Source organism: Petralouisia sp., assembly GCF_056822245.1.
Window position 1 is genome coordinate 1 of the sequence record NZ_JBQIOP010000006.1, and the last position, 112,037, is coordinate 112,037.

Consider the following 112,037-nt stretch of genomic DNA (forward strand, 5'->3'; position numbering starts at 1 on the left):
TACCGATTGCTCTCTACATTCTAACAGCTTAAGCAACAAGATGGGTAATTCCTTACTGGCTGTAAGGGATATTAACCATAAATATATTGTAGTAGGAGGAAAAATATTATGGCAATGGTAGTACAGCACAATCTTACAGCAATGAACGCGAACCGTCAGTTAAGCGTAACAACAAGTTCACAGGCAAAATCATCTGAGAAATTATCTTCCGGTTACAGAATCAACCGTGCAGGAGATGACGCAGCAGGATTAAAGATTTCTGAAAAAATGAGAAGCCAGGTGCGCGGCCTGAACAAAGCATCCAGAAATGCACAGGATGGTATTTCTTTGATTCAGACAGCAGAAGGTGCATTGAATGAGGCACATTCTATCTTACAGCGTATGAATGAACTGGCAGTTCAGGGCGCGAACGATACGAATCAGGATATTGACCGTGACGCCATCAATCAGGAATTGGAAGCTTTAACCGAAGAACTTGACAGAATTTCTGAAACCACTCAGTTCAACAAACAGGAATTGTTAGACGGAAGCTTTTCAGATAAGAAGCTTCAGGTGGGCGCAAATGCAAACCAGAGCATCAGCATCAGCATTGGAAAGATGGATGCGAAATCAATTGGCCTGAAAGATATTAAATATTTTGAGGGAACAGTTACGAAATCTTATAACACGATTTCCTATATGGGCGTGGAATATAATTACGACACAAGCGACAGCGCTGCTGGTAATAAGAGCGCATTTTTGAGCCTTGTAAATGATGCCGGGAAAGCAGCGTTTACAGATGATATGGTTTGGATGAACTCAGTTGGCAGCTATGGACTTGTTTCCGGCACAGCTGGATATGGTACCTTGGATTCTGCAAAAGCGGCAGGACCTTCTGCACTTGGTTCTGTTTGGAAATCGGTAGCAGACGCACAATGGAGTACACTGCTGAGCGGCGCTATAACCAGTGGAATGACAGCCGGCGGATTTGGCGCTTCTGCAACTCTTACTATGCCTACAGTATCAGACTATGATAAGGCTAACGCTACCTTGAAAGCTGTTCAGAATGCAATCAATAATGTGTCTACCCAGCGTTCCGCACTTGGTGCAATTCAGAACAGATTAGAGCATACAGTTGCTAACCTGGATAATGTATCTGAGAATACACAGGCAGCAGAGTCCAGAATCCGTGATACGGATATGGCTTCTGAAATGGTGGAATACAGTAAGAATAATATTCTTGCTCAGGCAGGCCAGTCTATGCTTGCACAAGCCAACCAGTCCACTCAGGGCGTACTGTCGCTGCTTCAGTAAATTAACATTACGAATCAGAATAAAAAAGCCGGCTCTGGCCGGTTTTTTTATTCGAAGCAAAGGGAGGACAGATGGACGAGAAAATACAGGAATTGTATGAAAGCATTAATTTTTTAGGATTTCATGCAACTTATCACCGTGATAATAATTATGTGGAAAACAGCAAAGGGGTGCTTTTGCAAGTTCAGGAATTTGTGCAGTGGTTTATGGAACAGCGGTTTGGATTAGAATCGGAAGTGTATGAGAATTTATTGGATATTTTAAAGGACTGTGAGACAGCTTTTACGGAACATGACAATGTATTGATGATGGATGCCCTGGAGCAGGGAATATCGGGATATTTGGAAATGTTCCTCTCAGAAGAATATTTCAGGGAAAAGGAGACCGTTTATGTCGGAGAACTTGAAGGACAGGAATCTTAGAACGCTGGAAGAACGTTTTCCCGGCATATGCAAAATCATCGAAGAAAAAAGGGAAGAACTGCTGCAAAAAGAGGCAATGCGCATTACAGAAGAAACAGCTTTTAACGGAGAGAAGATTCTGGTGGCAGAGACAGCCGGGCGCAGGCTGTATTTCGCTGGACGGCGTGATCCGAAGGCTCATCCGGTGAACCAAATTTCTGTATTAGGTAAAATTGTCCCAAACGCCCCGGTTTTTATTTTAGGGATGGGAAATATTCATTATTTGGAAGAACTTACGGCGCAGACAGATGAAAGCGTGATCGTTATGCTGTATGAGCCGCTGTTTTCTGTGTTTGTAAAACAATTAGAACGAGTTGATTTCAAAAAAATATTTGGCGGGCGGACAGTTATCCTCATTTTGGATGGGATTAATGAGGATGGGATGGAGAGTATTGTGGGAACTATGCTGCAGGGAGACAAGATTCCTCTTATGAAATATTTTGTACTGCCTAATTATGTGGAGTTATGCCGGGAACGGGTGAATCATTTTCTGGAAATTTTGGTTAAGCAATCAGAAACATATTATGTAGGGCTTGGAACCAAAATGTTTTTCAGCCCATACCAGGCGGAAAATTTTTATCATAATGTGCAGTATATCCGCACAGGATATAAAGCGTTTCAGCTGTTGGGCGCCATTCCCAATGATGTTCCGGCATTTGTGGTGTCGGCAGGGCCTTCCCTGAATAAAAATATAAAAGAATTGAGACGGGCGAAAAATAAATCTTTTATCATTGCAGTGGATACGGCGGTGAAACCGTTATTGCAGGAGGGAATAGTGCCGGATATGTTTGCCACCCTTGACGGGATTAAACCGTTAGAATTGGTTGAAACAGAACAGGCGAAGGAACTGCCTCTTTTGACCATGGTTACTTCAGCCAGCGCAATCTTGGATTATCATACCGGGAAAAAATTCTTTTTTGATGAAGGTTATATTTATGTCCGGAAATTATTTGAAATGAATGGGAAAAGGCTGGAAGGGTTTCCCATAGGAGGATCGGTCGCCACGCTGGCTTTTACCCTGGCATGCCATCTTGGCTTTCGGAAAATTATTTTTGTAGGACAGGATTTGGCCTATACAGATAATAAATCCCATGCGGATGGGACATTTCAAGATGCAATGCCTGAGGAAAATACAGAGAAATTCATCCGGGTTCCGGGGAATTATGAAAAGGAAGTTCCCACATTAAAGAATCTGAATGGTTACCGGAAATGGTTTGGGGAATATATTGAATGGTGGACCAAAGGGCGTGAAACCACATTCATCAATGCAACAGAAGGAGGAGCCAGAATTGAAGGGACCAAACTAATGACACTGGCGGAAGTGATTGACCGTGAGTGTGTGAAAGAGGTGGACATTCCATCTTGCATAGAACGGCTGGAGCCTGTATTTGATGAAGAGGAACAGAAGAAAATATCGGCTTTTTTTCAAGACACACCAAAGCAGGTGCATGGGATTGTGTCTTTGGCCCGGGAAGGAAAAAAACTTTACCAGCGGTTGGACAAGCTGTGTAAAAAGGGGAATATGGACAAACGGGCCTATTTGAAAATTTTGAAACGGGTAAAGCAAAACCGGAAAAAAATTGAAGAAAACCCCAACTATCAGCTTTTAAGCCAATCCATGACAAAGGCGGAGCAGATTATTCGCTCCGGGCAGTATTTTAGAAGGGAAACGATAGAGGAAGAGGGAATGGAGCTTGCAAGGCAGGGCATAAAATTTATGGAATTGTTAGAGGAATATGCCGGGATTATGGAGGAGTATACAAAAACAGTGTTTGGCTGTCAGGATAAGGATGACGGTGCAGAATACGGAAAAACAGACAAGGCAAAACAGGAGGAAACGTGATGCTCAATGGAAAGACGATTTTAATTACAGGCGGGACAGGTTCTTTCGGCTATGCATTCACAGAATATGTATTGACCCATTACGAGCCGAAAAAAAATCATTATCTATTCCCGTGATGAGTTCAAACAGTTCCAGATGGCTGGAAAGTTTCAGAAATATAAAGAAAAACTGCGTTTTTTCATCGGCGATGTCCGGGACAGGGAGCGGATGTTTCGGGCTTTGGACGGGGTAGATTACGCAGTCCATGCAGCGGCTTTAAAGCAAGTGCCTGCCTGTGAGTACAATCCTATAGAAGCAGTAAAAACGAATATTAATGGGGCAATGAACCTTGTAGATGCGGCGCTGGACCGAGGGGTAAAGCGGGTAGTAGCTCTGTCCACGGACAAAGCAGTAAATCCCATTAATCTGTATGGCGGGACAAAACTGGTGTCCGACAAGTTATTTATTGCAGCAAATGCTTATTCCGGTGAAAAAGATGTTTGTTTTTCCATTGTCCGCTATGGGAATGTAGCTGGAAGCAGAGGCTCTGTCATCCCATTTTTCCGGCAACTGACAGCCCGGGGAGAAAATAAGCTTCCCATTACAGATTACCGAATGACCCGGTTCTGGATCAGCCTGGAGGAAGGCGTGCAGCTGGTAATTAAAGCGCTTGGGGAAGCAAAAGGCGGAGAGACTTTTATATCAAAAATCCCGTCATTTCGGATTACTGATTTAGCAGAGGCCATGGCACCGGAATGTGCCAGAGAGGAAGTGGGAATCCGGGAAGGGGAGAAACTTCATGAGATCATGATAACCAGAGAAGATTCTGCCATGACTTATGAGTATGAGAAACACTATATTATTTATCCTCATTACAGTTGGTGGGAGGAGCACCGTATCCTGCCGGGAGGAAAAAAGGTGGAGGATGGCTTTGAATACAGTTCCGGCACAAATACAGAGTGGTTAGATGTCCTTCAGCTTCGGGAACTGCTGGCACAGATGCAGGAGGGTCATTGGAAGGAAAATAAGATGCATTAAAATCAGAAAAAGGAGACAGGACATGGGTTATAAAACAGAACAGGAAGCCTTTTGGAGCGGAGAATTTGGAAATGATTACATAGAGAGGAATGCATGTACGAAAAAATCCCTTGCGGCTGTACTGGGGCTTTATTCCAGGATTGCAGCCAGCGCACCGGGATTAAAAAGCGTGCTCGAATTCGGGGCGAACATTGGAATTAATCTGAAAGCGATCAAGACCTTGATTCCGGACATTCAGACAGCGGCCATCGAGATTAATCATCAGGCAGCGGCCAGGTTAAAGGAGGATTCCTTTTTTGAAGGGAAGATAGAAGTGTTTGAGACTTCTATTTTGGAATATGAGCCGGTGAAAAAATATGATCTGGCATTGATATCCGGCGTATTAATCCATATTAACCCACAGGAACTGCAGACGGTGTATGAAAAATTATATGATTCCTCTGAAAAGTATATCTGCATGATAGAATATTATAACCCAACTCCGGCAGAGATTCCTTACCGGGGGCATGAGGGAAAATTGTTTAAGCGGGATTTTGCCGGAGAATTTCTGGATCGGTATCCTGACTGCCAGTTGGCAGACTATGGCTTTCAATATCACAGAGATCATTATTTTCCCGGGGATGACAACACCTGGTTTTTAATAGAGAAAAGGAACTGAACGGAAGGAGAATTCTGGTGAATAAGGAGATAGAAACTCTGATAGAAAAAAAGCAGTGGGAACAAGCCTGGGAAGTGATTGCCGATTATGAAGCAGCACAGCCAGGGAATGCGGAACTTAATGTTTATAAATGCCTGTGCGCCATGTACATTGGGGAATACAAAGCAGCTTTTCAGTATGCCAGAGCGGCAGTAAAAGATATGCCCTATTCTCCCGATGCACATTATAATTGTGCCTGTGCATGCCAGGCTTGCGGAAAAATATATGATGCTTACGAACAGTATGGAATAGCATTGGAATTGGCTTCAGGGGGGAATGATTATCAGTTTGATGTTTCTGTTCTGGAACAGAACATGGATGATTTGCTGGGATTGATTTACATGGATACTGAAGAGATTCAAGGAGAGGAGGCAAAAGAAAAAAAGCGGTATGTGGACTACTTAATTGAAAAAAGCGATATGAAATGGGAGATTGGCACGTCGCTGTTTCACAGCGATTATGAAATAATTTCTTCCGAATATACGGATTACCGGCATCTGCCTAAACTGTATGCTGCCCCTGCCTCGGCAGAAGCAGGCTGGCGTCTGATGTGTGAGCATTATGACAGGACTACCCGTTATTCCAGGGCAGAACTTCAACGTTCTGAAATGGAAATCAATCATATAGAGGTGGAATCAGAAAAAGACATTTTTCTTCCGATTGTAATGCCGGAGAACGGATATTTGTCTTTTGAAATGAATGGTAAAAAAGCGCTTATTTTGAATAAGCAGCCTTGGCAGTATATCATATTTTGAATAAGCAGCCTTGGCAGTATATCAATTACCGTATTCCCAAAGGAAAATGTTCTGTTTCTTCAGAACACAAGTTTCGTATTGGGACGGCGATTCCCATAGAACATCATCCAAAGAGAAAACGGTTGGTATTAAATATTTTTATTGACGGGCTGTCTCAGTCAGTCCTTGGCAGAGAATTTCCGGAATTGATGCCGAATACGTATAAATTTTTCAAAAAAGGAATGGTATGCGTCAATGGCTTTACAGCAAGCGACTGGACATTTCCTTCCATTGCCAGTATTGTAACCGGACAGACAGCCGTAAAGCATAAAATGCTTCATTCCAGGCTGTTTCGAAAATTGGATAAAGATACCCCGATGTTATTTGAATATTTTAAAGAGGCCGGATACAATACCGCAAAGATAGGAGGAAACTGGCGTATTACCCCCAATTACGGGTATGCCCGGGGGATAAACCGTACCTTGTATCAACATCATTACAGCGGATATTTTGCGGAAGACATTATAGCGGATACCGTAGAACAGATGCATTCCATGCGGGAGACCGATCAGTTTATCTGGATGGAGATCGGTGATCTGCACATGGTGGCTGACGGGATCAATCTTGGTTTTCATGTAAGTGAATTTCCTTTGTGGGAAAATCAGCAGGAGCAGACAAAAATTAATTCCGTGAAACAGGATTATAATGCGGATCTGGTCAGATATTACAAAAAAGAAATGGAAAGGATAGACCGCAAATTATCCTCTTTATATCAATATATTGAAGATAATTATAGAGAGGATGAAATCCTGGTGTCTCTGTTTGCAGATCATGGCCAGGGATTTTTGATTCCGCCGGGCCAGGAATTTTTAAGCCGGGGCCGCAGCAATGTGGCGTTTATGGTCCGGGGCGGCGGAGTGGAAGGCGTGACAGAGGAAATCATATCCACCTGCGACTATGCGCCGATGATGTGCCATCTGGCGGGCGTGCCTTTTTCCTTTGAAAATACCGACGCCCATCTCCCTTTGTGCTTTGGAGGAGAAAAAGAGCGGGAATTTGCCGTCACGGAGAGTATCCATGTGGATGATCCCTATCAGATTGCGCTGAAGGGAAAAGACTTTACCTTTTATTTCACCAGTGAGGAGCTTGTAACCTCAGAATGCAGAATCCCGCTGAAAAAGTACAGCGTGAAACTGGAAAATAACCAGGGAGAGGAACTGGAAAACACGGAATTAAAAACACGGCTCACGGAGTATTGCCTCAAGCATGTTTCTCCGTGTGTGATTTATGACAATGAAGCATAAGGCAGGAGGGCAGGCGTTGGAAAAAGGCGTATTATATTGGATTACCGGGCTTTCCGGAGCGGGAAAGACGACCATTGGAACAAAATTATATTATGAAATGAGAAAGTCCTGTCCCGGGCTGGTGATTCTGGACGGGGACATTCTGAAAAAGCTGGTGGGGGACTCTCTGGGGTATTCCCGCAAGGAGCGTCTGAAACGGGCCAGCTATTACTCTGAAATGTGCAGAATGCTGACGGATCAGGGGATCACAGTGATTATCTGCACCATTGCCATGTATGATTCCGTTCGGGAATGGAACCGGCGGAATATTGAAAAGTATGTGGAAATTTATCTGAAGGTTGATCGGGAAGTTTTGATAAAACGGGACAAAAAGGGGCTGTATTCCAGGCAGAAGTCTGGGAAAGCCTCTGAAATTGCAGGCCTTGACATAGAGGTGGAGTATCCGAAAACACCTGACCTGGTGATTGAAAACGACGGTTCCGTGTCTGTCCGGGAATGCGTGGAACGGATCATGGCGTATCCAGTGAAACAAAAAGACACGTTTCGCCGGGATGCGGATTACTGGAACAGTTATTACGCAAAGAAGCTGACGGAGATTCAGTCCCCCAGCGATTTTGCGCGAACGGTTATTTCATATTTGGAACCAGGGAAATCTTTGATTGATTTGGGATGCGGGAATGGACGGGACAGTATTTATTTTTTGAACCATCATCTGAACGTGACGGGAATTGACGTTTCCGAAGAAGCAATTTCCCAGTTAAATCAGCTGAAACTGGAAAACGGGAATTTTGTCTGTGATGATTTTGTAAGTTCAAAAGCATTATATCAGGTGCAGTACGACTACATTTACAGCCGTTGGACGATGCATGCCATTTCTGAACAGCAGGAAGATGAGCTATTGGGCAATGCCAGGGATGCCCTGAAGGAAGGGGGACTGTTCCTGATCGAAGCCCGGAGCGTGCGGGATTCCCTGTATGGAAAGGGAACATGCGTGGGAAAGCACGCGTATATCCATAACGGGCATTTCCGGAGGTTTATGGAGAGAGAAGTTTTTATAGAAAAGCTGAAAGAACGTGGATTTCAGGTGATATCTGCAGAAGAGGGAGAGAATTTTTCAAAAACGGAAACGTCCAATCCAGTGTTGGTGCGGATCGTTGCATCCCGGGAAATGAAGGGAGAACAGGCATATGGAAAAATTGGCAATTGAAGGCGGCTATCCGGTTCGAGCCAGTAAAATTTATTACGGAAGGCAGTGGATTGATGAGGATGACGTTCAGGCAGTGACGGAGGTTTTAAGAAGCAGTTTTATCACCTGCGGGCCGAAGGTGGACGAGATGGAGCGGACGCTGAAAGAGTATACCGGAGCGGAATATGCGGTGGCGGTGTCCAACGGGACGGCGGCCCTCCACTGCGCCTGCATGGCGGCGGGCATTGGCCCGGGAGACCAGGTGATTACAACGCCCCTGACCTTTGCGGCAAGTGCAAACTGCGCGCTCTATTGCGGCGCGGCACCTGTATTTGCGGACATTGATCCAGAAACCTATAACATTGATCCAGAAAGCGTCCGGGCCCATGTCACGGAACGGACAAAAGCGGTGATTGCGGTTGATTTTACGGGACAGGCAGTGAGGCATGAGGAAATCCGCGCCATATGTGAGGAATTCCATCTGGTTTTCATTGAGGACGCCGCCCATGCAATCGCCACAAAATATAAGGGAAAACAGGTGGGAAGCCTTGCGGATCTGACCACCTTCAGCTTCCATCCGGTAAAGACCATCACCGGCGGGGAAGGGGGAGCGGTGCTTACAAACAGCGAAGCGTTCTATCAGAAGCTAATGCTTGCCCGCACCCATGGAATCACCCGGGAGGAAGGTCAGATGGAGCATCCCATCCAGGAAGGCCCCTGGTGGTATGAACAGGTGACGCTTGGGTATAATTACCGTCTGACGGATTTTCAGGCGGCTCTGATTGTAAGCCAGATGAAGAAGCTGGACCGTTTTGCAGCCAGAAGAAAAGAAATCGCGGAGCGGTACAATGAGGCTTTTTCTGAAATTCCGGAGCTGACGCTGCAGAGAGAGATTCCGGAGTCAGACACCTGCAGGCATTTATACATGATCCGTTTGAGACTGGAGAACTTGAAATGCAGCCGGAGGGAATTTTTTGACGCGATGGGAGAGGAAAATGTACAGTGCCAGATCCATTATATTCCCGTGTACTGGTTCCCCTATTATCAGCGTCTCGGCTATGAAAAGGGGCTTTGTCCCAATGCGGAAGAGGTTTATCAGGGAATTATGAGCATTCCCATTTATCCGGCTATGACGGATCAGGATGTGACAGACGTCATTCATGCAGTCAAAAAAGTAGTGGAAAATTACAGAAAATAGATTTGTTGGTGCAATTGAAACTTTTTTGCGAGAAATGGAGTTTGGGAAAATGTTCCATATGTTTGAGAAAATTAATCAGGGAAGTCCTTACCTGATTGCGGAAATGAGCGCAAATCATGCAGGAAAACTGGACAATGCCCTGGAAATTGTCCGGCAGTCAGCAAAAGCTGGCGCAGATTGCGTAAAGATACAGACTTATACGGCAGATACCCTGACCATAGATTGTGACAGTGAGTATTTTCGGGTGAAAGGCGGATTATGGGATGGATACCGGTTATATGATTTGTATCAGGATGCGGGAACTCCCTGGGAATGGCAGGCCCGCATAAAAGAAGAGTGTGAAGCGTGCGGCGTGGATTTTCTTTCTACGCCTTTTGATGCTGCTGCGGTGGATTTTTTAGAACAGATAGGCTGCGAAGCCTATAAAATCGCAAGTTTTGAGCTGGTGGATCTTCCGCTGATAGAATATGTCGCGTCGAAAGGCAAGCCGATGATTATATCCTGCGGAATGGGAAGCCTGGAGGAAATCCAGGATGCCGTGGACGTCTGCCGCAGAGTTGGAAATCATCAAATTGTTTTATTGAAGTGCTGCAGTGAATATCCGGCCAGCTGGGCAGACATGCATCTGGGGAATATTCCGGATATGAAACAGCGGTTTGGGGTCAGCGTTGGATTGTCCGATCACAGCATGGGAAGCCTGGGAGCGGTGGTGGGCGTTGCTCTGGGGGCTTGTGTTGTGGAAAAACACGTTTGCCTGTCAAGAAAAATAAAAAATCCGGACAGTGAGTTCAGCATGGAGATGGATGAATTTGCCAGAATGGCGCAGGATGTGCGGAATGCGAAATTAATTGCCCGGGGGCCTGATTACACATTATCAGAAAGGGAAAAAAGCTCTCTGATTTTCAGAAGAAGTTTATTTGCTGTGAAAGACATTGGCGCCGGAGAAGAATTTACTCCAGAAAATGTCCGCAGTATCCGGCCGGGGTATGGTTTGGTTCCGAAATATATGCAGATACTGCTTGGGAAAAAAAGTAGGCGTGAAATTCACAGAGGGGAACCTATTACCAGGGAGATGACGGAGGGACTGGAGGAATGAAAATTCTTTGTTTATACGGGAATGAATGTGCTTTAGAGTTGTTTGAGTGGATGAAAAATCTTGGACACAAAGTTGTGTTATGGAAAGAAAAGTTGAAAGAAAACTGGTGCGCAGCGTGAATGCCGGAGTGTCCAGACTGGAGGCAGATAGGCTGATGTTGTGTGAAATTACAGAGGAAGATACGTCGCTGATTGTCAAATGGCGCTCGGACCCGGAAGTGTACCGGTATTTTTTATCACCCCATCCATTGACGGCAGAGGAGCATCTGGACTGGTACAAAAACCGGTATTTACATCAAAATAACCGGGTGGACTGGGTAGCGGCAGAGAAAGCCACAGGAAAGCGTGTGGGCATTTTTGGCATAAAGCGGGAAAAAGCCGGTGATGCTGAAGCGGAAGTGAGCTATCTTCTTGCGCCTGAATTTCGGGGAAAGGGGTATGCCGCTGAAGCAGTGGAGCGAATTTTGAAATTTGCGTCAGACCAGTGGCTCTGCCATGGGGCGGTTGCAAGAATTCATGGGAACAATCAGGAATCCATCAGGTTTATTGGGAACCTTGGATTTGTATGGCTTGAGACAGTGGGAAATTTTGTTACATATCGGAAAACGTTGGAAAAGAAAGACGGTAAGAGATGGAAGAACAAAAAGTTGTTTTGATTACTGGGGGAGCGTCGGGGTTGGGAAGAGTTTTAGTGGAGGAATTTATCAAAGAAGGGTATCAGGTGTGTTTTACTTTTTGGAAAAGCAAAGAAAATGCCCGGAGGTTGTCAGAACTTTATGGGGATAAAGTTCTGGCAGTCAATGCTGACGCAGCAGAGTATGAAAAGGCATTAGAAGCGGTAAATACCTGTATGGAACATTTTGGGAGATTGGATGTATTAGTGAATAATGCTGCCAGTGCAAGGGATGCTTCTTTAGTTCGGCTGGAACAAGAGGATTTTAAATATACGCTGCAGCATGTGCTGTATCCGGTATTTTATTACAGTAAGGCGGTTTGCGGGCATTTCATCAAGGCCGGCAAGGGGAAGATTATTAATATCGGTTCTATCAATGGATTGCGGGGACGTGAAGGCAGCCTTGCATATTCAACGGCAAAAGCAGGAATTGAGGGATTTACCAAAACCATTGCAAAAGAACTTGGGATGTATAACGTGAATTGCAATGTGGTGGCGCCGGGCTATATTGATACGGATGGACAGAGGAATACCAGTGAATTGATTAAGAAAATGGTATTGGATGAATGTGCAATCAGAAAACTGACTGATCCTGCGGAAGTGGCGAATCTGGTTATTTTTTTGGCCGGAGAAAGATCCAATAACATTACAGGGCAGGTTTATCAGATTGATTGCGGACAATATATATAAGGATGGAGTGTACAAAAAATGAATACAGTTGCGATTGTCCAGGCCAGAATGGGTTCCACGCGGCTTCCCGGGAAGATAATGACAGAGCTTTGCAAAAAGCCCATGCTGTGGCATATTGTGAAAAGAGTCCGGCAGTCTGAATCTGTGAATGAGGTTGTGGTTGCCACATCCAGGGAACCGGCGGATGATGCAGTAGAAGAACTGGCAGAGAAAAATCATATTGTATTGTGGCGCGGCAGCCAAAATCATGTGCTAAAACGATTTTATGAATGCGCCTCCTATTACAAAGCAGATATTGTTGTTCGGCTGACAGGGGATAATGCGTTGGTGGACGCTGGAATCATAGACAGCGGAATTGCTTATTTTAAGGAAAGTCATCAGGATTATATTTATTACAGGGAGGGGCTTCCTTTGGGGATGGCAATTGAGATTTTCACATATGACGCATTGAAATGTGCATATGAAAATACATCAGACGCTCAGTGTATAGAACATGTGACCCCGTATTTATATAAAAATCCGCAGCTGTTCCAGGCGGAACGCGTACCCTGTGTTGGAAAAGACTACAGTTATTTGCGTTGGACCATGGATACAGAGCGGGACAAAGAACTGATTTCAGAAATTTATAAAAATTTATATCAGGAAGGAAAGTATTTTTCCTTTGAGGATATTTTAAAAGAATATGAAAAACATCCGCAATGGAAGTTTCTCAATACAGATATAGAACAGAAAAAGGTCACATATCAGGGGGAAGAGGCAGAGAATTAAATGGCAGAATTATGTTTGGGCACCGTTCAATTCGGAATGGATTACGGGATTAACAATACCTCTGGAAAGCCGTCGGAACAAGAGGTTTTTGAAATATTGGATTTAGCAGTTGCCCATGGGATAAAGGTTTTTGATACAGCTGCAGCTTATGGCAATGCGGAAGAACTTCTTGGTAAATATAGGAAAGCAAGGCAGCTCGAAGAAGAAAACTTTAAAGTGGTGTCAAAGCTGCGTCCGGAAATCCTTGAAAATGCAACGGATGTGCAGGGAAGATTGGCAGATGAAATTTACGGTTCTTTGGAAAGGCTTAAGATGCAGCGGCTATACGGTTATTTATTGCATAAAGCAGAGTATATTTATGACCGTAAGGCAGTTGCGGCTTTAGACAGGATGAAACAGGACGGACTGATAGAACATATAGGTATCTCCATTTATCATATAAGAGAAGGAGAAGCAGCGGTTGAGAGCGGAATCATTGATTTCATACAGATGCCCTATAATATTTTTGATCAGCGGGGAGATACGACTGGTTTCTTAAAAAAAGCAAAGTCAAAAGGGATAACCATGTTTACAAGAAGCGCCTTTCTGCAAGGTTTATTTATGATGGATTATGATAATATTCCAGATTGTTTAGAAAGTGCAAAAAGGTATTTATATGAGTTTGACAATTTATTAAAGGAATTTCAAATAGATAAGGTGAGCGCTCTTTTGAATTATCCTGCGCAGAATCCTTATATTGATTATGTTGCAGTTGGGGTGGACCATGCAAAACAGCTGCAGGAGCATATGGAAAAATTTGGGGAGCAGCTTCCAAGTGAATTTTTACAGAGCATTCAACAGCGGTTTGGGAATGTGGAAGAAGAAATCATTCTGCCGAATTTGTGGAAAACGAAATAAATATTTCCTGAAAGACTACAGAAAAAACTGTTCCAAATAGCAGATAAGTCTGCTACAATAATAGTATTCTGAAAGGGAACAGTGAAAACAATGAAAAAATTATTATTCCGTGCCGATGGAAATGCTGCAATCGGCGCAGGCCATATCATGCGCTGTCTGTCCATCGGAGAGGCGGCCCGGGAACTGGGACTGGAATGTGTCTATGTGACTGCGGACGCTTCTTTTGAAAAAGTGATTCAGGACAGGGGCTTTTCCTGTGTGGTAATGAATACATTATATTCTGATATGGACTGTGAATGGCCGGCCTTAGAACCCGTCTTAACCCGGGTTGGGCCGGATGCTGTTTTTATCGACAGCTACTATGTAACGCCGGATTATTTGAAGAGACTGGGAGCTTACGGCAAAACAATCTATCTGGACGATGTGCTTGCGTTTGCCTATCCGGTGGACGTACTGATTAATTATAATATTTATGCTGACAGGGAGGATTATGAATCCCTGTATTCCGGGGAAAATACAACAATGCCAGAGCTGCTTTTAGGAGCCGGATACGTGCCTTTGCGGAAAGAATTTCAGCTTTCTGAAGTCCCGCCTGTCCGGGCGCATATGGAGCGTGTTCTTGTATCCGTAGGCGGGGCAGACCCGGAGCGTATGGCGCTGAAATTCTTAAATTGTTTTATTCAGGACAGGGAACTGGCAGGCCGCTGTGAGTTTCATTTTATTCTGAATTCCTTAGAGCCGGACAGGGAAGAAATCAAAGAAATTGCCGCCCGCCATTCCTGGATTTTTCTTCATGAGAATGTGCGCCGTATGTCAGAATTAATGTTAAACTGTGACGCGGCTATATCAGCGGCAGGCTCTACGCTGTATGAATTGTCGGCCTGCGGCGTGCCCACCATCACTTATGTACTGGCAGATAACCAGATTCCCGGAGCGTCAGCCTTTGAGGCCCGTGGAATTATGGTAAATGCCGGAGACTGTCGGAAGAAACCGGATTTTCTGGCAGGAGTGTGCCGGGAGCTGAAGCTTTTGGCGGCAGATGCCAAAAGACGGGTGAAGATGAGCAAAAAGGGCCGTGAAACGGCGGACGGAACAGGGGCTGAGCAGATGCTCCGGGAGATTGTTTTGTAAGAAGCTTTCTGCAGGGTACGGTCGGAAAATGAAATTTTCAGACCGTACCCTGTAATTTTCTGCAGGACTGACGCTCCACCAGTCTGCAGGGAAGCTGAATCTTCATGGCAGTTGCCGGCTGCTGCTTTAAGATATGAAAAACAATGTTTGCGCCGAAATTTCCCATATCGTAAGCCGGGGCATGGACGGTAGTCAGAGGCGGCGCGGTAAAGGCGGACAGACTGGTATCGTCAAAGCCCACCAGCGAAATGTCGTCAGGCACCCGGAACCCTTTGTCGTTTAACGCATGAAGCGCGCCGATGGCAATGGGATCACTGGAGGCAATTACGGCAGTGGGGAGAGTTTCCTGCTCCAACAGCCGGTTCATCATCCGATAACCGGATTCAGTGGTGAAAGATTCCTCCTGTATATAAGCTTCAAAGGTCAGGCCGTGTTCCAGACAGTAATCACAGAAAAGCTGTCTGCGCACATCTGGAAACAGCGTGCCGTCTGCAAGATATTCTTTTCCGCCTAGAAATCCAATGCGTCTGTGTCCCAGAGAGGTCAGGTAATTCAGCCCTGTGTTCATGGCGTCTGCGAAATCCATTGTAATTGTGGAAACATTTCTGTCCTCCACCGGCATATCCAGAAAAATAATGCTGTTTGTCAGGGCGCGGAACCGGGCAATTTCTTCGCTGCTGAATTTCCCCACGCAAACCAGCGCGTCTACGTTTTTCAATGCGTCCATATAATTCACGTCGGCTTTATAAGTCCGGAGCACATGAATGCAGTTCTGCATACAGAAATCTTCAATGCCCTGGCGGATCAGCAGGTAGTAATTATCCTCCAGTTCCTGTTGGGGAGAAAACCACTGGACAATGCCCAGAGTGTAGAGCGATTTACTGGACGTCCTGGATTTTTTCTTATAATTCAGGGTGTGGGCGGTATCCAGAACCTTCTGACGCGTCTCAGGAGAGACGTTCAGCGTGGTGTCATTATTTAAAATTCTTGAGACAGTAGCCGGGGAAACTCCTGCGGATACTGCAATGTCTTTGATGGTTGTCATAAATTCCTCCCAAACGATTTTCCAATTCCTGCCTCCGGCAGGAGCTTTGGAACTTGCCTGAAAACAGTATAGCAAAAAAAATCACAAAATGGAACTGTTAATTTAGTAAACTGCCATCATACTCAGCCTGCCGTCTGGCGGGCCCCATGGCCATCCATACTATGGAAGCCAGAGGGCTTTCATAGTAAACCCCCATGCCCCGCGTTGGCACCACTGCGCATGAAACAGGGGCAAGCCGAGAGTTTTTATTTCTTTAGCTGCAAAGATGAACTATAATTATCTTATCGGCAAAGATCGGTTTTCATTTTGGGCTGACAGCCCGCATAGTAAACTGATTTGTGGTTCTCTCATTTGCACCACCACCTGTCCAGCCGTACATGGCAAAAGGACGCATAGTAAAATATCAACAGACAGAGAACCGTGCCATAAATTTTCTCGGAAAGAGGTGCCGTTATGAAGAAAGTTTACGACAATTGTTGTGGTATTGATGTGCACAAAAAACTTATGGTTGCCTGCTTTATCCATGGCAGAGAGCAGGAAGTGCGTGAGTTTGGTGCAACAACCAGGGAGCTCCTGGAGCTGGCTGACTGGCTGGCCAAAGGCGGATGCCAGATGGCCGCTATGGAAAGCACCGCTTCCTACTGGAAGCCACTGTATAACATCCTGGAATCCTCCGGCTTAAATGCCATGGTAGTGAACGCCCGCCATATGAAGGCCGTTCCCGGCAGAAAAACGGATGTAAAGGATTCCGAATGGATCGCCGACCTTTTACAGCACGGACTTTTACAGCCAAGCTATATCCCGGGCAGGGATCAACGGGAGCTGCGTGAACTGGTCAGCTACCGCAGGAGCCTGATCCAGGACCGTACCAGGGAGCTTAACCGGCTGCAGAAGATGCTGGAAGGAGCCAACATTAAGCTTTCCGGAACGATTGCAGATATCAATGGGAAAAGCGCACGCAGCATTATAGACACCATCCTTTCAGGAACTGCAATTGACAGTTCCAAATATGATGAAATGTATGATAATAAAGTAATCGCGCATAACCTCAAAGCCTCAAAGGAGCAGATCATCGATGACCTGAACGGTTTTATGTCACCATTGCAGAGGAAAATGATGAAGGAACTCCTAAAACATGTGGACGAACTGGATGCCCATATCCAACATCTGAATGATGACATTGACAGCCATATGAAGCCGGAGGAAAAGCAGGCAGTCGATGCAATCAAGGATGTTGCCGGATTGGGTATCAGCAGTTCGCAGGCAGTCATTTCCGTAATCGGGACAGACATGGAACGTTTTCCTACAGATGCCCATATTTCCTCATGGGCGGGACTCTGCCCCGGTGATAATGAAAGCGCCAAAAAACGCAGGACCGGAAAGACCAGGAAAGGCAATCATCTGCTGCGGACAACATTGATTGTATGTGCGCATTCTGCGGTCAAAGTGAAGAACTCCTATTTCCGGGCGCAGTTCCAGAGGATAAGCGCCCACAGGGGGAGCAAAAAAGCATATGTGGCAGTTGCCCACTCCATGCTGATCGCCATATACCACATCCTTAAAGATGGAGTTGCATTTCAGGATTTAGGGGCGGATTATTACAACCAGTTCAATAAGGAACGCAAGATCAACGCCTACCTGAAGAAGTTAAAAGCATTAGGCTGGGAAGTGCCTGAAGCCATGGAGACACAGCCAGCTTAATCATAATTTTTGAAGCAAAATCTTGTTATAGGGGTAGTTTGCGCTTTTTTATCCTCCCGCAAGATTCTGTTTCATAGTAAATTTACTAAATATCTGTAACAGCAGAATATTTAACCGCCGGAGTAATAGGCGAAGCATAATCGAAAGAGCAGGAATTTTGCATCAGAAATTTCTAAATAAATTTACTAAAAATATTGACTGTTTACTAAAGAGCAATTATAATATCCATAGAACCATGGAAAAGAACCTGAAAAGGTGCAAATAAAATAAGAAAGGCGGGCAAAGTCCAATGAAAGAAACAAAAGTATTACTGGAAGAATTTGCGGCTGAGAAGCATCAGGAACGTCTGAAAGAGATTTATGTGGACCCGGGCGTTTTGGATTACCAGAATGAGCGTTATCAGGAGGCAATCCGCAAGTTTGAAGAATTATTTGGAGCGGGAGAAGCAGAACTGTACAGTGCGGCAGGCAGAAGCGAAGTGGGAGGCAACCACACAGATCACCAGCATGGAGAGGTGATTGCAGCATCTATTAATCTGGATGCCATTGCAGTGGTGCGCAAGTCCAAAGAGCCTGTGATTAAGCTTTTGTCAGACGGGTATCCCATGATTACCGTGGATCTTGCCCAGCTAGAAAAGCGGGATGCGGAAGAAGGCACCTCTGCCGGCCTGATTCGGGGAATGGCTTACGGCCTTAAGAAAAACGGCCATGAGATCGGAGGATTTCAGGCGTATGTGACCAGCAACGTGTTAAACGGGGCGGGAATGTCAAGCTCTGCAGCTTTTGAGGTGCTTGTAGGCACCATCCTTTCCGGTTTGTACAATGAGATGTCCGTCAGTCCGGTGGAGATTGCGCAGGTGGCTCAGTATGCGGAAAATGTGTATTTCGGCAAACCCTGCGGCCTGATGGATCAGATGGCATGTTCTGTGGGCGGCCTGATACATATTGATTTTGCAGATCCGGAGCATCCTGTGGTGGAGAAAGTGGAGGTGGATTTCAGCTCTTATCATCACAGCCTCTGTATTACAGACACAAAAGGCTCTCATGCGGATTTAACCGATGATTATGCCATGATTCCCCAGGAAATGAAGAAGGTGGCAGGATTTTTCGGAAAAGAATTTTTAAGAGAAGTGGATATAGCGGAATTTTATAAAAATATCCCCGGCGTCCGGAAGGAATGCGGCGATCGTCCGGTGCTGCGGGCCCTGCATTTCTTTGAGGAAGATAAGCGGGTGGAGCGGGAGGTTGCAGCCTTAAAAGCCGGAGACTTCCAGAAATTCTTGGATACCGTGAAAGAATCCGGTGATTCTTCCTTCAAGTATCTTCAGAATATTTACACCAATAAAGACGTGCAGAACCAGAGCGTTTCCATGGGCCTTGCAGTCAGCGACTCCATCCTCCCGGGCCATGGGGCAAGCCGTGTGCACGGCGGCGGATTTGCCGGAACCATTCAGGCGTTTGTGGCAGATGATTTTGTGGAAGAGTACAGAGAAGCCCTGGATAACCTCTACGGCGAGGACTCCTGCCATGTGCTGAAGGTACGTCCCTTCGGCGGAATAAAAGTTTTAGATTAAAAAGAAAGGAAGATCCCCTTATGATTAACGAAGCTATCAAGAAATTAGTCTGCTACGGATTAGAGCACGGCCTGGTTGGGGAAGAGGACATTATTTTCACCACCAACCAATTGCTGGAAACCTTACAGATAGACGAATACGAAGAACCGGAAGAAACCTACAGAAATGTGGATCTGGAATCTGTTTTAAAGGAACTGTTAGACTACGCTTATGAGCACGGCGTACTGGAAGAAAACGGCGTGGTATACCGTGACCTGTTTGATACGAAGCTGATGGCAAAGCTGATGCCCCGCCCCAGCGACGTGATTGGAAGATTCTGGGATATTTACCACAGAGACGGCCCCAGGGCGGCTACAGATTTCTATTATCATCTCAGCCAGGACAGCGACTATATCCGCCGCTACCGAATTGCAAAAGATGTGAAATGGAAAGCCCAGACTCCTTATGGTGAGATGGATATTACCATCAATCTTTCCAAACCTGAGAAAGATCCTAAAGCCATTGCGGCGGCCAAAAATGCAAAACAGAGCGGATATCCCAAATGTCTGCTGTGTGTGGAAAATGAAGGATATGCCGGCCGCATCAATCATCCGGCCAGACAGAACCACCGGATTATTCCGGTTACGATCCAGGACAGCCGTTGGGGATTCCAGTATTCTCCCTATGTGTATTATAATGAGCACTGTATTGTGTTTAATTCCAGGCATATTCCCATGAAAATTGAACACGGCACATTCTGCAAGCTTTTTGATTTTGTTAAGCAGTTCCCCCATTATATTGTGGGCTCCAATGCGGATCTGCCTATCGTGGGCGGCTCTATTTTAAGCCACGACCATTTCCAGGGCGGAAGCTATGAATTTGCCATGGCAAAAGCTCCCGTTGAGCGGGAATTTACAGTAAAGGGCTTTGAGGATGTGAAGGCAGGCATTGTAAAATGGCCCATGTCCGTGATTCGGATTGCCGGAGAGGATACAGACAGGCTGATTGCCCTTGCAGATAAGATACTGGAAGCCTGGAGAGGCTATACCGACAAAGACGCATTTATTTTTGCAGAAACAGAGGGAGAGCCTCACAACACCATTACGCCCATTGCCAGAAAACGGGGAGATTTGTTCGAACTGGATCTGGTGCTGCGCAACAATATCACCACAGAAGAACATCCCATGGGACTTTACCATCCCCATGCAGAGCTGCACCATATCAAAAAAGAAAATATCGGCCTGATTGAAGTGATGGGTCTTGCGGTTCTTCCGGCCCGGCTGAAAGAGGAAATGGAAACTCTGGCGTTGGCCATTGTCAATAAAAAAGACATCCGTGCAGAGGAAAGCATCAGCAAACATGCAGACTGGACCGAAGAGTTCCTTCCCAAATACAAAGAAGTGACGAAAGAAAATGTAATGGATATTTTACATAAGGAAATCGCGCTGGTATTCAGCAAAGTACTGGAACATGCCGGAGTTTATAAGAGAGATGAAGCAGGCCAGAAATCCTTTGACAAATTCACTGCAAGCCTCAGCGAAGGGAAGTAAAAGAATGCATTAAAAATGCCGATGATTTTCAGATACAGAAATGTTTTTTTATAGAAAAGGAGCAGCCGCCCGCAAAGTGGTTAGCCTCCAGCTATGATCAGAATAAGCCTACCTGTAACCGGCCAGGTTAGCGAGGTAGGCTTATTGATTTTCACCTGCTGTCAGATTTAATGACATCCCTCAGAACCGCACCCATGAGTTCCGCAGCTGTGTCCTTCCTCGTGGGAGTGGTGGGAGCATACCGTATCCGGATTATAAACAAGCTGTCCTTTCAGGAAGGATTCTACCTGAGCGTCTGCGTTTCCGGTAGCCCCGGGATACAGTTCAATTCCTGCTTCAGCCAGGGCGTTTCTTGCGCCGCCGCCGATTCCGCCGCAGATCAGCACATCTACGCCGCCGCCCATAAGAAATCCTGCAAGGGCTCCGTGTCCCTGCCCGTTGGTGTCTACAATTTCAGAAGATATTACGTTTCCGTTTTCCACTTCATATACTTTAAACTGACTGGAATGTCCAAAATGCTGAAATACTTCTCCGTTTTCATAAGTAACTGCAATTTTCATAAAATATTCTCCTTTTCTGCTATGATTGCCGTTTCTCAGGCAGCCCTGGGAACTGGTGCAAATCTGATAGCTGCCGCCGTCAATGGTAAGGGAAGAACCTTCTACCAGAAAGCGGGCCAGTTTCCGCCGGGCCTGTGTGTACAGCGCCTGAACTGTGGTGCGTCCGGTTCCCATCCAGGCAGCGGCCTCCTGCTGGGTCAGCCCCTGATAGTCCAAAAGCCTTATGATTTCATATTCTTCAATGCTGAGCTGCAGCCCCTGGTTTTTTGCCGACGGGTCAGCCCCGCCGGCAAAAAAACGGGTGCAGATGGGCATTCTGCATACTTTTCTGGGTTTACTGGGACGGGCCATATCAGTTCCTCCTGAATTCTGTCTGATTCCGATGCAACAGTTCAAAGCGTGTTTGATACGCTTGTTACAGTATAAAACAATTATTAACATATGTCAATAATTGTTTTTCCAGATGTTGTTGTGAAGTAAATAATTTCATGTTACACTACCATTGAAAGACTATAATAATCAGGAGGTGGTTTCGTTGAAAAATGTAAAAAGAATCTCCGGGCTGGTTCTTGCAGCTGCGCTTGTTCTGGGAGAGCCCTGTATTCTGCAGGCGGCTGCAGCAGGAAATCAGCAGGAACCGGCAGAGACGCAGGAGCGTTTATTTGATGCGGCAGTTCGGCAGGAGCCAGATGAAAATCAGTTTCAGGAAGGCGGCAGTTTGGAAGAAGAAATGCCGGCCCAAAGAGAGGCGCAGCAGGAGCCGGGAGGCGGCCGGTTCCAGGAGCCTGCAGAAAGCAGCGGGAAACCTCTTTCGAAAGCGGCAGAAGAAACGCCGGAGCCTGCTGAAAATTTTGTGCCGGAAAATCTGACCCTTGTCAGCGGCCCGGAGGCTCAGCTGCCCTCAGTGCAGGGCTTATCTTATGACGCGTCCAGCGGAATGCTGACCTGGCAGCCGTTGGAGCTGGCGGACGAGTATCAGATTGAGGTGACAGACGCCGTTACCGGTAAAGGGTCGGCAAGCCTTACTTCAAAACAGGGACAGGTGTCTCTGGAGCAGGTGGAAAGCGTCACAGATCGGGCTTACGCCATACAGGTAACCGCACATTCGGAGCGGAGAATTTATCTGACGGGTATTTCTGAAGGGGCAGATCCGAAGCTGGCTGCAGAGAGCGACGGTTTTTTTATGGATGATGAGCAGAGTTTTTATTATTACTATCATTTTGCGGAATCATCTCCCGCCAGCATGACGGCGGCGCTCACCCCGGGAACTGCAAGAACCGTAACGTCTGTAAGCGGCATTTCTTTTCTGCGGCAGACAGACGGGTATTATGAATTTCAGGTATTGACGCCCAGGCTGCAGGATACAGAATATCTCCGGGTGGAGTATTCCAACAACAAGAATTTTAAAAACAGCGGGACGAAATTTGCCTTTGAAGCGGAGCGGACCGGGGATGTGATCCTGCAGTCGGTACGGGCAGGCGACGGGCATACCACAAAGGGATACCACAGATATCAGGGGACAGACCAGATTTACCGTACTTATCTGGGCTATTTTTCTCCGGGAGAGACTGTGTATATCCGGGCGCGGATTTATAACAAAGGATACCGCCTGGAAGAGTCAGAGACTGCGGAATGCAGATTTTCGGGATACAAAACCCTGGCCTGCCGGCTTCCGGAGATAGAGATGGGCCTGGTGAATACGGTGGTCACAGAGGACAGCATTACGCTCTGCCCCTCTCTGGAAGAAGGGTGGGCAACCGGTTTTGAATTTCAGAAAAAAGTGGACGGCGCATGGGTCAAGCTGGCAAAACAGACCGGAGACGCTTCCTATAAAGACAGCGGCTTAACGCCGGGAGTTACCTATTCTTACCGTGTCCGCGGATATGCCTTTAACCGGCTGTCCAAGAAAACCGTTTATACAAAGTGGCAGAAAGCAGGCGCCAATACCTTTGGCAGCGCATTGCGGCTGAAGGCGGAGGCGAAAGGCTCAGATTCAGTAAAGCTGACCTGGAATGCTGTGAAAGGGGTGGACGGCTACCGGATTTACCGCAGCGATACCATCAGCAGCGGCTATACCAAAACAGAAGGCGGATACATAGACAACTTTGCGAATTTTACCCTGGTGGCCACCCAAAAGGCTTCTAAGACCAGTTACACAGATAAGAAGCTGACCGCCGGAACACAGTATCTTTACGTTGTGTGCGCCTATTGGGAAAAGGACGGGCAGGAGAGCTGTCTGCAGGAGCGTGCAGACGTGCTGCTTTCTTCCAATGCGAACATGGATTTTACCGGCAGTTTCTATACCTCTTCCGGCAAATTTACCGTTGCCTGGAGCAAGATGACCGGCATTAAGGGGTACAAAGTCCAGAAAAAAGATGCGGCGGGGAATTATAAAACTTATAAAACATTAAAGGCTTCTGCAACGAAGGTGATTTTACCGAAAGTGAAGGCCAAAAAGGCTCCGGTTACCTACCGGATTTATCCCTATACCAAGAAAAAGCAGCTTACGGCAAAGGGAGCGGAATTTACCGTAGAACCTACCCTGGGGATTGTGAAAAATGTCAGAGCCAAAGCAGATACAGCGGGAATCAGCCTGTCATGGAGCAGCGTAAGCGGGGCGGACTACTATGAGGTGTACCGCTGCAGTTCAAATGATTATACCTATGACGCTGACAGCAAGACTTACCGGGTAGATCTGGATAAAGCAGTGTTGGTGGAATCGGTAAAATTAAAAACAGAAGGGGCTTTGCAGGTGAAACCAGAAGACGTCCAGGTGGCCCAGGACGGAACCGTCAGCTATGACTATGAGAACGAAGAGGTTTACGGATATGCAGCAGACGCGTCCGGACAGATCGTTCCGGCGCTGTACGATGCAAAAAATACAGTGATCAGCTCCAAAATTACAGGCACAAAAGTCAGAGATAAAAAAGTAACGGTGAAGGGCCTGGTGCCGAAAACCGAGGAACAACTGGCTTTGAGCAAAGATACAGGGGCTTTTCATCAGTATGTCAAGGATACGGCAGGAGTTCTGGAAACTGCGGAAGCAACGCTGAGGGAAGGGCCCAGAGCGGGGACGGCCTATTACTATGTGGTCCGCGCCGTTTCTGGGGGTGCGCAGAATACAAATAATGCCTGCAGCGTGGGATTTTCCAAGCCGGCAAGGGCAGTCTGCACCTTTACAGGCGTAAAAGCAGCCACTAAAGTGAAGGTAAGGAATACCTCAGAAGAACGGGCGGTTATTTCCTTTACAGCGGCAAAGAATGCCGAAGGATACATGATTTACCGTTCAGATAAGAAAAACAGCGGTTACCGGCTGATTGCCACAACCGCAAAGACCATTTACCGGGATAAAACCACCCGTCCGGGACAGACTTATTATTATAAGGTTGTTTCCTACTGTACCAACGAAAGCGGTGCAAGGGTTTATTCTACAATGACAAAGCCGGTGAAAATAACCATTAAAAAAGAGGACATTTCCATACTGGATCTGATGTTGGAGCAGTAGAATTGCAGCAGATACGAAACAGGATAGAAGGAGGATTACAGAATTATCGAAACGAGAAAAAATACAGAGCCATTTGAGATAGAAGAAATAACAGAGCAGGTGATTCTGGTGGGAATAAGCCTCCGGGAGGATGACGACACGGAGGATTCTCTGGACGAACTGGGTGAACTGGCAGAAACCGCCGGAGCGAAAGTTTTGGGAAGCGTGATACAAAGCAGGGAGCATATTCATCCGGGCACCTATCTGGGCGCAGGGAAATTACAGGAGCTGCGTCAGATCATTACAGAATGGGGAGCCACCGGGATTATCTGCGACGATGAATTGTCGCCGGCGCAGCTTCGGAATATGGAGCAGGAACTGGAATGCAAGGTGATGGACCGGACGCTGGTGATTCTGGATATTTTTGCAGCCAGGGCCTCCACCAGCGAAGGAAAAATCCAGGTGGAGCTTGCCCAGCTGAAATACCGCATGAGCCGCCTTACGGGACTGGGGGTTTCTCTGTCCAGGCTTGGAGGCGGTATCGGCACCAGAGGGCCGGGAGAGAAGAAATTAGAGATGGACCGGAGATTGATTAAGAACAGAATTTCTCAGCTGAACCGGGAGCTGAAGCAGGTGCAGAAGCACCGGGAAATTACCAGAGGGCAGCGGGAAAGGAGCCGTGTGAAAGTAGCCGCCATTGTGGGTTATACCAATGCCGGCAAATCCACGCTGCTGAACCGGCTGACCCAGGCTTCTGTGTTGGAGGAGGACAAGCTTTTTGCCACCTTAGATCCTACCACCCGCAATCTGAAACTGGAAAGCGGCCAGGAAATCCTGCTGACGGATACGGTAGGTTTTATCCGCAAGCTGCCCCATCATCTGATTGAAGCCTTCCGCAGTACCCTGGAAGAAGCAAAATACGCAGATATGATTATCCATGTGGTTGACGCGTCCAATCCCCAGTGGGAGAAGCAGATGCAGATTGTGTACCAGACCTTGGAACAACTGGGAGTATCCGGAAAGAAACGGATTACATTGTTTAATAAACAGGATAAAGTGACAGAGCGGGAACTGTTCCGGGATCTGCGGGCAGACCGGGCTTTGAAGGTTTCTGTGAAAACAGGAGAGGGCATGGAGGATTTTCTGGAGACGTTGGAGAAAATTCTGCGGGAGGATAAACAGCTGTTAGAAGGCGTATTTCCCTATGAGCAGGGAAATCAGATTCCCCCAATCCGCAAGTACGGAGAGCTTCTTAAGGAAGAATACCGGGAAGACGGGATTTATGTGAAAGCATATGTTCCCGGGGATTTGTATCCCAATCTGGCAGAGCATATACGATAAGAAACAGGAGTGAGCCGAAAGTGATTAAAATTATCATTTCTCCTGCAAAGAAAATGAAACAGGACACAGATACCCTGGAGTGCCGCGGAATGCCGGTGTTTTTGCAGGAAGCGGAATACTTGAAGGAGTTTATGAAGAAACTGGAGTATCAGCAGGCGAAGGAGCTCTGGAACTGCAATGACAGAATTGCGGCCCTCAATTATGAACGGTTTGCCCGGATGGATTTGTCCAGGCATCTGACGCCGGCCCTTCTGTCCTATGAGGGAATCCAATATCAGTATATGGCGCCGGCGGTCTTTGAGGATCAGTCCTGGGAGTATGTGGAGAACCATCTCTGCATACTCTCAGGGTTTTACGGACTGTTAAAGCCCTTTGACGGGATTGTGCCTTATCGTCTGGAGATGCAGGCGCCGGTTCGCCTGGAACATTACAGGAATCTCTATGATTATTGGGGAGCTAAGATATACCGTGAGATCCGCAGGGAGGGAGAAGTGATCCTGAATCTTGCCTCCAAAGAATACAGCAAATGCATTACCCCCTATCTGTCGCAGGAGGATAAATTTCTCACCTGCCGGTTTGGGGAATGGAAAGAAGGAAAAGTAGTGGAGAAGGGAACCCAGGTAAAAATGGCCCGGGGAGAGATGGTGCGTTTTCTGGCTCAGAATAAAGTGGAGCACACAGAGCAAATCAGGGAATTTCAGGGATTGGGATACCGGTATGAGGAAAGCCTGTCTGATGAATCTATGTATGTATTTATAAAAAGATAAGCAATGGGCCTGTGAGAGAGCATGTCTGCGGGCCGTTGAAAGAGAAGAAGAGAAAGGGCAGATTTATCACAGGAAGTACTGTGTGTAAATCTGCCCTTTCTTTTAAAAGTATTTCCAATTCCGGTCTGTCGTTTTATTCTGTAAGATTGAGGTCACCGTTTTCCTCTTCGTCCAGGTCGGCTGGATGATCTGGAGCGTCACTGTCGTCCGTCTGAGACGGTTCGTCCTGCTGGCCGCCGTTTACAGCTTTATCAATGCTGCTGGGGGTGTTCTCTGTGGTGTCATCCACCGGCAGCTCCTCCGAAGGCTCTGGCTGCTCCATAACAGGTTTCAGATAAGAAATCTCATTGGAGGAGCGGAAAATGGTTTCGGATGATCCCATCTGGTTGACCACAAGGCTGTTGGCGCCTTCCTCGAAATTATTCATGGATATCTTCAGTTCACGGTCGCTGATAAAGGAAGTGGAAACCCGTGCTCCATTTACAAATGCTTTGCTCCAGGGAGTGAAATTTGTTCCATAAATATGTAAGCCGTCGTCTAAGGCTTCCACCCGCTCCAGCGTCACATCCTGTACGCCCATCTGCAGATTGGAAGCAGGATAGAGGTCCTCTCCCTGGTATGCGTACCGTTTGCCGTAGAGGATGTCATACTGCAGAAGTTCCATGTCTCTGGAATTCTCCTCTGTGAGCTGATAGCTGCTGTTCTGATGGAAGGAAAACATAGTTCCCTCATGAATGTTCGCCTGATCCATGATAGCTGCAAGCAATTGATAAGAAGTTAAATCCTGATCTGTTTTTTTCATGCCGAAGTTGTTCCAGGTAACGTATTTCGTATTGAAAATGCTCTGGCTTTTGGTATCCTCGTCCTTAAGTCCCATGGTGGGCAGATGGTCTCCGAAGAATACAACTACGGTTTTCTCATCTCTTTTCGACAGCATATCGGTGAGATTGGCAATAAATTTATCTACTTCGTGAATCTGGTTCACATAGTATTCCCATTCGTTGTTTTTGGCTTCATTTTCCGCGCCGGTTACGGTGATTTCCGGATTCTCAATGACTTTTTCTGTGGGATAAGCCCCGTGTCCCTGTACGGTGATGGTGTAGATGAAATCCTGCTGTTCGGTGGAATCTAAGGCTTTTTCCACTTCACCGATTAAAATATTGTCAGTGGGCCATGTGCCAAGAGGCGTATATTCCTGAATATTCATCATTTCCTTGCTGATAAAGCTGTCAAAGCCCATCTGGGTAAATGCATTTTTCCGGCTGTAGAAATTGCCGCCGTTGTTATGTACCACATGAGTGCCGTAACCCAGGTTGTTTCCCAGGTCGGAAGCAACGCTTTCGCAGGAGGTGGATTTCAGGATTGTCTTGTAGGGATATTCCCCTAATCCGAAATATTTCATGCCCATTCCGGTTAAAATTTCAAACTCGGTATTGGCGGTTCCGGCTCCTACCACCGGAACGGTCAGATAACCGGAAGAGTAATTGCTGTAAAGATGATCAAAGTTAGGCGTCGGATTCTCCGAAAAGTTTAAGAAGTTAATTTCTTTCGGGTCAATAAAGGATTCCAGCAGCACGCAGATGACATTGGGAAGCTCACTGGAATCAGAAGCCTCCGGATTCACTTTGGAAAGAGCCGTATCCACGGTTTCCTGTGAGTAATCCTGGGGAGCTCTCATGCCCTGATCCATTACGCTGGCGGAAAAGCTGTATACAAAGCCGTAGTCCTCATATCCCTGGGCGATATTTTCAAAATAGTCTGCCAGAACATTGTTGTTGACAGCCGCCTGGGTTACCATGGGAATGAAGAATGCAAACAGGCCGATGGCTCCGATGCTTGCAAAACGGTTCTGCCTGCCCTGATATTTGGGTCCTTTTTTCCAGAGAATGATAATTCCTGCCAGAACGGAGGCCACCAGAAGAATCACGGCAAGGGCTTCTCCGTTACTGAAATAATTGCTCTGCATGGTAAACAGGTCGTTAATCAGCTTTACATCGGTGTAGGTAAAGGGGGTGACCCGCTTTGCCAGAATGCATCCGTTGATGGTTCCCAGAAACAGCCAGGCCACACTGATAATGGTTCGCATCAATGCCCTCCGGCGGAAGAAATACACCAGATGCAGTGAGGTAAATACAATCATTGAGTTATACAAAAATACCAGGCCCCGGTCAAAAATAAATATAAATGCGCTGACAAAGGAATGCCGGGAAATGATTTCAATTACAAAGCAGACGCTGCAGGCCAGAAGATAATGGAAAATCAAAGAGTAGCGATTGAGAAAAGCCACCAGCTTTTCCTTCTGTTCCGGCTTCAAAAAATGCTTTTTCTCCCGGGCTCTTCTTTTTTCACGAAAAGCCTTGTATTTTGTCCTGATTTTCTGTAAAGTGTTTTTTGCAGTATGAAACATTGTGTCACCATCCTTAAGTTATATTAAAATTCCATTTATGAACTAATTGTAAACAAAATATGAATCTGCTTTTTCCATAGCAAAGATTATCTCATTTTTTTGAAAAAGTCAACTGAAAACACAAAAATTATACATATGGCAATAAAATTTAAGAATTTCTTTATAAATATATTAGAACACCGGATACTTCTTGCCGGTTATTTTGGAGGGAACAGAATATGTCAGACCGTATCTTAACAAAGGAAGAAACGCAGGAATTTCTGAAAGAGAGAGAGAAGCTGGGAAGCGTTCCGGGACTGGACAGCATCCGGGAACTGATGCAGGAGCTGGGAAATGTGCAGGAGCGGCTGTCTGTGATTCATGTGGCGGGAACCAATGGAAAAGGCTCGGTGTGCGCCATGATTTCTTCTATTTTACAGGAAGCAGGTTACCGGGTGGGAATGTATACCTCTCCGGCGGTTTTCGAAAGAAGAGAGCAGTATCAGGTCAACGGGCAGCCTGTGTCTGAGCAGGAATTCGCGGAACTGATGACGGATATTAAGAAAGCCTGTGACAGAATGGAAGAAAGAGGAGTGTATCCCACTCTTTTTGAGGTGGAAACGGCGGCGGCTTTTCTGTATTTTTACCGGCGCCGCTGTCAGGCCGTTCTGCTGGAAACCGGAATGGGAGGCGCTATGGACGCCACCAATATAATAAGGAAACCTTCCGTCAGCGTTCTGACCTCCATCAGCATGGATCATATGAAGTTTCTGGGAAACAGCATTGAGGAGATCGCCCGCCAGAAAGCCGGAATTATCAAGGAAAACAGCTTTGCGGCGGCAGTCAGGCCCAGGCAGGAGCAGGTGAGAAAAGTTCTGGAGGAGATCTGTCAAAAGAAGCATACGGAGCTTGTCTATGCAGAGAAAGAGAAGGCGGAGGACGTTCATGTGGAGAGCGGCGTTTCTTTCGATAAGGGGAAAGAACAGACAGAAGATACGGTACAGAATTTCCTGTGCTTTTCCTATGGAGACTATGGGAAGCTCCGTCTGTCCATGACAGGGGCGTATCAGACAGAAAACAGCATATGCGCCATAAAGGCCATAGAACTCTTAAGAAAACAGGGATGGAAAATCACCAATGAGCAGGTGAAAAAGGGACTGGAACAGGCCCGGTGGGAGGGCCGATTTTCCAGGCTGTGCCGGGAGCCTCTGGTTGTGATTGACGGGGCCCACAATGAGGATGCGGCGAAAAAATTGCGGGAAACTTTGAAAATGGGTTTTACAAATTACAAAATAATCTATATAATAGGGGTACTTGCAGATAAGGAATATGATAAAATACTGAAAATTATGATGCCTTTGGCCTGGAAGGTGTTTACTGTGACGCCGAATCATCCCAGGGCATTCGACGGAGCGCTGCTGGCAGAGCGGGCAGAAGCGTACCATTCAGATGTCCGCTTTTGCGGGACAGTTTCAGAAGGGTTGGAGCAGGCGTTTGCCTGTGCAAAAAGTAAGACAGCGGGAGAAAAAGCCATGATTCTGGCCTTTGGTTCCCTGTCCTATCTGGGAGAAATCAGGGAAATTGTAAGGAGAAACAGGTTATGATAGAGAAAGAGAAAATAGAACGGGCGGTTGCCCTTCTGTTGGAAGGAATTGGGGAGGACGTAAACCGGGAAGGGCTGAAAGAGACGCCGAAAAGAATTGCAAGAATGTATGAGGAAATTTTTGCAGGTCTGACTCAGACGCCTGAGCCTTACCTGAATAAGACTTTTTCTGTGGAGGACAGCGGCATGGTGTTGGAAAAGGACATTGTGTTCTATTCCACTTGTGAGCATCATCTGCTGCCTTTTTATGGAAAAGCCCATATTGCCTATCTTCCTGACGGAAAAGTGGCGGGGCTGAGCAAGCTGGCCCGGACGGTGGAGGTCTATGCCAGACGTCCTCAGCTTCAGGAACGGCTTACAGTGCAGATTGCAGACGCACTGATGGAGTATCTGCAGCCCAAAGGGGTGATGGTAATGGTGGAAGCGGAGCATATGTGCATGACCATGCGCGGTGTGAAGAAGCCGGGAACCCAGACCGTAACCCTGGTAACCAGAGGAAAGTTCGAAGAAGAGAAAGAACTCCAGGAGGAATTCTGGCGGATGATGGGCAGATAAGGTGTGAACTCAGAATATGAAATATGTGAAGCGTTTATTGGAAGAAACGGAATATCTGCAATGGGTGGAAGAACTGGAACAGGCTGAGGCAGAACGGATTTTCTGCAGGCACGGGCTTTCCCATTCGTTGGATGTGGCCCGGATCGGTTGGATTCTGGCGTTGGAACGGGGACAGACAGGGACAGGAAAGCCCGGGGAAGCCCTCAAGGAGAAAATTTATCTCACAGCCCTTCTCCACGATCTTGGCAGGCGTTCAGAAGCCAAACAGGGCATTCCCCATCACAGGGCGGGCGCAGCCTTTGCAGAACAGCTGCTGGCCCGGATTCAGTATCCGAAAGAGGAGTGGCAGGAGATTTTAGCGGCAATTTCAGCCCACCGGGGAGCGGGAAAGAGCACGGCCGCAGACCGGGAATGGGGAGAACAAGGCCCGTCCAGAGATACCGGACACCGGAGTATTCAGAAGGATGAGCTGATTCATTTGATCAAAGAAGCGGATAATCGTTCCAGAAATTGCTTTTTCTGCAGCGCCGCAGCACAGTGCAACTGGAGTAAGGACAGAAGAAATCAGGGAATTTTCTGTTAGAATGGGAGGAAAACATGAAGATTGGAAACAGAATATTTGAGACAGAAAAACATACTTATGTGATGGGCATTTTGAATGTGACGCCGGACTCCTTTTCCGACGGAGGCAAATTCAACCGTCTGAATCTGGCTCTTGCCCATGTGGAGCAGATGATTGCGGAGGGAGCGGATATTATTGATATCGGCGGAGAATCTACCAGGCCGGGCCATCAGCAGATTACGGAGAAAGAGGAGATTCAGCGGATTGTTCCGGTGGTCACCCAGGTAAAATCCAGATTTGATATTCCAATTTCTGTGGATACTTATAAGGAAAAAGTGGCAAGAGCCTGTCTGGAGGCCGGAGCAGACCTGGTGAACGATATCTGGGGACTGAAGTATGACAGGGATATGGCAGGGCTTATCAGCCAAACAAAAGCGGCCTGCTGCCTGATGCACAACCGGAAAGAAGCAAATTACCATAATTTTATGGAAGAGATGAAATCAGATCTGCAGGAAACTCTGGAAATTGCCAGAGAAGCAGGAATTGCGGAAGATAAAATCATCCTGGACCCGGGGGTGGGATTTGGAAAGACGTATGAGAATAATTTAGAAGCCATCTGCAGAATCGAAGAGCTGCGCCAATTGGGATTTCCGCTGCTTCTGGGAACTTCCAGAAAATCTGTGATCGGCCTTACGCTGGAGCTTCCGGTGGAGGAACGGATGGAAGGAACACTGGTTACCACCGTACAGGCGGTGTTAAGCGGATGCGCGTTTGTCCGGGTGCATGATGTGAAGGAAAATAAACGGGCAGTACAGATGGCAGAAGCCATTCGGGACGGATGGCGCATGGAATAGGACAGGTTTTCAAAAGCTGCGGTCTGTGCAGACAGCTCTGGCTGGGAACAGGAAGAACAGAACTCATAGGGAATGGAGCAGACAGGCGAAACAGAATCCAGGAGGACAGGCAATGAGAGAGGAAGCATGGGATAAAATACACATCAGGAATCTTGAAGTTTTTGGAAAACACGGGGTTTTTCCGGAAGAGAACCGATTGGGACAGAAATTTGAAGTGGATGCGGATCTGTACACCTCCACACGGGAAGCTGGATTAAAAGATGATTTAACAAAATCAATACATTATGGAGAAGTCTCGCATTTTATCGCATCTTTTATGACGGAGCATACCTTTCAGCTGATTGAGGCTGCGGCAGAGCAGATGGCCGAAGCCCTTTTGCTGCAATTTCCCTCCATGGAGAACATCAGGTTGGAAATCAGAAAACCCTGGGCGCCCATCGGCCTTCCGTTAGCCTCTGTGTCGGTGGAAATTGAACGGGGATGGCATCAGGCTTTTGTGGCCATCGGCTCTAATCTGGGAGAACGGGAAAATTATATCCAGATGGGAATAAAGGCTTTGAAGGCCCGAAAAGACTGCAGGGTGGAACAGGTATCAAAGATAATCTCCACAAAACCCTACGGCATGACGGAGCAGCCGGATTTTTTAAACGGCATGATAAAGCTTCGTACCCTGCTCAGCCCCTGGGAATTACTGAAGGCCCTTCAGGAAACAGAACAGAAGGCCGGCCGGGAGAGACTGGTGCACTGGGGGCCGAGAACGCTGGATTTAGATCTGATATTTTATGATAACTGTGTGATTGACACCATGGAGCTTCAAGTTCCCCATCCGGATATGCAGAACCGGGAGTTTGTATTAAAGCCTCTGGCAGAATTGGCGCCTTATCTGAGGCACCCTCTGAACCATAAAACTGTGGGCCGGATGTTAAAGGAGATAGAAAAAGAACGGGAGTCAGAATTATGTCAGGATACGGAATCCTATCAGGGAAACAGGAATTTTCCTATCAAAAAGTAAAGGACGGCATCTGCATTCTGCGGTGCTACGGGGAAAACGGCCGGGTGACGGTTCCGGCGCAGCTGGAAGGAATGCCGGTGACGGAACTTTCCGATTATGCTTTTGCAGAAGAGATGGAAGAAGAGCCGGCGTACACCGGGGAGCTTGCCTGTATCTGCGGCGGACGTTTGGAAGAGCTGTATCTGCCCCGGACCATTCAGCGGTTGGGCCGGTATGTGTTTTATAACTGCATCCGGCTTCACAAGCTGTCTTTTTACAGTAATCTTGCATTTATGGGAGCAGGAGGTTTTACCGGATGTGAAGAGCTTTCTCATCTGGTTATGCATCAGATGGAAGGAACGTCCTGTCTGCGGGAAATTCTTCAGGATTTGAAGCAGGCTGTCACAGTGGAGTGCGTTCCGGCAACTGAAATCAGCAATTCAAAGCAGCGTCCGGAAACAGGCAAAGACACTCCCCTCTGGCAGTTGGTATTTCCGGAATTTTTTGAGGAGGCAGTGGAAAATACCCCGGCAAGGATTATTTCTACCCAGACCCATGGAATGGGCATTCAGTATCGGAATACGTTCCGAAATACCCAGATTGTTTTTTCAGAATATGATAAATTATTTGAAACTGGAAAATATAATATAGATTTTATAAATATTCTGAATATGGCAGTTTCAAGGCTGATGTTTCCCTGTTGCCTGGAAAGTTCTGCCCGCGGGGAATACGGCGGATGGCTGAGGGAGCATTGGAAGCGGGCTGCTTTCTGTCTGGTGGAGCAGGGAAGCCGGAAAGAGCTTTACTGGATGGCTGAGGTGTTTGCAGATACAAGAGAGGAAGCACAAACGCTGATACAGGCGGCAAACGCCGGGAAAGATGCAGAGGCGGTAAGCCGTCTGATGGATATTTCCCACCGGAAATTTCCCCAAAAGAAGCGTCATTTTTCCTTATAGGAGGAAAGCGAAGGATTATGTTTGAAGAAGCTTTGATGGAAAAAATAGAGGTCTGCAATGAAATATTAAAGGACTGCAGAAGCGAACTGTATCTGAACCTGCGTTTTCTGGATGTTGCCCTGAACAGCCTGGCGCCGGAGCCTTCCATGGCGCTGGGGAAAACTGCAACGGACGGAAAAGTATTCCGTTATAATCCGGAATTTCTGATTGAACAGTACAGAATCGGAAATGTGCCGGTAAACCGCTGCTATCTTCACAGTATTCTGCACTGTCTGTTTGGGCATGTCTGGAATCTTCCGGAACCGGAGGAGGAAATGCTCTGGGATCTTTCCTGCGATATTGCCGCAGAGTATGTGTTGGACGGCCTTGCCCTCCGCTGCCTGCGCAATCCGCCCAGGCCTTACCGCAGAGCCGTATATGACGGGCTGCTGAAAAAGATTCCGGTGATTCACGGAGAAGGGGTGTTCCGCCTTTTGAAGCAGGCAGAACCGGATCTCCGGATTCTGGCAAGGATGATTCAGGAATTTGCCGTGGACGGGCATGAGCTCTGGCAGAAAAAGGACAGGGGTCCTAAATCCCCCTTAGAACAGCAGAACCGTTGGAAAGACATCCGGGACAGGATGGAAACGGAGCTGGAGACTTTTTCCAAAGAGGCGGCGGAGGATTCTAAGGGTCTGGCAGAGCAGATTCATATCGAAAACCGGGAACGGTATGATTACCGGGAATTTTTGAGAAAATTCTGTGTGCTGAAGGAAGAACTGCAGGTGGATCTGGACAGCTTTGACTATATTTTTTATAATTACGGCATGGAATTATACGGGAATATGCCCCTGATTGAGCATCAGGAAACCAGGGAAGTGCAGAAAATCGAGGATTTTGTGATTGTAATTGACACTTCCATGTCCTGCAAGGCGAGTCTGGTGCAGAAATTTCTGGAGGAAACTTACAGTATTTTAAGCCAGGCGGAATCCTTTTACCGCAGGTTCTGCATTCACATCCTTCAGTGCGACGAGCGGGTGCAGTCTGACATCGTGATAGAAAATCAGAGGCAGCTTGCCGCTTATATGGAGCAGTTTCAGGTGAAGGGCATGGGCGGTACGGATTTTCGCCCGGCATTTGAATATGTCAACCTGCTTCTGGCGAAAAAAACTTTCAGGAAGCTGCGGGGCCTGATTTATTTTACAGACGGATATGGGAGATTTCCTCTGAAAAAGCCCGCGTATGATACGGCGTTTGTATTTTTCCGGGAGGATTATCAGGATGTGGATGTACCGTCCTGGGCCATAAAGCTGATTTTGGACCAGCAGGAGCTGTATATAAAATAGCTTTTTGCCGGATAGGAAAATCCAGTCAAAAAATAAAAATTAAATGCAGATTTAAAAAGGAAACAGTCATGAACATTAAAAGAACCAAGGAAGAGATCAAAAATGCCATAGAAGCTTATCTGAAAAAAGATGAATACGGAGCATATGAAATTCCCGTGATCCGTCAGCGGCCCATGCTCTTGCTGGGGCCTCCGGGGGTGGGAAAGACGCAGATTATGGAACAGATTTCCAGAGAATGCAAAATCGGACTGGTGGCCTATACCATTACCCATCATACCAGACAGAGCGCCATCGGCCTGCCCTTTATTTCCAAAAAGCAATACGGAGGCAGGGAGTATGCCGTAACGGAGTATACCATGAGCGAGATTGTGGCTTCCATTTATGAGAAAATGGAACAGACGGGATTGTCGGAGGGGATATTGTTTCTGGATGAGATAAACTGCGTGTCGGAAACTTTGGCTCCTGCCATGCTGCAGTTTCTTCAGTGCAAATCCTTCGGAACTCATAAAATACCGGAAGGGTGGGTGATTGTTGCAGCGGGAAATCCCCCGGAGTATAATAAGTCTGTGCGGGAATTTGACGTGGTCACCATGGATCGGGTGAAACGGATTGACGTGGAGGCAGATTTTGAAGTCTGGAAAGAATATGCTTATCAGCAGGGGCTTCACGGAGCAGTTATTTCCTATTTAAATACCAGGAAACAGAACTTTTACCAGATGGAAACCACCGTGGACGGCCGGAATTTTGCAACGCCCAGAGGATGGGAGGATTTGTCGGAGCTGATTGGGGTCTATGAAAAGCTGGGAAAAAAACTGGATCGGGAAGTGGTGGCCCAGTATATCCAGTTTCCGAAAATTGCCAAAGATTTTGCGAATTATCTGGAGTTGTATGACAAGTATCAGACCGATTATCAGCTGGAAGAAATTTTCCGGGGCCATCTGGATGAAATTCTGTTAAAGAAAATCGGACATGCTTCGTTTGACGAGCGGCTCAGCGTCCTGGGCCTGATTCTTTCCAGAGTCAATGAGCTGATGAAAAAAGCTGTGCAGTGGGAAGCGTATATGGAAGGGCTGCAGTCCTGCCTGTTGGAATTTAAAGAGCTGACACAGTGCAGTCTGGAAGATTCTGTTGGGCAGCTATTGCCGGACAGCCGAATGGGAGATTCTAACGGACAGCAATTGCCGGACAGCCGAATGGAAAATTCCAACGGACAGCAATTGTTTTCCGGTATTTACAAGAAGTTAAATATAGATTATATAAATATGAAAAAGGCGGAACTTCTCAGCCGGGAAGAGGATAAACAGTATCAAAGAATTCTGCATACGTTAGAAAGGTTCGGCCAGACCCTGAAACTGGAAGGCATTCAGGAGAGACAGCGTTCCTTTGTGCGGGTAAAGGAATTATTTGCACTGGAAAATGAAGCCTATGAGAGACAGCAGAACCAGTCGTCGGAGGCTTTGGAATATGCCTTTGATTTTCTGGAGGGGGCTTTTGGAACAGGGCAGGAAATGGTGATGTTTATCACAGAACTGAATTCCAATTATTACAGTGTGAAATTCCTGGAGGGCTCTGGCTGCGAGAGATATTATCAGTATAATCAGGAATTGTTTTTTGATGAAAAGCGCAGAAAATTACTGGAACGTTTGTCATAAAGGAGGAAAAACAATGAAAAGGACCACCATATTATTTGACCTGGACGGGACATTGGTGAACACAGAAGAAGGAGTGGATAAAAGCGTCCGCTACACCCTTGAAAAATATGGAATGGGCGCGCCGGATCGGGATACCATCCGGCGGTTTATCGGCCCGCTGCTGATCGATTCTTTTCAGCGGGAATATGGATTTTCCAGAGAGAAGGCGAAGGAGGCGGACATGATTTTCCGGGAACGGTATGAAACCATCGGACTGTTTGAGTGCGAATTGTTTCCGGGCGTGGAGGAGGCGTTGAAGGCGCTGAAGGAGAAGGGGTATCAAATCAGCGTAGCTTCCTCTAAGGAAGAAGTGCCCTGCCGCCGGATTTTGGAGCGTCTGGGAATCGCTCAGTATTTCGACCTGATTTGCGGGGCAAGGGTGAAAGAGAATATCGGGGAGAAAGTGGAGGTGTTAAATGATGCATTGAAGCGTCTTGGCATTTCCGATAAGAAAGAAGCTGTGTTAATCGGAGACAGCCGGTATGACGCCAGGGGCGCAAGGGAAGCGGGAATTGACTGTATCGGCGTTTCCTACGGATTTGAAGAAGATCTGGAAGAAATGCGCGGGGCAGGCGTAATGGAAATCTTTGACAGCCTTGCGGAAGTGGTGGAATATCTGGAATCAGAAGTTTAAGAAAAGGAGAACAGAAGGATGAGTATCAGAATTGGTATCTTAGGTTATGGAAATCTTGGAAGAGGAGTGGAATGCGCCATCAGGCAGAATCCTGACATGGAGCTTGCGGCTGTGTTTACCAGAAGGAATCCGTCAGAGGTTTCCATTCTGACCCCGGGAGCGGCAGTGTGCAGCCATTCGGAAGCAAAGGAATGGAAGGGAAAGATTGATGTGCTGATTCTCTGCGGCGGAAGCGCCACAGATTTGCCGGAGCAGACCCCTGAATTTGCCCGTATTTTTAATGTGGTGGACAGCTTTGACACCCATGCCAGAATACCGGAGCATTTTGCAGGCGTGGATCAGGCGGCAAAGGAGGCCGGAACGGTTGGAATTATTTCGGTGGGCTGGGACCCGGGAATGTTTTCCTTAAACCGCATGTATGCCAACGCTATTTTGCCGGAGGGAAAAGACTATACTTTCTGGGGCAAAGGGGTCAGCCAGGGCCATTCGGATGCCATTCGGAGAATTTCCGGTGTAAAAAATGCAAAGCAGTACACCATTCCGGTGGAAGCTGCGCTGGAGTCGGTGCGTTCAGGAGAACATCCGGAGCTGACCACCAGACAGAAGCACACCAGAGAATGTTTTGTGGTATTGGAGGAGGGAGCAGACCCGGCCAAAATCGAAGAGGAAATCAGGACCATGCCCAATTATTTTGCAGATTATGATACAACTGTGCATTTTATCAGCGAGGAAGAACTGCAAAAAAATCACGGCGGAATTCCCCATGGCGGGTTTGTGATTCACTCCGGCAGGACCGGATGGGAGCAGGAGCATACCCATGTGATCGAATACAGTCTGAAACTGGATTCCAATCCGGAATTTACGGCAAGCGTTATCGCAGCTTATGCCAGAGCAGCGTACCGGCTGTCCCAGGAAGGGCAGAAGGGATGCAAAACGGTGTTTGACATTGCGCCGGCTTATTTAAGCGCCAAAAGCGGTGAGGAGCTGCGGAAGCATTTATTGTAAGGTTTTGTTTCGGAGCTGCTAAATTAATTCTGAAAACTGCCGATATAAATTTTAGCTACGGACGGCATTTTTTTCCAGGGAGTTGGAAATAAATGCCGTTTTTTATATCGAAAAAGGAGGAAAAATTATGTTGAGCAGAGTTTCAGGCAGTACAGGAAACGGGTATTTTTCACAGGCAGTTGCGGAATATGCCAGGAAGATGAAGCCGGAGAAAGAGCAGAACGGGCATTCTTCTGGGAAGGCCATTGGTGAATTTTCAGAAAAAGAATGGAATGGGATGCTGCACAAGGTGGATTTGTCCATAGAAGAACATAAATCGGGACAGATTTATGAGGCGAATGTGCTGTGGGAAGGAAAAGTCCGCAGTATGCGTTTTCATAAGATTGAGGCGGAAAAGTCTGCCGGAGAAGAGAAGGAAGAACAAGAAATAGAAATTATAGATAAAATTTCTGATGATATCAAAGATGAAGCGATACAGAAGCTAATCGGAAACCGGAAGAAAGCGCCCTATTCCATACTGGCAGATGAGAGCGGGATGATTACCTATAACGGCGTGATTTTTCAATGTGATGAAGAACAGAACAGCCTGTGTCTGGGAGATGTGTCAGATCCCAGTCAGTGCATTTCGGTTCCCTTAGAAGGCGGCGGACGTCTGCTGGTGAACCGTGACAGTATAGATGCCCTTTCCAAAGCCATCGGCATGTTTTCCCCGGAGGATATCCGGCGGATTATGCAGGCCATTGCCCAGGATGGAAAAGTAAAGAAGGTGGAAATGGAAATAGAAGATATGACCAGCGGAGTGAAAGTGCTTGAGAAACCGGAAGAAGGGAAGAAAACATGAATCTAAAAGGCAGCCCATACGAAAACAATGCGATTTTTAAATTCTGGAATGTGATTTACCCGATTTTTATTTATTTTGTGGCAATTAATCTTGCGGTTTCACTGTTTGCCGTATTTGCCGCTTTTCTGGGGGCAGATATTCAGAAACAGTATATGGCGCTGCAGACAGCGGCGGTGGCGGTGACGCTTCCTTTTATTGTCCGGTATTACAGGAAAGACCAAAAGGAACCCACGGCGTTTTGGGAACGCATGAAACGGGTGTCTGAGAAGAAAACTTCCGCCCGGAAGGCGGCAAATGCCATATGGATGGTTCTGGCCGGCGCGTCTGCGGGAGCAGCTCTGAACAACCTTCTGGCATTGACTGCCCTGAAAGAAATCTCCCGGGGCTTTCAGGAGGCAAACAGCAATTTTTTTGCAGGAGGAATTTTCTTTGAGCTGTTAGGGGCGTGTTTGCTGACTCCGTGTCTGGAAGAAGTGCTTTACCGGGGCGTGGTGTATGGAAGGCTGTGTGATTTGCTGCTTGTGAATCATGAGGAACAGGGGGCTGAGCAAACCCAAAAAGCATGGAAAAACCGGTTGATTGCCATGGCGCTTTCCGCACTGTTGTTCGGCGTGCTCCACCAAAACCTGGTGCAGTTTGTCTATGCAGGAGCATTGGGCCTTATGCTCGCCTGGTTTATGGAGGAGGCAGGCCATCTCTATGGCCCGCTGCTGGCCCATATCGGGGCAAACCTGATTTCCGTGCTGCGGGTGGAAACCGGACTGTTTCAGTGGATGGAGCAGAGCCGGAGCGTGTTTGCCGCAGCTACGGCAGGACTGGCAGTTGTGAGCATTGTTTTGCTTGGGGTGATTTGGCGGCTGAACAGGGAGAGCGTATAAGCCCTTAAAATCAACCGTTAAGGAGAGCCTCACGCACTGCGTTACAGGATAAATGTGATTGCATATAATCCAATGAATGAGCTTTAATTCTTGCCCTGAAACCGGATATTTTGACGGTGCGAATGCATTATTCGGACAGCAGCAGGGCAAGAGTTGTGAAAATTCTCAGGAATTTGCGCTGCGCCGGATATGAATGGCAATTATTTGCTTGTGATTCTGCATTAATACTGCGTCCGGTCAGTGTTCTTGTCAATAAAAATGACGAGAATGACAAGCACATTCCCTTTCTTTTCAGGAATCCCCTCTGGAACTTTTTCCGGAAATCCCCACAATCCTCGTATACAATTTCAACACAATTCTATAAAATCTTAACATTTCAATCCAAATCAATAAATTTCCAACAGAAAAAATCTTATACAATCCAGTTAAATTGTATCTAAAATCTATTTTATGTATGAAAAATAAACATTATTATCAGATAATAATTCTATATATAATATTAAAGTCGAATTATCAGATAATAATATCAAAAAAGCTGTTTACAATCCTCAGAAAATATTGTATAGTTATATCAGTGCTTTAACAGAACAGAGTAGGAAGGATGATACCATGCAGGAAACCAAACGAACAGCCATGGGTATGTATGACCCATGCTTTGAACACGACAACTGCGGCATCGGCGCAGTGGTAAATATCAAGGGGATAAAAACCCATCAGACGGTAGAGAATGCGCTGAAGATTGTAGAGAACTTAAAACACAGGGCAGGCAAAGACGCGGAAGGGAAAACCGGAGACGGTGTGGGAATCCTTCTGCAGATTTCCCATAAATTTTTTAAAAAAGCTGCAAAAGAAGCAGGAATTGAACTGGGAGAAGAACGGGATTACGGCGTCGGCATGTTTTTCTTTTCCCAGGATGAACTTAAGAGGAACCAGGCCAGGAAGATGTTTGAAGTCATTGTGAAAAAAGAAGGCATGGAATTCTTAGGTTGGCGGAAGGTGCCCATTGCGCCGGAACAGCTGGGCCAGAAAGCCGTGGACTGTATGCCCTGTATTATGCAGGGATTTGTGAAGCGGCCGAAGAATGTGGAACCGGGACTGGATTTTGACCGGAAGCTGTATGTGGCCCGACGGGTGTTTGAACAGTCCAGCGACGACACCTATGTGGTTTCTCTGTCCAGCCGGACCATTGTATATAAAGGAATGTTTCTGGTGGAGCAGCTCCGTCTGTTTTTTGCCGATTTGCAGGACGGGGACTATGAGTCTGCCATTGCAACCGTCCATTCCAGATTTTCCACCAACACAAACCCAAGCTGGGAACGGGCCCATCCCAACCGGTTTATCGTGCATAACGGGGAAATCAATACCATTCTGGGAAATGCCGATAAGATGCTTGCGCGGGAAGAAACCATGGAATCTGAGTATTTGAAGGGAGAGCTTCAGAAGGTGCTTCCGGTGGTAAATGCAAAAGGCTCTGATTCCGCCATGTTGGATAATACACTGGAATTTCTGGTAATGAGCGGCATGGAGCTGCCTTTGGCGGTGATGATTACCATTCCGGAGCCCTGGGCCAACAATGCCCTGATGAGCCAGAAGAAAAAAGATTTCTATCAGTATTATGCAACCATGATGGAGCCCTGGGACGGGCCGGCCTCCATTGTATTCAGCGACGGGGATCTCCTGGGGGCGGTTCTGGATCGGAACGGGCTGCGTCCTTCCCGCTATTACATTACGGATGACGACAACCTGATTCTCTCTTCGGAGGTGGGAGTTCTTAAGATAGATCCCATGAAAATTGTGAGAAAAGAACGCCTCCGTCCGGGTAAAATGCTTCTGGTGGACACCGTTCAGGGAAGGGTGATTGACGACGATGAGATCAAAGAAAAATATGCCGGTAGACAGCCTTACGGGGAATGGCTGGATCGTCATCTGATAAACCTTGCGGATTTGAAAATTCCCAACCAGCGTGTGCCGGAGTATGAGAAGAAGGAACGCCAGAGAATGCAGAAAACCTTTGGCTATACCTATGAATCCTTAAAGGAGGCCATTCTGCCCATGGCGAAAAACGGCGGGGAAGGAACGGCGGCCATGGGAATTGACACCCCACTTGCAGCATTGGCCGGAGATCATCAGCCGTTGTTTAATTATTTTAAACAGAAGTTTGCCCAGGTTACCAATCCGCCCATTGATTCCATCCGGGAAGAAGTGGTGACAAGTGCCACCGTCTACATCGGCGAGGATGGAAACCTGCTGGAGGAAAAGCCCAGGAACTGCCAGGTGCTGAAAGTAGATAATCCGATTTTGACCAATACAGATATTATGAAAATAAAATCCATGAAGGCGGAAGGCTTCAAAGTGGTGGAGCTGCCGATTATTTACTACAAAAATACCAGCCTGGAAAAAGCCATTGACCGCCTGTTTGTGGAAGCAGACCGGGCTTATCGGGACGGAGCAAATATTCTGATTCTGTCCGACCGGGGCGTGGATGAAAACCATGTGCCCATCCCCTCCCTGCTGGCAGTGTCCGCCCTGCAGCAGCATTTGATTAAAACCAAAAAGCGGACGGCCCTTGCAGTGATTCTGGAATCAGGAGAACCCAGAGAGGTGCATCACTTTGCCGCATTGCTGGGTTACGGCGCCTGCGCCATCAATCCCTATCTGGCCCAGGATACGGTAAAGCAGCTGATTGACGATCATATGCTGGATAAAGATTACTATGCGGCCATTGCAGATTACAACCATGCCATTATCCATGGAATTGTAAAAATTGCAGCCAAAATGGGGATTTCCACCATTCAGTCTTATCAGGGAGCCAAAATATTTGAGGCAATCGGCATCAGTTCCGATGTGATTCAGAAATATTTTACCAATACGGTAAGCCGTATCGGGGGAATTACCCTGAAAGATATTGAAAAGGACGTCAATGCCCTTCATTCCAGCGCTTACGATCCCCTGGGACTGGAGACAGATTTAACCTTAGAGAGCCGGGGACGTCATAAGATGCGAAGCGGCGCAGACAGCCACCTGTATAATCCAAAGACCATTCATTTGCTGCAGGAATCCACCAAACGGGGAGATTACCAGTTATTCAAAGCCTACACAAAAGCGGCGGACGACCAGGAACGGAAGGCGAATATCCGGGGCATGATGGACTTTGTATATCCCAGAAAATCCATTCCCTTAGAGGAGGTGGAATGCGTAGATTCCATTGTGACAAGATTTAAAACAGGGGCCATGTCCTATGGTTCCATTTCCCAGGAGGCCCATGAGACACTGGCCATTGCCATGAACACGCTTCGGGGAAAATCCAACAGCGGCGAGGGCGGGGAGAGCCCGGAACGTCTGGTGACAGGCCCGGACGGCAAAAACCGCTGTTCTGCCATCAAGCAGGTGGCTTCCGGACGGTTCGGCGTTACCAGCCGTTATCTGGTCAGCGCGAAGGAAATCCAGATTAAGATGGCCCAGGGAGCGAAGCCGGGAGAGGGCGGACATCTGCCGGGACAGAAGGTGTATCCCTGGATTGCCAGAACCAGGCTGTCCACGCCGGGCGTGTCTTTGATTTCTCCGCCGCCCCATCACGATATTTACTCCATTGAGGATTTGGAGCAGTTGATATATGATTTAAAAAATTCCAATAAAGACGCAAGGATTACAGTGAAACTGGTATCGGAAGCGGGAGTGGGCACCGTGGCGGCCGGGGTTGCCAAAGCAGGGGCCCAGGTGGTTCTGGTTTCCGGATATGACGGCGGAACAGGAGCGGCGCCCAGCAGTTCCATCCACAATGCGGGGCTTCCCTGGGAACTGGGCCTTTCCGAGACCCATCAGACGTTGATTCTAAACGGACTGCGCAACAAGGTGCGGATTGAGACAGACGGAAAGCTGATGACCGGCCGGGACGTGGCCATTGCCGCCATGCTGGGGGCGGAGGAATTCGGTTTTGCAACGGCGCCTTTGGTAACTATGGGATGCGTGATGATGCGCGTCTGCAACCTGGACACCTGTCCGGCGGGAATCGCAACCCAGAATCCCCAGCTTCGGAAGCGGTTTGCAGGAAAGCCGGAATATGTGGTGAATTTCATGCGGTTTATTGCAGAGGAGCTGCGGGAGTACATGGCAAAACTGGGCATCCGCACGGTGGATGAACTGGTGGGCCGAAGCGATTTGCTGAAAGTGCGGGAGGATTTGACAGAGCGGGAAAAGGAACTGGATTTGTCCGGCATTTTGAATAATCCCTTTGCAGGGCCCAAATCCAAAGTGATTTTTGACCCCAAGCAGGTCTATGATTTTGAGCTGGAGAAAACCAAAGATGAAAAGATTCTGCTTAAACAGCTGAAATCTGCCCTGGAAGGAGGACAGAAACGCAGCATCCATGTGGAAGTCACCAACACAGACCGCTCTTTTGGCACAATGTTCGGTTCGGAAATGACCAGACGGTTTGGCGATGGGTTGGAGGAGGACACTTTTCTGGTAAAATGCACCGGGGCCGGCGGCCAGAGCTTCGGCGCGTTCATTCCAGGAGGTCTGACTCTGGAACTGGTGGGCGACAGCAACGATTACTTTGGAAAAGGGCTTTCCGGCGGAAAACTGGTGGTTTATCCCCCCACCGGAGTGAAATTTAAACAGGATGAAAACATTATTATCGGGAATGTGGCCCTCTATGGGGCAACCAGCGGCAAAGCGTTTATCAACGGAGTGGCCGGGGAACGGTTCTGTGTCCGCAATTCCGGCGCAGTTGCAGTGGTGGAAGGCGTAGGCGATCACGGCTGCGAATATATGACCGGCGGCCGGGTGGTGGTGCTTGGCAAAACCGGGAAAAACTTTGCGGCAGGCATGAGCGGCGGCATTGCCTATGTATTGGATGAAGAAAATGATTTGTACACCAGAATTAATAAAGAAATGGTATTTTCCGGGGAAATCACATCCAAATATGATGTGATGGAACTGAAAAGTATGGTGAAAGAGCATGTGGCGCTGACTAATTCGGAAAAAGGCAAGGAAATATTGGAGCATTTCAGCGAATATCTGCCGAAATTTAAGAAAATCGTACCATACGATTATCACCGGATGATGATGTCCATTGTGCAGATGGAGGAAAAAGGACTGAGTTCAGAACAGGCGCAGATCGAAGCGTTTTATGCCAATATGAAGAATTAGGAGAGATGTGAAAATGGGAAAACCAACAGGATTTATGGATTACAGCAGACAGACGGCAGAGGCGGCAGCGCCCCGGGAGCGGGTGAAACATTTCAATGAATTCCATATCCCGCTCAGCAAAGAAGAACAGCAGATCCAGGGCGCCCGCTGCATGGCCTGCGGCGTGCCGTTCTGCCAGTCCGGCATGGAGCTGATGGGAATGACCTCCGGCTGCCCTTTACACAATCTGGTGCCGGAGTGGAATGATCTGGTTTACACCGGAAACTGGGAACAGGCATATAACCGCCTGGTAAAAACAAATAATTTCCCGGAATTCACCGCCCGGGTATGTCCGGCCCTCTGTGAAGCGGCATGTACCTGCGGCCACTACGGAGACGCTGTTTCGGTGAAAGAGAATGAACATGGAATTATTGAAAACGCCTATGAACAGGGATTTGCAAAGGCAAGGCCGCCCAAGGTGCGCACCGGCAAAAAAGTGGCGGTGATAGGCTCCGGCCCTGCCGGCCTTGCAGCGGCGGATCAGCTGAACAAGCGGGGCCATCAGGTCACCGTTTATGAACGGGAGGACCGCATCGGAGGGCTTTTGATGTACGGAATTCCCAACATGAAGCTGGAAAAGCATATAATTGACCGGAAGGTAAACATGATGAAAGAAGAGGGCATAGAATTTATCACCGGCGTCAATGTGGGAAAAGACGTGAAGGCTGCAAAGCTGCAAAAAGAGTATGACCGGATTATCCTGGCCTGCGGGGCAAAGAATCCCCGGGATATCAACGCTCCGGGCAGAGACGCCAAAGGCATTTATTTTGCGGTGGATTTTCTTTCCTCCACCACAAAAAGCCTTCTGGATTCTCAGCTTAAGGATAATAAATACATTTCCGCCAAGGGAAAGAAGGTAGTGATTATCGGCGGCGGCGACACAGGAAACGACTGTGTGGGAACCGCCATCCGCCACGGGGCAGCTTCGGTCACCCAGCTGGAAATGATGCCTGAGGCGCCAAAGCAGCGGGCGGAGGATAATCCCTGGCCCCAGTGGCCCAAGGTCTGCAAAACGGATTACGGCCAGGAGGAGGCCATAGCCCTGTTCGGCCATGATCCCCGGATATATCAGACCACCGTAAAGGAATTTATAAAAGATAAAAATGGAAAACTCTGCGGTCTGACCACAGTGAAACTGGAAAGCAGGCAGGATGAGAAAACGGGACGTACGGTTCTGGCGGAGGTGCCGGGGTCTGAGCAGAAACTGGACGCGGATTTGGCATTGATTGCAGCGGGATTTCTGGGAACGGAAGCATACGCGGCGGACGCTTTCGGAATTACCCTCAATGAACGGATGAATGTGCAGACAGAGCCGGAAAGCTATGAAACCAATGTGAAGCATGTATTTGCGGCAGGAGATATGCGCAGAGGGCAGTCTTTGGTGGTATGGGCCATCCGGGAAGGCCGGGAAGCTGCCAGAGCAGTGGATGAGAGCCTGATGGGTTATACGAATCTGGGGGCTTAGATCTATTACTCCGGCATTTAACCGCCGGAGTAATAGATTGAGGGCTGTCGGGAAACAGTAATTTTTCACAATATATTGTTTATAAATTCCATGTTCCGACAGCCCCCTGATAAATTTATTCAAAGATCCGAATCTGCTGTTCTGTCAGTGTTTCAATTGTCCGGGCCAGAGTTTGGAAATCTGACAAAAGCTCCTGGGAACAGCTTTCCGCTTCCCTGTAGATCTGAAGCAATTCTTCTGTGCGTCCGGTGCGGACAGCGGAAATCATTTCCGTTCCGTAGGCATGGAAGGTTTTGTGTTTTCCATCCAGGCCGGCCCAGAGCTCTGCAATGTCCGGATGAATGGGCTTTAAGGCGTAATAGAAATGGCCCAGGCCGCATTTTGTGCAGTCTGTCTGCAGTACCTTTAAGATTCCGGTTTCTGCAATCTCTTTCAAGGTGCCAAGCCAGTCCTGATGGGCTGAGACTGCCTGGTTCAGACAGTTCAGGACAATCTGATTGTCCAGCATGTAAAAAGCATCTTTTGCCATATTTCCCATGATTTTGGTAGACTCGTCCAGATGTTGTTCAATGACTTTTGCAGGCTCCGCAAGCTCCGCAATGGACTGACTGGACTGCTGCAGCGAATCCGTGTCTCCTTTTAAAATCTGGCATTCTTCGTTGACATGCTGCATCTGGTTATCCAGTTCGTAGATGGAGCTGCTGATTTCTTCGCTGACGGCGGCAAGGGAAGAAACGGAATCTGAAATGCGGTCCATACCGATGCGGTTATTTCCGGTAAGCTGCCATACATTCTGAATGTTTTCGTTGATATGCTCCAGTTCTTTGACTGTGGTATCTACGCTGCCGGAGCTTTTCTGAGAGGCGGTCTGGATTTCATTGACAAAAGCGCCCATACGTGCAGTCAATGACTTTGTCTCAGTTGCAAGTTCACGTATTTCCTCTGCCACAACAGCAAATCCCCTTCCGGCTTCACCGGCCCGGGCAGCTTCTATGGAAGCGTTTAAGGCCAGAAGATTTGTCTGGGCGGAAATGGAGTTGATTGCTTCAATGGCTTCATTCATATGCTGAATAATTTCCAGAAGTCCGTAAATATTCGTCCTCATTTCGCCTGCGCTTGAGATGGCGGAAGCAGACAGCTGGGTGATGGAGGTGAGATCGTTTTCAGAATTGCGGATATCCTCCATAATTTTGCTGGCTTCATCGGAAACCTCAATAATGGTTCCAGTGAGGCTGTCGTGGGCTTTAGAGACTTCTGCAGAGATTCCGGCCGTCCGTTTTGTGGAGTTGCTGATACTGTTTGCTGCATCGGAAATGGAAGAATTTATTTCCTCTATGGCTGCTGCGTTTGTTTCTAATGATAAATCCATGGAACTCATCTGGATGACTGCGTCCATCGTTTTTGTCAGGGCCTGTTCAAATTCTTTCCGGCCCTTCATCAGCCGTTGGTGGATATTGTTTAATTCCCCGTTTTGCGGTTCATACGGCATATCTACCAATCTGGAAACAGATGCGATGACGGCAGGAAAAGTCCTTCTTTTTAATCTCATGATATTCATCCTTTCTCTATTTTGTCGTTAATCTCTTGTTTTAAGCATTCATCACAGATGTAATTGATTTTTAAATCGTAAGAAAGCATGGGAATGTCCACCTGTTTTTGAAGCACAGCCGTCAGATCCTCCAGTACAATATCCGATAATTTTCCGCATTTTCTGCACACCAAATGTTCGTGCCGCAGGGTTCTGTCGTAGCGGTCCGGGTATCCCTCAACGGAGATTTTCCGAATCAGTCCTTTCTGATACAGGGCGGATAAGTTGTTATAGACGGTAGCCTGAACTACGGTTTTGTTTTTTTTCTTTAAACGAAGATAAATCTGCTCTGCCGTTAAATGAGAATTGGAACTGTTGATAATTTCTAAAATATATTCTGCGTTTTTGGTCATAATCATCTCCATTTGAAATTAAAATTAGAATAATTCTAATTTTAACTCTTTTCCATTATTTGTCAATAGGAAAAAGGGATGCTGGTATTATAGCGAAGGCTTTATATTTGGATACGGACGGAACTGCCGGATCCAAATATAAAATATTTGCACTGGTATTCAGTGACGACGAGCGAGCCGGAGAATCCGTAAGCATTGAGAACCAGAAGCGGATTTTTAGAGGACTACGCAAGGAAAAACGGGTTTACCAATATCCGGCACTTTACAGAAATGTAAACCGCTTATTTGATACAAAGGGCATGAACAGAATATCGGGAAACCCTTGTTTGATTTTGGGGCTGTGCCAGGCAGTATGGGATTTGTGCCAGTCGGTGGATGAGCGGTCATTTTTGCCCCCTCAAAGGCGTTTGAACACGGTGGTCACTCTATAAAAAATGTGAAGAGATTTGTCGGAACACGGTCTTACTGGCTTGCGTACCACAATTTGATACAATGCACCCAAAGCTGACTTTGGGTGCAAATTTTAACGATAGGAATTTTAGGCATCTATCGGAGAACTATCCGCAGGCGTATGGAAACATCGCAACAACGAAATTGATACAATAGAAAACCGCTAAAATGCGTGGAAATAAGCCTTTCCGCGGATTCGGCGGTTTTATTTTTTCACTTTTTGAGCCTTTTTTCTGTTTCGGGGGCTGTTTTGCCCTCAAAATTTGCACCTCCTTTTAACGATAGCAGGTAATCGTTAAAAGGTTTGAATGGGGCAGGTGCAAAGCCTTGTGCTGGTATTGCTTTATAACAAATTTCCTATAAAATATGAAAGACCTTGCAAATCAGGAAAGACAATAATCCATCTATTTGCGCCGGAGCAGTCAGGAAAAGTGGGTAAGGTAAAGAACGCATCAGTTTCCCGGCTTGTATTTGAAAACGGGGTTTTCCCATTGGCGTCGGATGTACAGTTATGAAAAGTCAGCAGGAAAGCCTGTCACGGTTCTCCTGCTGACTTTTTTGTACAGCACGGCGGCTGGATGTCCAGCCCGTCCAAAAAGCCCGCGCCCCAATCGCACATGGCATCCAGTACGGGAATGATGCTGCGCCCAAATGGGGTGAGGGAGTACAGTGTCCTGGGCGGCTTGTCCGGGATGACCTCCCGGTGCAGCATCTCGCATTCTTCCAGATCATGTAATTGCTGCGACAGCATTTTGGGTGTCGCTTTCGGGATCATACGTTGCAGCTCCATGTAGTGGAGCGGTTTTTCTATCAGATACCAGAGGATGAGGGGCTTGTATTTCCCGCCGATCAAAAACAGCGTGGCCTCCACCGGGCAGTTGAACTGGTCTTTTGAATATTTCATTGTCTGTATCCTCTCCTTTTTATAGCTACCCTTTTGGGAAGTATCTACCCAAAAAGTGCATTCTTGCGGAATTTCTGTATCCTGCTAAAATTTAGGTCAACGGTTAACTAACACGTTCAGTATACAATAGAAAGAGAGGATTTGCCACTATGGATTTTATCGAAATTGCAAAGAAGCGTTATTCCGTCCGGAGCTATAAGGACAAGAAAGTGGAGGAGGAAAAGCTGCAAAAGATTCTGGAGGCGGCTCGTGTTGCGCCGACAGCGGCCAATCTCCAGCCCGTCCGCCTGATCGTTGTCCAGAGCAGTGAGGGGCTTGCGAAGATAGGGAAAGGGGCCAACCTTTACGGAGCGCCGCTGGCGGTCATCGTCTGCGCTGACCACGGAAAGGCATGGGTACGCCCGTTTGATAAAAAGCAGACCACCGACATAGACGCATCCATACTTACAGACCATATGATGCTGCAGGCAACGGAATTAGATCTTGGCTCCGTGTGGATATGCTATTTCAAGCCGGATGTGATACGCAGGGAGTTCGGGCTGCCGGATAATCTGGAGCCGGTCAATATCCTTGCAGTCGGGTATTCGGACGAGGAAGCGGCTGCCCCGGAGCCCCATTTACAGACACGCATCCCGGTGGAAGAACTGGTTTCCTACGAAACGGTATAGACAGGGCATAATGCGAGGAGAAGGGCTGTGATATTTCAGCCCTTTTCCAAATACTTTTATTGCCGCTGATATTCCTGATATGTCTTTCCCCATTCACACAGCCCGCCTAAGACTGGTTTCAGGGTATTGCCTATTTCGCTTAATGAATATTCAACCCTCGGAGGGACTTCCGGGAAAACAGTTCTAAGGATGATTCCCTGTTCCTCCAGTTCCCGGAGCTGTTCGGTCAGTGTCTTGGTGGTGATGCTGCCCAGGAGCCGCTGCAGCTCATTGAAACGGATTGTGCCTTTGGAGAGATGCCATAATATTTTCAGTTTCCATTTTCCGCTAAGGATATTCAGCCCAAGTTCAACCGGGCATTGTTCATCCACTGCCTGTACCTTTGCCATTATGTATTGCCCCTTTCCACGCACGGTTTCAAAAAGGAAATCTTATTTCAAAAAAGTGCGTACTTGATTTTAGCTTTCCTTAATGCTAACGTCAATATACCAAAATTGTCAAGGAGGTTCTGAAAATGGTGATAGACAGCCACGAACATATCATGTTCCCCATAAAAATGCAGTTGGAGAAAATGGATGCGGCAGGGGTGGATAAGACGGTATTATTCTGCACGGCACCGCACCCGGAGAAAGCAGGCACATTAAATGAACTGGAAGAAGAAATGGCGGCTTTGAATAAGATTCTAGCAGGTTCCAGCACTAAGGAGGATAACATCAGCCGCCTGAAAAAGAATATTGCAGAAGTGGCAGAGGCAGTAAGGGCATATCCTGACCGCTTTTTAGGCTTCGGCGCTGTGCCTTTGGGAATGGAGCTGGAGGAAACGGAGAAGTGGATTGACACACAGATCACTTCCAATTCTCTGTATGGAATCGGAGAGTTTACACCCGGAAACGAGCAGCAGATCAGGCAGTTGGACACTGTATTTCAGGCATTGATGGATACAAGGATTTATCCGGTTTGGGTGCATACTTTCCACCCGGTTACGATGGAGGGGATAAAACTTCTGATGTCCTTATGCGAAAAATATCCCGGCATTCCCGTTATCTTCGGGCATTTGGGCGGCTCAAACTGGATGGACGTGATCAAATTCGCAAAAGAGCATGATAATGTGTACTTAGACCTTTCGGCTGCATTTGCTTCCATTGCCACCAGGATGGCATTGACCGAGCTGCCGGAGAGGTGCCTGTACAGTTCAGACGCCCCTTATGGGGAACCGTATCTATACAGGCAGCTCATTGAATTTGTCAGCCAGGACAAGAGGACAGCGGAGATGGCATTAGGGGAGAACATATCCCGGTTACTGGAATTACAATAAGGATAAAGAGGAAAAGGGCTCATAGGCCCTTTTTCCAATTCTGGCGGTCTGCCTTTTCCGCAGGCAGGCCAGGCGGACTGATAACGGAAATTGCTCGGAAAGCGGGGAAATAAGAGGTAATATGCTTACACGGCGGTTTGCGTTTTCCCTATATCGGACGAATGGCGAAAAACTTTAGACTTATTTTGGGATTTTTTCATTGCATTTATGCATTTCGCTCCATTTTATATGCCTTTCGTTCCCCGCATCCCAAAATAACAGAAAATCTGCCGATAAATTAAGTGACGGCAGAAACGGAAATCCGAGGTGATGAATTTTGAATATAGCAGTGGTAGATGATGAGGAAGCCATCAGGGAGCAGATTGGCGGATTCATTAAAAAACGGAATCCCGATTTTCATATAAGAGGTTTTGCAACGGGGGAAGGACTGCTTGCGGCAGGAACCGGTTTTGACATTATCTTTCTTGACATACAGATGGATGGTATGGGCGGTATTGAGGCGGCGAGAACCCTCCGGCAGTCCGGCGTGGATGCGGTGGTCATCTTCATTACGGGAATTAAGGAATATGTGTTTGAGGCTTTTGACGTGTCGGCGTTCCACTACCTGCTAAAGCCGATTGAGGAACAGAAATTCATGGAGGTGCTTGGCAGGGCGGCGGAGGAAGCCGGGAAAAGGAAGGGGCAGAGGGAAAAGCAGATATTCATAAGGGCGAAGAACCAGGGGTATACGCTTATCCTGAATGGCATCCTGTATATTGAGAGCAGGGGGAAGAAGGTGGAGGTCCATACCACGGACATGGAGGAAGTCATAGAGTCCTATGCCACGATGGATGAACTGGAAGGGCAGCTTGGTGATGGATTTTACCGCTGCCACAGGGGGTATCTGGTAAACATGGCACACATAGCGAGGTATGATGCTGACAGCATCTTTCTTTCCAGCGGTGAGAAGGTCTATCTGACAAGGAAGAAGCACAAAGAGTTTGTAAAGGCGTATATGTGGTATTTGCAGAATGGAGGGGTGTCCTGTGTATGAAGTGGTGAGCGGCCTGCTGGAAGTATTTTCTGCCATGTTCCAGGGATACTGCCTGCAGTATTTCTTTGGTAGTTTTCTGGAAACAAGGATACGGAACCGGCGGATCAGTGTGCTGGCAGTCACAGCATTGTATGGGGCGCTGCGGCTGGGGACTGGATTCTTCCTGCCAAAGGGCTACACGAGTTTTTGGGTTTTTGTAAGGCTGGCAGTGATCCTGTGCATCATATCGGTGACGGCATTGGCTTTTTATAGGGCAATAGGGAAGATGGCCTTATTTCTTATCGTTACCTTTATGGCTGTGGGTGAAATGAGCTTTTTCCTTGCACATATGCTTTTTGAATTAGGAAACCATCTGTTCCGGCTTTGGGACTGGTGCCTGGGAAATGGATATATATCATCCTTGGAATTTTATAATTGCATTGCAAGCATTACTCTCATAGGGAACCAGATTTTGTTTTATGCGATTGGGGCAGCGGTGCTTTATTTTACTCTGAGAAGGGTGGTGCAGGATTACCGGGAAAAGGAATATGCCGTCCACAGGACAGAATTACTGTTCATTCTCACACCGGGGCTGGCAGGTCTGTTGGTATGTACTTTACTGCGTATTACGATTGACACGGCAGAGAACGGTGTGCCGGAGACGCTGTATGACAGATATCCATCACTGATGGTCATAATGCCTGTTATCCTGCTGCTGTTACTGTTCTCTGTTATGTTTGGGGTAAAACTTTTTCAGGACATGATCTGTTGGAACAGGGAAAAAAGCAGCCGCATTATCTTGGAAAAACAGGTCAGCAGCCTGCAGGAGCATATGGGGGAGATGGAGCGTGTCTATTCCGGGATACGGGGGATGAGACATGATATGAAGAATACAATTTCCCTTATCATGCAGCTTGCGGCCGGAAAAGAGGAGGAACTGAAAGCCTATCTGGAAGAACTGAACGAGACTATGGACAGACTGGAATTCCGGTTCAAGACAGGGAACACAGTTGTGGATACCCTGCTGAATATGAAATACCATGAGATTGCCAGCACGGTGCCAGACCTGCGGATGGATGTGGAGGGGCTGCAGTTCCCGGAGAAACTGTTCATCCAGAGTTATGATATCGGCATTATCATAGGAAACGCATTGGATAACGCGATCGAAGCCTGCCGGAAACTGAAAGTGAAAGAGCCGGATGCAGAAGCCTTTATCCGCATCAGTTCTTTCCAAAAGAGGGAACTGTTTTTCCTGAAAGTGGAGAACAGCTTTGACGGAAAGGTGGTGAGAAAACCGCAGAATGAGTTTCCCGTGACGGATAAGGCAGACCGGGAGAATCATGGGATAGGGCTTGCCAACATCAAAAGCACGGCTGAAAAGTATCAGGGGACAATGGATTTTAGGGTAAAGGACAGGGTGTTTATCCTGTCCGTGATGATGAAAAATGAAAGGAGAGAGGAAGATGGATTTCGGAGTGACAGGTAAATTGGGAGGGTACTATTTGGCGGAGCAGTACCGGAAGAATGCGGCAGGCAAGAGCGGGGGCGTGAGCTTTGCGGAGCTTGCGGCGGCAAAGGCGGCGCAGTCAGAGGTATCGGGAATGAGTTTTAAGGATATGTGGCAGGCGAGGTATCCCGGAGCGTACTACCATGTGATGGATGGCTCAAAGATATCACAAGGCGCATGGGACAGGAATGATTTCCCTCTTGAAAAGTTCTTCCGGGATGATGCTGATACATCTGTGGTAAATTGGAAGCCGACAGGAGCCGAGTCGGAAGCAACCAGTCCGCAGGTACAGTCCCGGTGGAATTCTACATTAGGGCAGAAGTCGATTATTGTACCGCCGGAATTGGAAGAAAAGATGAAGAATGATCCAGAACTGGCTAAGAAGGTAATGGCGAATGTTGAAAATTTTATTACCACATATACGGCAACCTCCGTCAGACCGGGGAGGGTATGTTCATGGCTGATCTCGCTTGATGAAAATGGAGAAATAGAAAAATATCGTGTGACAGGGGGCGGCGGTAATATATCTGGGCCGACAGAAGAGCAGCAGCGCCAGTTTGAAGCGGAGCAGGCGGCAAAGAGGAAAAGGCGTGAGGAATATGCACGGCTGAATGAGGAAAGCGCCCTGAAACGCAGGCTGATGGAGCAGGAAGCAGACGAGAGATATTATCAGACCAGCATAACCAAAAAGGCGGTTTCGATTGCCGCATATGAGGCGGCGGGCATTTTGAAGTAAGGAAGATCATGCCCGGACTTATCATAAGGGGGCATGGGCGGCTCCGAATGACAGAGGGGCCGCAGGTAAGATTTTTTGAAGGAGGATGATTATTATGGCAATTTCAGGAGTGAACACTTACAACAATGCGTATGAAAATATGTACGCAACAAAGCAGAAGGAAGAAACAAAGGAAACTTCCGCAGCGCAGAAAAAAGGGGATACCGAAAATAAAGGCGGCCTGTTAAACCAGTTGCAGGATAAGTATTCTAATTTTGATATTACGGCGGGTACTTTTTCCAAAGGCCAGGTTTCATCATCAAGCAAAGGTTTTCAAGGGGTAATGATAAGTTCTGCATATTTATCAAAAGCGGAGAATGATGAAAAGACGGCACAGGATTTAGATGAAATGTTAAGCGGAGTGGAGTCGGCATATAACTGGCTGAAAAATGCTTTTGCAAGGGATGGTCTGGAATTAGTTTCCTGTGGGTACTACATTGATGAAAATGGGAAAATGGGTTCCTATTCGGTTGTTGAAAAGAAACATAGTATGTTTGACAGTCTGGCAGAGCAGAGCGAGAAGAATGCCGATAGGATAAAAGAGAAACAGGAAAAAGCACGGGAACAGAAAAAGGCTGATGAAAAGAAAGCAGAAGAAAAGCGGGAACAGCAGGTAAAATCTTCAAAGGATAAAGTTGTTGTGGCTTCCTCAAATGAAGAATTGCTGAAAAAGGCGAAAGAAGCAGCAAATGGAACAAATGAAAAAGTGCTGACAAAGGAAGAAAAGGCATTAGGCAATAACTTTGATTTGAGCATATAGCTGTGATGTGAAAAGGAATTCAGATTTAAGGCCAAGGGGGATGAGAGTTATGTCAATGGAGATCACAAACAATTACAGCAACTATACAAGCGGCTATGCAAGTGACGCAAACAGCAGAAAGCAGACGGCGGAGAGCAAGGCCGCCGCACAAACAGGTAGCATCGGTGAGGCGGTGCTTTCCAAAGGGGCGCAGGCACTTTTGGAAAAGCTGCGAAAAAGCTACAGCGATATGGATTTCATGGTTGCCGATTTCGACAAGGGGGATAATGCCAAGGAGATTCTGTCGCACGGCACAAAAGAGGTTTCCGTCATATTCTCCAGTTCTGAGCTTGAGAAAATGGCATCCGATGAGAAATATGAAAAGGAATACATGGAACGGGTGCAGGGCGCGCTCCGTATGTCGGAACAGATCAACCGTGAATTTGGCTTTACATCGGCATTCGGGGAGAAGTCCGGCAGCAGTGAAATAAACAAGATAGGGATTTCCTTTAATTCGGACGGAACCGCATCTTTTTTGCGGAGCTGGAAAAGTCCAGCGCAAGGCAGAGGGAGCATATTGAGAAAGCACGGGAGGAAAAACGTGCGGCAAGGAAAGAGCAGGAGAAAAAGGCTGAAAAGGAAAGGCTGGAGAACAGGTATCTGCGGGAGGATGCGGGCGTGAAGAGGACGACTGTTCAAGCGGACAGCATGGAGGAACTGCCGGAGAAGATCAGGGGCGTTGATTGGGATTCCGTAAAGGCGGAGAACAGACCGCAGAGCGGTGGACGGTTTGATTTTACCATATAGGAGGATAAGCAGATGGCAATGAATGTTAACCAGGATTACAGCCAGTTTTATGTGGGGACGGAGCAGCTAAAAAGCTACGGCTCCAATCCGGCTGCAAAGAAAGATACCTTAGTGAAATACCGGTTCAACACCACGGATGAACATGGCAACAAGGTCATGGATAAGATGTCAAAAGAAGAGACCATGAAAGCTGTGAATGAGATTTCCTCGCAGTACGGGGACAGCGTCATCGTGCAATTTTCCGGCGACGGCCTTGCGGCGGCCCTTGCGGAGGGTGCAAAGTCCATGTCCGGCAGGGCAATGACAGAGGAGGAAGCGGCAAAGAGGGCGGCAAGGGATGCTGCATTCCAGGCGGAGAATGTAATACAGCATGAAAACACGCACAGGATCGTCATTCCGAATTATGGCCTGAACGGTTCTATTTCAGACAGCGGGAAGGTCATATACAATGTGCAGGAGGGGCAGGTACGGATGTCCGGCGCACCCGGCAGCTATGTGGATATGGAGGGCTGGCTGAAAGCGAATGACACCGATCTGTATAACCAGATCAACGAGCTGAACCAGAGTATCATAAACCATAAGGACGGAGAGAAGCATTCCGCTAAGTTCATAGAATTATACACAAAAGCGGCGAAGAAGATACTGGACGCTCCTTCCGACACGAAAAAGGACAGCGGTTATGTAGACTGGAAGGAAAAAGTGGAAAAGACAAAGGTGCCGGCCACATTCCAGAATGTGAAATACAACAGTTTCCAGTCATTTATGGAAAGCCTGCAGAACCAGAGCAGCCTTTCCAATTCATGGATCAGCGCAAACATAAGCCGCTTTGTGAAATGGCTGACTGTTTGATAGAAAAGGACATGAAGATATAATTTTTACACCCTATTCCGCAGAGGCGCAAAAACCATGCGCCCCTGCCGGGGATTATTTGGAAGGAGGTGAAAGTCGGTATGGAATTTGACAGGGGAAGTTAGGTGGGTATGTTTGCATGGAGGCATAAACTGCTCGGACTTATTACATGGGAGCAGGGGCGGCTCTGAACGACAGAGGGGCTGCCATAAGAAAGAAATGGAGGACTGAAATGAGCATTAATGGAATAGGAACAGCGGGATATCCGCTGACAGGATACACGGCAAGAAAGACAGGAAGAAGCGCGGAATCCGGGGCTGTGGGATTCATGGAAACGGTGGAAGAAAAGGCGGCGCAGGGCAGAGCAGCCGATTATGATGAAAAAGCCTTTGAGATGGTCGGCCCGAATGCTCCGCAGGAAGTGAAGGATGCGTGGATGGAGGCGGCGAAAGAAGTAAATGCAAATGGCATGGGAATCCGGGGCAACGGAATGATGAGCCACATATCGCAGATGATGGTGCAGCGGCTTAATAGACAGCTTAAGGGCGAGACGGAGAATTTTGACATCCTTGGAAGCACGGTGGAATCTGCAATCCAGGCAACGAAAGAGGCGCTGTACGATTTGGAGCATCCAAGGGTATATACGCCAAGGAGCATAGAGGTTCAGCAGGCCCGTATCAAAGAAGGGGAATTTTACAGGGCGTTTTTGGAGAAGCTGGAGAAATTATAGGAAGGTATAAGCCTGGCAAGGCAGGCATCCCCGGTTTTAGGTAGATTGGGGAGTCGGAGGTGGTGCAGAGAAAGGATATATCTATGAAAGAACGTATAAAGAACCGGGTACATGAACTGTACTGGAATGATGATATAAACTGTGCGAGGACAGCAATCATCTGTTTGGGTGAATTATTTGAAACTGCTATTGAACCGCAAACGATCTGGTCTGCTGTTGGATTACATGGCGCCGGAGGATACAGAGCGCAGTGTGGAATAGTTGAAGGTACACTCATGTTTATAGGAATATATCTTCATAAATTAGGAAAGACAGAAAACGAAATAATATCTGCTTGTTATAATTTTGCGTCAGCTTTTGAAAAAGCATTTGGCTCATTAAGATGTTTAGGACTACGCCCTACGGGTTTTTCAGAGAATGATCCACCACATATGTGTGAAAATTTGACTTGTGATGGGATTGAATTTGCATATCAATATATTTTGCAGGTTACAAAGCAATATTTCCAATAAACCACAGCCTAACAAGGCAGGGCTGGCATCCCCGGCGTTCCGGCAGATTGGGGAATTGTGAGCAGGATTTATTTTTAGAATGGGAGATGTAGATATGGGAAAGGGCGAAGGTAGTGTATCCATTATAGGCGGTGCAGATGGACCTACAAGTATTTTTATCGCCGGAAAAGGTGGTAAGGTGAAGCTGACAACACGCATCCAAAATTATTTCCGCAAATTAAAAAGGAATAGAGTAAAAAAGCGGATAACCGCCAATCCCCATACGCTGGAGGAAGTCGTGGAACTGATGAAAAGGGAATACGGTGCTGAGGAGGTTTCGCAGCAGTCCCATAATTACCTTGAGCAGAGAAAGTGCTTAAAGGCATCCCTTGTAATGCGCCACCGCCCGGATTTGCTTGGGAACTGATGGACTTGGAGCCGCCCGAAGGTGAGGATGTGGAAACCTTGAAAGCATTTTGGGAGCAGCTGCAGGAGCGGGAGAAGATGGCAGCGGAAATTACAGATGATATCTTCCCCGTAGATTTCTATATATATGCAATTAAGTGTCCTGAAAACTGCATGATGCAGATAGGGGAATATAATTGTGATAAGAGAGGTATTTGGGATGTTAAAAAAGCTGAACCAAATTACAAATATAACAATCGGTTCTTTTGTAGGAGTTTTCATTGGATGTGGAATATATGTATTTTGGGATTATAAAAAACACCCTGATTTATATGCTATGCAATCAGCACCGTGGTACACAAGTATTTTTGTTTATGGCATAGTTATGCTTATTTTTGTGACGGTGGCGGTTATTGCGAAGCTAATCATCCGAAAAAAGATGAAAAAGGAAATAAAGCCAATAGACGAATATCCCCAATAAGCCACAGCCTGACAGGGCAGGCATCCCCGGTGTTCCGGCAAATTGGGGAATCGGGGAGTAGCGAGAGGAGGTGAAGGTCGGTATGAAATTTGACCGAGGAACATAAATAAAGCGCCTTTGCATGGAGCAATAAAATGCTCGGACTTATATCGAGAGAGCAGGGGCGGCTCTGACCGACAGAGGAGCCGCAATATTAAAAATAATGGAGGATGAAATGAATGTTAATGGAATAGGAGCAGCAGGATACCCGGCAGCAGGGTATGAAACGAGAAGGGCAAGAAGGAATTACGCCGACCAGATGTGCAACATGGTTCCGGCAGCACAGTCATCCGGCGGCACATTTGAGTTACATATTTCAAACGATAAGGACGGAAAGGCAATCGGCTCAATGTGCGGGGCGGATTATTCCCTTACGGTCTATCAGCCGAAGGACTTTGACTCTGCAAACCCGGTATATAAGGTGAAGGTATGGGATAAAGACGGAAATGTGACAGAACGTATGGTGGATGTGTCAAAAGTCGATACAACGGGCAGTGACTATATTGATATGTTTGCATATTCCAGCCACTTATCGGCAAGCGGGGAATGTCCGGGCGCACAGTCCGCTTTTATCAGGGCTGGGGCAAATCAGCATGGCGCTGACAATAGGACACACGATGACCTGTTCGGGATGAATGACTGGATCAGCGTTTTAAAGGATGCTATGCAGACGCAGTATGATGCCGGGAATCTGAAAGGATATCTGGATTATAAGCAGTTTTGGGATTTTCTGGATAAGTAAGTTTTTGCAAGCAAGAAAGGCTTTCCCGGTTTTCCGGCAGATCGGGGAATCAGGGGATCAGGGCGGATTTGACACAAGGGCGTGAGGCAAAAATTTTTTGAAAGAAGGTGATGGCATCGGGCGCATATTGATGATTGAGTTTGGTGAGCAGGATTCCCCCCGCCTTTGACGAGGTGATGGATGTCCTGAAACGCCACCCTGACTTCGACTACCAGCAGTTGAATGAGGATTCCGTGCTTTCAATACCGGGGCTTGAGATTTACCCCAACCGCAGGAAGATATACCGCGGCCGTAAGGAGATCAGCCTTACGGTGAAGGAGTATGACCTTTTCTGCCTCCTGGTGGTGAACCAGGGGCACATCCTCACTTATAACCAGATATACCAGAAAGTGTGGGGCGAGGATGCGCTTGGCAATGAGAGCAACACCATAAAGTGTCACATACGGAACCTGCGGGAAAAGCTGTATGCGGCCCTGCCCGATGCCTGCTTTACGATCCGGTGCGAGCGGGAGGTCGGGTACTGTTTTGAACTGAACACGGAACAGAAACATACATAACAGCGGCTTTGGGAATCAGGCTGCTGTTATTTTTTTGCTTTATAGGGTGCTCCCAGCTAAGGGCTTGGAATTCGGTGGGTGAAAGTCCTACGGTGTAAGGTACAAGCTATACCGCACCAAGCGAGTCTTGGGTGGACAGCAGAGATGCTGTCTGCTAAGCGTAGACAGCGAGATTGCAGGGCATAACTGCACATAGCTTCGATATGAAAATGAAAGTGGGAAGGCAGAGGTGCTCCTATACACTGAAAGCAACATAACTGTAGTCACTAAGAGCGAGAATACAGTTGCTTCCCCGGAGTTTTGAGGTTGGTCATGCAATCAAGGATTTCAAGTCAACTGGAGGAGGTCTGTCTGGTTCCAGATGAGTTGCGTGCATCTGGTATGCGGAACAACTGTCGAAGGGAGAACCGCAAATGGTCAGCAGAAGTCGGATGGCCGAATAGTACACGGTAAAACATACAGTGGAAGTCGAGAAATGCCTGTCCTCGCAGGCTAGCCATGCAAAGTCATATCAAAGAGGAAATATAGACTGTACGCAGAGACAGGAGGAGCTATGGAAACGAAATTGGCGAGAATATCATAACTATCAGGCGAACATCCAGACATGGTATTTACGTCCATAGGGCATTTGATAAATTAGGAATTATTAAAAGAGTGCCACAAGGAAATGGACGGAAAGAAAGCAGCAGGAACCGATGGGATAACCAAAGAGGAATACGGGGCAAGGCTGGAGGAAAATCTGGAAGAATTAGAGGAAAAGCTTAAGAAGAAAGCGTACAAGCCCAAGCCAGCAAAAAGAGTGGAGATACCGAAAGAAAACGGAAAGACACGGCCGCTCAGTATCTATTGCTATGAAGACAAACTGGTGCAGGAAGCATTGAGACGAGTACTGGAAGCAGTGTTCGAACCGCATTTCTATGATGAAATGATGGGATTCCGACCAGGGAGAAGCTGTCATAAGGCATTAAGAAAGCTGAACGGAATGCTGGAAAAAGAAAAGACAAACTGGGTATTGGATGCGGATGTAAAAGGATTTTTCGACCACTTGGACCATGAATGGATAATAAAGTTCATAGAATCAAGAATAAAAGACCCAAATATCATCAGGCTGGTACGCCGGATGTTAAAAGCCGGAATCATGGAAGATTACAGATATGAAGAGACAGAGGAAGGAGCCGGACAGGGTTCGGTCTGCTCACCAGTAATCGCAAACATATATATGCACTATGTACTGGTGAGGTGGTTCAAGGAGAAAATGCAGCCGATCATGAAAGGGTACGCAGGGCTGGTGGTATATGCGGATGATTTTGTAGTCTGCTTTCAATACAAAACAGACGCAGAGATGTTCTATGAATATTTAAAGCGCAGAATGATGCACTTTGGACTGGAAATGGAGGAGAAAAAGACGAGGCTGATAGAATTCGGCCGATTTGCAGAAAGGAACCGGAAAGAACGTGGAGACGGGAAACCGGAGACCTTTACATTCCTCGGATTCACGCATTACTGTTCGCATGGAAGAACGGGAAAGTTCAGAGTGAAGAGGAAGACCAGTAAGAAAAAGCTAGCAAAGAAAAGCAAGGAAATAAATGCTACGATAAGAGATATGAGATTTCTACGCATAAACCAGATAGTAAAGAAGCTGAATGAAATCTTAACTGGTTACTATCATTACTACGGAATTACTGACAATTCAAGAAGCCTGAACTCATTCTATAATGTAGTATGGTTCAGGTTATTCTACTGGCTGAATAGAAGAAGCCAGAGAAGAAGCTATACAAAGGAAGGATATAAGGAATTGATGCGACAATTCCCACTCGTCCGACCACGTATCTATGTAAGTATATACGGATAGTTGTAGATGTATTAGCTTTGCAGGGAGCCGGATGCGGGAAAGCTGCACGTCCGGTTCTGAGAGGGGTAAGCCCCGTAAGGGACTTACCTACTTACCAACTGTTCAAAATTTATTTATTATTTAATTGCGGCATAATGATATAGTTCCATTCACCATGAAAATCATTTTTCACAATATTTACTTCGGCTAATTCTTCATCTATTGTTTCCAGCGGACGCCCGCGCCAGTTTTTGTTGATCTGGCTAAACAGACGGTGTTCTATTTTGTTCCACTTCGACGTTCCCGGCGGAAAATGGGATACCTCAATTGGAATGTTGATTTAGATGGACTGGACGGCAAATTCAGCCGTGTCCTTACTGATGCCGATATTGACATATTTTCCGACCGTGACATGGCCAATACAAATACCTTGGGACTTTAGTGCAGAAGGGGGTATATTTGGATACACAGGAACTGCCGGATTGCCCTTTGATACACAAACCGGGCAGTTCCTGTGTATCGAAATACAGAATGTTTGCTTTAGAAAGCGCAGAGCTGTTTAAAAAGATTGGACTGTAAAAATTATAATAAGTTTTTACAGGAAGCGGTTGGCAATTTTTAAGAAATCTTCATGGTATTTCTGGATAAAATCAGAATAAATCAGGCCCCGGGCCATGAGTTCTCTGCCAAGTTCTGCCAGGAATTCGGGAATATCTGATTCTAGCATTACGCCCAGTTCTTTGCCGAAGGATTCTTCTCCCTCGATGGGACAGCCCATTTCATAGACGGCAAAGGCCGGTTTCGGGCCCTCCGGCGTCTGTTTGACGCCTCCCCGGAAGCCAAGGGCGGCTACCGGATGGCCGGAGCAGGAGGAGGGGCAGCCGGAAATATGGATTTTGGGCAGGACATCGTTGGGGAAATGTTCTTTACGGACTCTTTCAATGCATGCCTTCAAAAGAGCCTGGGAATCCCTGGCGCCCACCTGGCAGATGGAAGCGCCGATGCAGGAGACGGAGGCTTCAAAACCCGTCTGGGCGCCGTCTTTGGTGAGGGCAAGAATTGTCTCGGCTTCCCGGGCCGTCAGGTTGATGATATAGAGACTTTCGTCCGGGGAAATCCGCAGCAGAACTTCCTCCATAGGAAGAATCGCATCATACAGGCGCCGGAAGAACTCAGGTTTGGGACAGCCGCCGATGGGATGGTAGCAGACGGCGTACAGTCCTTCCTGTTTTTGGGGAATGGCCCGGGGATGCTCCAGTTTTTTTTTCGTTCCCTGTTTATGAATTTCTGGGGCATTGAGCGTTAAGTCAAGCTGCTCAGAGGCCAGAGCCAGATTCAGTTTTTCCTGATAGGCCTGGAGATACCTTTCTGTTCCAAGGGTATCCTGCATAAAGCGGGTGCGGGATTTTGCACGGTTTTCATAATTGCCGTAAGCGGTAAAAGTATCAATCATAGCTTTGATGTAATATAAAATTTTTGCGGGCTCGATGTCAGATGCCGTCAGAACCCCCATTTTCGGTTCCCGGCCCAGTCCGCCGGCGCTGTACACGTCAAAGGTTCCCCGCTCTGTGGCGGCAAACCCCAGATCCCGGAAGGTGACATGGGTGATATTTTCTCCGGAATTGGAAAAAGCGACTTTTAATTTCCGGGGCAGCTTTACTTTGTGGATAAAGCCCAGTAAATATTCAGCGGCCGCTTTGGCGTAGGGAAGCGTATCGAAATATTCCCCCCGCTGCACGCCGGAGAGAGGAGAGCACATGACATTTCGGGGATAATCCCCGCCTCCGCCCCGGGTGATGATGCCATGGTCAAAGGATGCCTCAATCAGCGCGCAGACCTCTTTCTCGGACAGATTGTGAAGCTGCAGGCTTTGGCAGGTGGAAAAGTGAACCAGGGAAATGTTATATGTTTCAATGCTTTCTGCAATGAAGAGCAACTGTTCCTTTGTGATTTCTCCTCCGGCAAACCGAAGGCGCAGCATACTGGCATCGCCGCCTCTTTGGGCATAGCTGCCGAAGCCGCCGGAAAATTTTTTGTATTGGGCAACATTGATGTCTTTTTGATAGAATTTTTTCGTCATTTCATGGAATTCTTTCAGGTCTCCCCGAAATTCTTCAATATACTTCTGGGACATAGCAACCTCCTGTCTGTTAGTTTGGCAAAGCGTAATCTGCCGCACAGGATCAGTATTTCCAGAAAGGGGAAAAATACTCTGCCTGCCAGATGTCCCGGAACATTTTTATTTTATTTTTTTGACAAGCTCTGCAAACTCCTGCATCTGGGAAGTGACAGGATGGCAGTGGTTGTGGCAGAGATAAAAATAACGCTTCATGGAAACATTTTCGATGGAACAGATAAAAATGTCGCCTTTTTTTTCGTATTCGGACGCGCACCGCAAGGATAAAACGCCCAGGCCCAGATTATGGCGCACGGCGTCCACAATGCCGCAGCGGCTGCTGCACTCCCATTTGATCATAAAAGGAATATGAGAATGCATCATAATATTTTCAAAAATCGCCCGGGTGCCGTTTCCTTTTTCCCAGATAATAAAATTCTGGTGCCGCAGTTCTTCGATACCGATGGAGGTCCGTCCGGCAAAAGGATGGCCTTTTCCGCAGATAATGCACAGAGTATCCTCTAACACAGGTTCCGTCATAATTTCCTGATGGACAATAATTCCCTCCACCAGCGCAATATCCAGTTCATTGTGGATCATCCGGTGCTCAATGGTCTGGGTATTGTCCACAAATACCTTGACGTCAATGTCGGGAGACTGGAGTGAAAGCTGTTCCGCCAGAGAGCCCATCAGGGTATTGCCTACGGAAAGAGTGGCGCCGATCCGCAGAGGGCGCTGGGAGTTGGCATGTTTCATGGACTGCTCTAAATGTTCGTGGCTGGCTGCAATCTCTCTGGCGCTTTCAAGAAGCAGCAGCCCGGAAGAGGTAATCTTCAGTTCCTTGGGAAAACGCTCAAAGAGCCGGGTCTGATATTCTGCTTCCAGATCGGAAATAATCTGGCTTACCGTAGGCTGGGAAATATACAGCCGTTTGGCTGCTTCACTCATTTTCTTATACTCGGCTACGGCAATAAATGTTTTTAATTGTTTTAAGGTTGCCATGTAGAATCCTCCTGATGCATGGATAAAAACCGTGATGTTTTGTCCATGTTTATCATAGTATGTAAAAAGCATTTCTGTGGCATAGGAAAATACCTATAGCTTAATTTGTATTTTACTATTTTACGTACAATTTAACAAGTGCTATCATAGGAGCATAGAGAAAATTGTCGAATTTTTATCAATCTTTTTTAATTTCAGGAGGTAAGATATGAAAGTAGTGGTACTTGGCGGGGTTGCTGCCGGCACTAAAATCGCTGCAAAACTGATGCGGGAAGACCGGGCGAATGAAGTTATCGTGCTGAACAAAGGGAAGAATATTTCCTATGCAGGCTGCGGGCTTCCCTATTATGTGGGGCATGTAATTGAGGAAAGGGAGCAGCTGATTGTAAATACACCGGAGAAATATGCCAAACTTACCGGCGTAACGGTAATGACGGAGACGGAGGCTACCAAAGTAGATCCGGAGGCAAAGAAAGTAACCGCCGTAAATCTGGCAACCGGCCAGGAGCAGACTTATGAGTATGACAAACTGGTGATTTCTGTAGGGGCAAGCCCTGTGAAACCGCCCATTGACGGCTGTGAGCTGGAGAATGTGTTCTTCGTGCGGACACCGGAGGACGCCATCAGAATCCGTGAAGCAGTAGACGCTGGAGATGTAAAGCGCGCGGTGGTAGTTGGTGCAGGCTACATTGGATTGGAGATTGCAGAGAACCTGAAGCTGCAGGGAATCCGCACCTTTGTGCTGGATATGGCAGAACATGCCCTTCCGGGATTTGATCCTGAGATGGCTGAATATGTGGAAGGCAAATTGCAGGAAAGCGGAATTCCGGTAGTAACAGGAGTGGCAGTTACAGGACTGGAAGGAAGCGGCAAGGTAGAGAAGGTTCTCACCAGTAAGAAAGCTTACAAGGCTGATTTGGTAGTGCTCAGCGCAGGAATCCGCCCCAACACATCCTTCCTGGACGGAATCGGTCTGGAAATGTTCAAAGGAACCATCCTGACCAACAAAAAGGGAGAGACAAATCTTCCGGATATCTATGCAGCAGGAGACTGCGCAATGGTACATAACGCATTGACAGAGAAGGCAGCATGGTCTCCCATGGGCTCCACCGCAAATATCAGCGGCCGCCTGATTGCCCAGAATATGATGGGTGCGGATCTTGGCTACCGGGGCGTACTGGGAACGGCAGTGTGCAAGCTTCCCGGCCTGAATGCAGGAAGAACCGGATTGACCGAGGCGCAGGCTGAGGCAGAGGGCTTCCATCCTGTCAGCGTAATTACAGTTGTGGACGACAAGGCCCACTATTTCCCGGGTGCGGGCACATTTATTATCAAGATGATTGCAGACAAAGATTCCTTAAGACTGCTGGGACTGCAGGTAATTGGAGCAGGAGCGGTGGATAAGGTAGTGGATATTGCCGTAACAGGCATTATGTTAAAAGGAACCCTGAACGATCTGGCAGATATGGATTTGGCTTACGCGCCGCCGTTTTCCACAGCAATTCATCCCTTTGAGCATACCTTAAATGTGCTGATGAATAAGATTAACGGCAAGTTTGAGACATTTACGCCGGCAGAATATGCCAGCGGCGCAGCAGAAGGCTATAAGGTAGTGGACGCATGTCTGGCCCCCTCCATTGAAGGAGCGCCCTATGTAGAGCTTACCACAGTGGAAGGCCCGGTGGACGGGCTTGAGCCGGACGAAAAGATTCTGCTTGTGTGTAACAAAGGCAAAAGAGCTTACCTGCTTCAGAACCGCCTGAAATTCTACGGATATAAAAATACGAAGGTATTAGAAGGCGGAATTACATTCAGCGATGTGGAAGTATAAAATATAATTTTATAAATATAAGAAAAGGAGATTGAGAGATATGGGATGCACAATCAAACCAGAAGAGATCAAAAGAGTAAAAGGACTCGGATTTCTCAACAACAAAGGAACAGATTTATTTAACGGACGTGTGATTACCGTAAATGGCAAAATCACAGCAGAGCAGACCAAAGTCATTGCAGAAGCAGCAGAAAAATTTGGAAATGGAGATGTGGAATTTACCACACGTCTTACCGTGGAAGTGCGCGGAATCCATTTTGATAATATTGAACCGTTCCGTGAGTATATCGCAAAAGCCGGCCTTGAAACCGGCGGTACCGGATCTCTGGTTCGCCCGGTGGTATCCTGTAAAGGAACTACCTGCCAGTACGGACTGTATGATACCTTTGATTTGTCTCAGAAAATTCATGAGCGTTTCTACAAAGGATATCACACGGTAAAACTTCCCCACAAATTTAAAATCGCAACCGGCGGATGCCCCAACAACTGCGTAAAGCCTGATTTGAACGATCTGGGTATTATCGGACAGCTTGTGCCGAACGTAGAAGAAGATATGTGTAACGGCTGCAAGAAGTGCCAGGTGGAAACGATCTGCCCGATGAATGCGGCAAAAGTGGAGGACGGTGAGCTTATCATCGACAACGAGGCATGCAATAACTGCGGACGCTGCGTGGAGCAATGTCCATTTGATGTAATTGAAGAAGGAACACCGGGATACAAGATTTATATCGGCGGAAGATGGGGCAAGAAAGTGGCTCACGGACAGCCGTTATCCAAAGTATTTACCACAGAAGAAGAGCTTCTGGACACCGTGGAGAAAGCAATTTTGTTCTTCCGCGAGCAGGGCAGGACAGGCGAGCGTTTTGCGGACACCATCGCAAGAATCGGATTTGAAGAAGTGGAAAAACAGCTTCTTGCAAACGATATTTTAGAAAGAAAGCAGGAAATTCTGGATGCGCAGCTTCATCTGGTGGGAGGAGCAACCTGCTAATTTTGGGAGGAATTTAAGAAATGGGTTCAAAGAAAAAATACGGTGCAATTCTGTTGTGCCTGGTAATTGGATATCTGGCAACAATGTCCACAGATTTGCAGTCCTCTGTGTTAGGGCGTGTGGTTATGGGCGGACCAATGGTTGCATTGTTGGTTTCTATGATTATATGCAACATTATTCCCTCTGTGGATAAGGACTTTAAAGAGGGAACTACATATTGCAGCAAGCAGTTCTTGAACTGGGGTATTATCATGACCGGCGGAACTTTAAGCTTTGCTGACATTATGGGAACCGGCGTCAGGGCGCTGCCGTTAATCCTGTTTAATATCTGTCTGTCCTTTGCAGTGGCAATGCTGGTGGGCGGAAAAATCGGAGTTACAAAGAATACCTCCGTGCTGGTAGGCGGCGGAACCTGTATCTGCGGCGGTACGGCTATTGCAACCTTAAGCCGTATTATCAAGGCGACAGACGCAGAAATCGCCTTTGGTATGGCAGCAATTTTCCTGTTCGATACTATTTCCGCATTTTCTTATCCGTATATTGCTCCGATGCTGGGATTTACCGAAAATCAGTTTGCATTTGTGGCAGGTACGGCGATTAATGACACTTCTTCCGTGGCAGGCGCTCAGGCAACTTATCAGGCGATGATTGCCAATCCGGAATTCAGCGGCGCATTGAATGTAAAATTGGTGCGTACCACAATGCTGATTTTCGTGGCAATTGTATGGACGGTTCTGATGGCAAGAGACGCTAAGAAGAATGGAGAAGCAGGAAGCAACGACAGCATTCTGGCAGTAGTAAAGAAAACCTTCCCCATGTTCATTCTCTGGTTTGTAGTAATGGCAGGTCTGAATACTTATGGCGTGTTCAGCGACGTGGGAAGCAGCCTTTTAAAGACAGTAAGCAAATTCCTGTTTGCATCTGCTCTGGCGGGCGTAGGATTTAAGATCAAGTTCAAAGATGTATTTTCCAAGGGATTGAAGCCGATTGCATTGGGCGGAATCACCTGGGCCTGCGTGGCAGCGTCATCCTATATCTTCGCATTCCTTTTTGCAGGATATATCGGATAGAAATTGCCAGTAAACAAAAAATATGTTATGCTTTATAAGCATCGGGGGCTGCCGGTATGCAGCCCCCTTTTAATGTTTAATATGAAAGCCTCTGGCTTCCATATTATGGATGGCCATGCGGCCTGTCGCACGACAAGCTAAGCAAGGTGTGGGTTTACTATGAAAGCCTCTGGCTTCCATAGTATGGATGGCCATGCGGCCTGTCGCACGACAAGCTAAGCAAGGTGTGGGTTTACTATGAAAGCCCCTGGCTTCCATAGTATGGATGGCCATGCGGCCCGCCGGACGGCAGGCTGAGCATGATGGAGGTTTATTATAACAGCTCATTACATAAGGAGAATCAGACATGCAATTTGGATTCTTAGGGATAAATTATCAAAATGCGCCTTTGGCAGTTCGGGACAGGACAAGCTTCACCGATGCCATGAAACTGGAATTTTTCCAGAGAGCGGAGGAGGCCGGGGTGGATCAGTGCATGGTACTGTCCACCTGCAACCGTAGTGAAGTGTATTACCTGTATGAGAGGGAGGAGCAGCAGGCTCAGATACAGAGCATTTATGAGGGAATGTTTCCGGATGTGACATTAGAGGAGCTTTTGCTCAGATTGTCGGGAGAGGAGGCCATGGCCTGGCTGTTTCGCATTGCCGCGGGCCTGGAATCTCTTGTGCTGGGGGAGGATCAGATTCTGGGTCAGGTAAGGGATGCGCTGGATTTTTCCAGAACCATGGGATACAGTAAGAAAGAACTGAATAGGATTGTAAGGGATGGGATCACCTGCGCCAAGCAGATCAAAACGGAATTGAAAATCAGCGAGAAGCCCCTTTCAGTCAGTTATATCGGAATTAAGAAGTTAGAGGAAGCCTGCGGCATCAGCGGGAAAAGGATTCTTGTGATTGGAAGCGGAAAGACAGCGGCTTTGGCCCTGAAATATATCTATGAATATCCGGATATTTCCGTTACTGCATGCAGCAGGACATATGCCCATGCCAGAGAGTTGAGAGAGCAGTTTCCGCTGCTTGAGATTGTACCCTATGAAGAGTGGCGTCAGGCGGCGGGAGACTGCGATGTTGTAATCAGCGCCACATCTTCTCCTCATCTGGTGGTGCGCAGGGAGGATATCACACTGACGCGCCCGGTCACGTTCCTGGATTTGGCGGCGCCGAGAGATATTGACACTTTATTTTCTGAGGACCCTCTGGCAACGCTGATTAATCTGGATACCCTGCAGGCCATTGCGGGGGAGAACCAGAAGGAACGGGAGCGTCTGGTGAAGGAGAGCCGGAAACTGATCGAGGAAAAATTACAGGAAACACAAGTCTGGCTTGTGCACAGCCGTATGGATTCTACCATTGAATCCTTACAACAGAGGTGCAGCGGAATTGAGGAGGACAGTTTTTGCTATTTAAACCGGAAAATGGAGCTTGGGGCAAGAGAGCAGAAGCTTTTGAAAAAAGTGCTGCATGCGTCTTTGCAGCGGCTGCTGCGGGAACCGATTCAGGAATTAAAGCGTCTGGAGTCCGAAGAAGAACAGGAAGAGTATAAACGGCTGGTGAAACAGCTGTTTCAGATATAAACGGTAATTTATGTGAGAGTATATAGATAGGAGAAGAAGGATGGAATACAGAATTGGCACAAGAGGCTCGAAACTGGCGCTGACCCAGGCAGAATATGTCTGCGGCAGGCTGACGGAGGCTTTCCCGGAGGATACCTTTGAAATTCAGGTGATTAAGACAAAGGGGGATGTGATTTTGGATAAGCCCCTTCATGAAATCGGAGATAAGGGCGTATTTGTAAAAGAAATTGAAGAAAAGCTGTTGGCAGGCGAGATTCAGATTGCCGTTCACAGCATGAAAGATATGCCCTCCTCGCCGGCTCCCGGGCTGATGTTTACGAAAGCATGGAAGCGGGAAGATCCCAGAGATGTTCTGATTCTGCGGGAAAAGAAATCATTGCAGGAATTGCCTCAGGGCGCGGTGATCGGAACAGGAAGCAAGCGCAGGGAATTTCAGCTGAAGCGTCTTAGGCCGGATCTCCGGGTTGTGGGCATTCGGGGAAATGTAGGTACCAGAATCCGGAAAATGGAAGAGGAGAAGTTAGACGGGATTCTTCTGGCCGCCGCAGGGCTGCGCCGGTTGGGCATGGAGGACAGAATTACCCAGTATTTGGAACCGGAGGAGATGATTTCTGCGCCGGCCCAGGGAATTCTGGCATTGGAAATCTGTGAGGGAGAGCAGAAGCTTCTGGAAATGCTCAACCGGCTCAGCGATGAGGAAACGGAAGCCGCTGCAGCGGCGGAACGGGGATTTCTGCAGCAGATGGGAGGAAGCTGCCATGTTCCGGTGGGGGCAATTCTGAGAACCGAGGAGAAACATGTATCCGACAGTGCGGGCCCGGGGCAGCAAAAGGATGGAACATACCGTCTGGATGCAATGTTCGGGGATGCGACAGGAGCCAGGCAGGCTTACGTAACGGTATACGGGGCCTATCCGGAAAAACTGGCCGGGGAAGCTGCAAAGGAAGTGCGAAAGAAACTGGCCGGCAAAGTTATTTTGCTGGGAGCCGGCCCGGGAGATCCGGGGCTGATGACAGTAAAAGGCTTAGCGGCAATCCGGGAAGCCGACTGTATTGTGTATGACCGGCTGGCGTCGCCGGAGCTTCTGGCAGAAGCAAAGCCCCAGTGTGAAAAAATTTATGTGGGCAAGGCAAATCATCACCACACCATGAAGCAGGAGGACATTAATCAGCTTCTGGTGCAAAAAAGCATGGAATATGGCAAAACCGTCCGGTTAAAGGGCGGAGACGTCTATGTATTCGGAAGAGGCGGGGAAGAAGGGCTGTACCTGCGGCAGCAGGGCGTGGAATTTGAGGTGATTCCGGGCATCAGTTCCTGTATTGCCGGGCCTGCCTATGCGGGAATTCCCATTACCCATCGGGGAAAAGCATTGGGATTTCATGTGGTAACCGCCCATGACAGACGGGATGAACTGGCGGACATTGATTTTAAAGCCATGGCAGGCGGGAAGGAAACCTGTGTGTTTTTGATGGGATTAAGCAAAGTGGGAGAGATTGCCAGAAAGCTGATGGAGGCAGGAATGCCGGAGCATACCGGGGCAGCCGTGATTTCCCAGGCCACTACCCCCAGGCAGCAGACCTGTGTTTCTGATTTATTACATATGGAAGAGGATGTGAAAAACGCCGGTCTGGTTTCACCGGCCTTGATTGTTGTGGGCCAGGTGGTGTCTCTGCGGAAGAAGCTGAACTTTTACGAAAACCGTCCCCTGTCCGGGAAACAGTATTTGATCCCCAGAATCGGAAGCCGTCCCACCAGACTGGGCCAGCTGCTGAAATCACAGGGCGCCCTTGTGGATGAAGTACAGGTGGGAGAAATTGTAAAGGGCGAAAATTTTCCGGCAGAAGAGCTTGGCAGGGCAGATTGGCTGATTTTCACCAGTAAAAACGGCGTCAGCGCCTTTTTCCGGCAGTTTCGGGAGAAGGGACTGGATCTGAGAAGCCTGGCTTCTGTGAAGATTGCGGTCATCGGCGGGAAAACAGCGGAAATGTTGGAGGAACTGGGACTTTATGCAGATTTGATTCCCGGGGATTTCCACAGTGACGCCCTTGCAGAAGCGATGAAACAGCAATTGACCGGTTCTGAGAACGTCTGGTATCTGAAAGCCGGGAATGCCGACAGCCATCTGCAGGAAGCTCTGAGCGGGCGCTGCAGCTTCCGGGAAATTACGGTATATGAAAACTGCAGCGTAGAACCTGAACTGGATGGGCTTTGTGATTTGAAGGAATACGATGGAATTCTGTTTACCTGCGCTTCATCAGCTCAACGTCTGATTCAGGCCATGGGAAATGTGTGGGATTTATGCCAGGTCTACAGCATTGGCCCCAAAACCACATCATTTCTGAAAAAAAGCGGTGCGAAGCTGGTGCTGGAGGCAAAACATTTCACGTATGACGGACTGGCAGAGCGGGTGCTGCAGGAAGAGGAACATCAGCAGTAAATGAGGCAATTTCAGATATAGACGAAACAAGAAACACATAGAGAGGAAAAACAGGATGAGGAAGGCAATTTTTTTTGACATAGACGGAACAATCTGGGACAGGAAACAGTGGATTCCGGACAGCGCCAGAGAGGCGTTTCGACGGATGAAGCAGCAGGGGCATTATCTGTTTATCTGCAGCGGAAGAACCAGGGTGTTTATTCCCGATGAATTGCTGATGCCGCTGGGCTTTGAAGGAGTCCTGGCCGGCTGCGGAACCTACGGGGAATTTCAAAAGGAAGTGAAATTCTATCACAGAATTCCTCTTAAGGAGATTCAGAGAGTCAATGAAATCCTGCGGGAATTAGGGGCGGCGTATATTCTGGAGGGACGTCATCTGCTGTATCTGGACGAAGAGCGTTTTTCAGAAAAATCTTCTTTTTCACGGGAAATAAAAAAGGCTCTGGGACAGAATGTGGTACGGGTGACCGGCAACGAAGAGAACCTGGAGGTCAGCAAATTCTGCGTCAATTACATGGATGACAAACAGCGTCAGAAAGAACTGGAGGAAAGAGTCGGAGAAGATTTTACCATTATTTACCGGGAGGGCACATTTATGGAGGTTGTGCCCAAAGGATTTAACAAGGCCACCGGTATTCAGGAGATTTGCAGGATGCTCAATATTGCCCCGGAAGAGACGTATTCTTTCGGGGACAGCACCAATGATTTGGATATGTTAAAGTACACGGCCCATTCCGTCGCCATGGGAGACGGAATGCAGGAGGCCAAAAATGCGGCGGAATATGTGACGGCGCCTCTGGCAGAGGACGGCATTTATCAGGCATGCCGGCATTACGGGCTGATTTAAAGAGAAAATTTACGCAGGGCTGCCGCATTAAAAAGTAAAGGGGCAGCCCTTTTTCTATCTCGTAATGGAATTACCCTCTGGTATGCCGGATTTTACCAGTTCAGTAAAGCTGCGCCCCAGGTAAGACCGGCGCCGAAACCGGAAAGCAAAAGCAGATCTCCCTCTGAGAGCTTTCCTGCCCTGTGCACTTCGTCCAGAAGAATGGGGATGCTTGCAGCGGAGGTATTGCCGCAGTGCTCCACATTGGAGGGGAATTTCTCTAAAGGCAGCTTCAGCTTCCGTGCAATGGAGGTGATAATCCGGTAATTTGCCTGATGGAGCAGGTAATATTTCACATCTGAAGCCGGAATTTCTGACTGGGCCAGAAGAGACTCAATGCAGGCCGGAACCTTTTTTACGGCAAACTTAAAGACCTCCTGCCCGTCCATGTACAGATAATCAGGGTCAGTGCCGGTGGTGAGATAAGGGTTGTTGTTGGTGCGGCATTTACACATCAGTATTTCTCCGCCGGTTCCGTCTGAGCCTTGTACAGAGGCAATCATGCCTTTCTCAGAGGCCTTTGCAACCACGGCCCCTGCGCCGTCTCCGAACAGAACGCAGGTGGAACGGTCTGTCCAGTCTATGATTTTAGAAAGGGTTTCCACGCCGATGATCAGGGCGGTTTTATAAATGCCCGCCTGAAAATAGGCGTCTGCAGTATGGAGGGCAAACAGAAAGCCGGAACACGCCGCATTTATGTCGAAGGCAGCGGCTTTCGCCGCGCCAAGTTCTTTCTGCACCATACATGCGGCGCTTGGAGTAATATAATCAGAAGAAACGGTTGCTACAATAATCAAATCAATTTCTTCCGGCGAAAGTCCGGAATCTTCCAGAGCGTTTTTGGCTGCGCTGACTGCCATTGACAGTGTGGTCTCTGTTTCGGAAGATACCAGATGACGTTCCCGGATACCGGTCCGGCTCTGAATCCATGAGTCGTTGGTTTCTACAATGGTAGAAAGAAAATCGTTTGTGGCAGATTTATCCGGAAGGCAGCTTCCGGTTCCAATAATTCTTGCTCTCATCATAATTCCTGTCCTTATATTATTAGTTTGATAATCAAAATATTTATATCTTTACTATAAACGCAGACAGGGAATTTGTCAATGGAAAGTTTCGGTCCGTCTGCTGCAAAGTCCGCTACATGGTTCTGTTCAGACGCCAGAGCTGCATGACGTATGCAATCTGTCCGATAAAGTATGCGCCGATGATTGTAAAGCAGGAAACTTCTGTCATATATCCGGTAAAAATTAAGGCAAATATGGAGATCACAATTGTAAAACTCATGACTTTGTATCCGCTTGCCATTGCTGCATTGCTTATCATAATATTTCTTTCGTCCTGTTCTTCAATCTCCATTTCTTTGGTTTTCTTATGAAATAAATCACAGACGCCGGAAATGATAAACAGACTGCCGATTAAAGATGTACCGGCCACAATCAGGTCGGGACGCGGCACAGGAACTAATTCATGTATGCCCAGTCCGTAGGTCAGAAGTCCTCCCAACAGAATCAAAAGGCCCGCAGCCGTCGTTAAAACAGATAAACTCTTTTTCATCTTCATTCCTCCTCATAAATAAAAATATCTTCAATGCTCCGATCAAAATACCGGGCGATTTTAAATGCAAGCTGTATGGATGGATTGTATCGCCCATTCTCTAAAGAACCTATGGTCTGCCGTGATACCTCCAGTGTCCGGGCCAAATCCTCCTGTTTGATTCCCCGTTCTTTGCGCAATTCTTCCAGTCGATTCTTCATGGATACCTCCCTTCCATGGAAAGTTTACTTTCCATATATGGATTATAGCATAACGGATAAGAATGTCAAGTATACTTTCCATTTTTAATAAATAATCATGCGGCAATGGATTTCCATCAGCAATGATAGCAACTTCGTGTTGCTGAAAGCTGTTACAGAGGTTATAATAAAGATAAACCTGTTACAGGAAAGAGGGTGGTTGTTTGAGCGATACAGTAAAGCTGAATGATGAGGAAGAAAATTTAGAGCTGTTGGAAGGATTTACCCTTCTGGATGATGAGTTTATGACAATCGTGTTTGACAGAAACACAGAGGCAACGGAGCTTCTATTAAATATTATTCTCGGCAGGAACGATATGGAAGTCACGGAAGTGGCGGCGCAGAGGGAATATAAGAATCCGGTCATGGGAGGCCGTTCTATTAAGCTCGACATTTATGCCAAGGGTTCTGACGGAAAAGTGTATGATATTGAGTTGAGGTACAAAATGAGAATGCTGGGGCAGACGTTCACAGAGCCAGATTTCACAGCAGTATGTTAGATACGAAGATGCTGAAAGAAAAGCAGAAATTTAAAGAGATTCATGAATCCTATGTGATATTCATTACAAGGAACGACTATATGAAACTGGGATTGCCGTTATACCATGTGGAACGGATGGTACAGGAATCAGGGGCGTTATTTGGGGATGGCGCGCATATTATTTATGTGAATGGCAGCTATAAAAATGATAGTGACCCCGTAGGGAAACTGATGCATGATTTCCGCTGTACAAGTGCAGTCGATATGTTTTATCAGGAACTTGCAAAGTCGGTAAGGCATTTTAAAGAGACGGAAGGAGGCCGAAGTCAAATGAGTAAGGCAATGGAGGAAAGAATTAACAGAGAAAAAGACAAGGAAAGAATTGATTGTTCATATGAATATATTAAAAATCTTATGGAAGCCATGAAGATGACAGCAGAACAGGCTATGTCTATTTTAAAAATCCCAGATGCGGATAGGACTGTTTTATCCAAGAGATTTTAGCAGTTATTGAGAAAAAGGGCGATAATAGAAGAAAGTTAAGATATTTAGGCGGGTCAGCGATGGCTCGTCTTTCTCTTTTTGTGACGGGTCTGAACGATTTTTTTGTGGAAAATACGGCTGTATATTTAGATGACAATGGATTTCCATCAGCAATGATAGCAACTTCTTTTTTCCCATGCATATGATAAAGGAAAAATAACTGCCTGTGCCCAGTGAGCGCAGGAAGGAGAAAACATGGCAATTACAATCATTTTGGATGCTGGCCACGGAGGGTATGACAACGGAGCTTCCTACAACGGAAGAAAAGAAAAAGACGATAATCTGCGGGTCACTCTCGCAGTGGGGGAAAAATTAGAGGACGCCGGATACAATGTACTTTATACAAGAACTACAGACCGTTACGACTCGCCTTTTGAAAAAGCCCAGATAGCCAACCGTTCCGGAGCAGATTATTTCATTTCTTTTCACCGGAATTCCAGCGCCAGTCCCAATACCTACAACGGCACCCAGGCATTGGTCTATGAACTTGGAACAGAAGCGGCAAGACTGGGGGCTTCCATCAATCAGGAACTGGTGGATTTCGGTTTTAAGGATCTGGATGTGGTGGAGCGTCCCGGCCTTGTGGTGCTTCGGAGAACCCAGATGCCGGCAGTTTTGATGGAGCTTGGATTTATCAATCACGACGGGGATAACCGGCTTTTTGACGAGGAATTTAACCAGATGGTGGACGCGATTGTAACCGGGATAGAAAAAGCCCTGCCCTTAGAGACGCCTGTCAGAAAGTATGGCGTCCAGGTGGGCCTGTACCGGTATGAATCCAATGCGGAATATATGAGAGAGCAGTTGGAGGATCAGGGTTATTTTGCGTCTATCCGTTGGGAGGAGCCCTATTACGCAGTAATTGTGGGCCGGGAGGACAGCTTGGAGGACGCTATGGAGCTGCAGGCAGGGCTCCGCCAGGATGGATACGACACGCTTGTGGTGAGTATGTAAAGTCTAAAATTTTTATAAATACAGGAAAAAGTGTTTACAACCCGGACAGATTTTTGTATGATATGACTATCTTTTGTTCAGTGTACAATCATCTGTGTACAGAATTATCAAATCCTTTGGCTCACAGGTATATCTTCCTACTTTTTTAGAATATTTGACAGTGATATTCTCCTTTGAAAATCAAATACAGAGGAGAAGCAGGAATGAAAATAGCATTTTGGAGTGATGAAAAGCAGGCGGAGACAACATACCATACGGCTCTGGTTGCCTGTGCATCTGCATTAATGTTTCCATTGCGCGCTGCTGTGGTTTCCGGCGGCTATAACGGGAAAGAACTGGAGAGAAATTTCCAGGCCGGAAGAAAGCGTTCTGCTCTGCAGCAGAATACCGGAGTGGAGCTTAAAGAGCCGGGCAGCATGACTGTGGGAAAGCAGGATTCTAAGCAGAAAACAGGCTCACAGGGCAGTACCGCTGTGGGAAAACAGGATTACAGACAGAATTTGGCAGAGGCAGGCATTTTGGCGGCTGAGAGGCAGGAGTATTTTGTTTCCGGCGGATTGGACTGTCTGTTGGGGAAGAAGCGGCAGGAACTGACGGAACAGGTAATTCTGGAAAATATGCGTCAGGTGATGAACGGCAGGCTCTACTGTCTGCCCGGCAGCCAAAGACAGGAGCAGGAATGGTGGCATGAAGATCCGTTGTTTACCAGACTGAAGCAGGTAATTGATGGGGTGGAGCATTGTTTTGATGTGATGTTTGTGGACTGCGGCAGCAGAAAAGATGATTTTGCAAAACGCATATTGATGGAAGCGGATGTCTGCGTCCTGAATATGACCCAGGAGGAAGAACGTGTGGGAGACTATTTCAGAGATCCGCCTGGCTGGAAAGGAAAAACATTTTTTCTGATAGGAAATTATTTTTCAGATGGATTGTATACCAGAAGAAATCTGGAGCGGCTTTACCGTGTGGACGGGGAGCTGCTTGGGGCTGTTCCTTACAATCCCAGGATGCAGGCGGCCGGCAGAACGGGCGGAACAGACTTAAGGCTTAAGGAATATATCGGAACGGGCATGCGGGGGAAAAATGCAGAATTTGAACGGGAGCTGCTCAGAACGGTAAGACTGATTTTAAAGCTGGCCGGCGTGGAAGCATAGCTGCTTGTTCCAAACGCCGGGCCTTCAGATGTAATGGATTCAGGCTCAGACCTTCTCCGGTTCCGGATAAGTCTCTCCGAAGGTTTCTACGGTGACTGTTTTCAGAACCTGGGGTTTTATGGGACGGTCTGAATAATCTGTGTCTGTCTCGGCAATGCGGTCAACAATCTCCATTCCTTCGGTAATTTTGCCGAAAGCAGCATAAGCGCCGTCTAAATGCGGGGAATCTTTATGCATAATGAAGAACTGGGAGCCGGCGGAGTCAGGAGCCATGGTTCTGGCCATTGACAGCACGCCCGGGCTGTGTTTTAAATCATTGGAGAAACCGTTCTGGGCAAATTCGCCCCGGATGCTGTAGCCCGGGCCGCCGGTTCCGGTTCCTTCGGGGCAGCCGCCCTGAATCATAAAGCCGCGGATCACACGGTGGAAGCAGAGTCCGTTATAATAACCGCTCTGGATCAGGCTGATAAAATTATTCACCGTATTAGGAGCAATTTCCGGGTAAAGCTCCGCCTTCATAAGATCGCCGTTTTCCATTTCAAAAGTTACAATTGGGTTTTGCGCCATAATATTTTACCTCTTTTCGATATGATTTTTCCAATACCTGTTCAGCATCTCTATAGATTATACGATGAATGAGCGGTTTCGTAAAGAGTAAATCCTGTCGACAAGAAGTGCGAATATTTTCAATGGCCCAATGATATCCTTTTAGAAAAATTCATACTTCATCGATTGCCATCGATATACGAAAGGGGACATAATACTCATGGCAGATAAAATATTTGAAAACAATCAGGTTACAATTACCGGGGAGGTGGTTTCGGACTTCCAGTACAGTCACGAGGTATTTGGGGAGGGATTTTACATGGTTGAAGTGTCTGTAAACCGTCTGAGTAATTTTGCAGATGTGATACCCATGATGATATCTGAACGTCTGATTGATACACAAAACAGCTATATCGGACAATATATCCGGGTAGACGGACAGTTCCGTTCCTATAACAGACACGAGGAAAAGAGAAACCGCCTGGTGCTGTCTGTTTTTGTGCGGGAGCTGGAATTTGTAGATGAGATTCCGGAGGGGGAGAAGAGCAATCAGATTTTTCTGGACGGCTATATCTGCAAAGAACCGATTTACCGGAAAACGCCTCTCGGACGGGAAATCGCGGATTTGCTTATCGCGGTAAACCGTTCCTATGGAAAATCAGACTATATTCCATGTATCTGCTGGGGCAGGAATGCCAGATATGCCTCCGGATTTGAAGTGGGCGGACACGTACAGGTGTTTGGAAGAATCCAGAGCAGGGAGTATGTGAAAAAACTTTCGGAAACAGAAGTGGAACATCGGGTAGCTTATGAAGTTTCTGTAAGTAAAATAGAATATTTGGAATAAAAACAAATATTTTGGAAAAATTATATAATAGACAGAATACATAGCAGAAAAAATATAATTTTAAAACAGCGATTTGACAAAAATTTGCATTTTCCAAGGGTTTGTGGTATTTTAAAGAAGATTTCATTTTAAGAAAGGAAAATGGCATGTGTAGAGAAAAAGTTACTGTTTATTGCGGAGACGGGAAAGGCAAGACGGCAGCAGCCCTTGGATATGCAATTCAATCCGCAGGTCAGGGGAACAGTGTAATTATTGTCCAGTTTCTGAAAGGAAAAAAGGAAGAAGAGGTAAAACTTCTGCGGAGATTAGAGCCGGAGATAAAGTTTTTCAGCTTTGCAAGGTTTGAGAAAGACTTTAAAGAGCTTTCGGAGGAAGAGCAGCAGGAAGAAAGCATGAATATACGCAATGGATTTAATTTTGCGAAGAAGGTTCTTGTTACAGGGGAGTGCAGCATTCTGATCCTGGATAGTTTTCTGGAGCTTTTGGACAATCAGATGATCTCGGAAGAAGATTTGGATATTCTGATGAATGCCAGATCGGAAGATACGGAAATTGTATTTACCGGGAAACATGTGAACAGGGCATTATGGACATATGCCGGAAAAATCTATGAAATTCATGCAGAATGATGGAGAATCACTGTTGACTTTATAACAGGAAGATGCTATATTAACGTTATACGTAAAAGTTAAAATTTAATGGATAGAGGTTGCGCGGTTCATGAGTAATTTATCGGATGTGGCAGGCACAGGAGAAGATAAAGGAAAGGGAAGAGCGCCGAAAGAATTCTTTTCCTGCAGGAGATTCTTGGGCATATGATGAATAATTATATGACTGTCATCTTAAGGTGGATGGAGAGCTATCATGGATTTATATGCAGAGAACAGGGTTCTTTGCAGGGTTCAGAATCTTTAAGCCGACTTGTCCAGTCGGCTTTTTTATGCACAGAGCGTTTTATAAAGAAGCGTCTCTGTACTGCAGCCAAATGATAAGGAGGAAGGTATATGGCAATTTTTAAAGGAGCCGGCGTTGCTCTTGTGACGCCGATGAAAGATAATCTGGAAGTGAATTATGAGAAACTGGAGGAGCTTTTAGAGGATCAGATCAAAAATGAAACAGACAGTATTATCATCACCGGAACCACCGGAGAGGCGTCAACGTTAACCGTAGAGGAGCATCTGGAAGTGATTCGTCAGGCCGTGTCCATTGTAAATAAGAGAATTCCGGTGATTGCAGGAACCGGTTCTAACTGTACCAAAACAGCGGTAGAACTGTCTTACCAGGCCCAGCTTGCAGGGGCGGACGGCTTACTGGTGGTCACACCCTATTACAACAAGGCTACCCAGAAGGGGCTGTTTGATCACTATATGCAAGTGGCAAAGCGGGTGGACCTCCCGATTATCATGTACAATATTCCGGGCCGGACAGGATGCAGGATTGAGGCGGGAACGGCGGCGGCGCTGAACCGGGAAGCAGAGAATATAGTGGGAATGAAGGATGCAGTGGGGGATGTTTCCTATACCTTAAAGGTGATGGAAGAGACCCAGGGGGACTTTGATATGTATTCCGGGGAGGACGGCCAGGTAATTCCGTTTCTTGCCTGCGGAGGAATCGGAGTGATTTCCGTGCTTTCCAATATTGCGCCGAAATTTACCCACGATATGGTGATGAATTATCTGAACGGCAGTCATACAGAGGCCCTTAAGATGCAGCTGAAAGCCCTTCCGTTGGTGGATGCGCTGTTTTGTGAAGTGAATCCGATTCCGGTGAAGGCAGCCATGAATCTGATGGGATGGCAGGCAGGCCCGCTGCGGGCGCCGCTAAGCCAGATGGAACCTGAGAATGTGAAAAAATTATCAAAAGCGATGCAGGAATTTGGCATTTCATTGACAGAATAAATTTGGGGGTTGCCCTGTTAAGAGTAAGGATGGTAAGATATGTGACAGAAGGTTTTGTAACGTATCTGAAGTTCTGGCCCTTAGCGGGGCAGCCTTCGCTACTTAGGAGGAAACAGAAATGGTAAGAATGATTATGCATGGATGCAACGGTAAAATGGGGCAGGTGATTTCAGACATCTGCCGGGAGGATTCTGAGATTGAAATTGTGGCGGGAATTGATCCCTATACCGGGAAGGAGAATCCCTATCCGGTATTTTCTGAGCTTGAGAAGTGCAGAGTGGAAGCGGATGTGGTTGTGGATTTCGCAGCGGCTTTCGCCGTGGACGGTCTGCTTGACTACTGTGTGAACCGCCGGCTGCCGGTGGTTTTGTGCACCACAGGATTAAGCGAAGCGCAGCTTGCCAAAGTGGAGGAAACAGGCAGCCAGGTGGCTGTGCTCAAGTCCGCCAATATGTCTCTGGGGGTGAATACTCTGATGGATTTGCTGAAAAATGCGGCAAAGGTACTGGCGCCGGCCGGGTTTGACATTGAGATTGTGGAAAAGCATCACAACCAGAAAGTGGACGCCCCAAGCGGCACAGCTCTGGCTCTGGCAGACTCCATCAATGAAGCATTGGATCAGGCATATGAATATAAATATGACAGGACACAGGAAAGAAAAAAGCGGGACAGAAAGGAAATCGGAATCCAGGCAGTCAGGGGCGGCAATATTGTAGGGGAACACGAAGTTATTTTTGCCGGCATGGATGAAGTGATAGAGATTAAGCACACGGCGTATTCCAAAGCAATTTTCGGCAAAGGAGCCGTGGAGGCGGCCAAATTTCTGGCAGGAAAACCGGCGGGAATGTACGATATGAAAGATGTAATAGCAGCAGGAAAATAAATTCAGGAGAAGTCAGGGAGATTAGCAAAATGGGAACAGCAGATATCAGATATTTAAAAGGATTGGCGAAGCAATATCCTACCATTCCGGCGGCGGCTACGGAAATCATCAATTTGCAGGCAATTTTAAGCCTGCCCAAAGGAACCGAGCATTTTATTACGGATATTCACGGAGAATACGATCAGTTTCAGCATATTATGAAAAACGGCTCCGGGGCAATCAAGCGAAAGATTGAGGAAGAATTCTGCAACAGCCTGTCGGTGGCGGAAAAAAAGAATATTGCCATTTTAATTTATTATCCGGAACTGAAATTAAAACAGGTAGTCAGACAGGAGGATAATATGGAGGACTGGTACAAAGTGACCCTGTACCGTCTGATCCGAATTTGCAAAAGCGCCTCCTCCAAGTACACCAGATCCAAGGTGCGTAAAGCGCTGCCCAAGGATTTTGCCTATGTGATCGAAGAGCTTCTGACCGGACGGCCGGATGTGACGGATCAGGAGGCATACTATAACGAGATTATCAATTCCGTGATCCGCACCGGAAGGGCCTCGGAGCTGGTGGTTGCATTCTGCAATTTAATCCGCCGGCTGATTGTGGATCATCTGCATGTGGTGGGGGATATTTACGATAGGGGACCTTATCCGAATCTGATTATGGACACGCTGATGGAGCATCATTCCGTGGACATTCAGTGGGGCAATCACGACGTACTCTGGATGGGGGCGGCGGCAGGCAATCCCGCCTGTATTGCAAATGTGATCCGTATTTCCGCAAAGTACGGGAACCTGAACACACTGGAGGATGGATATGGAATCAATCTGATTCCCCTGGTAAGATTTGCGCTGGATAAATATGCAAAAGATCCCTGCGACGTGTTCCATCTGGACTACCGGGAGGATGAGTACGATATCAAAGATGTCCAGTTAGATGAAAAAATGCACAAAGCCATTACGATTATCCAGTTTAAACTGGAAGGGCAGTTGATGAAGCGGCGGCCGGAATTCCAGATGGAGCACAGGCTTCTTCTGGATAAAATGGATTTGGGAAAAGGAACCGTTGTGGTGGAGGGGAAAACCTATCCCCTGAAAGACACCTGCTTCCCCACCATTGATATGAAAAATCCCTATGAGCTGTCCCCGGAAGAGGCGGATGTGGTGGATCGTCTGGTGACGGCATTTATCAATTGCGAGAAGCTGCAGAAGCATATACGCTTCCTTTTTACCAAGGGGAGCCTTTACAAAGTATACAACGGCAACCTTCTGTATCACGGCTGCGTCCCCTTTAACGAGGACGGCAGTTTTAAGAAGGTGCGGGTGTTTGATCAGGAATACAGCGGCAAAGAACTGTATGATGTGTTGGAGCATTATGCCAGAAAAGGCTATTACTCCATTGACTCTGCAGAGAAGCAGAAGGGCCTTGACATTTTGTGGTTTATCTGGCAGAATGCCAATTCCCCGGTGTTTGGAAAATCCAAAATGACCACCTTTGAACGGTATTTTATCGCGGATAAAGCCACCCATAAGGAGCCCAAAAATCCCTATTACCGCCTGTTGGAGCAGGAGGATATTGTCAATAAAATCCTGAAGGAATTCGGCTTGGAGGGGGCGGATTCTCATATTATCAACGGCCATGTGCCGGTGGAAACCAAGCGGGGAGAATCTCCGGTGAAATGCAACGGCAAACTTCTGATTATTGACGGAGGATTTTCCAAGGCGTATCAGCCGAAAACGGGAATTGCGGGATATACCTTGATTTATAATTCCTTCGGCCTGCTGCTGGCGGCTCATGAGCCTTTTGAATCGGTGGAAAAAGCAGTGCAGGACGGCAATGATATCCATTCCCATATGATGCTGGTGCAGCATGTAAACATGAGAAAAACGGTGGCTGACACAGATGTGGGAAAAGAAATCAAAGAAAGCATTATTGATTTGGAGAAGCTTTTGTGCGCTTACCGGGAAGGGGCCATTGTAGAACGGCAGTAAAGTGCTTTCGCTGCCAGAGCTTGTCGCTGATGGATGAAGGGCGGCAGGCATTCCTGTAAAGACCCGGAAGAAAGCTACAAAGTATTTGAAATTTTGCAGAAAGTATATTAGAATTAAGAAAGAATCCTGCTTTGCAGGATTCTCCGCCTGCGGCGGGTCGCTTTTGCGACATCATTCCCTTCCGCCGCAGTGCGATCATTGTTTTTTATCTTATAGGAAATCCAAAGGAATTTCCTATAAGATAAAAAATGGCAGCAGGCAGCCTAAAGGAGCTGCCTCTCCCGAAACAGTACGTAGAAGATTAAAGTAGGCGGAGGTTTAAGTATGTACCCAATTGTAAAGAAGAGAAAGCTGGCAGATAAGATTTATCTTATGGATGTCAAAGCGCCCCGTGTGGCTAAGTCCTGTCTGCCCGGGCAGTTTGTAATTGTGAAGATGGACGAAGAGGGCGAGCGGATTCCGCTTACCATTTGTGATTATGACAAAGAAGCAGGAACGGTTACCATAGTATTTCAGATTGTGGGGGCATCCACCCAGCGCATGGAATCCTTAGAAGAGGGCGGCTCATTCCAGGATTTTGTAGGGCCTTTGGGATGTGCGTCTGAACTGACGGAAACTCCTTTGGAAGAGCTGAAGCAGAAAAAGATTGTATTTATTGCAGGAGGCGTCGGAACAGCACCGGTATATCCCCAGGTAAAATGGCTCCATGAACAGGGCGTAAATTGCGATGTGATCATGGGATCTAAGACCAAAGACCTGCTGATTCTGGAGGAGGAAATGAAGCAGGTGGCAGGAAACCTCTATGTGACAACCGATGACGGAAGCTATGGGTTCCACGGAATGGGAACCAATCAGTTGGAAGAATTGGTGAAGCATGGAACTACATACGATTTGTGTATCGCAATCGGCCCTATGATTATGATGAAATTTGTCTGCCTTCTCACCAAGAAGCTGGAGATCCCAACCATCGTTTCTTTGAACCCCATTATGGTGGACGGAACCGGAATGTGCGGCGCATGCCGGGTAACCGTGGGAGATCAGGTGAAGTTCGCCTGTGTGGACGGCCCGGAATTTGACGGCCATCTGGTGGATTTTGACCAGGCCATGAAACGGCAGCAGTTGTATAAGACAGAAGAGGGAAGAAGCATGCTGAAGCTGACAGAGGGAGATACCCATCACGGCGGATGCGGACAGTGCGGAGGTGACAAGTAATGGATGTAATGAAGAAAGTCCCGGTACGGGAGCAGGACCCCAAGGAGCGTGCCCGGAATTTTGAGGAAGTATGTCTGGGTTATAATAAAGAAGAGGCAATGGAAGAGGCAGAAAGATGCTTAAACTGCAAAAATGCCCAGTGTGTGAGGGGATGTCCGGTTGCTATTGACATTCCCGGATTTGTCTGCCAGATCAAAGAAGGCAGGTTTGAGGAAGCTTACCAGACCATCAGCAAATCCAGCGCACTTCCGGCAGTCTGCGGACGTGTGTGTCCCCAGGAAAGCCAGTGCGAAGGCAAATGTGTCCGGGGCGTAAAGGGAGAACCGGTTTCCATTGGAAAACTGGAGCGGTTTACCGCCGACTGGGCAAGAGAAAACAACATCAAGCCGGAGCCTGCAAAGGAGAAAAAAGATCACAAGGTTGCCGTGATCGGTTCCGGCCCTGCAGGGCTGACCTGTGCCGGAGATCTGGCGAAAATGGGCTATGACGTTACAATTTTTGAGGCCCTTCATGAGCCGGGCGGCGTATTGATTTACGGAATTCCGGAATTCCGTCTGCCCAAAAGCGACGTGGTGGCAAAAGAAATCGAAAATGTTAAATCTTTAGGCGTAAAAATAGAGACAAACGTAGTCATCGGGAAAGCGGGAACCATTGATGAACTGATGAAAGAGGAAGGATTTGAAGCCGTATTTATCGGTTCCGGCGCAGGACTTCCCAAGTTTATGGGAATTCCCGGCGAGCAGGCCAACGGCGTATTTTCCGCCAATGAATTCCTTACCAGAAATAACCTGATGAAAGCTTTTAAGGACGAATATGATACGCCCATAATGAAAGGAAAGAAAGTTGCGGTAGTGGGCGGCGGAAACGTAGCCATGGACGCAGCCAGAACCGCCCTCCGGTTAGGCGCAGAAGTACATATTGTGTATCGAAGAAGCGAAGAGGAGCTTCCGGCTCGTGTGGAAGAAGTGCATCATGCCAAGGAAGAAGGCATTATTTTTGACCTTTTGACCAATCCCAAAGAGGTTCTGGTGGATGAAAACGGCTGGGTCAAAGGCATGACCTGTATCCGCATGGAACTGGGAGAACCGGACGAATCCGGCAGAAGAAGGCCGGTGGAGGTTCAGGGCTCTGAATTTGATTTGGAACTGGATACAGTGATTATGTCTCTGGGAACTTCCCCCAATCCGCTGATTTCCTCCACCACCGAAGGACTGGAAATCAACCGCTGGCAATGCATTGTGGCAGAAGAGGAAAACGGCGCCACCAGTAAGCCCGGCGTATTTGCCGGCGGAGACGCTGTAACGGGAGCCGCAACCGTAATTCTTGCCATGGGCGCAGGAAAAGCTGCGGCAAAAGGAATAGACGAATACCTTTCCGGCAGATAAAAGGGGGGGGGCAAACAGGAGCCGGTGAATTTTTCAGCAGGAAAAGTATTGACGAAAAGCCGCCGGATCAGTAAAATATAATAGTTGGAAATGGGGACTGCCAGTTTCTGGCAGTCCTTAATTTATAATACATGTGAAATAAAAACATGAAACTGAGGAGGAAAATAAGTATGAAAGACGTAACAATTACAGATAATATTTTGTATATCGGCGCTGACGACAGGGATTTGGATTTGTTTGAAAGCCAGTATGTGATCCCCAACGGAGTTTCTTATAATTCCTATGTTATTTTAGATGAAAAAGTAGCCGTTATGGATACAGTGGATACAAGAAGAACAGAACAGTGGCTTAAGAATCTGGAAAAAGCCCTGAACGGGCGGACCGTGGATTATCTGGTGGTTTCCCATATGGAGCCGGATCATGCAGCCAATGTTCAGATTCTTGCAGAAAAATATCCGGATATGAAAGTAGTGGGCAATGCCAAAACCTTTCCAATGATGCAGCAGTTCTTTGAAATGGATTTGTCCGGCCGTTCTGTGGTGGTAAAAGAAGGGGATACTTTAAGTCTCGGAACCCATGAGCTGACTTTTGTGATGGCGCCCATGGTACACTGGCCGGAGGTTATGGTTTCTTATGAAAAATCAGAGAAAATCCTTTTTTCTGCAGACGGCTTCGGCAAATTCGGCGCGTTGGATGCAGAAGAGGACTGGGCGTGCGAAGCAAGAAGATATTATTTTAATATTGTAGGAAAATACGGCGTTCAGGTACAGGCCCTCCTGAAAAAAGCGGCAAATCTTGATATTGCCATGATTTGTCCTCTCCACGGCCCGATTTTAAAAGAAAATCTGGAATATTACATTGGAAAATACAATACCTGGAGCAGCTATGAGCCGGAGGACGAAGGAGTCCTGGTAGCTTATGCTTCGATCCATGGAAATACCAAAAAAGCGGCAATCAGGATGAAAGAAATCCTGGAAGCAAAGGGTGCGAAAAAAGTCGCAATAACAGACCTGTCCAGAGACGATATGGCAGAGGCTATTGAGGATGCGTTCCGCTATGATAAGCTGATGCTTGCAGCGGCAAGCTATGACGGAGGCGTATTCCCCTGTATGGAGGATTTTCTGCATCACTTAAAGAGCAAAAACTTCCAGAAACGCACCGTTGCTTTGATGGAAAACGGAACCTGGGCGCCTACGGCGGCCAGAACCATGAAAGCTGTGCTGGAGCAGATGAAAGAGATTACCCTTTGTGAAAAAACAGTTTCCATTAAATCCGTGATGAAAGAGGCAGACATTGAAAAGATGGAAGCCCTTGCAGAAGAACTGCTTGCAAAATAACCATGGAAGTGCCTGAGAGCGCCGTCAGAATTTTTTTGAAAAATATTCTGAAAGGCTGCAGGATAGGAGTAAACATGAATTTATTCGATATTGTGGGGCCAGTGATGGTAGGCCCCTCCAGTTCCCATACTGCAGGAGCCGTGAGAATCGGCCATATTGCCAGACGGCTGTTAAATGAACCTGCGGCGAAGGCGAAAATTTTTCTCCACGGTTCCTTCCTGGCCACCGGGAAAGGCCATGGGACAGACCGGGCCCTGATTGCCGGACTGCTGGGAATGAGTACGGACGATGAGCGGATTCCGGACAGTTTTGCCTGGGCGGACAAACTGGGGCTTGCGTATTCTTTTGCCGGAATTGAACTGCAGGACGCTCATCCTAATTCCGTATTGATGAAGCTGACTGGAGCTAAGGGACGTCATCTGGAACTTATAGCGTCGTCTTTAGGCGGCGGACGGATTAAAGTCTGTGAAATTGACGGCCTGGAGGCCAATTTCTGCGGAGATTACCCCACATTAATCGTCCGAAACCAGGATCAGCCGGGACATGTGGCGGAAGTCACATCCATGTTGGCCCATAAATCAGTCAATATTGCCACCATGCAGCTTTACCGGGATAAGCGGGGCGGAAGCGCAGTACTGGTACTGGAATGCGATAAAGAAGTGCCCAGAGAATCCATTAAGTGGCTGGAGAAATTAGAAGGAATCTATAAGGTGACTTATTTGAGCCTGGAAGAAGCAAAAAAAGAAAGTTCTTAAATAAACCTGAAAGACGGAAGTGGAGGGTGCCATGAGTTTTCATTCACTGGAGGAAATTGTATCAGCAGCCGAACAGCAGAAAAAGCCTTTTTTCCGCATCATTTTAGAAGATGACATGTCAGAGCGCATGGTATCAGAGGAGGAATCCTTTTTGGCCATGCAGGCCATGTACAGCGCCATGAACAGCGCAGATGAATCTTACGACGGCGGAATGAAATCCGCCAGCGGCCTTGTGGGAAACGACGGACAGAAAATGGAGGAGGCCGTAAAAGCCGGGAAAACCATTTCCGGCAGCTTCATGGGCGAAGTGATGGTAAGAGCGCTGAAAATGGGCGAGTCCAATGCATGTATGAAACGGATTGTGGCGGCTCCCACTGCAGGCTCCTGCGGGGTGATGCCGGCAGTATTTCTGACCTATCAGAATTGTTTTCATGTGTCTGATGAGAAGATGACAGAAGCCATGTTTACCGCTGCCGGGATCGGAACCGTTATTGCAGAACGGGCTTTTCTGGCAGGAGCCACCGGAGGATGCCAGGCAGAAATCGGCAGCGCCAGCGCAATGGCGGCCGGGGGACTGGCATATCTGATGGGCGGCGGAAATCAGGAAATCATCCATGCCAGCGCCATTGCCCTAAAGAGCCTGCTGGGCCTTGTCTGTGATCCGGTGGCCGGCCTGGTGGAGGTGCCCTGCGTAAAACGGAATGTGATTGGCGCGGTAAATGCCGTCAGCAGCGCAGACATGGCCATGGCCGGGATTGTCAGCCGGATACCCCCGGATGAAGTGATTTCGGCCATGCGCGCCATCGGAATGGCCCTGCCCTGCTCTCTGAAAGAAACCGGAGAAGGAGGCCTTGCCGCTACTCCGTCAGCGGTGGAAATTGCCAAAAAACTGATCTCGGATTTTTAAAGTTCATGCTATGAAGTGGTTAACCCCATTGCATTAAAAATGCTAATGTGTGATATTGAAAAATTCTAAATCGGGGATTGACAGAGCGGAAAAAATGGCTTATTATTGACAATAAGAAATGGGTTTTCACCGTACATCTTGCTACGGCTTGCTCGTTTCTTTTTTTATTGCCAGAATATCATACAGATATTTCTTGCCATTTTCAGCATGGTTAATCAAAAGACGGGCATAGAAGATATTGTATTTGATAAGCACATTTTCGTCATAGACGGGGAGGGCAAAGCGGACATCATACCTGTACCAGCCATATTTAGCGTTTTTATTATGTTTTTCTTTGCGGTTTTTTTCAAAAGCTGGATTAGATGCTATCTGTATCAGTTCAGGTATCGCAGTAGCGGCATTTGCTTTCGCTTTTGCATTTGCACCCATAAGGCTTTTCCGGCTTTCTGATTCCGTGTATTCTTCCGGTAGTTCACTCCCGATAAAAATATGCTCTGTATTTTCAGCGATTTCGTAATAGTCCCCGACATATCCTTCAAGATACTGTTTTACATCATCCCAATCAATTTGGCGTTTGCCCTTGAAACGGATATCGTTAATCAAGACCAGCTTTTTACCGTCCGCATCAGTTATGATATTTACATTTCTGCTTTCAATCATCTCTTTTGTTTCCTTTCTTCTTTTCTACTGATTTGTAGACATTAAACTGGTTCTTACACTTTTGACTGCAAAGTTCATTCCCCTTCCGGATTGCGATAAAGGCTTTCTTACAGTGTTTGCACATACGCATATCGCTGTCCTTATCCGTGAGCATGAAAGTTATATAGAGGGCCGTTCATTGCCTGTCTTATATTCTTAGCTGCTGTAACGAATCCACGGCGCGCTGGTATGTTCAAAAAATTTCTTCATAAAAATTCTCATTTTTAAGTGTTTTGTTGCAGAAAAGCGGCGAGAAATCAGCAAATGTAATTGCCTGCCTGCTTCACTCAATCCTACTACATCATCTGATGTAATATTTCTTACATTATAAACAGTTTCTTGTTATCGATCAAGCTAAAGATTTTGTGAAGAAAAAGTGTAAAGTGATATTGACAATATCAGATCTCCAAAAAAAATTTATGACACAGCCCAAACAATGTTTGGTATATGTACAATTTTAAATGTTCTTTTTCCAAAACTGATGTACGAGACTGCAGCAAACAATTTATGTTCCGTCCGTATCCAAATATAAAAAGTTCGCTCTAGTCACAGTTCGTTCGCCGGAACATTGCCCGGTTTGTGTGCCAAAGAACCTATCTGCAACTCTGTCCATTTCCAAACATAAAACGTCTGTCCGCACATCCCAAAATAAAAATAGAAAAAAATTATAAAAACTTGAAGTCACCCCAATCCCCGCTTCGTTATAAATAAATGACAGATAGTGAGAAAGGAAAGGAGGCGGATAAAATCGATAAAGAAGCATATTTTAATTATCTGTTGGATACCTACGAAAGACTGGTATACTCCATTTGCTTTAAAATGACAGGCAACCAGTTTGACGCAGAAGATTTGACACAGGAAACTTTTTTATCTGTTTATAAGAATCTGGCCACTTTCCAGAGAGATTATGAAAAGGCATGGATCTGCAAGATTGCAACCAACAAAGGGCTTGATTTCTTGAAAAGCGCCAAGCGGCGCAGCGAGCCGAAGGAAGATACGTATTTTGAAGAATTAAAGGATAACAAAGAAAGCCCGGAGGAAGCTTATTTAAGGCGGGAATCCAAAGAATATGTCTACACTGTCTGTCAGAGTTTGAAAAGCCCCTATAAGGAAGTTGCCACGGAACATTTTTACCGGGAGAAAACGGCAAAAGAAATCGCCGAAGAACAGGACAAAGGAATCAAAACAATTCAGACCCAGATTTACCGGGCCAAAGCAATGATTCGGAAAATAATGGAAGGGAGGGCGGCCGGATGATGAAAAACCATACGGAAGAAAGAATGAAGATCCAACTGAAAGAACCTGAGTTAAAAACCATGCATATCAGCAGAGACCTGTTCTGCGACTGGCAGGAAGGCAGGCTGAAAGGGCGGGAAGAAACGGATTTTTTCACCCATATCGGAGCCTGTACCTTTTGCGCAGAGCAGTTCGGAAACTGGATGGAAGAAGGGCTTTTGGAAGAAGCGGGAAGAGAACTGTTTTCCGGAAAGGAAGCGGGACCGGAAAAGAAAGAACCTGTTTTTCTGGAAGAACCGCCCCGGTATCTGAAAGAGGAAATCTTAAACAGAACCCATCAGTTAGATGTGCAGGCGTCAGTGAAGCTGAAAGAGACCTCCCGGCAGGTACAGCTTATGATTTACAGCCTGAAAGTGGGGCTTGCGGTTGCGGCTTCGATTTTCCTGCTGACTCTTACATCTAATGTCCAGCATATGGAGCTCAATTTGCAGCTGCAGGAAAACCAGCAGACGGAGCAGGAAAAGGGAGAAAGTCAGCAAATGAGTCAGGAAAAGGGGGAAGAACAGCGGCGGGAGGAAAGTATAGCCGGTAAGCTGCGCCGGGGAAGCAAAGAGATTACCACAATCTTGAATGAGCTCAGCAGCGGAGTGTTCCGCATAGACAGGGATACATCTGAAAATAAAAGAAATCAGGAGGTAACAAGATGACGAGAAAGAAAAATGGATTTTTAACTCTGTGCTTTTCGCTGGTGCCGGGGGCAGGAGAAATGTACATGGGATTTATGAAGCAGGGGGTAAGCATCATGTCCGTATTCTGGATATTGATTTTCCTTGCAGCGTTTCTGAATATGGGGCCGGTGCTGTTTATCCTGCCGATTCTCTGGTGCTACAGTTTCTTTAACGTACACAATATCCGGGGAATGTCAGACGAGGAATTTTATGCCCTGGAGGATGATTATTTATTCCATCTGGAACGGCTGCTGCCCTTGGAGAAGTGGAGCCGGAAACAGAATACGATTCTGGCGCTGATACTTATTATCATCGGAGCTTCCATGTTATGGAATTATCTGATGGATTATCTGAACTGGCTGCTGCCCAATGATATTTATTGGCATATTATGTCCGATGTTCCCCAGGTATGCATAGGTTTGCTCCTGATTTTCGGCGGCCTTTATTTAATCCGCGGCAAAAAGCGGGAACTGGATAAAAAAGAAGAAGGGAAGGAGCTGATGAAATGAGAATCAGAAGAGTTGGAAGCGTCACCTGCGGAATCCTGATGGTACTGTTCGGAATTTTATTTCTGGTGCATATGTTTTATCCGCCCCTGTCGTTGGAAGTTATTATGAAGCTGTGGCCTCTGATTCTGATTGCCTTAGGCGGGGAAATGCTGGCCTCTAACATAAGAAAAGACGGGGAAGAGGAAGTTCTCAAATATGATAAAGGCGCAGTTTTTCTGGTATTTCTGCTGACCTGCTTTGCCGCAGGCATGGGGTTCTTAGAATACTGTATGGATTATTATGCGCAGTACGGAGTGATTTATTACTGAAAAAGCAATTGCTGAAAGAAGCTGGCGGAAGATGAAGTTTAAAGACAACACAGGTTTTGCGGGAAAAGTCCACAGCCTGTATGGAGAAACTGTCATCTTCCGGCAGCGTTTTTTATGTGATTGAACCGCCGGAAATATATTCTGATCCCCGGTGATTTGTGCGCCAGCGGGCAGGCCGGCAGTTTCGCCTGTGTTTAAAGCCAAAAGTGCGTTTTACCCTCCAGAATTCTCCAAATCATCTCTTTCTATTGTATAGATCTGCTAAAAATCAATACCAAAAAATGTATACAATTAACAAAGTGACAAGAAAAATGAAAAACCATATTGCATTTTGGTAGGAAAAAGGTTATACTAGCCCTATCAGATGGAAACGTTACCGGTAAAGATACCGGAAATGTTACCGGAAATGTTACCGGAACATGCTCGGGAAATGAGGGAGACGTTTTCAAAGGTAAAATTTTCAAATTATAGGAGGATGTAAGATGAAAAAGAAATTAGTATCATTGATGCTGGTAGCAGCAATGGCAGCAACCATGGCAGCCGGATGCGGCACCAACAACGGCGGCGCAGGCAACAATGCAGGCACAGATGACAAGCAGACAGAAGACACTGACAGCAGCGATGATAAAGAAGAAGCAGGCGATGACAGCCAGGCTGCAGCCAGCGGCGACGGCGCTGTGTATTATCTGAACTTTAAGCCTGAACAGGCAGATCAGTGGAAAGCCCTGGCAGAGACTTATACCAAGCAGACAGGAGTTCCTGTAACCGTTGAGACAGCAGCTTCCGGAACTTATGAGTCCACGTTGAAATCTGAGATGGCAAAGGACGAAGCGCCTACTCTGTTTCAGGTAAACGGCCCGGTTGGTCTGGCGTCCTGGAAAGATTACTGCTATGATTTAAAAGACAGCGCAGTTTATAAGAATTTAAAGAGCGATGATTTTGCGCTGATCGCTGATTCCGGTGAAGTACAGGGCGTTGCATATGTAATTGAAACCTACGGTTTGATTTACAATAAGAAATTATTAGCTGACTACTGTGCTTTAGACGGAGCGAAAATTAAAGACGCTTCTGAAATCAACAGCTTTGCCAAATTAAAAGAAGTTGCAGATGACATTCAGGCTAAGAAAGATGACCTTGGAATCGTTGGCGCATTTACTTCTGCAGGTATGGATTCTTCCTCTGACTGGAGATTTAAAACACATTTGGCAAATCTTCCGATTTACTATGAATACGAAGCAGACGGCATTACTTCCACAGATGCAATTAAAGGAACTTATCTGGATAATTACAAAAATATGTGGGATCTGTACATTACAGACTCTACCGTAGAGTCCACCATGTTATCCAGCTCCACCGGCGAAGATGCAGCGGCAGAATTTGCAATGGGCGAAGCAGTGTTCTATCAGAACGGTACATGGGCTTACAATGATATCAAAGACAACGAAGTAGCAGACGAAGATCTTGGAATGATGCCCATTTACATAGGCGTAGAGGGTGAAGAAAATCAGGGACTCTGCACCGGTTCTGAGAACTACTGGTGTGTAAATAAGAACGCTTCTCAGGAAGACATTGACGCAACACTGGCATTTATGGAATGGGTAATCACCTCCGACGAAGGACGTACCTCCTTCCGTGATGAAATGGGATTTGTAACTCCGTTTACCACTTTCACAGATGAGTATCAGCCTGCAAACCCATTGGTAGCAGCTTCTCAGGAAGATATTGATGCAGGTCATAAGACAGTTGCATGGTGCTTCACCACAATGCCTTCTGAAAACTGGAAAAACGGCGTTGGAAGCGCATTGCTTGAGTATGCGCAGGGAACCGGCGAATGGGATGCTGTAGTCAGCGCATTTGTTGACGGATGGGCTTCAGAAGTTCAGGAAGTCAGCGAATAAGATTCCGGCGGATTCAAATTTGCTGACAGATGGGCGTCAAAAGTTCAGACAGCGAAAAAGGTAAGAAATACGGGGGTGGTAAACGCCACCCCCATTTTCAAAACATGGGAGGTAAATTATGCAAAAATCAATCAAAAAATATTTTCCAATTTTTGCACTGCCCACACTGGCAGCGTTTACAATTGGATTTATAATTCCTTTTCTTTTGGGCATCTATTTATCATTCTGCAAGTTTACGACAGTTACCGATGCGAAATTCGTAGGTATCAGCAACTATTTTAAAATATTTTCCGACAAAACATTCGGGCATGCCCTCTGGTATACCGCGGTATTTACCATTGTGTCCGTATTGCTGATCAATGTGCTTGCATTTACCGTTGCGATGCTTTTAACAAAGGGAATTAAAGGAACCAATATTTTCCGGACCGTATTTTTTATGCCCAACTTAATCGGCGGTATCGTTCTGGGATATATCTGGCAGTTATTGTTAAACGGAATTCTGGCCCACTTCCAGAAAACGCTGACCTACAGCTCTGCATACGGGTTCTGGGGCCTGGTGGTTCTGATGTGCTGGCAGCAGATCGGTTATATGATGATTATTTATATTTCCGGCATTCAGAACATTCCGGGAGAATTGATTGAGGCAGCGAAGATTGACGGCGCAACCAACGGCCAGATTTTAAGGAACGTGACCATTCCCATGGTAATGCCGTCCATTACTATCTGTACGTTTTTAACGCTGACCAACGGATTCAAACTCTTTGACCAGAACCTGGCATTGACCAACGGAGAGCCTTCCAATATGTCAGAGCTGCTGGCGCTGAATATTTACAATACGTTCTACGGCAGAACAGGTTTTGAAGGGGTGGGCCAGGCGAAAGCCGTTGTATTCTTTATTCTGGTTGCCCTGATTGCAGTGGGACAGAACTACCTGACCAGACGTAAGGAGGTGCAGCAGTAATGGGTGTAAGAAAAGCAAAACACGGATGGATTTATACGATATTTTTCAGTCTGCTTTCAATTGCATGGGTATTTCCCATTATTCTGGTATTGATTAACTCTTTTAAGAAAAAAGTGTATATCAGCCGGAAGCCCTTTACCATTCCTACAGACAAAATGTTTGTGAAATGGGACAATTATGTGAACGGCATGGAGAAAATTCATTTCTTTGATGCGTTTAAGAATTCACTGTTTATTACCGTTTTTTCTGTGGCGGTTATTATCCTGTGCACTTCCATGTGCGCCTGGTATATTTCCAGAGTAAAATCAGCATTTTCCACCTGGATGTATTATTTATGTTTGTTTTCCATGATCGTTCCCTTCCAGATGGTAATGTTTACCTTATCAAAATTAGCAAATATGTTGCATTTATCCAGTCCAGTTGGTATTATATTAGTATATTTGGGATTTGGGGCCGGCCTGGCAGTGTTTATGTTCTGCGGATTTGTCCGGAGCATTCCGCTGGAAATTGAGGAAGCAGCCATGATTGACGGATGTACGCCGATTCAGACATTTTTCCAGATTGTATTTCCGATTCTGAAGCCTACCTGCATTACGGTGGCGATTCTTCAGGCGATGTGGATTTGGAACGACTATCTGCTTCCCTATCTGGTGTTGGATATGAAGCGCTGGAAGACCATTCCCATGGCCATACAGTATTTGAAAGGCGGTTATGGTTCTGTGGATATGGGAGCCATGATGGCAATGCTGGTATTGGCAATTATCCCGATTATCGTATTTTACATGGCATGCCAGAAGCATATTATCGAAGGCGTGGTGGCAGGCGCAGTAAAAGGCTAGACTTAAGATAAGGTGGAAAATGATATGTTGACCATTAAAGATATTGCAAAAGAATCCGGATATTCAGTCAGCACCGTGTCCCGTGTGCTGAACAACCGCAGAGATGTGAGTCCGGAAGCAAAGAAGAGAATTACAGAGATCGTGGCAGCCCGTCATTTTGTGCCCAATAACAATGCCAAACATTTGAAACAGAACAGCAGCAAGACCATTGCAGTACTGGTGAAAGGCACGTCCAATATGCTTTTTGCCAGTATTGTGGAGGCCATTCAGAAAAAGATAGAAGCCACCAGGTATACGGTGAGCATCAATTATATTGATGAAGATGACGATGAAGTGCGGGAAGCTTTAACTGTCTGCCGGGAACACAAGCCCCTGGGCATGCTGTTTCTGGGAGGCAACCCGAAATTTTTTGAAAAATCCTTTGAATCCGTCAAGATTCCCTGTGTTCTGGTTACAAACCAGGGAGAGTTGCTGGGATTTGACAATTTATCCAGTGTGGCTACCGATGATGAAGCGGCGGCGGAATTTGCCATTGATTATCTGATTGGGCAGGGACATGAAAAGATTGGAATATTGGGCGGCGATTTTGTATTGTCACATACCAGTAAACAGAGATATTTGGGATGCGTGAAAAGTTTTCAGAAGCATCAGATTCCCTTTGAAGAAGAACAGTATTTTGAAAAAGCCAGGTTTTCTTATGAAAGCGGGTACAGGGCAATGAAGCGCCTGATGAAAAAGGCGGAAGATATTACGGCAGTATTTGCCATGAGTGATGTGATTGCAATCGGAGCAATCCGCGCTGTGATTGACTGCGGCAGACAGGTGCCGGAGGATATTTCCGTGATGGGATTTGACGGAATTACCATGGCGGAGTATTACAACCCGAAATTAACCACCATACAGCAGCAGTACAATATTCTGGCTGTCAGGAGTGTGGAAATTTTATTACAGAACATTGACTGGAACGTTGCGCCGGTGTATGAGATCATTCCCTTTCATCTGGTGCAGGGAGAAAGTGTAAGGAAAATAAACACGCCTTTGACCGGAAGCTGAACCAAACAGCCGGAAGCGGAGAATTCTGCGCTTCTGGCTTGGATTGTGTGTAAGCCGGACAGAGGACGTGAATAAAAAATAGATAAGATGCGCGGCAGGCGCATCGCAGGAGGTACCCATTATGCGCAGCAGCGGAGTTTTAATGCATATTTCTTCCCTTCCGTCCCCTTACGGAATTGGAACCATGGGAAAGGAAGCGGTAAAATTTGTAGATTTTCTTGTAAAGGCGAAACAGAGTTTCTGGCAGGTATTGCCCATCTGCCCTACCAGTTACGGAGATTCGCCCTATCAGTCTTTTTCCAGTTTTGCAGGAAATCCTTACTTTATCGATCTTGATATTCTCTGCAAAGAGAAGCTTTTAACGAAAAAAGAATGTCAGTCCTATGAATGGGGAAAAGACATTACGAAAGTGGATTACGGCATTCTCTATCAGAACCGTTATCTCTTATTACATAAAGCTTTTGTTCGGTTTCGGAAAAATATTCCTGAAGATTATGAAGCGTTCTGTCGGGCCCAGGCAGACTGGATGGAGGATTACGCCCTGTTTATGGCGCTGAAAGACGCCCATAACGGCGTTCCCTGGAGCCAGTGGGAGACAGAATTAAGGCTGCGCAGAGAGGATGCCATGGCAAGGGCCAAAGAGGAACTGGCAGAGGAAATTGATTTCTGGAAAATGCTGCAGTATTTGTTTTATCGGCAGTGGAATGAGCTGAAAGCTTATGCCAATGAAAAGGGAATCCGGATGATCGGAGACGTGCCCATTTATGTGTCCATGGACAGCGCGGATGTGTGGGCCAATCCTTCCCAGTTTTACCTGAATGAGAATTTGGAGCCCATTGATGTGGCAGGATGTCCGCCGGATGCATTTTCCGATGACGGACAGCTGTGGGGCAACCCGCTGTTTCGATGGGATGTGATGAAAGGGGACGGCTACCGGTGGTGGATTCAGCGGTTGGAGAAAATGTCGAAGCTGTTTGACGTGATCCGAATCGACCATTTCCGGGGATTTGATTCCTACTATGCTATTCCCTACGGAGATAAGACGGCCAAGAACGGAGAGTGGCGCAAGGGCCCCGGAATTGAATTGTTCCATACCATTGAAGCATCCTTGGGGAAACTGGACATTATCGCAGAGGATCTGGGATTTCTGACAGATTCTGTCCATGAGCTGCTTGCAGCTTCCGGGTATCCTGGAATGAAACTGATTCAGTTTGCTTTTGACAGCAGGGAGGACGGAGATTACCTGCCCCATAATTACGACACCAGAAATTCTGTGGTTTATGCGGGCACCCACGACAATGATACCATTCTGGGATGGATGAAAACGGCTCCAAGGCCCTGTGTCACATATGCCAGGGAGTATTTGAACCTGAATAAAGAGGAAGGATACAACTGGGGCGTAATGCGGGGCGTCTGGTCCAGTATCAGTGATACGGCAGTGGTGACCATGCAGGATTTACTGGGAATTGGAAGCGAAGGAAGGATGAATACCCCCTCTACCTTAGGATGCAACTGGATGTGGCGCATGAAACCGGGAGCGATTGATGCAAAGCTGATCCGGCATATTTGCAGACAGGTGGAATTATATGGAAGAGCCCCGAAGGGATGAAAGCAGATTTATGACGTATTATTTTATTGTAAACGCTGCCTCCAGAACCGGGAAGGGCAAAAAAATCTGGAAAGCTCTGGAGGCGGAATTAAAGAGAAGAAACACAGATTACCGTGCATATCTGACGAAATATCCGGGTCATGCAGGGGAACTGGCGGAAAAACTTACAGGGAAACACCAAAAACAGGTGATTTCCCTTGTTGTAGTTGGGGGAGACGGAACAGCCAATGAGGCGGTAAACGGTATCCGGGATTTTGAACAGGTGCGGTTCGGCTATATTCCCACCGGCTCCGGCAATGATTTGGGCAGGGGACTGGGCCTTCCGAAAGATCCGCTGACAGCGCTGCAGGTGATTTTAGAGTCCAAAGAGCTGTATGCCATGGATTTGGGCAGAGTGTCCTGGGGGTCTGAATTCGAAAAGAGCGCTTATTTTAATATCAGCTCCGGAATCGGAATGGACGCAGAAGTCTGCAGGCGGGTCAATGCCGCAGGACTTAAAGTGTTCTTAAACAAACTGCATCTGGGGAAATTGTCTTACTTTGTCCAGACAGCGCTGACACTGGCAGAAATGCCCTGTGTGCAGGCGGGGATGCAGCTGGAACAGACAGAGAAAAGACGAATTCACGGATTGGTTTGCGCAGCAGTGATGAACCACCGGTGCGAGGGCGGCGGACTGCCGATGGCGCCGGAGGCTTCGGCCCAGGACGGCAAATTGTCGATCTGTTACATTCACGGCGTAAAAAGGCTTCGGGCGCTTTTTCTTCTGCTTATGCTGGTGAAGGGGAAGCATCTGGGATTTCAGGGAATTGAACTGGTGGAGTGCAAGTCCTGCACCTTCTGGCTTCAGGAGCCTATGACTGCCCATATGGACGGGGAAGATCTGGGAGATTTGATCCGGGTGAAATATGAGTGCCTGCCTGGCGTTTTGAAAATTATGCGGTGATGATTTATTCTGAAAATTGCTTGTGCAGCTTAGAGCGTGTTTGAAAAATTCTGATGCTGCACAAGCAGATGTTAGATTTAAGACAGGGTGCCGTTAACACTGCAGGTCAATGTTACAGTTTTTGTAATAGAATTAATAATAGCTGAATTAAGGTATTGCGTTCCGGTTGCGGAAGCGCTTGCACTGTTTCCGCTTTTGGAGGCCGACGAGTTAGTTATTTTCCAGGAAGTGGAATAAGTGTTTGCTGTAACTGCTGATTTGATACAAGCAGCCCGGGAGCCGGTTCCGTATGTAAAAGTCCCGGTTACGGTAACGGACCATAGCTTACTGCCGGAACTTGAATGGTATGTAGTAGTTTTACTTCCAGTGCGTGTAGCTGAAAAAGGAGCAGCCGATCCGGAAGTATGATTGGTTGTAACTGTAACAGTGAAATAACTTCCATCTTCAAGATATTCGATAAAATCATGTACGGTATATTCTGTAGCATATGTAGTAGTTGTAAAACTAAAAAAGATAGAAAGGCTTAAAAGTAAGCATAATAACTTGTTCATAATATAAATCCCTCGGTTATTCATTTTTAATTAAGATATTCAATCGTAGTTTTTTCTATGGCAGGCAGATTGTCCTCAAAAGCCTTATAGGCGAGGTAATTGGTTGCACTCCAAACAGCTAACATGGCAATAATGCCAAAAATAATAAAACAACAGGAAATACGGATGTATTTTGTGCGGGATAAATGTTTTATCAGGTAGTCCGGATCTACGTTGTCAAGATAGTCCTGAATAACAGCAGTGGGTGAACCAAATTCTTTTTCTAAAACAGTAAATTCTACATTTTCTTTATTGTCAGCAAATTCTGAGATGTTCTGTTTCAGATCAGAGTAAAAGCGTTTTTCATATGGTCCGTAGATAGGAAACATAGAACGGACCATCTTTTTATATTTTTTTATATCATTCATTTCTGTGTTCCTCCGTCATCTCCACGATAAGAAAGTAAAAGCTGGATTCCTTCAGTTACTTTCGTATAATCTTCTAAGAGTTCAGATAAATATTCTTGTCCCTGGGGTTCAAGATGATAATAAACGCGGGTGAGGCGTCTGCCAACCTGTTTTTTATAATCAGTAATATACCCTTTATCTAAAAGACGGTAAAGGGTTGGATACATGGAACCTTCTGGAATTTTCAATATACCGTTGGAGTGCTTATGAATCAACTGCGATAACTGATAGCCATATAAATCTTCAATTTGCAGAAGATGCAAAAGCAACATTTCCACAGAACCCTTTTTAAAATTATCACGATTAGCCACAACAAAACCTGTACTTTCTAAGAGAATATGTATATCATATAGATATATAGCACAAATAGATAAATAAGTCAATACCTTATTTATCTAAATGGTTATTGACAAAGAGGGATGATTTGTGTAGTATATAATTGCAAGGTTAACATCAGCTTAATTACATATTTTGTAATTAATAACAACAGAGAAGGGGGGATTCTATGGATGTGCAAAAAAAGTCCTCATAAAACCAAGCGATGAGAAGTGCCATTTAATGGCGGTAGGTTTTATGAGGATATACTTAGTATAATATTCTTTTTAGTTTATTGCAAGAGATTTGCAGCAGGAAAAATTACAAATTACAGAGATATTTCAGTGTGAAAAATCATAATTTGCACATTGGGAACAACAGGAACAGGAGGATAATACTATGTTAAGAAACAAAATTAAAAAAATTGCAGGTGTTGCTTTGTTATCAGTGACAATCATTGGAATAAGCGGAACAGTACAGGCCAATGCAAATAACTGGCAGGATACAAATTTCACATTTAACTTTAATAATTCACAGAAATATACTGTAGCGCGTCCAAAAACTGACACCAGTAAATTATATATGAAGTGTGAGAGTATTACTCCAAACACATCTTATACAGCGCATGCTATTGGATGCACCTCGGCATCATCCAGCGATAGGGTTGATTGTTCAAAGGGAAATAGCTATAGCTTTAGTAAGGCCGGGGACGCTCATTATATGACAAGCTGGGTAAAAGAATGGAATTACGGATATGCCAGGATTGCCGGAAACCCGAATTATGGATATGCATTTTCAGCATCAGGTAAATGGAGTCCAGACAATAAAGCAGGTCTTTAAAAATTATATAAGTTTTGTAAGACATGCCTGATTAAATGAACTAAGGGGTGTTGCAAAATAAAGTTTTTCTGCAGGATACGGGGCGCTGGTTGATTCTGGTATCATTATACTGCATGAATTTCCTGTTTTGTGACAACTCCTTGGTTCTATTCAAGAGTATACTTATTTGCCAAATGATTTGCCTGTTTTCTTGAAATAGCGAAAACTTGTTGGCAAATCATTTCGCTCACGGGTATAAAAAGGAAAACAGTGCGTTTCTGTGGTTCCATAATATTTAGAAAGGAAGCTGTCCATGAATCGTAATAGTAAATATGCCATATTCTGTATCATCATAATGATAACTTTATCTGTGTCTGCCTGTTCTGCGAAACAGTCGGAACCGCAGAAATCAAATGGAATTATCCAGGAAAATCAGGTTTCAGACAAAGATAATACAGATGGAAAAGCGCAGAATATTGGTTCTGCAGATGTAGAATATGTGGATGATGAATATGTAATGTCAGATAATTTATTGCCGTTTGGTTCGGAAATTATTTATGAAGATATTTCCTATAAGGTTTTAAATGTGGAGAAAACGAAAAAATTTGGCGGCAGAATCCGAAATAATCTGAATGATCTCTCTTTTGAAGGAATAGATTCGGAAGGTAATCTGAAAGGAAACGAAACATATGTTTTTTTGAAGATATGTTTTACAAATACATCAGAGAAAGAAAAAGAAATATACAGAAATCAGGGAGTGATAACAGGTATCGCTGAAGATTTTCAGATTTTTCAACTTAGCGCAGATACTGTGTACATTGATCAGTTCTGGAATGGGGGAGACGAATCCAGTGTTCAGCATTATGTACTGAAGCCTGGTGAAAGTGTGGAAAGCGAGGTTGGTTATCTTTTACAGGATGCTGATGTTCAGGGAAAATTGTACTACATGATAGGAGATACGTCTGAGTATGACGATATTGATAATAAGTTTGTGGCTCTGGAGGAATAAGGTATGGGAAAATTGATGCGGGCAGAGTTCTTTCGGGCATTTCATAATAAAATATATATGGCTTCGATTGGAGTTGGATTGCTGATTTGTATCTGGCATTTTTGGGAAAATGTGTATCCGCTGAAGGATTATGTGTATACGGCACAGTACCCTCTTTCTTCTTTTGCAAAATGGCTGGGAGGAGATAACAGTTCTTTACAGCCGGTATTGTATTATTTATTGGTTCCGATTTTGTGCGCCCTGCCATATGCCGGAAGTTATTTTTCTGATATAAAGACAGGATATGTCAAACAAGTGCTGATACGAAGTAAGAAAAAAGATTATCTGAGATCTAAATATATTATGACTTTTATTACAGGGGCCACAGTATCTGCAGTGCCTCTGGCGTTGGATTTTATTTTGACAGGCATGGTTTTGCCGGCGGTAATTCCGCAAAGCGGAACTGGAATTTTTGGCGGAGCGCCTAAAATGCTGATGGCTGATTTATTCTATACCCACCCATATTGCTATCTGTTTTTATATTTGATTCTGGATGCCGTATTTTTCGGATTACTTACTACAATCGCATTGCTTGCAGCTCATTTGACAGAAAATCGCTTTCTGGTCATACTTATGCCGTTTTTATGCTATTTATTTGTATTTTCAGTGAGCCAGATGACAGGAGCCGTACAGTTAAGCCCGTTTGGTTTTTTGAGGCCAAGCCAACCGGTTTTTTCTACATGGCACATTATATTGGGAGAATTATTGCTTCTGATATTGGGAGGAGGAATTTTTCTGTATGTCAGTACCAAGAAAGAAATCCTTTAATGCCGTTCCTGTTTTCCAGACTATGTGGCGTCAGGCTTCAGGTGATAGAAGACAGTGGTTTTTATGGTTTGTAATACAGTCAGCATCTTCTTTTTTTTATCTATACCGCATGAATTATCATTATGTTTGCGAATACGGGCTAATGCCGTGTAAAGCGGATTTTTTTATATGGATGGATATGTTGCCGGCAAAGTATACCTTTGTTCTTCCGGTTGCTCTGTGCATTTTTATGAAGCTTGGGAAGGAATTAGAGTCAGAACAGTATTTGATACGGAAAATACACAGAAGGAGCGTCTGGTATGAAATGTTTATTCGTACAGCAGTTGTTTCTATATTATTAACGGCGGTTACTGTAATGGCAGTCTCACTTTCTGCTGCTTTAAATGATTATGCGTTCATGAATTGGAATGAAAAAAGGAGTCTGTACTGGTTTTTTATGAATGGACAAGTGTGTGCCAGAACGATAAGCTTCTGGAAAGTGATATTGTGTTTTTCATCTTTAAACTTTTTGAATTACTTTTTTACTGGTATGGTGGCGGCTGTCACCAGAATTATAATTGTGAGTCCGATACCTGCCTGGATTTTTTGCCTGGGAACAGCCTTGTTTGATTATGGAAGGAGCCATCCTCTGTTTTTTTATGGAAAATATTCTGTCGCTTATGCAAATTGGACAGAAACACATTTTTTAAGAATGGCGCTTTCAGGGGGAATACCAATTTTATTAATGTTTGCAGGCGGACTGGCAGCCATCAGGAGGAAAAATTATTATGGAAAAGCAAATATTCATGAAAAGTAAACGATGGAACAGTTTATTAAAATATGATTTTGTATGCGGGATGTGGAATAATCGTTATAGATGGGCGGTTTGTTTTGGAGTATTTGTATTTTTGGCGGACTTATCTGTTCAAACCTGCAATATGGCGGATATAGATGCCGGATATTTGGGATATTACACATATTTGATGCAGGGACTGCCAGAGTATATCCGGACAGAGACCAGTATCTTCCAGCTTCCGGTTCCGTGGCTGATTTTTCATGGATATCTTTTTTTTCTTATATGCTCTTATCCTGTAAGTGATTTATCTGGCTGTGGTCAGCAGATTATGCTTCTCTCAGAAAAGAGAGAACGCTGGTGGCTTGGAAAAGTATGCTGGTGTGTATGGAATATTTTTTTCTATTATGTGAGTTTTAACTGTATTATGCTTGTGATGTCCCGGCTCAGAGGAAATTTCTTTAAAAATACAGACGGCTTGAAAAATGTGCTTGGTATTGATGCAGGACTTGTGAACGCAGAGGAATTTATCATGATATGGGCATGTCTCCCGGTTCTTTTTTCAATTGCTTTGGGACTGGTTCAGATGGTGCTTGGGATTCTTATTAAACCAGTTGCCGCTTATTTTTTTACTATGTCATATTTGATTACTTCGGTTTACTGGAAATCTCCCTTTTTACTGGGAAATTTTGCGATGATATTGAGAAATCGTCCCATCATAACAGATGGACTTTCATCTTATATGGGGATGCTGTTATGTGCAGGAGTGAGTGGGGCCGCCATTTTTACAGGGCGGCTGATTGTAAAGAAAAAAGATATTTTAGAGGTGGAAAAATGAAAATAACAGTCAAAGATTTGACAAAAGAAATAAAAGGGGTTCGTGTTCTGAATGGCATAAACCTGGAAATGGAGGATGGATACATTTATGGGCTGCAGGGAAAAAACGGTTCTGGAAAGACAATGTTTATGAGGGCTGTCTGCGGTTTCGTTTTGCCAACGAAAGGAAGCATTACGATAGATGGCAAAGTCTTGGGGAAAGATATGTCTTTTCCGGAAAGTGCGGGTATGATGATTGAAAATCCTGCTTTCCTGCCGAATCTTACCGGTTTTGACAATTTAAAGCTTCTGGCCTCTGTAAAGGGGATTATTGGAAAGGATGAAATTGAGGAGGCTTTGCATTGTGTTGGACTGGAACCGCTGGATAAAAGGAAGTATCGGAAATACTCCCTTGGAATGAAGCAGCGTCTTGGAATTGCCTGTGCGATAATGGAAAATCCAAAACTCCTGGTATTGGACGAACCTTTCAACGCATTGGACAGTGAGGGGGAACGGCTCTTGCGGGAGATTCTGATAAAAAGAAAAGAAGCCGGAACATTGATTATTCTTTCTTGCCATGATAAGGATGAACTGGAAGCTTTATCAGATCAGATTTTCCTAGTCGAGAATGGAGTTTTCTCAAGTTAGAGGGAGGCGTCAGATAAGATGAAGAAAATAAATACGATGATAGTTCTGATTTTGCTTATATTGGCCGGAGCACGTTATTATTCCGTAAACGCTCATTATCCCAGTCCAAAAGTGAAAACTTATACGAAGGGGGAAACTCTTGAATTGGGGAATTACCGTTTTACTTTAAAGAAATGGGAATGGCACAATGGAGAAATATATCATGAACTGATGCCTGGGTATGTGTGGCTTATAGAAAATGGAAAAAGTTATCCCAGTGAAAAGGAGCGTGTAGGAATTGCCACGGTTACAATCGAAAAATGGAAAGATGACGACACGTTTTTAGATTTGACCAATATTACATTTGAGTCGAAGGCATGGGGGAATCAGTGGGATCATGAATTTTTTATGGGGATCAATCAAGAGTTGGAAGGGCTGCGCCTTGAGATGAAGGCCGGGGAAAGCCAGGATATACTGTTTCCGATTGCGACAGGGGAGATTCAATTTCCGCAGAAGGAATGGGATATGATTGATCAGAGGGATTTTTATATAGTGATTGATTATTATCCTGTAAAATATCAGTTATTGTGTGAGTAATGCTTGAAAATTGAATATATCTCCTTTGGAAGAACATATGTGAACGCCTGGTACAAATATCTGGCATTCCCCGCAAACCTCCTGCATATACTGATAACAGTAGAACAGGAGGTTTTTGTATGGAAAATATCAATACAGGTACATATAATATTTACAAAGATATCAGCGCCAGAACCGGCGGAGATATCTATATCGGGGTGGTGGGGCCTGTGCGTACCGGCAAATCCACGTTTATCAAGCGTTTTATGGACGTGATGGTGCTGCCGGAAATGGAGGATGTGCACAGCAGAGAGCGGGCCACGGATGAACTGCCCCAGTCAGCCCAGGGCAAGACCATCATGACCACAGAGCCGAAATTCGTGCCCAAGGAGGCAGCCAAAATAAAACTCAGCGAGGACTTAGAGGTCAGCGTCCGGCTTATTGACTGTGTGGGCTTTATGGTGGACGGCGCCACCGGACATATGGAAGAAGGGGCGGAACGGATGGTGAAAACCCCCTGGTTCGACTATGAGATTCCTTTTACCCAGGCTGCGGAAATCGGCACCCAGAAGGTGATTCGGGAACATTCCAATATTGGAATTGTGATTACTACAGACGGTTCCATCACGGAACTGCCCAGAGAGAGCTATATTCCTGCAGAAGAGAAAACCATTGCAGGGCTGAAGAAACTGGGCAAGCCCTTTTTGCTGCTTTTGAATACCCAGAAGCCTTACGGGGCGGAGAGCCAGAAATTAGCGGAGGAGCTTTCGGAAAAATACGGAGTGTCCACATTGCCGGTGAACTGCGAGCAGCTGAGAAAAGATGATATTTTCCGGATTCTGGAAGGAATTCTCTATGAATTTCCCATTGAACGGGTGGACTTCTTTCTGCCGAAATGGGTGGAAATGCTAGAAAATACCCATAAAATCAAAGAAAATATCATCAGCAACGCCATGCAGATTCTTAAGAAATTCACCTTTGCCAAAGATGTGCGGAACACGGAGCTTGTGCCGGAGGGAGAATATATCCGCCGGATGAAATTAGATAAGGTGGAGCTGTCCCGGGGCTGCGTCCAGATTATGTTTGACATTGACCAGAAATATTATTACGAAAATATGAGCGAACTGACAGGGGTTCCCATTTCCGGGGAATATCAGTTGATTTCCATGATTCGGGAACTGTCCGCTATGAAAAAAGAGTATGATAAGGTAGGCAGCGCCATGGAGGCCGTGAAGCAGAAAGGATACGGCGTGGTAACGCCCCAGCTTACAGATATTGAAATTGAGGAGCCGGTGCTGATCCGCCACGGCAATAAATTCGGTGTGAAAATCAAGGCCCAATCTCCCTCGATTCACATGATCAAAGCGAATGTGGAAACCGAGATAGCCCCGATTATCGGAAGCGAAGAGCAGGCCCAGGATTTGATTGGGTATATCAAAACCTCCAGGGAGCAGGAGGAAGGGATCTGGCAGACCAATATTTTTGGGAAATCCATCGGGGAACTGGTGGAGGACGGAATCCGCAGCAAAATTACCATGATGGATGACGAAAGCCAGGTGAAGCTGCAGGATACCATGCAGAAGATTGTCAATGACAGCAACGGAGGACTGGTGTGCATTATCATATAGAAGATGTGTTTCACTGAAAGAAATGTTGTGAACGGTCAATGTCATTAACTTAAGGAATCTTTTACATTTTGAATGGTAAAAGGTTCCTTTTTTCGGTGTTTATACTGTATAATGAAAATAGCTAACTGATGTTTTT

General features: G+C 46.5%; 101 protein-coding genes, 4 pseudogenes and 1 riboswitch. Of the genes and pseudogenes, 87 read left to right on the top strand and 18 right to left on the bottom strand.

The window, feature by feature from the left end; all coding sequences use genetic code 11:
* Positions 1 to 114 precede the first annotated feature (114 nt).
* The 15 genes and pseudogenes from ACTO17_RS03575 (at position 115) to pseG (ending at position 14,987) form a co-directional block, all read left to right on the top strand.
* Positions 115 to 1,293, top strand: coding sequence for a flagellin N-terminal helical domain-containing protein (locus tag ACTO17_RS03575; protein WP_482556996.1), 1,179 nt, complete (start codon positions 115 to 117; stop codon positions 1,291 to 1,293).
* Between the two features lie 71 nt (positions 1,294 to 1,364).
* Complete coding sequence (locus ACTO17_RS03580; RefSeq protein WP_482556919.1) at positions 1,365 to 1,715, top strand: hypothetical protein; 351 nt, start codon at positions 1,365 to 1,367, stop codon at positions 1,713 to 1,715.
* A complete protein-coding gene (locus ACTO17_RS03585) occupies positions 1,684 to 3,597 on the top strand; it encodes a motility associated factor glycosyltransferase family protein (RefSeq protein WP_482556920.1) in 1,914 nt (637 codons plus the stop codon). Before ACTO17_RS03580 ends, ACTO17_RS03585 begins: the two co-directional genes overlap by 32 nt.
* Positions 3,597 to 4,614 (top strand): annotated as a pseudogene (pseB, locus tag ACTO17_RS03590) (UDP-N-acetylglucosamine 4,6-dehydratase (inverting)). Before ACTO17_RS03585 ends, pseB begins: the two are co-directional and overlap by 1 nt.
* A 22-nt stretch (positions 4,615 to 4,636) precedes the next feature.
* On the top strand, positions 4,637 to 5,272 hold the full coding sequence (locus ACTO17_RS03595; RefSeq protein ID WP_172537953.1) for a pseudaminic acid biosynthesis-associated methylase: 636 nt from the start codon (positions 4,637 to 4,639) through the stop codon (positions 5,270 to 5,272).
* A 17-nt stretch (positions 5,273 to 5,289) separates the two neighbouring features.
* On the top strand, positions 5,290 to 6,066 hold the full coding sequence (locus ACTO17_RS03600) for a hypothetical protein (protein ID WP_482556921.1): 777 nt from the start codon (positions 5,290 to 5,292) through the stop codon (positions 6,064 to 6,066).
* Positions 6,063 to 7,349, top strand: a complete 1,287-nt coding sequence (locus ACTO17_RS03605) for a sulfatase-like hydrolase/transferase (RefSeq protein WP_482556922.1) — start codon at positions 6,063 to 6,065, stop codon at positions 7,347 to 7,349. The genes ACTO17_RS03600 and ACTO17_RS03605 overlap by 4 nt, the downstream gene beginning before the upstream one ends.
* 16 nt (positions 7,350 to 7,365) lie before the next feature.
* Positions 7,366 to 8,556: an adenylyl-sulfate kinase gene (locus tag ACTO17_RS03610; RefSeq protein ID WP_482556923.1), complete on the top strand. Its 1,191-nt coding sequence runs from the start codon at positions 7,366 to 7,368 to the stop codon at positions 8,554 to 8,556.
* Positions 8,537 to 9,733: a UDP-4-amino-4,6-dideoxy-N-acetyl-beta-L-altrosamine transaminase gene (gene pseC, locus ACTO17_RS03615; RefSeq protein ID WP_482556924.1), complete on the top strand. Its 1,197-nt coding sequence runs from the start codon at positions 8,537 to 8,539 to the stop codon at positions 9,731 to 9,733. The genes ACTO17_RS03610 and pseC overlap by 20 nt, the downstream gene beginning before the upstream one ends.
* Positions 9,734 to 9,791: 58 nt before the next feature.
* Positions 9,792 to 10,829 (top strand): pseudaminic acid synthase, encoded by a 1,038-nt coding sequence (pseI, locus tag ACTO17_RS03620; RefSeq protein ID WP_482556925.1) that lies wholly within the window; start codon positions 9,792 to 9,794, stop codon positions 10,827 to 10,829.
* Between the two features lie 79 nt (positions 10,830 to 10,908).
* Positions 10,909 to 11,484, top strand: a complete 576-nt coding sequence (locus tag ACTO17_RS03625; RefSeq protein ID WP_482556926.1) for a GNAT family N-acetyltransferase — start codon at positions 10,909 to 10,911, stop codon at positions 11,482 to 11,484.
* A gap of 20 nt (positions 11,485 to 11,504) precedes the next feature.
* The gene (locus ACTO17_RS03630; protein ID WP_482556927.1) at positions 11,505 to 12,191 is read left to right on the top strand and encodes an SDR family oxidoreductase; all 687 of its coding nucleotides are present in this window, start codon (positions 11,505 to 11,507) and stop codon (positions 12,189 to 12,191) included.
* An 18-nt stretch (positions 12,192 to 12,209) separates the two neighbouring features.
* Positions 12,210 to 12,959: a cytidylyltransferase domain-containing protein gene (locus ACTO17_RS03635; RefSeq protein WP_482556928.1), complete on the top strand. Its 750-nt coding sequence runs from the start codon at positions 12,210 to 12,212 to the stop codon at positions 12,957 to 12,959.
* A complete protein-coding gene (locus ACTO17_RS03640) occupies positions 12,960 to 13,856 on the top strand; it encodes an aldo/keto reductase (protein WP_482556929.1) in 897 nt (298 codons plus the stop codon).
* Between the two features lie 90 nt (positions 13,857 to 13,946).
* Positions 13,947 to 14,987, top strand: a complete 1,041-nt coding sequence (gene pseG, locus ACTO17_RS03645) for a UDP-2,4-diacetamido-2,4,6-trideoxy-beta-L-altropyranose hydrolase (protein WP_482556930.1) — start codon at positions 13,947 to 13,949, stop codon at positions 14,985 to 14,987.
* Between the two features lie 37 nt (positions 14,988 to 15,024).
* Here the strand turns inward: pseG and ACTO17_RS03650 are convergent, their stop codons facing one another.
* Entirely contained in the window at positions 15,025 to 16,032 is a 1,008-nt protein-coding gene (locus tag ACTO17_RS03650) for a LacI family DNA-binding transcriptional regulator (RefSeq protein ID WP_172535536.1), read from the bottom strand.
* A gap of 453 nt (positions 16,033 to 16,485) precedes the next feature.
* On the opposite strand from ACTO17_RS03650, the gene ACTO17_RS03655 reads away from it, so the two are divergent.
* From ACTO17_RS03655 to galT, 3 genes are all read left to right on the top strand, one after another.
* Positions 16,486 to 17,733 (top strand): IS110 family RNA-guided transposase, encoded by a 1,248-nt coding sequence (locus tag ACTO17_RS03655; protein ID WP_482556931.1) that lies wholly within the window; start codon positions 16,486 to 16,488, stop codon positions 17,731 to 17,733.
* 289 nt (positions 17,734 to 18,022) lie between these two features.
* Entirely contained in the window at positions 18,023 to 19,306 is a 1,284-nt protein-coding gene (locus ACTO17_RS03660) for a galactokinase (protein ID WP_172535537.1), read from the top strand.
* Positions 19,307 to 19,326: 20 nt separating this feature from the next.
* Positions 19,327 to 20,835 carry a UDP-glucose--hexose-1-phosphate uridylyltransferase gene (gene galT / locus ACTO17_RS03665; protein WP_482556932.1) on the top strand — a complete coding sequence of 503 codons (1,509 nt, stop codon included), beginning with the start codon at positions 19,327 to 19,329 and terminating at the stop codon, positions 20,833 to 20,835.
* 167 nt (positions 20,836 to 21,002) lie between these two features.
* Here galT and ACTO17_RS03670 read toward each other — a convergent pair whose 3' ends face one another.
* On the bottom strand, positions 21,003 to 21,746 hold the full coding sequence (locus ACTO17_RS03670; RefSeq protein ID WP_482556933.1) for a NifB/NifX family molybdenum-iron cluster-binding protein: 744 nt from the start codon (positions 21,744 to 21,746) through the stop codon (positions 21,003 to 21,005).
* Positions 21,747 to 21,930: 184 nt separating this feature from the next.
* Between ACTO17_RS03670 and ACTO17_RS03675 the strand changes: the two genes are divergently transcribed.
* The 3 genes from ACTO17_RS03675 (at position 21,931) to yaaA (ending at position 26,987) form a co-directional block, all read left to right on the top strand.
* Positions 21,931 to 24,900 (top strand): fibronectin type III domain-containing protein, encoded by a 2,970-nt coding sequence (locus tag ACTO17_RS03675; protein ID WP_482556934.1) that lies wholly within the window; start codon positions 21,931 to 21,933, stop codon positions 24,898 to 24,900.
* Between the two features lie 108 nt (positions 24,901 to 25,008).
* The gene (gene hflX / locus ACTO17_RS03680; protein ID WP_482556935.1) at positions 25,009 to 26,220 is read left to right on the top strand and encodes a GTPase HflX; all 1,212 of its coding nucleotides are present in this window, start codon (positions 25,009 to 25,011) and stop codon (positions 26,218 to 26,220) included.
* Positions 26,221 to 26,240: 20 nt separating this feature from the next.
* On the top strand, positions 26,241 to 26,987 hold the full coding sequence (gene yaaA, locus ACTO17_RS03685) for a peroxide stress protein YaaA (RefSeq protein ID WP_482556936.1): 747 nt from the start codon (positions 26,241 to 26,243) through the stop codon (positions 26,985 to 26,987).
* A 133-nt stretch (positions 26,988 to 27,120) separates the two neighbouring features.
* Here yaaA and ACTO17_RS03690 read toward each other — a convergent pair whose 3' ends face one another.
* The gene (locus ACTO17_RS03690) at positions 27,121 to 29,394 is read right to left on the bottom strand and encodes an LTA synthase family protein (RefSeq protein WP_172535542.1); all 2,274 of its coding nucleotides are present in this window, start codon (positions 29,392 to 29,394) and stop codon (positions 27,121 to 27,123) included.
* A gap of 218 nt (positions 29,395 to 29,612) precedes the next feature.
* Here ACTO17_RS03690 and ACTO17_RS03695 point away from each other — a divergent pair, with 218 nt between their 5' ends.
* The 14 genes from ACTO17_RS03695 to ACTO17_RS03760 all read left to right on the top strand — a co-directional run bounded on the left by ACTO17_RS03695 (position 29,613) and on the right by ACTO17_RS03760 (position 47,923).
* Positions 29,613 to 30,977: a bifunctional folylpolyglutamate synthase/dihydrofolate synthase gene (locus tag ACTO17_RS03695; protein ID WP_482556937.1), complete on the top strand. Its 1,365-nt coding sequence runs from the start codon at positions 29,613 to 29,615 to the stop codon at positions 30,975 to 30,977.
* A complete protein-coding gene (gene folE / locus ACTO17_RS03700) occupies positions 30,974 to 31,531 on the top strand; it encodes a GTP cyclohydrolase I FolE (protein WP_172539007.1) in 558 nt (185 codons plus the stop codon). The genes ACTO17_RS03695 and folE overlap by 4 nt, the downstream gene beginning before the upstream one ends.
* Positions 31,532 to 31,547: 16 nt before the next feature.
* Positions 31,548 to 32,114, top strand: coding sequence for an HD domain-containing protein (locus ACTO17_RS03705; protein WP_482556938.1), 567 nt, complete (start codon positions 31,548 to 31,550; stop codon positions 32,112 to 32,114).
* A 14-nt stretch (positions 32,115 to 32,128) separates the two neighbouring features.
* The gene (gene folP, locus ACTO17_RS03710; RefSeq protein WP_482556939.1) at positions 32,129 to 32,947 is read left to right on the top strand and encodes a dihydropteroate synthase; all 819 of its coding nucleotides are present in this window, start codon (positions 32,129 to 32,131) and stop codon (positions 32,945 to 32,947) included.
* Between the two features lie 112 nt (positions 32,948 to 33,059).
* Positions 33,060 to 33,959 (top strand): 2-amino-4-hydroxy-6-hydroxymethyldihydropteridine diphosphokinase, encoded by a 900-nt coding sequence (folK, locus tag ACTO17_RS03715; RefSeq protein ID WP_482556940.1) that lies wholly within the window; start codon positions 33,060 to 33,062, stop codon positions 33,957 to 33,959.
* Positions 33,905 to 34,894 carry a leucine-rich repeat protein gene (locus ACTO17_RS03720; protein WP_482556941.1) on the top strand — a complete coding sequence of 330 codons (990 nt, stop codon included), beginning with the start codon at positions 33,905 to 33,907 and terminating at the stop codon, positions 34,892 to 34,894. Before folK ends, ACTO17_RS03720 begins: the two co-directional genes overlap by 55 nt.
* 17 nt (positions 34,895 to 34,911) lie before the next feature.
* Positions 34,912 to 36,219, top strand: coding sequence for a vWA domain-containing protein (locus ACTO17_RS03725; RefSeq protein ID WP_482556942.1), 1,308 nt, complete (start codon positions 34,912 to 34,914; stop codon positions 36,217 to 36,219).
* Positions 36,220 to 36,287: 68 nt separating this feature from the next.
* A complete protein-coding gene (locus tag ACTO17_RS03730) occupies positions 36,288 to 37,871 on the top strand; it encodes an AAA family ATPase (protein ID WP_482556943.1) in 1,584 nt (527 codons plus the stop codon).
* Between the two features lie 13 nt (positions 37,872 to 37,884).
* Complete coding sequence (locus ACTO17_RS03735) at positions 37,885 to 38,544, top strand: HAD hydrolase-like protein (protein ID WP_172539000.1); 660 nt, start codon at positions 37,885 to 37,887, stop codon at positions 38,542 to 38,544.
* 18 nt (positions 38,545 to 38,562) lie between these two features.
* Entirely contained in the window at positions 38,563 to 39,549 is a 987-nt protein-coding gene (locus ACTO17_RS03740) for a diaminopimelate dehydrogenase (protein ID WP_482556944.1), read from the top strand.
* 127 nt (positions 39,550 to 39,676) lie between these two features.
* Complete coding sequence (locus ACTO17_RS03745) at positions 39,677 to 40,390, top strand: hypothetical protein (RefSeq protein ID WP_482556945.1); 714 nt, start codon at positions 39,677 to 39,679, stop codon at positions 40,388 to 40,390.
* Positions 40,387 to 41,268, top strand: a complete 882-nt coding sequence (locus ACTO17_RS03750) for a CPBP family intramembrane glutamic endopeptidase (protein ID WP_482556946.1) — start codon at positions 40,387 to 40,389, stop codon at positions 41,266 to 41,268. The genes ACTO17_RS03745 and ACTO17_RS03750 overlap by 4 nt, the downstream gene beginning before the upstream one ends.
* Positions 41,269 to 41,877: 609 nt before the next feature.
* A complete protein-coding gene (gene gltB / locus ACTO17_RS03755) occupies positions 41,878 to 46,419 on the top strand; it encodes a glutamate synthase large subunit (RefSeq protein WP_482556947.1) in 4,542 nt (1,513 codons plus the stop codon).
* 13 nt (positions 46,420 to 46,432) lie between these two features.
* Complete coding sequence (locus ACTO17_RS03760) at positions 46,433 to 47,923, top strand: glutamate synthase subunit beta (RefSeq protein WP_482556948.1); 1,491 nt, start codon at positions 46,433 to 46,435, stop codon at positions 47,921 to 47,923.
* A gap of 115 nt (positions 47,924 to 48,038) precedes the next feature.
* On the opposite strand, the gene ACTO17_RS03765 is transcribed toward ACTO17_RS03760, so the two are convergent.
* The 3 genes from ACTO17_RS03765 to ACTO17_RS03775 all read right to left on the bottom strand — a co-directional run bounded on the left by ACTO17_RS03765 (position 48,039) and on the right by ACTO17_RS03775 (position 51,218).
* A complete protein-coding gene (locus ACTO17_RS03765; RefSeq protein WP_482556949.1) occupies positions 48,039 to 49,472 on the bottom strand; it encodes a methyl-accepting chemotaxis protein in 1,434 nt (477 codons plus the stop codon).
* A 5-nt stretch (positions 49,473 to 49,477) separates the two neighbouring features.
* A complete protein-coding gene (locus tag ACTO17_RS03770) occupies positions 49,478 to 49,864 on the bottom strand; it encodes a Fur family transcriptional regulator (RefSeq protein ID WP_172538993.1) in 387 nt (128 codons plus the stop codon).
* 985 nt (positions 49,865 to 50,849) lie between these two features.
* Positions 50,850 to 51,218 (bottom strand): winged helix-turn-helix transcriptional regulator, encoded by a 369-nt coding sequence (locus ACTO17_RS03775; protein WP_172536920.1) that lies wholly within the window; start codon positions 51,216 to 51,218, stop codon positions 50,850 to 50,852.
* 149 nt (positions 51,219 to 51,367) lie between these two features.
* On the opposite strand from ACTO17_RS03775, the gene ACTO17_RS03780 reads away from it, so the two are divergent.
* Positions 51,368 to 51,886, top strand: a complete 519-nt coding sequence (locus ACTO17_RS03780; protein WP_482556950.1) for a nitroreductase family protein — start codon at positions 51,368 to 51,370, stop codon at positions 51,884 to 51,886.
* 56 nt (positions 51,887 to 51,942) lie between these two features.
* Here the strand turns inward: ACTO17_RS03780 and ACTO17_RS03785 are convergent, their stop codons facing one another.
* A complete protein-coding gene (locus ACTO17_RS03785; RefSeq protein WP_172536922.1) occupies positions 51,943 to 52,275 on the bottom strand; it encodes a winged helix-turn-helix transcriptional regulator in 333 nt (110 codons plus the stop codon).
* A 125-nt stretch (positions 52,276 to 52,400) separates the two neighbouring features.
* On the opposite strand from ACTO17_RS03785, the gene ACTO17_RS03790 reads away from it, so the two are divergent.
* From ACTO17_RS03790 to ltrA, 14 genes and pseudogenes are all read left to right on the top strand, one after another.
* On the top strand, positions 52,401 to 53,201 hold the full coding sequence (locus ACTO17_RS03790) for an amidohydrolase family protein (protein ID WP_482556951.1): 801 nt from the start codon (positions 52,401 to 52,403) through the stop codon (positions 53,199 to 53,201).
* A gap of 316 nt (positions 53,202 to 53,517) precedes the next feature.
* A complete protein-coding gene (locus ACTO17_RS03795; RefSeq protein WP_482556952.1) occupies positions 53,518 to 54,234 on the top strand; it encodes a LytR/AlgR family response regulator transcription factor in 717 nt (238 codons plus the stop codon).
* Positions 54,227 to 55,699, top strand: a complete 1,473-nt coding sequence (locus ACTO17_RS03800; RefSeq protein ID WP_482556953.1) for a sensor histidine kinase — start codon at positions 54,227 to 54,229, stop codon at positions 55,697 to 55,699. The genes ACTO17_RS03795 and ACTO17_RS03800 overlap by 8 nt, the downstream gene beginning before the upstream one ends.
* Positions 55,677 to 56,456 (top strand): hypothetical protein, encoded by a 780-nt coding sequence (locus ACTO17_RS03805; RefSeq protein WP_482556954.1) that lies wholly within the window; start codon positions 55,677 to 55,679, stop codon positions 56,454 to 56,456. Before ACTO17_RS03800 ends, ACTO17_RS03805 begins: the two co-directional genes overlap by 23 nt.
* 94 nt (positions 56,457 to 56,550) lie before the next feature.
* Entirely contained in the window at positions 56,551 to 57,255 is a 705-nt protein-coding gene (locus tag ACTO17_RS03810; RefSeq protein WP_482556955.1) for a DUF6033 family protein, read from the top strand.
* A 229-nt stretch (positions 57,256 to 57,484) separates the two neighbouring features.
* Positions 57,485 to 58,041: pseudogene (locus tag ACTO17_RS03815) on the top strand (DUF6033 family protein).
* A gap of 12 nt (positions 58,042 to 58,053) precedes the next feature.
* Positions 58,054 to 58,890, top strand: coding sequence for a hypothetical protein (locus ACTO17_RS03820; protein ID WP_482556956.1), 837 nt, complete (start codon positions 58,054 to 58,056; stop codon positions 58,888 to 58,890).
* 232 nt (positions 58,891 to 59,122) lie between these two features.
* A complete protein-coding gene (locus ACTO17_RS03825; protein ID WP_482556957.1) occupies positions 59,123 to 59,620 on the top strand; it encodes a hypothetical protein in 498 nt (165 codons plus the stop codon).
* Between the two features lie 83 nt (positions 59,621 to 59,703).
* Positions 59,704 to 60,132, top strand: a complete 429-nt coding sequence (locus ACTO17_RS03830) for a C-GCAxxG-C-C family (seleno)protein (RefSeq protein ID WP_482556958.1) — start codon at positions 59,704 to 59,706, stop codon at positions 60,130 to 60,132.
* A 94-nt stretch (positions 60,133 to 60,226) separates the two neighbouring features.
* Positions 60,227 to 60,538, top strand: a complete 312-nt coding sequence (locus tag ACTO17_RS03835) for a hypothetical protein (RefSeq protein WP_482556959.1) — start codon at positions 60,227 to 60,229, stop codon at positions 60,536 to 60,538.
* A 177-nt stretch (positions 60,539 to 60,715) separates the two neighbouring features.
* Positions 60,716 to 60,997: a hypothetical protein gene (locus tag ACTO17_RS03840; protein ID WP_482556960.1), complete on the top strand. Its 282-nt coding sequence runs from the start codon at positions 60,716 to 60,718 to the stop codon at positions 60,995 to 60,997.
* Between the two features lie 214 nt (positions 60,998 to 61,211).
* Complete coding sequence (locus ACTO17_RS03845) at positions 61,212 to 61,778, top strand: hypothetical protein (protein ID WP_172535825.1); 567 nt, start codon at positions 61,212 to 61,214, stop codon at positions 61,776 to 61,778.
* Positions 61,779 to 61,921: 143 nt separating this feature from the next.
* Positions 61,922 to 62,335, top strand: a complete 414-nt coding sequence (locus ACTO17_RS03850) for a winged helix-turn-helix domain-containing protein (RefSeq protein ID WP_482556997.1) — start codon at positions 61,922 to 61,924, stop codon at positions 62,333 to 62,335.
* Between the two features lie 667 nt (positions 62,336 to 63,002).
* Positions 63,003 to 64,187: a group II intron reverse transcriptase/maturase gene (gene ltrA / locus ACTO17_RS03855; RefSeq protein ID WP_482556961.1), complete on the top strand. Its 1,185-nt coding sequence runs from the start codon at positions 63,003 to 63,005 to the stop codon at positions 64,185 to 64,187.
* A 109-nt stretch (positions 64,188 to 64,296) separates the two neighbouring features.
* Here ltrA and ACTO17_RS03860 read toward each other — a convergent pair.
* The 3 genes and pseudogenes from ACTO17_RS03860 to ACTO17_RS03870 form a co-directional block, all read right to left on the bottom strand.
* Positions 64,297 to 64,500: pseudogene (locus ACTO17_RS03860) on the bottom strand (ISAzo13-like element transposase-related protein); the annotation flags it as partial.
* A gap of 1,011 nt (positions 64,501 to 65,511) precedes the next feature.
* Positions 65,512 to 66,300, bottom strand: a pseudogene (locus tag ACTO17_RS03865) (nitrite/sulfite reductase); the annotation flags it as partial.
* A gap of 105 nt (positions 66,301 to 66,405) precedes the next feature.
* Positions 66,406 to 67,284 carry a LysR family transcriptional regulator gene (locus ACTO17_RS03870; RefSeq protein ID WP_482556962.1) on the bottom strand — a complete coding sequence of 293 codons (879 nt, stop codon included), beginning with the start codon at positions 67,282 to 67,284 and terminating at the stop codon, positions 66,406 to 66,408.
* Between the two features lie 208 nt (positions 67,285 to 67,492).
* Here ACTO17_RS03870 and ACTO17_RS03875 point away from each other — a divergent pair, with 208 nt between their 5' ends.
* The 6 genes from ACTO17_RS03875 (at position 67,493) to ACTO17_RS03900 (ending at position 76,033) form a co-directional block, all read left to right on the top strand.
* On the top strand, positions 67,493 to 69,115 hold the full coding sequence (locus ACTO17_RS03875; RefSeq protein WP_482556963.1) for an FAD-dependent oxidoreductase: 1,623 nt from the start codon (positions 67,493 to 67,495) through the stop codon (positions 69,113 to 69,115).
* 40 nt (positions 69,116 to 69,155) lie between these two features.
* Positions 69,156 to 70,106, top strand: a complete 951-nt coding sequence (locus ACTO17_RS03880; protein WP_482556964.1) for a 4Fe-4S dicluster domain-containing protein — start codon at positions 69,156 to 69,158, stop codon at positions 70,104 to 70,106.
* Between the two features lie 20 nt (positions 70,107 to 70,126).
* Positions 70,127 to 71,176 (top strand): YeiH family protein, encoded by a 1,050-nt coding sequence (locus ACTO17_RS03885; protein ID WP_482556965.1) that lies wholly within the window; start codon positions 70,127 to 70,129, stop codon positions 71,174 to 71,176.
* Between the two features lie 346 nt (positions 71,177 to 71,522).
* Entirely contained in the window at positions 71,523 to 72,749 is a 1,227-nt protein-coding gene (hemA, locus tag ACTO17_RS03890; protein ID WP_482556966.1) for a glutamyl-tRNA reductase, read from the top strand.
* A 40-nt stretch (positions 72,750 to 72,789) separates the two neighbouring features.
* Positions 72,790 to 75,186, top strand: coding sequence for a hydroxymethylbilane synthase (gene hemC, locus ACTO17_RS03895; protein ID WP_482556967.1), 2,397 nt, complete (start codon positions 72,790 to 72,792; stop codon positions 75,184 to 75,186).
* Between the two features lie 55 nt (positions 75,187 to 75,241).
* The gene (locus ACTO17_RS03900) at positions 75,242 to 76,033 is read left to right on the top strand and encodes an HAD family hydrolase (protein ID WP_172539365.1); all 792 of its coding nucleotides are present in this window, start codon (positions 75,242 to 75,244) and stop codon (positions 76,031 to 76,033) included.
* Between the two features lie 92 nt (positions 76,034 to 76,125).
* Here ACTO17_RS03900 and ACTO17_RS03905 read toward each other — a convergent pair whose 3' ends face one another.
* The 3 genes from ACTO17_RS03905 to ACTO17_RS03915 all read right to left on the bottom strand — a co-directional run bounded on the left by ACTO17_RS03905 (position 76,126) and on the right by ACTO17_RS03915 (position 77,826).
* Entirely contained in the window at positions 76,126 to 77,094 is a 969-nt protein-coding gene (locus ACTO17_RS03905) for a beta-ketoacyl-ACP synthase III (protein WP_482556998.1), read from the bottom strand.
* Positions 77,095 to 77,209: 115 nt separating this feature from the next.
* Positions 77,210 to 77,626, bottom strand: coding sequence for a hypothetical protein (locus tag ACTO17_RS03910; protein WP_482556968.1), 417 nt, complete (start codon positions 77,624 to 77,626; stop codon positions 77,210 to 77,212).
* 2 nt (positions 77,627 to 77,628) lie between these two features.
* Positions 77,629 to 77,826: a helix-turn-helix transcriptional regulator gene (locus tag ACTO17_RS03915; protein WP_482556969.1), complete on the bottom strand. Its 198-nt coding sequence runs from the start codon at positions 77,824 to 77,826 to the stop codon at positions 77,629 to 77,631.
* A 203-nt stretch (positions 77,827 to 78,029) separates the two neighbouring features.
* Here ACTO17_RS03915 and ACTO17_RS03920 point away from each other — a divergent pair, with 203 nt between their 5' ends.
* The 4 genes from ACTO17_RS03920 to ACTO17_RS03935 all read left to right on the top strand — a co-directional run bounded on the left by ACTO17_RS03920 (position 78,030) and on the right by ACTO17_RS03935 (position 80,997).
* On the top strand, positions 78,030 to 78,365 hold the full coding sequence (locus ACTO17_RS03920) for a hypothetical protein (protein WP_482556970.1): 336 nt from the start codon (positions 78,030 to 78,032) through the stop codon (positions 78,363 to 78,365).
* A 116-nt stretch (positions 78,366 to 78,481) separates the two neighbouring features.
* Positions 78,482 to 78,850 carry a hypothetical protein gene (locus tag ACTO17_RS03925; protein ID WP_482556971.1) on the top strand — a complete coding sequence of 123 codons (369 nt, stop codon included), beginning with the start codon at positions 78,482 to 78,484 and terminating at the stop codon, positions 78,848 to 78,850.
* Positions 78,851 to 79,084: 234 nt separating this feature from the next.
* Positions 79,085 to 79,843 (top strand): N-acetylmuramoyl-L-alanine amidase, encoded by a 759-nt coding sequence (locus ACTO17_RS03930; protein ID WP_482556972.1) that lies wholly within the window; start codon positions 79,085 to 79,087, stop codon positions 79,841 to 79,843.
* Positions 79,844 to 80,046: 203 nt separating this feature from the next.
* Entirely contained in the window at positions 80,047 to 80,997 is a 951-nt protein-coding gene (locus tag ACTO17_RS03935; RefSeq protein WP_482556973.1) for a hypothetical protein, read from the top strand.
* 45 nt (positions 80,998 to 81,042) lie between these two features.
* Here the strand turns inward: ACTO17_RS03935 and ACTO17_RS03940 are convergent, their stop codons facing one another.
* A complete protein-coding gene (locus tag ACTO17_RS03940; protein ID WP_482556974.1) occupies positions 81,043 to 81,564 on the bottom strand; it encodes a peptidylprolyl isomerase in 522 nt (173 codons plus the stop codon).
* 199 nt (positions 81,565 to 81,763) lie between these two features.
* On the opposite strand from ACTO17_RS03940, the gene ACTO17_RS03945 reads away from it, so the two are divergent.
* From ACTO17_RS03945 to sdaAA, 10 genes are all read left to right on the top strand, one after another.
* On the top strand, positions 81,764 to 82,390 hold the full coding sequence (locus tag ACTO17_RS03945) for a single-stranded DNA-binding protein (protein WP_482556975.1): 627 nt from the start codon (positions 81,764 to 81,766) through the stop codon (positions 82,388 to 82,390).
* Between the two features lie 146 nt (positions 82,391 to 82,536).
* On the top strand, positions 82,537 to 83,019 hold the full coding sequence (locus ACTO17_RS03950) for a cob(I)yrinic acid a,c-diamide adenosyltransferase (RefSeq protein WP_482556976.1): 483 nt from the start codon (positions 82,537 to 82,539) through the stop codon (positions 83,017 to 83,019).
* Positions 83,020 to 83,085: 66 nt separating this feature from the next.
* A riboswitch (Lysine riboswitch) is annotated at positions 83,086 to 83,260 on the top strand.
* 134 nt (positions 83,261 to 83,394) lie between these two features.
* Positions 83,395 to 84,288, top strand: coding sequence for a 4-hydroxy-tetrahydrodipicolinate synthase (gene dapA, locus ACTO17_RS03955; protein ID WP_172536737.1), 894 nt, complete (start codon positions 83,395 to 83,397; stop codon positions 84,286 to 84,288).
* 118 nt (positions 84,289 to 84,406) lie between these two features.
* Entirely contained in the window at positions 84,407 to 85,171 is a 765-nt protein-coding gene (dapB, locus tag ACTO17_RS03960; RefSeq protein WP_482556977.1) for a 4-hydroxy-tetrahydrodipicolinate reductase, read from the top strand.
* 29 nt (positions 85,172 to 85,200) lie between these two features.
* On the top strand, positions 85,201 to 87,156 hold the full coding sequence (locus tag ACTO17_RS03965; RefSeq protein ID WP_482556978.1) for a fructose-1,6-bisphosphatase: 1,956 nt from the start codon (positions 85,201 to 85,203) through the stop codon (positions 87,154 to 87,156).
* A 324-nt stretch (positions 87,157 to 87,480) separates the two neighbouring features.
* Complete coding sequence (locus ACTO17_RS03970) at positions 87,481 to 88,368, top strand: sulfide/dihydroorotate dehydrogenase-like FAD/NAD-binding protein (RefSeq protein ID WP_172536730.1); 888 nt, start codon at positions 87,481 to 87,483, stop codon at positions 88,366 to 88,368.
* Complete coding sequence (gene gltA, locus ACTO17_RS03975; protein WP_482556979.1) at positions 88,368 to 89,753, top strand: NADPH-dependent glutamate synthase; 1,386 nt, start codon at positions 88,368 to 88,370, stop codon at positions 89,751 to 89,753. The genes ACTO17_RS03970 and gltA overlap by 1 nt, the downstream gene beginning before the upstream one ends.
* A gap of 170 nt (positions 89,754 to 89,923) precedes the next feature.
* Positions 89,924 to 91,090: an FprA family A-type flavoprotein gene (locus tag ACTO17_RS03980; protein ID WP_172536732.1), complete on the top strand. Its 1,167-nt coding sequence runs from the start codon at positions 89,924 to 89,926 to the stop codon at positions 91,088 to 91,090.
* Between the two features lie 74 nt (positions 91,091 to 91,164).
* On the top strand, positions 91,165 to 91,845 hold the full coding sequence (sdaAB, locus tag ACTO17_RS03985) for an L-serine ammonia-lyase, iron-sulfur-dependent subunit beta (RefSeq protein ID WP_482556980.1): 681 nt from the start codon (positions 91,165 to 91,167) through the stop codon (positions 91,843 to 91,845).
* Between the two features lie 31 nt (positions 91,846 to 91,876).
* The gene (gene sdaAA / locus ACTO17_RS03990; protein WP_482556981.1) at positions 91,877 to 92,752 is read left to right on the top strand and encodes an L-serine ammonia-lyase, iron-sulfur-dependent, subunit alpha; all 876 of its coding nucleotides are present in this window, start codon (positions 91,877 to 91,879) and stop codon (positions 92,750 to 92,752) included.
* Positions 92,753 to 92,893: 141 nt separating this feature from the next.
* Here sdaAA and ACTO17_RS03995 read toward each other — a convergent pair whose 3' ends face one another.
* On the bottom strand, positions 92,894 to 93,412 hold the full coding sequence (locus ACTO17_RS03995; protein WP_482556982.1) for a hypothetical protein: 519 nt from the start codon (positions 93,410 to 93,412) through the stop codon (positions 92,894 to 92,896).
* A 750-nt stretch (positions 93,413 to 94,162) separates the two neighbouring features.
* Here ACTO17_RS03995 and ACTO17_RS04000 point away from each other — a divergent pair.
* The 10 genes from ACTO17_RS04000 (at position 94,163) to ACTO17_RS04045 (ending at position 103,535) form a co-directional block, all read left to right on the top strand.
* The gene (locus tag ACTO17_RS04000) at positions 94,163 to 94,708 is read left to right on the top strand and encodes an RNA polymerase sigma factor (RefSeq protein ID WP_482556983.1); all 546 of its coding nucleotides are present in this window, start codon (positions 94,163 to 94,165) and stop codon (positions 94,706 to 94,708) included.
* On the top strand, positions 94,705 to 95,394 hold the full coding sequence (locus ACTO17_RS04005) for a hypothetical protein (RefSeq protein ID WP_482556984.1): 690 nt from the start codon (positions 94,705 to 94,707) through the stop codon (positions 95,392 to 95,394). The genes ACTO17_RS04000 and ACTO17_RS04005 overlap by 4 nt, the downstream gene beginning before the upstream one ends.
* On the top strand, positions 95,391 to 95,924 hold the full coding sequence (locus ACTO17_RS04010; protein ID WP_172537913.1) for a hypothetical protein: 534 nt from the start codon (positions 95,391 to 95,393) through the stop codon (positions 95,922 to 95,924). The genes ACTO17_RS04005 and ACTO17_RS04010 overlap by 4 nt, the downstream gene beginning before the upstream one ends.
* Positions 95,921 to 96,232 (top strand): LiaI-LiaF-like domain-containing protein, encoded by a 312-nt coding sequence (locus ACTO17_RS04015; protein WP_482556985.1) that lies wholly within the window; start codon positions 95,921 to 95,923, stop codon positions 96,230 to 96,232. The genes ACTO17_RS04010 and ACTO17_RS04015 overlap by 4 nt, the downstream gene beginning before the upstream one ends.
* Before the next feature lie 482 nt (positions 96,233 to 96,714).
* The gene (locus ACTO17_RS04020) at positions 96,715 to 98,130 is read left to right on the top strand and encodes an ABC transporter substrate-binding protein (protein ID WP_482556986.1); all 1,416 of its coding nucleotides are present in this window, start codon (positions 96,715 to 96,717) and stop codon (positions 98,128 to 98,130) included.
* A 118-nt stretch (positions 98,131 to 98,248) separates the two neighbouring features.
* Positions 98,249 to 99,091 (top strand): carbohydrate ABC transporter permease, encoded by an 843-nt coding sequence (locus ACTO17_RS04025; RefSeq protein ID WP_172537910.1) that lies wholly within the window; start codon positions 98,249 to 98,251, stop codon positions 99,089 to 99,091.
* Complete coding sequence (locus ACTO17_RS04030; RefSeq protein ID WP_172537909.1) at positions 99,091 to 99,930, top strand: carbohydrate ABC transporter permease; 840 nt, start codon at positions 99,091 to 99,093, stop codon at positions 99,928 to 99,930. The genes ACTO17_RS04025 and ACTO17_RS04030 overlap by 1 nt, the downstream gene beginning before the upstream one ends.
* Before the next feature lie 24 nt (positions 99,931 to 99,954).
* Positions 99,955 to 100,983 carry a LacI family DNA-binding transcriptional regulator gene (locus tag ACTO17_RS04035; RefSeq protein ID WP_482556987.1) on the top strand — a complete coding sequence of 343 codons (1,029 nt, stop codon included), beginning with the start codon at positions 99,955 to 99,957 and terminating at the stop codon, positions 100,981 to 100,983.
* Between the two features lie 121 nt (positions 100,984 to 101,104).
* The gene (gene malQ, locus ACTO17_RS04040; RefSeq protein ID WP_482556988.1) at positions 101,105 to 102,592 is read left to right on the top strand and encodes a 4-alpha-glucanotransferase; all 1,488 of its coding nucleotides are present in this window, start codon (positions 101,105 to 101,107) and stop codon (positions 102,590 to 102,592) included.
* On the top strand, positions 102,570 to 103,535 hold the full coding sequence (locus ACTO17_RS04045; RefSeq protein WP_482556989.1) for a diacylglycerol/lipid kinase family protein: 966 nt from the start codon (positions 102,570 to 102,572) through the stop codon (positions 103,533 to 103,535). The genes malQ and ACTO17_RS04045 overlap by 23 nt, the downstream gene beginning before the upstream one ends.
* A 77-nt stretch (positions 103,536 to 103,612) precedes the next feature.
* On the opposite strand, the gene ACTO17_RS04050 is transcribed toward ACTO17_RS04045, so the two are convergent.
* The 3 genes from ACTO17_RS04050 to ACTO17_RS04060 are packed head-to-tail and all read right to left on the bottom strand — an operon-like array spanning position 103,613 to position 104,843.
* Positions 103,613 to 104,086 carry a hypothetical protein gene (locus tag ACTO17_RS04050; RefSeq protein WP_482556990.1) on the bottom strand — a complete coding sequence of 158 codons (474 nt, stop codon included), beginning with the start codon at positions 104,084 to 104,086 and terminating at the stop codon, positions 103,613 to 103,615.
* A gap of 26 nt (positions 104,087 to 104,112) precedes the next feature.
* Positions 104,113 to 104,493, bottom strand: coding sequence for a DUF6120 family protein (locus ACTO17_RS04055; RefSeq protein WP_172537903.1), 381 nt, complete (start codon positions 104,491 to 104,493; stop codon positions 104,113 to 104,115).
* Positions 104,490 to 104,843 carry a PadR family transcriptional regulator gene (locus ACTO17_RS04060; protein WP_482556991.1) on the bottom strand — a complete coding sequence of 118 codons (354 nt, stop codon included), beginning with the start codon at positions 104,841 to 104,843 and terminating at the stop codon, positions 104,490 to 104,492. Before ACTO17_RS04060 ends, ACTO17_RS04055 begins: the two co-directional genes overlap by 4 nt.
* A 403-nt stretch (positions 104,844 to 105,246) precedes the next feature.
* Here ACTO17_RS04060 and ACTO17_RS04065 point away from each other — a divergent pair, with 403 nt between their 5' ends.
* The 7 genes from ACTO17_RS04065 to spoIVA all read left to right on the top strand — a co-directional run bounded on the left by ACTO17_RS04065 (position 105,247) and on the right by spoIVA (position 111,901).
* A complete protein-coding gene (locus ACTO17_RS04065; RefSeq protein ID WP_172537902.1) occupies positions 105,247 to 105,687 on the top strand; it encodes a DUF2712 domain-containing protein in 441 nt (146 codons plus the stop codon).
* A 292-nt stretch (positions 105,688 to 105,979) separates the two neighbouring features.
* Entirely contained in the window at positions 105,980 to 106,675 is a 696-nt protein-coding gene (locus tag ACTO17_RS04070) for a hypothetical protein (RefSeq protein ID WP_482556992.1), read from the top strand.
* A gap of 3 nt (positions 106,676 to 106,678) precedes the next feature.
* Positions 106,679 to 107,482 carry a hypothetical protein gene (locus ACTO17_RS04075; RefSeq protein WP_482556993.1) on the top strand — a complete coding sequence of 268 codons (804 nt, stop codon included), beginning with the start codon at positions 106,679 to 106,681 and terminating at the stop codon, positions 107,480 to 107,482.
* Between the two features lie 767 nt (positions 107,483 to 108,249).
* Positions 108,250 to 109,092 (top strand): hypothetical protein, encoded by an 843-nt coding sequence (locus ACTO17_RS04080; RefSeq protein ID WP_482556994.1) that lies wholly within the window; start codon positions 108,250 to 108,252, stop codon positions 109,090 to 109,092.
* Positions 109,089 to 109,718: an ABC transporter ATP-binding protein gene (locus ACTO17_RS04085; protein WP_482556995.1), complete on the top strand. Its 630-nt coding sequence runs from the start codon at positions 109,089 to 109,091 to the stop codon at positions 109,716 to 109,718. The genes ACTO17_RS04080 and ACTO17_RS04085 overlap by 4 nt, the downstream gene beginning before the upstream one ends.
* Before the next feature lie 18 nt (positions 109,719 to 109,736).
* On the top strand, positions 109,737 to 110,294 hold the full coding sequence (locus ACTO17_RS04090; protein ID WP_172537896.1) for a DUF5028 domain-containing protein: 558 nt from the start codon (positions 109,737 to 109,739) through the stop codon (positions 110,292 to 110,294).
* Positions 110,295 to 110,413: 119 nt separating this feature from the next.
* Positions 110,414 to 111,901 carry a stage IV sporulation protein A gene (gene spoIVA / locus ACTO17_RS04095; RefSeq protein WP_172537895.1) on the top strand — a complete coding sequence of 496 codons (1,488 nt, stop codon included), beginning with the start codon at positions 110,414 to 110,416 and terminating at the stop codon, positions 111,899 to 111,901.
* Positions 111,902 to 112,037 lie beyond the last annotated feature (136 nt).

What these genes read in the sequence shown, in the direction of transcription:
- pseI (WP_482556925.1), top strand. Translation starts at nt 9,792, where the DNA reads ATGTTTGAGAAAATTAATCAGGGAAGTCCTTACCTGATTGCGGAAATG.
- ACTO17_RS03750 (WP_482556946.1), top strand. Translation starts at nt 40,387, where the DNA reads ATGAATCTAAAAGGCAGCCCATACGAAAACAATGCGATTTTTAAATTC.
- sdaAB (WP_482556980.1), top strand. Translation starts at nt 91,165, where the DNA reads ATGAATTTATTCGATATTGTGGGGCCAGTGATGGTAGGCCCCTCCAGT.
- ltrA (WP_482556961.1), top strand. Translation starts at nt 63,003, where the DNA reads ATGGACGGAAAGAAAGCAGCAGGAACCGATGGGATAACCAAAGAGGAA.
- ACTO17_RS03580 (WP_482556919.1), top strand. Translation starts at nt 1,365, where the DNA reads ATGGACGAGAAAATACAGGAATTGTATGAAAGCATTAATTTTTTAGGA.
- ACTO17_RS03585 (WP_482556920.1), top strand. Translation starts at nt 1,684, where the DNA reads ATGTCGGAGAACTTGAAGGACAGGAATCTTAGAACGCTGGAAGAACGT.
- ACTO17_RS03595 (WP_172537953.1), top strand. Translation starts at nt 4,637, where the DNA reads ATGGGTTATAAAACAGAACAGGAAGCCTTTTGGAGCGGAGAATTTGGA.
- malQ (WP_482556988.1), top strand. Translation starts at nt 101,105, where the DNA reads ATGCGCAGCAGCGGAGTTTTAATGCATATTTCTTCCCTTCCGTCCCCT.
- ACTO17_RS04090 (WP_172537896.1), top strand. Translation starts at nt 109,737, where the DNA reads ATGAAGAAAATAAATACGATGATAGTTCTGATTTTGCTTATATTGGCC.
- ACTO17_RS03805 (WP_482556954.1), top strand. Translation starts at nt 55,677, where the DNA reads ATGGATTTCGGAGTGACAGGTAAATTGGGAGGGTACTATTTGGCGGAG.
- ACTO17_RS03930 (WP_482556972.1), top strand. Translation starts at nt 79,085, where the DNA reads ATGGCAATTACAATCATTTTGGATGCTGGCCACGGAGGGTATGACAAC.
- folP (WP_482556939.1), top strand. Translation starts at nt 32,129, where the DNA reads ATGAAGATTGGAAACAGAATATTTGAGACAGAAAAACATACTTATGTG.
- ACTO17_RS03820 (WP_482556956.1), top strand. Translation starts at nt 58,054, where the DNA reads ATGGCAATGAATGTTAACCAGGATTACAGCCAGTTTTATGTGGGGACG.
- dapA (WP_172536737.1), top strand. Translation starts at nt 83,395, where the DNA reads ATGGCAATTTTTAAAGGAGCCGGCGTTGCTCTTGTGACGCCGATGAAA.
- ACTO17_RS03785 (WP_172536922.1), bottom strand. Translation starts at nt 52,275, where the DNA reads ATGGCAAAGGTACAGGCAGTGGATGAACAATGCCCGGTTGAACTTGGG.
- ACTO17_RS03745 (WP_482556945.1), top strand. Translation starts at nt 39,677, where the DNA reads ATGTTGAGCAGAGTTTCAGGCAGTACAGGAAACGGGTATTTTTCACAG.
- gltB (WP_482556947.1), top strand. Translation starts at nt 41,878, where the DNA reads ATGCAGGAAACCAAACGAACAGCCATGGGTATGTATGACCCATGCTTT.
- ACTO17_RS04010 (WP_172537913.1), top strand. Translation starts at nt 95,391, where the DNA reads ATGACGAGAAAGAAAAATGGATTTTTAACTCTGTGCTTTTCGCTGGTG.
- dapB (WP_482556977.1), top strand. Translation starts at nt 84,407, where the DNA reads ATGGTAAGAATGATTATGCATGGATGCAACGGTAAAATGGGGCAGGTG.
- ACTO17_RS04005 (WP_482556984.1), top strand. Translation starts at nt 94,705, where the DNA reads ATGATGAAAAACCATACGGAAGAAAGAATGAAGATCCAACTGAAAGAA.
- ACTO17_RS03775 (WP_172536920.1), bottom strand. Translation starts at nt 51,218, where the DNA reads ATGAAATATTCAAAAGACCAGTTCAACTGCCCGGTGGAGGCCACGCTG.
- spoIVA (WP_172537895.1), top strand. Translation starts at nt 110,414, where the DNA reads ATGGAAAATATCAATACAGGTACATATAATATTTACAAAGATATCAGC.
- ACTO17_RS03965 (WP_482556978.1), top strand. Translation starts at nt 85,201, where the DNA reads ATGGGAACAGCAGATATCAGATATTTAAAAGGATTGGCGAAGCAATAT.
- ACTO17_RS03625 (WP_482556926.1), top strand. Translation starts at nt 10,909, where the DNA reads ATGGAAAGAAAAGTTGAAAGAAAACTGGTGCGCAGCGTGAATGCCGGA.
- ACTO17_RS03780 (WP_482556950.1), top strand. Translation starts at nt 51,368, where the DNA reads ATGGATTTTATCGAAATTGCAAAGAAGCGTTATTCCGTCCGGAGCTAT.
- ACTO17_RS03915 (WP_482556969.1), bottom strand. Translation starts at nt 77,826, where the DNA reads ATGAAGAATCGACTGGAAGAATTGCGCAAAGAACGGGGAATCAAACAG.
- ACTO17_RS03720 (WP_482556941.1), top strand. Translation starts at nt 33,905, where the DNA reads ATGTCAGGATACGGAATCCTATCAGGGAAACAGGAATTTTCCTATCAA.
- ACTO17_RS03670 (WP_482556933.1), bottom strand. Translation starts at nt 21,746, where the DNA reads ATGGCCCGTCCCAGTAAACCCAGAAAAGTATGCAGAATGCCCATCTGC.
- ACTO17_RS04025 (WP_172537910.1), top strand. Translation starts at nt 98,249, where the DNA reads ATGCAAAAATCAATCAAAAAATATTTTCCAATTTTTGCACTGCCCACA.
- ACTO17_RS03980 (WP_172536732.1), top strand. Translation starts at nt 89,924, where the DNA reads ATGAAAGACGTAACAATTACAGATAATATTTTGTATATCGGCGCTGAC.
- ACTO17_RS03740 (WP_482556944.1), top strand. Translation starts at nt 38,563, where the DNA reads ATGAGTATCAGAATTGGTATCTTAGGTTATGGAAATCTTGGAAGAGGA.
- ACTO17_RS03945 (WP_482556975.1), top strand. Translation starts at nt 81,764, where the DNA reads ATGGCAGATAAAATATTTGAAAACAATCAGGTTACAATTACCGGGGAG.
- ACTO17_RS03770 (WP_172538993.1), bottom strand. Translation starts at nt 49,864, where the DNA reads ATGACCAAAAACGCAGAATATATTTTAGAAATTATCAACAGTTCCAAT.
- ACTO17_RS03790 (WP_482556951.1), top strand. Translation starts at nt 52,401, where the DNA reads ATGGTGATAGACAGCCACGAACATATCATGTTCCCCATAAAAATGCAG.
- ACTO17_RS03880 (WP_482556964.1), top strand. Translation starts at nt 69,156, where the DNA reads ATGGGATGCACAATCAAACCAGAAGAGATCAAAAGAGTAAAAGGACTC.
- ACTO17_RS03695 (WP_482556937.1), top strand. Translation starts at nt 29,613, where the DNA reads ATGTCAGACCGTATCTTAACAAAGGAAGAAACGCAGGAATTTCTGAAA.
- sdaAA (WP_482556981.1), top strand. Translation starts at nt 91,877, where the DNA reads ATGAGTTTTCATTCACTGGAGGAAATTGTATCAGCAGCCGAACAGCAG.
- ACTO17_RS03845 (WP_172535825.1), top strand. Translation starts at nt 61,212, where the DNA reads ATGAATGTTAATGGAATAGGAGCAGCAGGATACCCGGCAGCAGGGTAT.
- ACTO17_RS04075 (WP_482556993.1), top strand. Translation starts at nt 106,679, where the DNA reads ATGGGAAAATTGATGCGGGCAGAGTTCTTTCGGGCATTTCATAATAAA.
- ACTO17_RS03925 (WP_482556971.1), top strand. Translation starts at nt 78,482, where the DNA reads ATGGTACAGGAATCAGGGGCGTTATTTGGGGATGGCGCGCATATTATT.
- ACTO17_RS03935 (WP_482556973.1), top strand. Translation starts at nt 80,047, where the DNA reads ATGAAAATAGCATTTTGGAGTGATGAAAAGCAGGCGGAGACAACATAC.
- ACTO17_RS03825 (WP_482556957.1), top strand. Translation starts at nt 59,123, where the DNA reads ATGAGCATTAATGGAATAGGAACAGCGGGATATCCGCTGACAGGATAC.
- pseC (WP_482556924.1), top strand. Translation starts at nt 8,537, where the DNA reads ATGGAAAAATTGGCAATTGAAGGCGGCTATCCGGTTCGAGCCAGTAAA.
- hemC (WP_482556967.1), top strand. Translation starts at nt 72,790, where the DNA reads ATGGAATACAGAATTGGCACAAGAGGCTCGAAACTGGCGCTGACCCAG.
- ACTO17_RS03875 (WP_482556963.1), top strand. Translation starts at nt 67,493, where the DNA reads ATGAAAGTAGTGGTACTTGGCGGGGTTGCTGCCGGCACTAAAATCGCT.
- ACTO17_RS03765 (WP_482556949.1), bottom strand. Translation starts at nt 49,472, where the DNA reads ATGAGATTAAAAAGAAGGACTTTTCCTGCCGTCATCGCATCTGTTTCC.
- ACTO17_RS03635 (WP_482556928.1), top strand. Translation starts at nt 12,210, where the DNA reads ATGAATACAGTTGCGATTGTCCAGGCCAGAATGGGTTCCACGCGGCTT.
- ACTO17_RS03900 (WP_172539365.1), top strand. Translation starts at nt 75,242, where the DNA reads ATGAGGAAGGCAATTTTTTTTGACATAGACGGAACAATCTGGGACAGG.
- ACTO17_RS04045 (WP_482556989.1), top strand. Translation starts at nt 102,570, where the DNA reads ATGGAAGAGCCCCGAAGGGATGAAAGCAGATTTATGACGTATTATTTT.
- ACTO17_RS03885 (WP_482556965.1), top strand. Translation starts at nt 70,127, where the DNA reads ATGGGTTCAAAGAAAAAATACGGTGCAATTCTGTTGTGCCTGGTAATT.
- ACTO17_RS03910 (WP_482556968.1), bottom strand. Translation starts at nt 77,626, where the DNA reads ATGAAAAAGAGTTTATCTGTTTTAACGACGGCTGCGGGCCTTTTGATT.
- galT (WP_482556932.1), top strand. Translation starts at nt 19,327, where the DNA reads ATGATTAACGAAGCTATCAAGAAATTAGTCTGCTACGGATTAGAGCAC.
- ACTO17_RS03690 (WP_172535542.1), bottom strand. Translation starts at nt 29,394, where the DNA reads ATGTTTCATACTGCAAAAAACACTTTACAGAAAATCAGGACAAAATAC.
- pseG (WP_482556930.1), top strand. Translation starts at nt 13,947, where the DNA reads ATGAAAAAATTATTATTCCGTGCCGATGGAAATGCTGCAATCGGCGCA.
- ACTO17_RS03760 (WP_482556948.1), top strand. Translation starts at nt 46,433, where the DNA reads ATGGGAAAACCAACAGGATTTATGGATTACAGCAGACAGACGGCAGAG.
- ACTO17_RS03575 (WP_482556996.1), top strand. Translation starts at nt 115, where the DNA reads ATGGTAGTACAGCACAATCTTACAGCAATGAACGCGAACCGTCAGTTA.
- ACTO17_RS03640 (WP_482556929.1), top strand. Translation starts at nt 12,960, where the DNA reads ATGGCAGAATTATGTTTGGGCACCGTTCAATTCGGAATGGATTACGGG.
- ACTO17_RS03950 (WP_482556976.1), top strand. Translation starts at nt 82,537, where the DNA reads ATGTGTAGAGAAAAAGTTACTGTTTATTGCGGAGACGGGAAAGGCAAG.
- ACTO17_RS04070 (WP_482556992.1), top strand. Translation starts at nt 105,980, where the DNA reads ATGAATCGTAATAGTAAATATGCCATATTCTGTATCATCATAATGATA.
- ACTO17_RS04055 (WP_172537903.1), bottom strand. Translation starts at nt 104,493, where the DNA reads ATGAATGATATAAAAAAATATAAAAAGATGGTCCGTTCTATGTTTCCT.
- ACTO17_RS04035 (WP_482556987.1), top strand. Translation starts at nt 99,955, where the DNA reads ATGTTGACCATTAAAGATATTGCAAAAGAATCCGGATATTCAGTCAGC.
- ACTO17_RS03835 (WP_482556959.1), top strand. Translation starts at nt 60,227, where the DNA reads ATGGGAAAGGGCGAAGGTAGTGTATCCATTATAGGCGGTGCAGATGGA.
- ACTO17_RS03660 (WP_172535537.1), top strand. Translation starts at nt 18,023, where the DNA reads ATGAAAGAAACAAAAGTATTACTGGAAGAATTTGCGGCTGAGAAGCAT.
- ACTO17_RS04085 (WP_482556995.1), top strand. Translation starts at nt 109,089, where the DNA reads ATGAAAATAACAGTCAAAGATTTGACAAAAGAAATAAAAGGGGTTCGT.
- ACTO17_RS03810 (WP_482556955.1), top strand. Translation starts at nt 56,551, where the DNA reads ATGGCAATTTCAGGAGTGAACACTTACAACAATGCGTATGAAAATATG.
- ACTO17_RS03830 (WP_482556958.1), top strand. Translation starts at nt 59,704, where the DNA reads ATGAAAGAACGTATAAAGAACCGGGTACATGAACTGTACTGGAATGAT.
- ACTO17_RS04030 (WP_172537909.1), top strand. Translation starts at nt 99,091, where the DNA reads ATGGGTGTAAGAAAAGCAAAACACGGATGGATTTATACGATATTTTTC.
- ACTO17_RS04080 (WP_482556994.1), top strand. Translation starts at nt 108,250, where the DNA reads ATGGAAAAGCAAATATTCATGAAAAGTAAACGATGGAACAGTTTATTA.
- ACTO17_RS04020 (WP_482556986.1), top strand. Translation starts at nt 96,715, where the DNA reads ATGAAAAAGAAATTAGTATCATTGATGCTGGTAGCAGCAATGGCAGCA.
- ACTO17_RS03705 (WP_482556938.1), top strand. Translation starts at nt 31,548, where the DNA reads ATGAAATATGTGAAGCGTTTATTGGAAGAAACGGAATATCTGCAATGG.
- ACTO17_RS03870 (WP_482556962.1), bottom strand. Translation starts at nt 67,284, where the DNA reads ATGGCAACCTTAAAACAATTAAAAACATTTATTGCCGTAGCCGAGTAT.
- ACTO17_RS04065 (WP_172537902.1), top strand. Translation starts at nt 105,247, where the DNA reads ATGTTAAGAAACAAAATTAAAAAAATTGCAGGTGTTGCTTTGTTATCA.
- ACTO17_RS03940 (WP_482556974.1), bottom strand. Translation starts at nt 81,564, where the DNA reads ATGGCGCAAAACCCAATTGTAACTTTTGAAATGGAAAACGGCGATCTT.
- ACTO17_RS03725 (WP_482556942.1), top strand. Translation starts at nt 34,912, where the DNA reads ATGTTTGAAGAAGCTTTGATGGAAAAAATAGAGGTCTGCAATGAAATA.
- ACTO17_RS03995 (WP_482556982.1), bottom strand. Translation starts at nt 93,412, where the DNA reads ATGATTGAAAGCAGAAATGTAAATATCATAACTGATGCGGACGGTAAA.
- folE (WP_172539007.1), top strand. Translation starts at nt 30,974, where the DNA reads ATGATAGAGAAAGAGAAAATAGAACGGGCGGTTGCCCTTCTGTTGGAA.
- folK (WP_482556940.1), top strand. Translation starts at nt 33,060, where the DNA reads ATGAGAGAGGAAGCATGGGATAAAATACACATCAGGAATCTTGAAGTT.
- ACTO17_RS03970 (WP_172536730.1), top strand. Translation starts at nt 87,481, where the DNA reads ATGTACCCAATTGTAAAGAAGAGAAAGCTGGCAGATAAGATTTATCTT.
- gltA (WP_482556979.1), top strand. Translation starts at nt 88,368, where the DNA reads ATGGATGTAATGAAGAAAGTCCCGGTACGGGAGCAGGACCCCAAGGAG.
- ACTO17_RS03655 (WP_482556931.1), top strand. Translation starts at nt 16,486, where the DNA reads ATGAAGAAAGTTTACGACAATTGTTGTGGTATTGATGTGCACAAAAAA.
- ACTO17_RS03730 (WP_482556943.1), top strand. Translation starts at nt 36,288, where the DNA reads ATGAACATTAAAAGAACCAAGGAAGAGATCAAAAATGCCATAGAAGCT.
- ACTO17_RS03735 (WP_172539000.1), top strand. Translation starts at nt 37,885, where the DNA reads ATGAAAAGGACCACCATATTATTTGACCTGGACGGGACATTGGTGAAC.
- ACTO17_RS03650 (WP_172535536.1), bottom strand. Translation starts at nt 16,032, where the DNA reads ATGACAACCATCAAAGACATTGCAGTATCCGCAGGAGTTTCCCCGGCT.
- ACTO17_RS03905 (WP_482556998.1), bottom strand. Translation starts at nt 77,094, where the DNA reads ATGAGAGCAAGAATTATTGGAACCGGAAGCTGCCTTCCGGATAAATCT.
- hemA (WP_482556966.1), top strand. Translation starts at nt 71,523, where the DNA reads ATGCAATTTGGATTCTTAGGGATAAATTATCAAAATGCGCCTTTGGCA.
- ACTO17_RS04015 (WP_482556985.1), top strand. Translation starts at nt 95,921, where the DNA reads ATGAGAATCAGAAGAGTTGGAAGCGTCACCTGCGGAATCCTGATGGTA.
- ACTO17_RS04050 (WP_482556990.1), bottom strand. Translation starts at nt 104,086, where the DNA reads ATGAACAAGTTATTATGCTTACTTTTAAGCCTTTCTATCTTTTTTAGT.
- ACTO17_RS04000 (WP_482556983.1), top strand. Translation starts at nt 94,163, where the DNA reads ATGACAGATAGTGAGAAAGGAAAGGAGGCGGATAAAATCGATAAAGAA.